Source organism: Candidatus Pantoea floridensis, from assembly GCF_900215435.1.
Taxonomy (GTDB): Bacteria; Pseudomonadota; Gammaproteobacteria; order Enterobacterales; family Enterobacteriaceae; genus Pantoea; species Pantoea floridensis.
This window is the reverse complement of sequence record NZ_OCMY01000001.1, coordinates 3,218,482-3,333,824: the sequence shown is the minus strand read 5'-3', so window position 1 is coordinate 3,333,824 and position 115,343 is coordinate 3,218,482. Positions and strand designations below refer to the sequence as shown.

Annotated in this window: 100 protein-coding genes, 1 tRNA gene and 2 pseudogenes (1 of these 103 running past the window's edge); 26 read left to right on the top strand and 77 right to left on the bottom strand. The window is 53.7% G+C overall.

Annotation, left to right across the window (positions count from 1 at the left end; translation table 11 throughout):
* The 3 genes in view from CRO19_RS15555 to CRO19_RS15545 are tightly spaced (at most 57 nt apart) and all read right to left on the bottom strand, a layout consistent with a single transcriptional unit that may run on beyond the window.
* Positions 1-436, bottom strand: partial view of a hypothetical protein gene (locus CRO19_RS15555; RefSeq protein WP_097096622.1) — the 5' portion only. The gene continues 332 nt to the left of window position 1, outside the view; the window shows 436 of its 768 coding nt (coding positions 1-436); it begins with the start codon at positions 434-436; its stop codon lies off the left edge, out of view.
* A 57-nt stretch (positions 437-493) separates the two neighbouring features.
* Positions 494-1,915, bottom strand: a complete 1,422-nt coding sequence (locus tag CRO19_RS15550) for a DEAD/DEAH box helicase (RefSeq protein WP_097096621.1) — start codon at positions 1,913-1,915, stop codon at positions 494-496.
* Between the two features lie 10 nt (positions 1,916-1,925).
* Positions 1,926-2,807 carry a HamA C-terminal domain-containing protein gene (locus CRO19_RS15545; protein WP_097096620.1) on the bottom strand — a complete coding sequence of 294 codons (882 nt, stop codon included), beginning with the start codon at positions 2,805-2,807 and terminating at the stop codon, positions 1,926-1,928.
* Positions 2,808-3,577: 770 nt separating this feature from the next.
* Between CRO19_RS15545 and CRO19_RS15540 the strand changes: the two genes are divergently transcribed.
* The gene (locus CRO19_RS15540; RefSeq protein WP_097096619.1) at positions 3,578-3,781 is read left to right on the top strand and encodes a hypothetical protein; all 204 of its coding nucleotides are present in this window, start codon (positions 3,578-3,580) and stop codon (positions 3,779-3,781) included.
* A 77-nt stretch (positions 3,782-3,858) separates the two neighbouring features.
* Complete coding sequence (locus tag CRO19_RS15535; protein WP_097096618.1) at positions 3,859-4,584, top strand: 4'-phosphopantetheinyl transferase family protein; 726 nt, start codon at positions 3,859-3,861, stop codon at positions 4,582-4,584.
* A 153-nt stretch (positions 4,585-4,737) separates the two neighbouring features.
* Here CRO19_RS15535 and CRO19_RS15530 read toward each other — a convergent pair whose 3' ends face one another.
* From CRO19_RS15530 to apbE, 3 genes are all read right to left on the bottom strand, one after another.
* Positions 4,738-6,390 carry a multidrug ABC transporter permease/ATP-binding protein gene (locus tag CRO19_RS15530; RefSeq protein ID WP_097096617.1) on the bottom strand — a complete coding sequence of 551 codons (1,653 nt, stop codon included), beginning with the start codon at positions 6,388-6,390 and terminating at the stop codon, positions 4,738-4,740.
* 166 nt (positions 6,391-6,556) lie between these two features.
* Positions 6,557-7,198 (bottom strand): DNA oxidative demethylase AlkB, encoded by a 642-nt coding sequence (alkB, locus tag CRO19_RS15525; protein WP_097096616.1) that lies wholly within the window; start codon positions 7,196-7,198, stop codon positions 6,557-6,559.
* 14 nt (positions 7,199-7,212) lie between these two features.
* Entirely contained in the window at positions 7,213-8,250 is a 1,038-nt protein-coding gene (gene apbE, locus CRO19_RS15520; RefSeq protein WP_097096615.1) for an FAD:protein FMN transferase ApbE, read from the bottom strand.
* 402 nt (positions 8,251-8,652) lie between these two features.
* Between apbE and CRO19_RS26110 the strand changes: the two genes are divergently transcribed.
* Positions 8,653-8,805 (top strand): hypothetical protein, encoded by a 153-nt coding sequence (locus CRO19_RS26110; protein WP_176519159.1) that lies wholly within the window; start codon positions 8,653-8,655, stop codon positions 8,803-8,805.
* 6 nt (positions 8,806-8,811) lie between these two features.
* Here the strand turns inward: CRO19_RS26110 and CRO19_RS15515 are convergent, their stop codons facing one another.
* Positions 8,812-9,267 carry a nuclear transport factor 2 family protein gene (locus CRO19_RS15515; protein WP_097096614.1) on the bottom strand — a complete coding sequence of 152 codons (456 nt, stop codon included), beginning with the start codon at positions 9,265-9,267 and terminating at the stop codon, positions 8,812-8,814.
* A gap of 93 nt (positions 9,268-9,360) precedes the next feature.
* Here CRO19_RS15515 and CRO19_RS15510 point away from each other — a divergent pair, with 93 nt between their 5' ends.
* Positions 9,361-9,924, top strand: coding sequence for a TetR/AcrR family transcriptional regulator (locus CRO19_RS15510; RefSeq protein WP_097096613.1), 564 nt, complete (start codon positions 9,361-9,363; stop codon positions 9,922-9,924).
* Between the two features lie 23 nt (positions 9,925-9,947).
* Here CRO19_RS15510 and ompC read toward each other — a convergent pair whose 3' ends face one another.
* The 4 genes from ompC to CRO19_RS15490 form a co-directional block, all read right to left on the bottom strand.
* A complete protein-coding gene (ompC, locus tag CRO19_RS15505; protein ID WP_097096612.1) occupies positions 9,948-11,057 on the bottom strand; it encodes a porin OmpC in 1,110 nt (369 codons plus the stop codon).
* 596 nt (positions 11,058-11,653) lie between these two features.
* A complete protein-coding gene (locus tag CRO19_RS15500; protein WP_097096611.1) occupies positions 11,654-12,823 on the bottom strand; it encodes a beta-barrel domain-containing protein in 1,170 nt (389 codons plus the stop codon).
* On the bottom strand, positions 12,820-14,952 hold the full coding sequence (locus CRO19_RS15495) for a type I secretion system permease/ATPase (protein WP_097096610.1): 2,133 nt from the start codon (positions 14,950-14,952) through the stop codon (positions 12,820-12,822). Before CRO19_RS15495 ends, CRO19_RS15500 begins: the two co-directional genes overlap by 4 nt.
* 72 nt (positions 14,953-15,024) lie before the next feature.
* The gene (locus tag CRO19_RS15490) at positions 15,025-16,830 is read right to left on the bottom strand and encodes an Ig-like domain-containing protein (protein WP_097096609.1); all 1,806 of its coding nucleotides are present in this window, start codon (positions 16,828-16,830) and stop codon (positions 15,025-15,027) included.
* A 562-nt stretch (positions 16,831-17,392) separates the two neighbouring features.
* Here CRO19_RS15490 and CRO19_RS15485 point away from each other — a divergent pair.
* Genes CRO19_RS15485 through rcsB form a run of 3 tightly spaced genes read left to right on the top strand, consistent with a single transcriptional unit; the run spans position 17,393 to position 21,883 of the window.
* Positions 17,393-18,547, top strand: a complete 1,155-nt coding sequence (locus CRO19_RS15485; protein WP_097096608.1) for an MFS transporter — start codon at positions 17,393-17,395, stop codon at positions 18,545-18,547.
* A gap of 20 nt (positions 18,548-18,567) precedes the next feature.
* On the top strand, positions 18,568-21,231 hold the full coding sequence (rcsD, locus tag CRO19_RS15480; RefSeq protein ID WP_097096607.1) for a phosphotransferase RcsD: 2,664 nt from the start codon (positions 18,568-18,570) through the stop codon (positions 21,229-21,231).
* Position 21,232: 1 nt separating this feature from the next.
* Positions 21,233-21,883 (top strand): response regulator transcription factor RcsB, encoded by a 651-nt coding sequence (rcsB, locus tag CRO19_RS15475; RefSeq protein ID WP_007889370.1) that lies wholly within the window; start codon positions 21,233-21,235, stop codon positions 21,881-21,883.
* Positions 21,884-21,922: 39 nt separating this feature from the next.
* Here rcsB and rcsC read toward each other — a convergent pair whose 3' ends face one another.
* Together rcsC and gyrA are read right to left on the bottom strand one after the other, a co-directional pair.
* A complete protein-coding gene (rcsC, locus tag CRO19_RS15470) occupies positions 21,923-24,778 on the bottom strand; it encodes a two-component system sensor histidine kinase RcsC (protein WP_097096606.1) in 2,856 nt (951 codons plus the stop codon).
* 164 nt (positions 24,779-24,942) lie between these two features.
* Complete coding sequence (gyrA, locus tag CRO19_RS15465) at positions 24,943-27,582, bottom strand: DNA topoisomerase (ATP-hydrolyzing) subunit A (RefSeq protein ID WP_097096605.1); 2,640 nt, start codon at positions 27,580-27,582, stop codon at positions 24,943-24,945.
* 176 nt (positions 27,583-27,758) lie between these two features.
* Between gyrA and ubiG the strand changes: the two genes are divergently transcribed.
* The 4 genes from ubiG (at position 27,759) to yfaE (ending at position 32,748) form a co-directional block, all read left to right on the top strand.
* Positions 27,759-28,484, top strand: a complete 726-nt coding sequence (gene ubiG, locus CRO19_RS15460) for a bifunctional 2-polyprenyl-6-hydroxyphenol methylase/3-demethylubiquinol 3-O-methyltransferase UbiG (protein ID WP_097096604.1) — start codon at positions 27,759-27,761, stop codon at positions 28,482-28,484.
* Positions 28,485-29,015: 531 nt separating this feature from the next.
* Positions 29,016-31,301: a class 1a ribonucleoside-diphosphate reductase subunit alpha gene (nrdA, locus tag CRO19_RS15455; protein WP_097096603.1), complete on the top strand. Its 2,286-nt coding sequence runs from the start codon at positions 29,016-29,018 to the stop codon at positions 31,299-31,301.
* 53 nt (positions 31,302-31,354) lie between these two features.
* Positions 31,355-32,485 (top strand): class Ia ribonucleoside-diphosphate reductase subunit beta, encoded by a 1,131-nt coding sequence (gene nrdB / locus CRO19_RS15450; RefSeq protein ID WP_007889356.1) that lies wholly within the window; start codon positions 31,355-31,357, stop codon positions 32,483-32,485.
* A 2-nt stretch (positions 32,486-32,487) separates the two neighbouring features.
* Complete coding sequence (yfaE, locus tag CRO19_RS15445) at positions 32,488-32,748, top strand: class I ribonucleotide reductase maintenance protein YfaE (RefSeq protein WP_061717835.1); 261 nt, start codon at positions 32,488-32,490, stop codon at positions 32,746-32,748.
* Between the two features lie 54 nt (positions 32,749-32,802).
* Here the strand turns inward: yfaE and CRO19_RS15440 are convergent, their stop codons facing one another.
* Positions 32,803-33,999, bottom strand: coding sequence for a nicotinamide mononucleotide deamidase-related protein YfaY (locus tag CRO19_RS15440; RefSeq protein WP_097096602.1), 1,197 nt, complete (start codon positions 33,997-33,999; stop codon positions 32,803-32,805).
* A 145-nt stretch (positions 34,000-34,144) separates the two neighbouring features.
* Positions 34,145-34,453, bottom strand: coding sequence for a stress response protein ElaB (elaB, locus tag CRO19_RS15435; protein ID WP_008105125.1), 309 nt, complete (start codon positions 34,451-34,453; stop codon positions 34,145-34,147).
* Between the two features lie 308 nt (positions 34,454-34,761).
* On the opposite strand from elaB, the gene CRO19_RS15430 reads away from it, so the two are divergent.
* Complete coding sequence (locus CRO19_RS15430) at positions 34,762-36,420, top strand: glucan biosynthesis protein D (RefSeq protein ID WP_097096601.1); 1,659 nt, start codon at positions 34,762-34,764, stop codon at positions 36,418-36,420.
* A gap of 28 nt (positions 36,421-36,448) precedes the next feature.
* On the opposite strand, the gene CRO19_RS15425 is transcribed toward CRO19_RS15430, so the two are convergent.
* From CRO19_RS15425 to lrhA, 15 genes are all read right to left on the bottom strand, one after another.
* Entirely contained in the window at positions 36,449-36,901 is a 453-nt protein-coding gene (locus CRO19_RS15425; RefSeq protein ID WP_097096600.1) for a GNAT family N-acetyltransferase, read from the bottom strand.
* Positions 36,902-37,088: 187 nt separating this feature from the next.
* On the bottom strand, positions 37,089-38,546 hold the full coding sequence (gene nuoN / locus CRO19_RS15420) for an NADH-quinone oxidoreductase subunit NuoN (protein ID WP_097096599.1): 1,458 nt from the start codon (positions 38,544-38,546) through the stop codon (positions 37,089-37,091).
* 6 nt (positions 38,547-38,552) lie between these two features.
* Entirely contained in the window at positions 38,553-40,073 is a 1,521-nt protein-coding gene (gene nuoM / locus CRO19_RS15415; protein WP_097096598.1) for an NADH-quinone oxidoreductase subunit M, read from the bottom strand.
* 84 nt (positions 40,074-40,157) lie between these two features.
* A complete protein-coding gene (gene nuoL, locus CRO19_RS15410; protein WP_097096597.1) occupies positions 40,158-41,993 on the bottom strand; it encodes an NADH-quinone oxidoreductase subunit L in 1,836 nt (611 codons plus the stop codon).
* Positions 41,990-42,292, bottom strand: coding sequence for an NADH-quinone oxidoreductase subunit NuoK (gene nuoK, locus CRO19_RS15405; RefSeq protein ID WP_007889334.1), 303 nt, complete (start codon positions 42,290-42,292; stop codon positions 41,990-41,992). Before nuoK ends, nuoL begins: the two co-directional genes overlap by 4 nt.
* Positions 42,289-42,840 carry an NADH-quinone oxidoreductase subunit J gene (gene nuoJ, locus CRO19_RS15400; protein ID WP_097096596.1) on the bottom strand — a complete coding sequence of 184 codons (552 nt, stop codon included), beginning with the start codon at positions 42,838-42,840 and terminating at the stop codon, positions 42,289-42,291. The genes nuoK and nuoJ overlap by 4 nt, the downstream gene beginning before the upstream one ends.
* Before the next feature lie 10 nt (positions 42,841-42,850).
* Positions 42,851-43,393: an NADH-quinone oxidoreductase subunit NuoI gene (gene nuoI, locus CRO19_RS15395; RefSeq protein WP_007889332.1), complete on the bottom strand. Its 543-nt coding sequence runs from the start codon at positions 43,391-43,393 to the stop codon at positions 42,851-42,853.
* Positions 43,394-43,404: 11 nt separating this feature from the next.
* Positions 43,405-44,382, bottom strand: a complete 978-nt coding sequence (nuoH, locus tag CRO19_RS15390; protein ID WP_007889331.1) for an NADH-quinone oxidoreductase subunit NuoH — start codon at positions 44,380-44,382, stop codon at positions 43,405-43,407.
* Complete coding sequence (gene nuoG / locus CRO19_RS15385) at positions 44,379-47,102, bottom strand: NADH-quinone oxidoreductase subunit NuoG (RefSeq protein ID WP_097096595.1); 2,724 nt, start codon at positions 47,100-47,102, stop codon at positions 44,379-44,381. Before nuoG ends, nuoH begins: the two co-directional genes overlap by 4 nt.
* A gap of 102 nt (positions 47,103-47,204) precedes the next feature.
* A complete protein-coding gene (gene nuoF / locus CRO19_RS15380; RefSeq protein ID WP_176519213.1) occupies positions 47,205-48,545 on the bottom strand; it encodes an NADH-quinone oxidoreductase subunit NuoF in 1,341 nt (446 codons plus the stop codon).
* 2 nt (positions 48,546-48,547) lie between these two features.
* A complete protein-coding gene (gene nuoE, locus CRO19_RS15375) occupies positions 48,548-49,063 on the bottom strand; it encodes an NADH-quinone oxidoreductase subunit NuoE (RefSeq protein ID WP_007889323.1) in 516 nt (171 codons plus the stop codon).
* A gap of 2 nt (positions 49,064-49,065) precedes the next feature.
* Entirely contained in the window at positions 49,066-50,865 is a 1,800-nt protein-coding gene (gene nuoC / locus CRO19_RS15370) for an NADH-quinone oxidoreductase subunit C/D (RefSeq protein WP_097096594.1), read from the bottom strand.
* Positions 50,866-50,981: 116 nt separating this feature from the next.
* Positions 50,982-51,662 (bottom strand): NuoB/complex I 20 kDa subunit family protein, encoded by a 681-nt coding sequence (locus CRO19_RS15365; protein WP_007889318.1) that lies wholly within the window; start codon positions 51,660-51,662, stop codon positions 50,982-50,984.
* A 15-nt stretch (positions 51,663-51,677) separates the two neighbouring features.
* Positions 51,678-52,121 (bottom strand): NADH-quinone oxidoreductase subunit A, encoded by a 444-nt coding sequence (locus tag CRO19_RS15360; protein WP_007889316.1) that lies wholly within the window; start codon positions 52,119-52,121, stop codon positions 51,678-51,680.
* Between the two features lie 658 nt (positions 52,122-52,779).
* Entirely contained in the window at positions 52,780-53,703 is a 924-nt protein-coding gene (lrhA, locus tag CRO19_RS15355; protein WP_097096593.1) for a transcriptional regulator LrhA, read from the bottom strand.
* Between the two features lie 969 nt (positions 53,704-54,672).
* Between lrhA and CRO19_RS15350 the strand changes: the two genes are divergently transcribed.
* Positions 54,673-55,890, top strand: a complete 1,218-nt coding sequence (locus CRO19_RS15350; protein ID WP_097096592.1) for a pyridoxal phosphate-dependent aminotransferase — start codon at positions 54,673-54,675, stop codon at positions 55,888-55,890.
* A gap of 182 nt (positions 55,891-56,072) precedes the next feature.
* The gene (gene yfbR / locus CRO19_RS15340) at positions 56,073-56,672 is read left to right on the top strand and encodes a 5'-deoxynucleotidase (RefSeq protein ID WP_097096590.1); all 600 of its coding nucleotides are present in this window, start codon (positions 56,073-56,075) and stop codon (positions 56,670-56,672) included.
* 27 nt (positions 56,673-56,699) lie between these two features.
* Here the strand turns inward: yfbR and CRO19_RS15335 are convergent, their stop codons facing one another.
* From CRO19_RS15335 to yfbV, 3 genes are all read right to left on the bottom strand, one after another.
* Positions 56,700-57,359, bottom strand: a complete 660-nt coding sequence (locus tag CRO19_RS15335) for a sugar phosphatase (RefSeq protein WP_097096589.1) — start codon at positions 57,357-57,359, stop codon at positions 56,700-56,702.
* A 14-nt stretch (positions 57,360-57,373) separates the two neighbouring features.
* Positions 57,374-57,868: a YfbU family protein gene (locus CRO19_RS15330; protein ID WP_097096588.1), complete on the bottom strand. Its 495-nt coding sequence runs from the start codon at positions 57,866-57,868 to the stop codon at positions 57,374-57,376.
* 150 nt (positions 57,869-58,018) lie between these two features.
* On the bottom strand, positions 58,019-58,471 hold the full coding sequence (yfbV, locus tag CRO19_RS15325) for a terminus macrodomain insulation protein YfbV (protein ID WP_097096587.1): 453 nt from the start codon (positions 58,469-58,471) through the stop codon (positions 58,019-58,021).
* A gap of 337 nt (positions 58,472-58,808) precedes the next feature.
* Between yfbV and ackA the strand changes: the two genes are divergently transcribed.
* Positions 58,809-60,011 carry an acetate kinase gene (ackA, locus tag CRO19_RS15320; protein ID WP_097096586.1) on the top strand — a complete coding sequence of 401 codons (1,203 nt, stop codon included), beginning with the start codon at positions 58,809-58,811 and terminating at the stop codon, positions 60,009-60,011.
* A 73-nt stretch (positions 60,012-60,084) separates the two neighbouring features.
* Positions 60,085-62,229, top strand: a complete 2,145-nt coding sequence (gene pta, locus CRO19_RS15315) for a phosphate acetyltransferase (RefSeq protein ID WP_176519158.1) — start codon at positions 60,085-60,087, stop codon at positions 62,227-62,229.
* Positions 62,230-62,293: 64 nt separating this feature from the next.
* On the opposite strand, the gene yfcD is transcribed toward pta, so the two are convergent.
* Complete coding sequence (yfcD, locus tag CRO19_RS15310) at positions 62,294-62,839, bottom strand: NUDIX hydrolase YfcD (RefSeq protein WP_097096584.1); 546 nt, start codon at positions 62,837-62,839, stop codon at positions 62,294-62,296.
* A 110-nt stretch (positions 62,840-62,949) separates the two neighbouring features.
* The gene (yfcF, locus tag CRO19_RS15305) at positions 62,950-63,591 is read right to left on the bottom strand and encodes a glutathione transferase (RefSeq protein ID WP_097096583.1); all 642 of its coding nucleotides are present in this window, start codon (positions 63,589-63,591) and stop codon (positions 62,950-62,952) included.
* Between the two features lie 204 nt (positions 63,592-63,795).
* Here yfcF and CRO19_RS15300 point away from each other — a divergent pair, with 204 nt between their 5' ends.
* The gene (locus tag CRO19_RS15300) at positions 63,796-64,692 is read left to right on the top strand and encodes a TIGR01777 family oxidoreductase (protein ID WP_097096582.1); all 897 of its coding nucleotides are present in this window, start codon (positions 63,796-63,798) and stop codon (positions 64,690-64,692) included.
* A gap of 34 nt (positions 64,693-64,726) precedes the next feature.
* Here CRO19_RS15300 and CRO19_RS15295 read toward each other — a convergent pair.
* The 3 genes and pseudogenes from CRO19_RS15295 to dalD form a co-directional block, all read right to left on the bottom strand.
* Positions 64,727-66,006, bottom strand: a pseudogene (locus tag CRO19_RS15295) (MFS transporter).
* Positions 66,007-66,034: 28 nt separating this feature from the next.
* A complete protein-coding gene (gene xylB / locus CRO19_RS15290; protein ID WP_097096581.1) occupies positions 66,035-67,504 on the bottom strand; it encodes a xylulokinase in 1,470 nt (489 codons plus the stop codon).
* A 10-nt stretch (positions 67,505-67,514) separates the two neighbouring features.
* Positions 67,515-68,909 (bottom strand): annotated as a pseudogene (dalD, locus tag CRO19_RS15285) (D-arabinitol 4-dehydrogenase).
* Between the two features lie 195 nt (positions 68,910-69,104).
* Between dalD and CRO19_RS15280 the strand changes: the two are divergent.
* Entirely contained in the window at positions 69,105-70,052 is a 948-nt protein-coding gene (locus CRO19_RS15280) for a sugar-binding transcriptional regulator (protein ID WP_097096580.1), read from the top strand.
* A gap of 206 nt (positions 70,053-70,258) precedes the next feature.
* Here the strand turns inward: CRO19_RS15280 and hisP are convergent, their stop codons facing one another.
* The 15 genes from hisP to CRO19_RS15205 all read right to left on the bottom strand — a co-directional run bounded on the left by hisP (position 70,259) and on the right by CRO19_RS15205 (position 84,476).
* A complete protein-coding gene (gene hisP, locus CRO19_RS15275; protein WP_097096579.1) occupies positions 70,259-71,032 on the bottom strand; it encodes a histidine ABC transporter ATP-binding protein HisP in 774 nt (257 codons plus the stop codon).
* Between the two features lie 8 nt (positions 71,033-71,040).
* On the bottom strand, positions 71,041-71,757 hold the full coding sequence (locus tag CRO19_RS15270; protein ID WP_097096578.1) for an ABC transporter permease: 717 nt from the start codon (positions 71,755-71,757) through the stop codon (positions 71,041-71,043).
* Entirely contained in the window at positions 71,754-72,440 is a 687-nt protein-coding gene (locus tag CRO19_RS15265) for a histidine ABC transporter permease HisQ (RefSeq protein WP_097096577.1), read from the bottom strand. The genes CRO19_RS15270 and CRO19_RS15265 overlap by 4 nt, the downstream gene beginning before the upstream one ends.
* Before the next feature lie 191 nt (positions 72,441-72,631).
* A complete protein-coding gene (gene argT / locus CRO19_RS15260; RefSeq protein WP_097096576.1) occupies positions 72,632-73,414 on the bottom strand; it encodes a lysine/arginine/ornithine ABC transporter substrate-binding protein ArgT in 783 nt (260 codons plus the stop codon).
* A 278-nt stretch (positions 73,415-73,692) separates the two neighbouring features.
* Positions 73,693-74,262, bottom strand: a complete 570-nt coding sequence (locus CRO19_RS15255; protein WP_097096575.1) for a UbiX family flavin prenyltransferase — start codon at positions 74,260-74,262, stop codon at positions 73,693-73,695.
* Between the two features lie 116 nt (positions 74,263-74,378).
* Positions 74,379-75,896 carry an amidophosphoribosyltransferase gene (gene purF / locus CRO19_RS15250; protein WP_097096574.1) on the bottom strand — a complete coding sequence of 506 codons (1,518 nt, stop codon included), beginning with the start codon at positions 75,894-75,896 and terminating at the stop codon, positions 74,379-74,381.
* A gap of 36 nt (positions 75,897-75,932) precedes the next feature.
* A complete protein-coding gene (gene cvpA, locus CRO19_RS15245) occupies positions 75,933-76,418 on the bottom strand; it encodes a colicin V production protein (RefSeq protein WP_064739347.1) in 486 nt (161 codons plus the stop codon).
* Positions 76,419-76,669: 251 nt separating this feature from the next.
* A complete protein-coding gene (dedD, locus tag CRO19_RS15240) occupies positions 76,670-77,419 on the bottom strand; it encodes a cell division protein DedD (protein ID WP_097096573.1) in 750 nt (249 codons plus the stop codon).
* The gene (gene folC, locus CRO19_RS15235; RefSeq protein ID WP_097096572.1) at positions 77,409-78,674 is read right to left on the bottom strand and encodes a bifunctional tetrahydrofolate synthase/dihydrofolate synthase; all 1,266 of its coding nucleotides are present in this window, start codon (positions 78,672-78,674) and stop codon (positions 77,409-77,411) included. Before folC ends, dedD begins: the two co-directional genes overlap by 11 nt.
* Positions 78,675-78,864: 190 nt before the next feature.
* On the bottom strand, positions 78,865-79,773 hold the full coding sequence (gene accD, locus CRO19_RS15230; protein ID WP_097096571.1) for an acetyl-CoA carboxylase, carboxyltransferase subunit beta: 909 nt from the start codon (positions 79,771-79,773) through the stop codon (positions 78,865-78,867).
* 132 nt (positions 79,774-79,905) lie between these two features.
* Positions 79,906-80,559 (bottom strand): DedA family protein, encoded by a 654-nt coding sequence (locus CRO19_RS15225; protein WP_097096570.1) that lies wholly within the window; start codon positions 80,557-80,559, stop codon positions 79,906-79,908.
* A 36-nt stretch (positions 80,560-80,595) separates the two neighbouring features.
* A complete protein-coding gene (gene truA / locus CRO19_RS15220) occupies positions 80,596-81,402 on the bottom strand; it encodes a tRNA pseudouridine(38-40) synthase TruA (protein WP_097096569.1) in 807 nt (268 codons plus the stop codon).
* Positions 81,402-82,412 (bottom strand): aspartate-semialdehyde dehydrogenase, encoded by a 1,011-nt coding sequence (locus tag CRO19_RS15215; RefSeq protein WP_007889262.1) that lies wholly within the window; start codon positions 82,410-82,412, stop codon positions 81,402-81,404. The genes truA and CRO19_RS15215 overlap by 1 nt, the downstream gene beginning before the upstream one ends.
* 102 nt (positions 82,413-82,514) lie before the next feature.
* The gene (pdxB, locus tag CRO19_RS15210) at positions 82,515-83,639 is read right to left on the bottom strand and encodes a 4-phosphoerythronate dehydrogenase PdxB (RefSeq protein WP_097096568.1); all 1,125 of its coding nucleotides are present in this window, start codon (positions 83,637-83,639) and stop codon (positions 82,515-82,517) included.
* Positions 83,640-83,696: 57 nt separating this feature from the next.
* Positions 83,697-84,476, bottom strand: coding sequence for an AraC family transcriptional regulator (locus CRO19_RS15205; protein ID WP_097096567.1), 780 nt, complete (start codon positions 84,474-84,476; stop codon positions 83,697-83,699).
* A gap of 94 nt (positions 84,477-84,570) precedes the next feature.
* On the opposite strand from CRO19_RS15205, the gene CRO19_RS15200 reads away from it, so the two are divergent.
* Together CRO19_RS15200 and flk are read left to right on the top strand one after the other, a co-directional pair.
* A complete protein-coding gene (locus tag CRO19_RS15200; protein WP_097096566.1) occupies positions 84,571-85,476 on the top strand; it encodes a DMT family transporter in 906 nt (301 codons plus the stop codon).
* Positions 85,477-85,588: 112 nt separating this feature from the next.
* Positions 85,589-86,620, top strand: coding sequence for a flagella biosynthesis regulator Flk (flk, locus tag CRO19_RS15195; protein ID WP_097096565.1), 1,032 nt, complete (start codon positions 85,589-85,591; stop codon positions 86,618-86,620).
* On the opposite strand, the gene CRO19_RS15190 is transcribed toward flk, so the two are convergent.
* The gene (locus CRO19_RS15190) at positions 86,617-87,060 is read right to left on the bottom strand and encodes a rhodanese-like domain-containing protein (protein ID WP_097096564.1); all 444 of its coding nucleotides are present in this window, start codon (positions 87,058-87,060) and stop codon (positions 86,617-86,619) included. The two genes, flk and CRO19_RS15190, sit on opposite strands and share 4 nt — an antisense overlap.
* An 86-nt stretch (positions 87,061-87,146) precedes the next feature.
* On the opposite strand from CRO19_RS15190, the gene pdxR reads away from it, so the two are divergent.
* Entirely contained in the window at positions 87,147-88,583 is a 1,437-nt protein-coding gene (gene pdxR, locus CRO19_RS15185) for a MocR-like pyridoxine biosynthesis transcription factor PdxR (protein WP_097096563.1), read from the top strand.
* On the opposite strand, the gene CRO19_RS15180 is transcribed toward pdxR, so the two are convergent.
* A complete protein-coding gene (locus CRO19_RS15180) occupies positions 88,546-89,727 on the bottom strand; it encodes an arabinose transporter (RefSeq protein ID WP_097096562.1) in 1,182 nt (393 codons plus the stop codon). The genes pdxR and CRO19_RS15180 overlap by 38 nt on opposite strands.
* 273 nt (positions 89,728-90,000) lie before the next feature.
* A complete protein-coding gene (fabB, locus tag CRO19_RS15175; RefSeq protein WP_097096561.1) occupies positions 90,001-91,221 on the bottom strand; it encodes a beta-ketoacyl-ACP synthase I in 1,221 nt (406 codons plus the stop codon).
* A gap of 155 nt (positions 91,222-91,376) precedes the next feature.
* Between fabB and mnmC the strand changes: the two genes are divergently transcribed.
* Entirely contained in the window at positions 91,377-93,389 is a 2,013-nt protein-coding gene (gene mnmC / locus CRO19_RS15170; RefSeq protein WP_097097675.1) for a bifunctional tRNA (5-methylaminomethyl-2-thiouridine)(34)-methyltransferase MnmC2/FAD-dependent 5-carboxymethylaminomethyl-2-thiouridine(34) oxidoreductase MnmC1, read from the top strand.
* A 29-nt stretch (positions 93,390-93,418) separates the two neighbouring features.
* Here mnmC and CRO19_RS15165 read toward each other — a convergent pair whose 3' ends face one another.
* The 6 genes from CRO19_RS15165 to prmB all read right to left on the bottom strand — a co-directional run bounded on the left by CRO19_RS15165 (position 93,419) and on the right by prmB (position 98,177).
* Positions 93,419-93,700 carry a YfcL family protein gene (locus CRO19_RS15165; RefSeq protein ID WP_007889229.1) on the bottom strand — a complete coding sequence of 94 codons (282 nt, stop codon included), beginning with the start codon at positions 93,698-93,700 and terminating at the stop codon, positions 93,419-93,421.
* Positions 93,701-93,732: 32 nt separating this feature from the next.
* Entirely contained in the window at positions 93,733-94,278 is a 546-nt protein-coding gene (locus CRO19_RS15160; RefSeq protein WP_097096560.1) for an elongation factor P hydroxylase, read from the bottom strand.
* Positions 94,279-94,345: 67 nt separating this feature from the next.
* Positions 94,346-95,143 carry a sulfite exporter TauE/SafE family protein gene (locus CRO19_RS15155; protein ID WP_097096559.1) on the bottom strand — a complete coding sequence of 266 codons (798 nt, stop codon included), beginning with the start codon at positions 95,141-95,143 and terminating at the stop codon, positions 94,346-94,348.
* Between the two features lie 136 nt (positions 95,144-95,279).
* Complete coding sequence (gene mepA, locus CRO19_RS15145) at positions 95,280-96,107, bottom strand: penicillin-insensitive murein endopeptidase (RefSeq protein ID WP_370659794.1); 828 nt, start codon at positions 96,105-96,107, stop codon at positions 95,280-95,282.
* A 5-nt stretch (positions 96,108-96,112) separates the two neighbouring features.
* Positions 96,113-97,198: a chorismate synthase gene (aroC, locus tag CRO19_RS15140; protein ID WP_097096558.1), complete on the bottom strand. Its 1,086-nt coding sequence runs from the start codon at positions 97,196-97,198 to the stop codon at positions 96,113-96,115.
* A gap of 46 nt (positions 97,199-97,244) precedes the next feature.
* Entirely contained in the window at positions 97,245-98,177 is a 933-nt protein-coding gene (gene prmB / locus CRO19_RS15135; protein WP_097096557.1) for a 50S ribosomal protein L3 N(5)-glutamine methyltransferase, read from the bottom strand.
* Positions 98,178-98,336: 159 nt separating this feature from the next.
* Between prmB and smrB the strand changes: the two genes are divergently transcribed.
* Positions 98,337-98,885, top strand: coding sequence for an endonuclease SmrB (gene smrB, locus CRO19_RS15130; protein ID WP_097096556.1), 549 nt, complete (start codon positions 98,337-98,339; stop codon positions 98,883-98,885).
* A gap of 46 nt (positions 98,886-98,931) precedes the next feature.
* Here smrB and sixA read toward each other — a convergent pair whose 3' ends face one another.
* From sixA to CRO19_RS15110, 4 genes are all read right to left on the bottom strand, one after another.
* Positions 98,932-99,414, bottom strand: a complete 483-nt coding sequence (gene sixA, locus CRO19_RS15125; RefSeq protein ID WP_097097672.1) for a phosphohistidine phosphatase SixA — start codon at positions 99,412-99,414, stop codon at positions 98,932-98,934.
* Positions 99,415-99,609: 195 nt separating this feature from the next.
* The gene (gene fadJ / locus CRO19_RS15120) at positions 99,610-101,739 is read right to left on the bottom strand and encodes a fatty acid oxidation complex subunit alpha FadJ (protein WP_097096555.1); all 2,130 of its coding nucleotides are present in this window, start codon (positions 101,737-101,739) and stop codon (positions 99,610-99,612) included.
* The gene (gene fadI / locus CRO19_RS15115) at positions 101,739-103,049 is read right to left on the bottom strand and encodes an acetyl-CoA C-acyltransferase FadI (RefSeq protein ID WP_097096554.1); all 1,311 of its coding nucleotides are present in this window, start codon (positions 103,047-103,049) and stop codon (positions 101,739-101,741) included. The genes fadJ and fadI overlap by 1 nt, the downstream gene beginning before the upstream one ends.
* Before the next feature lie 167 nt (positions 103,050-103,216).
* Positions 103,217-103,513 carry a YfcZ/YiiS family protein gene (locus tag CRO19_RS15110; RefSeq protein ID WP_097096553.1) on the bottom strand — a complete coding sequence of 99 codons (297 nt, stop codon included), beginning with the start codon at positions 103,511-103,513 and terminating at the stop codon, positions 103,217-103,219.
* A 358-nt stretch (positions 103,514-103,871) separates the two neighbouring features.
* Between CRO19_RS15110 and fadL the strand changes: the two genes are divergently transcribed.
* The gene (gene fadL, locus CRO19_RS15105; protein WP_097096552.1) at positions 103,872-105,158 is read left to right on the top strand and encodes a long-chain fatty acid transporter FadL; all 1,287 of its coding nucleotides are present in this window, start codon (positions 103,872-103,874) and stop codon (positions 105,156-105,158) included.
* Positions 105,159-105,204: 46 nt separating this feature from the next.
* Here fadL and mlaA read toward each other — a convergent pair whose 3' ends face one another.
* The 10 genes from mlaA to ccmA are packed head-to-tail and all read right to left on the bottom strand — an operon-like array spanning position 105,205 to position 112,960.
* Complete coding sequence (gene mlaA, locus CRO19_RS15100; RefSeq protein WP_097096551.1) at positions 105,205-105,972, bottom strand: phospholipid-binding lipoprotein MlaA; 768 nt, start codon at positions 105,970-105,972, stop codon at positions 105,205-105,207.
* Positions 105,973-106,007: 35 nt separating this feature from the next.
* Positions 106,008-107,219: a c-type cytochrome biogenesis protein CcmI gene (gene ccmI, locus CRO19_RS15095; protein ID WP_097096550.1), complete on the bottom strand. Its 1,212-nt coding sequence runs from the start codon at positions 107,217-107,219 to the stop codon at positions 106,008-106,010.
* Entirely contained in the window at positions 107,219-107,674 is a 456-nt protein-coding gene (locus CRO19_RS15090; RefSeq protein WP_097096549.1) for a cytochrome c-type biogenesis protein, read from the bottom strand. The genes ccmI and CRO19_RS15090 overlap by 1 nt, the downstream gene beginning before the upstream one ends.
* A complete protein-coding gene (locus CRO19_RS15085; protein ID WP_097096548.1) occupies positions 107,671-108,228 on the bottom strand; it encodes a DsbE family thiol:disulfide interchange protein in 558 nt (185 codons plus the stop codon). Before CRO19_RS15085 ends, CRO19_RS15090 begins: the two co-directional genes overlap by 4 nt.
* Positions 108,225-110,183 (bottom strand): heme lyase CcmF/NrfE family subunit, encoded by a 1,959-nt coding sequence (locus CRO19_RS15080; protein WP_097096547.1) that lies wholly within the window; start codon positions 110,181-110,183, stop codon positions 108,225-108,227. Before CRO19_RS15080 ends, CRO19_RS15085 begins: the two co-directional genes overlap by 4 nt.
* A complete protein-coding gene (gene ccmE / locus CRO19_RS15075; RefSeq protein WP_097096546.1) occupies positions 110,180-110,665 on the bottom strand; it encodes a cytochrome c maturation protein CcmE in 486 nt (161 codons plus the stop codon). The genes CRO19_RS15080 and ccmE overlap by 4 nt, the downstream gene beginning before the upstream one ends.
* Positions 110,662-110,892, bottom strand: a complete 231-nt coding sequence (gene ccmD / locus CRO19_RS15070) for a heme exporter protein CcmD (RefSeq protein WP_097096545.1) — start codon at positions 110,890-110,892, stop codon at positions 110,662-110,664. The genes ccmE and ccmD overlap by 4 nt, the downstream gene beginning before the upstream one ends.
* Positions 110,889-111,629: a heme ABC transporter permease gene (locus tag CRO19_RS15065; protein ID WP_097096544.1), complete on the bottom strand. Its 741-nt coding sequence runs from the start codon at positions 111,627-111,629 to the stop codon at positions 110,889-110,891. The genes ccmD and CRO19_RS15065 overlap by 4 nt, the downstream gene beginning before the upstream one ends.
* 57 nt (positions 111,630-111,686) lie before the next feature.
* Complete coding sequence (gene ccmB / locus CRO19_RS15060; protein WP_097096543.1) at positions 111,687-112,346, bottom strand: heme exporter protein CcmB; 660 nt, start codon at positions 112,344-112,346, stop codon at positions 111,687-111,689.
* A complete protein-coding gene (gene ccmA / locus CRO19_RS15055; RefSeq protein WP_097096542.1) occupies positions 112,346-112,960 on the bottom strand; it encodes a cytochrome c biogenesis heme-transporting ATPase CcmA in 615 nt (204 codons plus the stop codon). Before ccmA ends, ccmB begins: the two co-directional genes overlap by 1 nt.
* Positions 112,961-113,204: 244 nt before the next feature.
* Here ccmA and CRO19_RS15050 point away from each other — a divergent pair, with 244 nt between their 5' ends.
* Together CRO19_RS15050 and CRO19_RS15045 are read left to right on the top strand one after the other, a co-directional pair.
* Positions 113,205-114,119 carry a formate/nitrite transporter family protein gene (locus tag CRO19_RS15050; RefSeq protein ID WP_097096541.1) on the top strand — a complete coding sequence of 305 codons (915 nt, stop codon included), beginning with the start codon at positions 113,205-113,207 and terminating at the stop codon, positions 114,117-114,119.
* An 87-nt stretch (positions 114,120-114,206) separates the two neighbouring features.
* Positions 114,207-114,281: transfer RNA gene (locus tag CRO19_RS15045), tRNA-Arg, on the top strand.
* A gap of 134 nt (positions 114,282-114,415) precedes the next feature.
* On the opposite strand, the gene CRO19_RS15040 is transcribed toward CRO19_RS15045, so the two are convergent.
* Positions 114,416-115,285: a helix-turn-helix domain-containing protein gene (locus CRO19_RS15040; RefSeq protein WP_097096540.1), complete on the bottom strand. Its 870-nt coding sequence runs from the start codon at positions 115,283-115,285 to the stop codon at positions 114,416-114,418.
* Between the last annotated feature and the right edge of the window lie 58 nt (positions 115,286-115,343).

Genomic DNA, 115,343 nt, shown 5'->3' with positions numbered 1-115,343 from the left:
TAAGTCTAATCCTTGCATTTTCATTTGGACTTAAATACTTCATTGTGCTTGAGTTTAGCAATGCATGGAAAGTTGGTTGCTGATATATGTAGTACTTAGTTAAATCCAGAAGAATTTTTTTACCATACTCACTGTTCTCATTATTGAACCTCTGTCCTTTATTATTTTCAGTGAATAAGTGGTCATAAATCACACTTAAGATAGCTTCTGTTTTATCTAATGTAGGTCTCTGTGAGGTATAGTGATAAAGTTCAAAATTGCTGATATTTCTCAGATGATTAATCAGCGCAATCTGACCTGTTATGCTTACAAACTTATTTTCTTTCAATAACGCAAGAGGAATGTTTTGTTCGTTTAATGACTGTACAAATTTAGCAAATTCTGCCTTCTGTTCATCTGTTATGTCGCGTTCTTCTAATTGAACTAAAGTCTCCATATTCGGCGTTGTGCTATCAACAAATTCTATTTCAACATTGGTAACTTTATCTAATTCCTACTCTACTTTTTCAAAATAGAACACCCTGCCAAGAAAGTGACGCATAAACCGTCCTGCTCGTCCCTCAATGTTTCTTCTATCTAAGTTAGCTAATGGCTCGCCATTTCCAATCTTTAAGTCATATAAAATAACATTCTTTGCTGTTGAATTTACTCCTTCAGTCAAAGACGTAGTACAAAAAAGATATTTCAAATCTCCTTCGGATGAGTTAAATTCATCTATGATTAAATCTTGAATATGTCTTGGCATTGCCCCATGATGGAATGCAACACCTTTTTTTAAACAATCATTTAGAGACCACGTTTTAGAAATATTTTGCTCCAAATAATTTATCAACTCTTGATTGAACGGAACTAACGGTAAATCTTCTAAAAATTTCTCGGCCAACTGTTCTACATATCTTTTCTGATAGCGATAAATTAAAAACTTACCGTCCACATTGCTTTTCCGTGTAACTCTTAACAAGTTTTTGTACTTATCGCCTATTATTTTTAGAACAACACCTTCAACTTCCTTTATTCCCCGTGAATTTATATAATCAAACTCATAGTAATCCTTTTGTACTATCTCAAGATCATACTTCAACATGGTAATATGGAATTTTTCTCTAAACTTCTTACTAAAGTCATTTATGTAGGGACCGATAAGATATAAATCAGCACCATTCTTTGTTAATCTATATAGTACATCTGCAAAAACTCTGAATCTTTCATCATTGAGTTTGTAGTCTGCCTTGTAAACCTCATCCATTACAAAAAAATCTATTTCCAGTGAGGGGTTATCCTGAATAAGTACGCTCATACGCTCAGGGGTTAGAACAAGAATATATTTCTTCTCATTGCTTATTTTTATTTTTGATGACTTTGATACAAGGTATTCAGTGTTGAATTCATTTTTGAAGTCATGATATGCCTCTGATAACAATGATATGGTTGGCATTATTATCACGATAACTTTGTAGGTGTTATGCGATATGATTTCTCTGATAATTCTAGTTTTACCGAAAGAGGTAGGAGCACTTACTATTAAGCGTTTATTTTTTTGAAATGAATTAAAGATTTCCTTTTGAGGTTTCGTTAAAGTCGTTTCTGATTTCGAACTTGTATAAAAACCCCTCAAAAATATATCCTGTGGAGACACCTCTGGATTGTAGTTTATTTCATTACGTGAAAGCATATCATCATACATAAATATTCTGGATTTAACGATGCAATCATGAAGTAACTGCTGAATCATTTTATCCTTAATCTTTTTATCCGCTATAAAGCATATTAACTTCACACATAAATTATAATTCTCAGAGTTGTCCAATTCTCTGTAAATTAGAATGAGAGCGTTTTCTATTCTTTCGAAATCAAGTTGACCTTTATCTTTAAATAGTTCATAGAGTTCAATTTCGATATCGTAAATATTTTCCATAATATTTCCTTCAGAACCTCATCGCCATTTCTACCATTTCGATTTTTTCTTTTAATTCTGTTACGCTTTCGAAAGGGAAAAGAAAAAACACCAACCTAATATTTTTATCTTCAGGCCATGTCTTTTTATAAATGGTCTCGAAATGAGTCTGTAACTCTTTTTTGACCTCGGAAAGAAATGGTTCACTTTTTATAGATGTACTTTTATTCCCATTACATGAAGATATATATTTACTATCGTAAGTAAGCAATACCGGAACGGCTATATCGATTGAATCCAGTGATTTACCACCATCCACGTAACTTTTTAACTTATAATAGGCATTTTCATCTAATGATTTATTGATTTCAATCTCTCCTCCAAGCAACCTCAATTCACTCTTAATTCTATTTTTATCACCTATATGCTCTGTGAGCGATTCGAGTGCTGACGAGATTGCATTACTAAGCGTTTTATGAAACTTAGCTTCTCCTAACCATAAAGTAACTTTTTCTCCATCTAATGAAAAATGAGCGCAGTCAAACCCTTTGATTTGTTCTCTTGTGATTGATCTTAAACGCGCTTTTGTAACAAACTTAGGGACATCATAAAAGATACTCAGAATCAGATATAAAAGAAGCTCACCATAATCTCCTTTTGACTGCTTTCTTGCATCAGAGATACGAGTGAAACTCCTCCGATGCAACTCTGATATTTCTAATTCTTCCAGTTCACTTTGTGTTAATGAAAAGTAAGGTACTACATCTCTTATGAGACCAACGAGATCATTTTGCCTATAGATTCCTTCTTCAAAGTCTAAAGTGAATGTACTGTCGTGAATCCCACAGCCTGTAAGAGGGACTTCATACTTGAAAATCTGATTTTTTGTCCTTAATTTCAACATGTTATCCATGTTTACTTCCCTTCATAAACTTTATGCTATTTTAGTATATGCATAAGAATTACTTGATTGATTAAGATTTTATCAATATCAGATGTAATGACAAGGCGAAGTAATTTCCTATAACCACATTAAAGCCAAATTTTATTTTATATCCTTTTATTTCAATGACTTAAAATATAAACATAACTGTCCTTTTTTTTCCAATCTTCCATTAATAAATTCTTTTTATTTTCCTTATGTTAATGGATTACTTCGTGTTGGTTTTATGACCAACTTTAAATTCATGCTTTTCATATTAACGGCAACAATACTATAAAAAATATTTAGGCATACCATTAGGCATATCAAGTAAGATAATTACTGTATAAATACATAATAAACAGCAAGTTAAAGATAAAATTCAAATCCTCTCGTGCCGACCAAAATCCCGAAGAAAGCAGCCTTTATGGCTGCTTTTTTTTGCCTGAATTTCACAGAGCGGCAGGTCGTAACCAGCACTTTCAAAAGCTGTTTTCTAAATGATGACGTAACCCTTTATCCTTGTGAGTTCACCACTCGGCCTCATCCCCTTCTAACACCCTTCATATCACGTCGAAACAATCAGAATTACGCCAACAAAATCATCATTCTCATCAAAAAAATCAGTAACTTACCGAAAGCAACCGAGCCGAGCCAGATCACATTTTTGGAGAATTGTGACAGCACTTCATCAAACTGAAACAAAAATGTCACAGACTTCTCTTACTCTTAGGACTCCTGTTTTTTCGATGGAAACCATTATGGTCATCAAAGCAAAAAACCTGCAGGATGCGGAAGAGCTGCTGCACTCGGGTATCAATAAAGTGGAACTGGCTTACGATATCGGCAGCGACGACTTCTTCCGTCTGGCCACGCGCTGGTGCGATCGGGGCGCGCGCATCACCAAAGGTCATCAGCACTTTGTGGTGCAGATTAAAGGTATGGCAATTCCCCCGAATAACTAAAAGTGAGCGAGCCCCTTTAGCTTGCTCTCCATCCGGCTGACTGGTAAAACTACGTTTTCCGTCAGCCGTGATTTTTTATGTTTCCCTCTCAAACATCCCTTGCGCTGCCCTCTTCTGCCTTTATCCGCGCCGCCGGTATTACGCGGGATAGCTTGCCGATCGCCTGGTGTGAATTCGATCAAAACCATTGGCATAGCGATCTGCATCAGGCGTGGCATTTGCCGCTGCCTGAATCGCTACAAGGTGCCGTGAAAAAGCGTAAAGCCGAACATCTGGCGAGCCGCTGGCTGGTTCAGCAAAGCGTGGCGCAACTCGGTTTACCTGGCTTTGTCTTGCGTAATGCGCCCGATCGTTCACCGCTGTGGCCAGCCGGCATGCAGGGATCACTATCGCATACGCATAACATTGCCGTGGTAGCCGCAACGCGTGAGCCGCTGAGTCTTGGAGTGGATGTGGAGCAGGTGATGGCAGAGGAAACCGCAGAGGAAACGGCCGATTTGTTGATGAGCAAGCATGAAAAGCGGCGACTATTGGCGCAACCTTTGCCCTTTGCACAGGCGGCTACGCTGCTGTTTTCGCTGAAAGAGAGTTTATATAAAGCGCTGTGGCCGCAGCTGCACCAGCCAATGGATTTTCTGCAGGCGGAACTCGTAGGACTGGACATCACGCAAGGCATCGCTCAGCTGCGGCTAACGCATGATTTCTCTACAGCTTTTGCCAGCAATACCCGCTTACAGGCGCGCTTCTGGCTCCACGCAGGGCACGTTACGACGCTGCTTATCCATCCGTTGCCGACAAAATAAAAAACCGGCTCAGAAATTCCCCTGAGCCGGTGACAACACAAGACGACAGAAATGTTTAGGGACGCAGAAACGAGGATTTCTGCTGCGAGTGACTTTACTCCCTGCGCAACGCCTTGCCCAATAAGGGTTTTCGCTAAGCTTTCCCGGCTAACATCAATGCCCGGTATCGGTACGTTGCACCGCATCCAGCGTGGCCATGTCGCGTTCATTGCCAGTCAACTCGCTCAGCTGCCCTTCGCGCATCTCCAGCAGACGATTGGCATGAATAAAGTAATGATCGTCGTGGCTGATGGCGAACACCGTTTTGCCTGAAGCTTGTAACCACGGCAATAGCTCGCGGTAGAAGATGCGCCGGAAATGCGGATCCTGATCCGCCGCCCATTCGTCGAGCAGCAAAATATCACGCTCCTCCGCGGCCGCCAGCAGCAGCGCCAGACGCTTGCTCTGTCCTTTCGACAGCTGCAGATTCAGCACCCTGTTGCCTTCCAGCTTGAGCTTATCCTGCATCTTTAAACGTTCCAGCCACTGCTGCACCAGCGCCGGATTAGCCGGTTGACCTTGATGGCCGATTAACCGGTCAAACAGGTGCACATCGGTGAACACCGCCGAGAAGTGTTTGCGATAGGCTTCGAGGTTATGCCAGTCAACCACCTTGCCATCAAGTAACAAACTGCCCGATTGCGGTTGATAAAGGCCGGTGAGCAGCATGGCTAATGTGGATTTTCCGCTGCCGTTGCCGCCAATCAGAAACACCAATTCCCCGCGACGCAGCGTCAGGTTAATGGGTCCAACCTGGAAGCCGCGCTCGCCATAATGGAAGCAGACATCGCTTAGCTCTAACGTTTGCCAGTCGCTGACGTTAGGCAATGCTTTGAACGCTTCATTATACGGCGCCAGTTCAAAAGTATTGAGCTTGCGGAACGCCACCTGTGCGCTCAGCAGCGTCGGCAAGGCGCCAACCGCCGCCAGCAGCGGCGTGCGCAGGAAGAGCAGCGTCAGTGAATAGGTTGCCGCGACGGCGGTGTTGGCCCAGCCAAGGCCATTAGCCATAAAGAACACAATGCCAATTGCGCCCAGCATCATAATATTCGACCAATTCACCGCGCTAAGATGGAAGGTATCGGCACGTACAATGTGATGGCGATAGCTTTTGGCATTTTCCTGATACACGGTTTCGTAAATCAGCTGCGCGCGTTCACGGTTGAGCTGCAGCTCTTTACGTCCTTCAATAATGGTTTGGAAGTCACGGTACAGCTCATCTTCAACCTCGCGCAGCTTAGCCATGTGCTGATAAACCCGTGACACCAGCAGCCAGCCGCCAACCAGCGTTACCACCAGCCACAGGCTGGTGATCAGCAGCATCTTCGGCGAGAGCCAGGCGAGATAAAGTGCCGACCCCAGGGTAATAATGATGCCCTGAATCAGCTCCGGTAAACGCACAAAGGCAATGGTGATGGCGCGTACATCGCTGGTGAGGCCGGCCAATAGCTGAGCATTACCAATCTGTTCAATGCGCTCTACGCGCGTATCGAGAATACGTTTAATGAATTCGCCGCGCAGACGCCAGACAAAATGGTGGCCGAGCATGGTCAGCGCCAGCTGTGAGCCAAGCGTAACCGCCATCAGCAAGAACAGCTGGCCAAGGAAACTCGGCAGGACAGAAATCGAGGTATTTACCGCAACGATCAGTTCGTTGTTGATATAGGCAATCAGGCCGATACCGAGCACGGCACTCAGCAGCGTGAGAAGAATGACACCAATAAAAGGCCAGCGGTACTGGCGATAAACTACATGCAGCAATGCCATTAAAAAATTCCAGCGTTCAATAAAGCAGCCTGCAGTTTAATGTCGCCCCCGCTGATAGCAAGAATAATTCTCATCCCGTATTTCCCTTAGCAAAACGCTTTTCATCGCACCTTTACAGCGGCGCGATTTATCGCGCAATAAATTGCGCCGCGACAAAAATAAAAGTCTAAAACGCACGGCGGAATGTGAGGTTGTAGCGGAAAGCACCCGCCTGCGGATGAATGCCCGGTTTAAGTGGCAGAATGCCGTGATAACGCAGGCGTGAAGGGCCACCCCACACCACGATATCGCCATGTTCCAGCAGTACGCGTTGCGTGGCGTCACCACGCTCAAAGCCGCCGAACTGAAACACCGCTGGCAAACCCAGCGAAACAGAGACGATCGGTTGGCGCAGATCCTTCTCATCTTTATCCTGGTGTAGCGTCAATTTGGCACCAGGCTCATAGCGGTTAATCAAGCAGGCGTCGGGATTGAAAGCGGCAAAACCGGCTTCTTCTGCCGTCTGCTGCGCCAGTTCGCGGAACAGCGCAGGCATCGGCGGCCACAGATGCCCGCTGCTGGCATCCTGTTCGGTATATTGGTAGCCGCGCGAATCGGTTGACCAGCCAAAATTGCCGCAGTTTGTCATCGCCACCGACATACGATGGCCGCCAGGCGTAATGCGATGAGCAAACGGATTTTGCCCGGCAATGTGGTGAATCGCCGCCAGCAACGCGTCGGCACTGTCGCGTGCACGACGCCGCAGAATCACGGCACCCTCGGCCAGCGGCTCTTGCCACGGGGCTTCGTCGCTAAATAAATCCAACATTTACGCCTCCTTTACTACTGCGATGTCTGATCGATCAGGAAGGATTTGAACTGTGGCGACATCCAGTGCGTAAAGCCATCGCCCTGTTTGCTAATCAAATAGACTGCCAGATGCTCTTTAAGCGCCAGCGCCTGGGCGCGCTCGCTGCCAAGCACCATTAAGCCAGTATCCCAGCCGTCCGCTTCCAGTGCGGTGGTCGCTATCACGGTTGCTGAAACCAGCTTGTGCTCTATCGGCCTGCCTGTTGCGGGATCGATGACGTGCGAAATGCGTTTGCCGTCCAGTTCATAATAGTTGCGATAGCTGCCTGAGGTACTGATGCCGTGCCCCTGCAGATCGACACGTGCTTCCACCGCATTTTCACGATCGGTTGGTTTCTGAATGGCCACGCGCCACGGTTGCTGGTTAGCGTTAACGCCACGACTCAGCACCGCGCCCCCTACCGAAACCAGATAGTTGGTAATGCCCTGCTGCTCCATCAGACGTGCCAGATGATCGGTGGCATAGCCCTCGCCCATGGTGGAGAGATCCACGTACAGGCCGGGCAGATCTTTCTGCAGCCATTGTCCCTCAACGCCCTGAATTACGTGCAGATGCTGCAAACCGGTGAGCGCTTTAGCCGCAGCGATTTCGGCCTCCGTCGGCGTGTGCGCCGGTTGCTTCGTTGGGCCGAAACCCCACAAATTAACCAGCGGACCAACGGTGATGTCCATTGCTCCTCCGGTCATTTTGCCAATACGCAGCGCCATGGTGACAATGTCCGCCATATCGCTGCTCACCGCCTGCGGTGCGCTGCCCTGATACTGATTGAAGCGCGACAAGACCGAATCGCGTTTCCACGTCGATAATTCTCCGTCATCGCGATCCAACTGCTGCTGAATCAATTGCTGCAATGCAGCATGACGTGATGACGCCACGCCCGCTACGCTGACGCGCCAGACCGTGCCCATGGTTTTACCTTCCAGCACCATTGCTGGCTGGCTATCATTTTTTTCACAACCGCTCAGGGCAAAAGCCACCAGCCCTATCAGCAGAATATTCTGAAAACGCATCTCTTCCTCATCTGTTAACTGTTACTACAGCCGGTTACAAAGCATAAATCGCTTGTAAATCCATCTAAAGCTGCTTGATGTTCGCTGAACCCTAAGACAGGATAACGCGTTCCTGCACCGTTTTTACCTACAGGAGCTAAGATGGTTTATTTCATTATTGCAGTGACCACCGGACTGTTTATTTTCGGCAGCTACAGATGCTGGGAACGCTATCGCCACCGTCTGATTCAACATTATCCTTCACGCCGACGTTAAATTTTTGCACCAGAAAATCCCCCTTCTGCACCGCTTCAGCGCCGGCGCAGTGTAGCAAAGTGCTGACGCTGCGCGTGGCGCTGCGAGCGGTGGTCTGGCATGAATTCTGCATCGTTGAGGATGAGTTGAACATCAGCGAGGTGCAGAATGGAAAAGAGCAAAACGCAAAGCAGTAAATGGCAGCATTGGCTGAGTTTCTCGGCCTTTACGTTGGCGGGCGTGGCAATGGAAGGCAGTATGGCCACCACGCCGCCACTGCAACCGGCACCTAAAGCAAAAAAATGGCGCGGGATGCAGTAATCTTCTTCATAGCCCCAGTTCACTTAAGCCCGGATGCGCGTCCGGGCGCGTTCCAGCAGGCCAGTGGAACAGACGATCCTCTGCGGCAATGGGGAGATCATTGATACAAGCGAAGCGCTGAATCATCAAGCCATCGGCACCAAAGTGCCAGTTCTCATTGCCATAGCTGCGGAACCAGTTGCCGCTGTCATCATGCCACTCATAGGCAAATCGCACCGCCAGCTTATCGTTGTGCCACGCCCACAGCTCTTTGATCAGTCGGTAATCCAACTCTTTTACCCATTTACGTTGCAGAAATGTCACGACTTCCGCACGTCCATTGACGAATTCGCTGCGATTACGCCAGCGCGTATCTTCGCTATAAACCAATGAAACCCGCTGTGCGTCGCAGCTGTTCCACGCATCTTCCGCCATGCGGACTTTCTTTAACGCCGTTTCCTGATTAAACGGTGGCACCAACATATTTTCTCTCCTGAACATGTAGACAGGTCTGTCTACTTGATTCATCCTGCCGGATGTAGACAATTCTGTCTACATATTTGAACAGGATTAATTATGCTTGAACCTCTGATATTTGATGCCGCAGCCTCTGCCCGCGATCGCATCTTGTTGTGCGCACAACAATTGTTTTACCAGCAGGGTATTCGCGCTACGGGTGTGGATAGAGTGATCGCGGAGGCCGGCGTGACGAAGGTGACTTTCTATCGTCATTTTCCGGCAAAAAATACGCTGGTTTTAGCGTTTTTACAGCAGCGTCATCAGCGTTGGATGGCGGCATTTCGCGCTGCACTGAATCAGCACGTTACGCTGGACGATGCCCTGCCCGCGGCACTTCTGAGTTGGTTTAACGATGCCGATTTTCGCGGCTGCGCCTTTATTAACACAGCGGCGGAATTAGGCAGCAGCTTAGCTGAAGCCAGCGAACTGATTCGCCAGCATAAGCACGAGATGGCGCAGGCAATCAAAGAAAAGCTGGCGCCCGAGCAGCAGATGAAAACGGCGCAGATTGTGTTGCTGGTTGAAGGTGCCATTGTACAGGTGCAGATTGGGGAAGAGGCAAAACAGATAGTTGAGATATTGCGAGGCGCGCTAAGCGCACTGCTGAAAACGGGAGCGTGACGCGCTGTCACGCTCCATCACGATTAGAACTGGTAAACCAGGCCTACCGCTACGACGTCATCGGTATTGATACCGGCGGCATCGGTGAAGTTATTGTCATCCAGCAGGTTGATTTGGTAATCAACATAGGTCGACATGTTTTTGTTGAAGTAGTAGGTCGCGCCCACATCAACATATTTCTTCAGGTTCTGGCTGCCGTAACCTTCGATATCGGAACCGCGAGAAGACACGAAGGCCAGTGAAGGACGCAGGCCGAAGTCGAACTGGTACTGCGCCACCAATTCCCAGTTATCCGCTTTGTTCGCGTAACCGTAAGCGGTTGCGTCACTTGAACCAAAGCGCGTGGCATTGTACGAACGGCTGTACATCGCGGCCAGGTAGATGTTGTTGGCGTCATACTTCAGCGCGCCGCTATAAGCTTCGGCTTTATCACCACGGCCCAGAATGCCTGGCGCATTGCCATTCTGATTATTGGTGCGGTCAGACTGGAACATTGCCGCACCGATACCGAAACCGGAACCCAGATCATAGGTGGTGCTCAAACCGTAGCCGTCGCCATTTTCGCCCAGCACATCACGGCCGGATGAGGATTCGGTAGGGTTGTCGTTTTTGCCTTGATACTGAACCGCGAAGTTCCAGCCATCCACCAAACCGAAGAAGTTGGTATTACGATAGGTGGCAAGACCGTTGCTACGCTGGAACAGGAAATTGTCCGCACCGTAGGTATCGCCGCCGAACTCTGGCAGTACGTCAGTCCAGGCGCCCAGGTCGTACATCACGCCGTAGTTACGGCCATAATCGAATGAACCTGCATCACCAAATTTCAGACCCGCAAAGCCGACACGGGTGAAGCTGTTAGCGGTACCTTCGCTTTCTGCAGTGTTCAATGCAGCTTGGTATTCCCACTGGCCGTAACCGGTCAGCTGATCGGTCACCTGAGTTTCACCTTTGAAGCCAAAACGCAGGTAAGACTGGTCACCGTCTGAGCCAGAGTTGTCGGAGAAATAGTGCAGACCGTCAACTTTGCCGTAGAGATCTAATTTGTTGCCATCTTTATTGTAAATTTCAGCTGCGCTTGCTGAACCTGCTACCAGCAATGCAGGAATCATCAGGGAGAGAACGCGACGTTTCATTTTATTACCCTCTTTAATGTGCCTTTATTTATGCCACTGCGAACTGAACGATTAAAAATTCAGCCGGCAAGCCATTGTTATTTTATGTTGGGCAATAATCTATCACGAAAATGCTACTAAATTTCCAAAAGTGTTTCAGTGTATTTATTAGTTATTTCAGGATGTAAATTCAGCGGAACTAATAACCAGCACAGATAGGTAAAAAATATAGCACTTAATGACAACAAACATTTTAATCACTTAAAATCAATAAATTACATGAATTACATTTTCGCACTGAATGACAAAAATCATTTTCAGCCAGAGCATACAATTATCCCGCTATCATCATTTATTTCATTATTACCTTCATTCACCCCGAATGATTTGATTTACCCTAATTTCCCGCCGGACATGATTGTCCGGCATTTTTTTGTCTGCTCTCCAGCGCCCACCCTTATTTTCTGTAAAGTTAATTATCAGGGTTAAATTAACCCATAAGAGTTAGCGCATTATTTGCCTATTTTCGCACATATTGTTCAATCGATAGCCTAAATGCAGAAATGTTAATTTCCGTGGACAACAAAGATCGCTGGATGAATATACGGCGCTTATTGCTAGCGCTCACGTAACGATTCTTTGGCTTTATTCAGAGGCTTGAGCAAATAATCCATGACGCTTTTCTGACCCGTTTTAATCTCAACATTCGCCACCATGCCCGGCATAATGGCAAATTTACGCCCGTGCTTATTCACTAACTCCGCCTTGTTAGTGCGTACATAGACGCGATAATAAAATTCATCATGCTTGACTTCATCTTGCAGCGTGTCCGGCGATACCGTTTCCACCTCCCCACGGAGATCGCCGTAGATGGCGGCATCAAAGGCGGTGATCTTGACCACCGCAGGCAACCCGGGACGAATGTAGCCAATGTCACGCGGATTGATACGCGTCTCAATCAGCAGCTGATCCTCCAGCGGCACAATCTCCATAAGTTTGCCGCCCGGCTCCAATACGCCGCCAACCGTAGAGACGCGAATATCTTTCACTATGCCTCGCACCGGCGAGAGTAACGTCGTACGTGCAAGGAGATCCTGTTTTCCCGCGGCAACCTGCAGCTGCGCATCCAGTTCACCGTTGTTCTTCACCTGCTCTTCATGCGCGCGCACATAATAGTCGTTACGTGCCTCGTCGATTTTGCCACGCAAATCGCTTACCTGCCGTTGCAGACGGATAACGTCCACCTTCCCGGCCGCGCCGCGAAGCATCAGCGGCTCTGTCAAATTGAGTTCCGCCTGCACCAACGTGAGGGATTGCCGTAGATTGCCAACCGTTTCGACAAAATTTTGCCGGCGAGCCTGATATAGCTGGGTTTCACGCGCGATCAGATCGGGATATTGCTGGATCTCTGCGCTAAAGTTCAGCGGTCGATCGCTGAGCTCGGCCTGTAACCGCTCAGCCGAAGCGCGCAATGTGCGGACGCGCGCAATCGCTTCACCAAAATTGGTTTGAAAGCGCGTGGGATCAAGCGTGGCCAGCACCTGCCCGCGCTGCACGATAGTCCCCTCGTGCACGTTCAGCTGTTTGACGATGCCGCCATCCAGACTCTCGATCATTTGCGCATGGGTTGATGGCGTAACTTTGCCGATGCCTACCGTTACTTCATCCAACACCGCAAAGTGCGCCCACAGCAGAAACAGCAGCAGCGTCAACACGCACAGCCAGATAATGGCCGACGTGCGACGCTCGCGCCGCGCCAGATCTTTATCGACGATCACCATGCTCATGCTGCATCTCCCTTATTCGCCGCGGCGTGGCGCAGAATCTCGTCGCGCGCGCCGTCAGCCACAATGCGTCCGTTATCCATTACCACGATGCGGTCCACCATACGCAGTAAGGCAGGACGATGCGTTACCAACACCAGCGTGCGGCCCGTCACCCATTGTGCCAGCTGCCGAATGACCTGCGCTTCCAGCTGTTCATCCATGGCTGCGGTGGGTTCATCCAGCAGCACCACCTGCGGCTGGCGCAGAATCAACCGGCTAAGCAATACCATTTGCCGTTGACCGCCGGACAATCCCCGTCCCCCTTCGTGAATAATGCGATCGAGGCTGGCAGCATCCTGCTGTACCAACGCCAGCGCGCCGCTAATGCGCAGTGCCTGCAACATCTCCTGCTCGCTGGCATGCGGATTACCGAGCAACAGGTTCTGCCGCAGCGTGCCAAAGAACAGCCTGGAATCCTGCGACAGCCAGCCAAGCTGGCGGCGCAGATCGACCGGATCGATACAGGTGATATCCACGCCATCCACCAACACTTTTCCCTGGCTGGCGCGCGCTTGTCCGGCCAGCATTTTCAGCAGCGTTGATTTGCCCGCGCCGACTTTGCCAAGAATTGCCACGCGCTCGCCAGGCGTAATCTGCAATTGCGGAAGGTTAAGCACACTGTTCCCGCTCTCCTCGTCATAGCGATAGTGCACGTTTTGCAGCTGAAAATGGCCGGTAAGCACCGGGCAATGCGCCAGCGTAGCGCGGTCGGGCTGATCGAGCGGCTTTTTCAGTAATTCATCCAGCCCTTTCATGGCCGATTTCGCATGCTGCCAGCGCGAGAACACCATGGTGAGCTGCATGAGCGGTGCAATAGTGCGCGCAGAGAGCAAGCTACAGGCCACCAGCGTGCCGGTGGTAATTTGATTATCAAGTACCAGATACACGCCAAATACCAGCATACCGGCATAAGTGAGCTGCTGGACGCTTCCTGACCAACCGGTAAGACGCGCGCCCCACAAGCGTTGCTGGTTGCTGATGGTGGCGCTGACGTCGTGGGTTTGCTCCCACTGGCGCTGAAAATAGGGTTCGGCCTGCAGCGCTTTGATGTCTTCCACCCCTTCAAGGGTCTCCACCAGCACCGCCTGGCGCAGTGCGCTCTCGCGTAGCCCTTCCCGCGCCAGCCGCGCCATGGGGATCTGTACCAGCAACCCCGGAACAACGATCAGCGGAATCGCCAGCAGCGGAATCAACACCAGCCAGCCGCCAATTGATGCCATGATCAATAAAAACAGCAGCACGAATGGCAGATCGGCCGCGGCATTCACTGTGGTGGAGGTCAGCAGTTCGCGTACCTGATCGATCTCGCGCAGCTGGGCAATAAAGGATCCGGTAGAGCGTGGCCGCGCTTCATTACGAATGTTCATGGCACGCGCGAACAGCATGGCTGAAATTTTTAGGTCGATGCGCTTGCCCATCAGATCGGAAACCTGAGTGCGCATCAGGCGGATCAGATATTCAAGCGCAGCCGCCAGCAACACGCCGGTAAACAGCACCCATAGCGTCGGCTGTGACTGCGCGGGAATGACGCGATCGTACACCTGCATCGAAAACAGAATTCCCGCCAGCGCCAGCACGTTGCCTACCAGCGATGCCAGACTGATTTCAGCCATGCGTCGCTTCATGCCGCGAAAATTATGCCAGAACCAGTGTGGCTCATAGGGTTGCACAAATTCATCAATGCGCGCATCTCGCCCGCGCGCCGCCACGCCAATCACGCCGACATTGGCCTGTGCCTGCGCTAACAAATCGCTCAGCAAGGCTGAACGCATCACGTCGCCACCTTCGCTCAGCCAATAGCGTACGCCGCCATCGCGATCTACCTCTTCAATCAAGGCAAGGCTGCCGTTTTCCAGCAGCAGCAACACCGGAACAATTTCCTGACGCCAGCGGAGTTTATCGTGAGGAATCAGCATGAAATGCAATCCCAGTAGTTCAGCCAGACGTGCTAACTGTTGCGCGGGAGCCAGATGTTGAAACCAACGCATCTGCTGATGCAGCGTACTGCCATCCGCTGGTTTGCCGAAACGTGCCGCCACACGCAGCATCGCCGCGATGCCGTTGTCGCTGTTAAAGGGTTGTGCAGTCATCCCTGTGGTCTCATAAGCAATGGAAAGAGGCTGGCAACCGCTAGCGGAGAGCGCTAGCGGTTGGTATGTGGGTTAAACGACTGTCTGCAACGGGTGTTGCTGCTGCAGATGATCGGCGAGGGTATAGCTGCTGTCGCTGGCGTTGTAATGCGTTTCACTGCCGCGGAGGATCGACGCATCGCCATGTTGATCGCTATGGTCGAGGCTGCCTGCACTGACATTCGCGAGCAGCGTGCCTGCCGGCTCACTGCTGGCGCTGGCAACCGCCTCGTGGCTGTCGATCGTCACCGGCTGCATTGCCGTCGCCACGTTGCCCGCTTTATCCTGTGCGCTAACCTTCATCTGATAGCTGCCGTCATCAAGGGGAGCGAGCTGACCAGCTAAAATTGTCAGCGACCAATTACCATCGGCTTTTACCGTGGCGCTGTAGCTCTGATCGCCGAGCGTCAAGGTGACTACACTGCCCTGCTCAAGATGAGTGCTGCTGCCCTGAATCAGATGCCAGTTATTAACCTCCACCGCATCCAACACGCCATCACCAAAAGGTTGATTCAGCGTCATTGTCGGCAACTGATGGATAGCAACGTTGAACAGATTCTCGATGATCTGCGTGTCATGGTTGCCGTACTCATCTCCGCGCGTGGCAAGCGCTGATACTTCACCATCCGGCAGCGCCTGTAAATCTGCGGCACTGATGGTCACCGTGCCATCGACCGGCGTGTAGTTTTTACCGTTAATCGTCAATTCCCTGACGCCTTCCAGATAGAAACTGAGATCGTGCTGCGCTTCCTGCTGGTTGAGTGTGGTATCACCACCGATATTGATTTCGTAATAGATGTCGGGCAGCTTGGTTACCACGTTCAGTTCCAGCATCGCGTCGGTGCTGTTGCCTGCACCATCCAGCGCATAAACGCGAACTTCGCCCAGCGCAATAAAACTCGCCACGTCGCTGGCTGGAATGGTGACCTGCCAATGCCCATCGCTGCCAATCTGCGCGTGATAGACTGCATCGCCGCTGCACAGCAACAGTTGCTGGCCCGGCACCACCACGGAGAGATCGCCGCTAAAGGTGAGATCGTTTTGGCTCTCCTCTTTATTGATGACGTTATCGGCTGTCACTTTGTCAAAACTGATGTGCGGCAAGCTGCTGACATGGGTGATCAGCGTGACATCCTGATGCGTGGTAGCGGTCTTGCCATTGGGATCGGTGGCGCTGACTTTTAGGCTATAAACACCATCCTGTAGCGCCTGCAGATCCTGTTCCTGGATTGTGGCCGTCCATTCACCCTGTCCATTAACGCTACCGGTATAAGTTTTACCGGCTAACGTTAGCGTGACGTGGCTGTTATTCGGCATATGCGTGGCGCTTCCGTGCACGTCCACGCCGTAAATCCCTTCCGCAACGCTAACAGCGTTATCACCGCTGATGGGATCGACGGTGAGCGTGGGTTTGATGGTTTTATCGACGTAAATCCCAAATTCAACCTGAGTATCGGTGCTGTTACCGGCTTTATCGGTAATGGTGAGCGTCAACGAATAGGCGCCATCAGCCAATCCGTGGAGTACCGATGGCGGCATCGATGCATTCCAGTAGCCCCATTGATTCACCGTGCTGTGCCAGCTTTCACCGTTAAAGGTCAAAGTAACCGTCGCGCCGGGCTCAGATTCAGCGCGTCCGCGCAGGTGAATATTTTTGCCCGCTTCCCATGCGGCAATGATGCCATCCTGGGCTATCGGTTCATAAGGATGCAGCGCTGCGGGCGGCGTGGTATCTATGCTGCGAAGTTGCAGACTTGCTGAGTTATCATCCACCGGATAAAGGCTGACTGCCGATTGTAAAATTGCTGCTAATTGATGTTCGGATTGACGTGAAGACATAGGTAACCTCGTTACAGGGAATGATTTGCCACAGTCATTATGCTTATTAATGTTTTAAGCGGACCGGTGCGCCATACAGGCCGTTAATAAACGGCCCGCTTCGCCTGATGAAAAGGGGTTACCTGCCGGTAACAAGGATGAAATTAAGACACAGCAAATTTTCTCCCAAAGGGGAGAAATAATATCGATCTCGCTCTATTCCGCACCGGGAGCCGATGGGATAGCTAACATATCGGGTTTACGTGGTCGCTGCCTATTGGCGAAAATCCGGAAATGTGCGCTTTGCGACAGCGCCAAAAGAATCGTGTGTCAGCCGCGTGCCGCGCGGCATATCTCATCAGTATACTGCAACAATCAGCAGGGAAAATTTTACTTAAGTCACTCCAGTTTTGCCTGGTACAGCCCAGGAAAGTTCTGGAAAAGCGCGGCGCCTGGTAAAAAATCGGTAATATGCCTGTTTCTGGCGTTGATAACTTGTGATCGGATATCCTCTGATGCGCGGTGCGACGCTGGCTTTAATGCTAAACTTCGTCGCTTTATACGCTAATGAAAAATAACATTTATGACAGCACTGGACGCCGCACAGCAGAATAAATTGCATCATCGTGTCAACCTGGGGACACGTATCGTTTTCCTTATCGCTGGATTGGGCATGTCAGCCTGGGCACCGTTAGTGCCTTTTGCCAGCCAGCGTTTAGCGCTGAGCGGTGCATCGCTTGGTGGCCTGCTGCTGTGCCTGGGCATCGGTTCACTGGCCGCGATGCCGGTTACCGGCGGTCTGATCGCGCGCTTCGGTGGTCGTCGGGTGATGCTCTGTTCCACGCTGGTGGTGCTGGTTGCCCTGCCGCTGCTGGCGACGCTTGATGAAATGTGGCTGATGGCCGCGACTTTAATGGTTTTTGGCGCCGGGCTCGGCATGCTGGATGTCGCCATGAACGTACAGGCCGTTGAAGTGGAAAAAGCGGCGCGTAAACCGATGATGTCCGGCTTTCACGGTTTCTTCAGTCTTGGCGGCATTATTGGCGCGGGTTCCGTCAGCTTACTGCTGGGCAGCGGCCTGACGCCGTTGCAAGCCGTCGGCGTGGTGATGGTGCTGATCGTACTGCTGCTGGTGTGGAGCCTGCCGACGTTAATGAAGGAACGTCTGCATCAGCCCGATCAGCCGTGGCTGGTTATCCCGCGGGGCTGGGTGGCTTTCCTTGGCCTGCTCTGTTTTATCCTGTTTCTTGCCGAGGGTGCCGTACTCGACTGGGGCGCGCTACTGCTGTTGCAGAGCCCTGCTATGAGCCCTGCACATGCTGGCTTGGGCTACGCGGTATTCTCGGTGGCGATGACGATCGGCCGTCTGACGGGCGACAAAGTGATTCAACGCTTTGGCCGCTATCCGGTGATGTTAACCGGTGCATTAGCCGCTGCAGCCGGCATGACGCTGGCGGTTTTACTGCCATGGCCGCAAATTGCCCTGCTGGCATTCCTGCTGGTTGGTTTTGGCCTGGCTAATACGGTACCGATGCTGTTCAATGCCGCCGGGAATCAACACGATATGCCGTCAAATCTGGCGATTTCGGCCATGACAACCTTAGGCTATGCGGGTATTCTTTCAGGTCCGGCTTTAATCGGATTGATATCCCAGTGGATCAGCCTGAGTGGCGCATTTTTACTGATCGCTCTGCTACTGCTGGCCGTCGCGGCCAGTGCCCGACGGGTTGCGCGCTAATTCCATGGTCCTGAGACACTATGCTTTATAAATTTCCTCTGACATCCGGCAACGTTACGCGCTTTTTCGTGGTGTTTAACCTGGTGCTTTTTCTGGCGCTGGGCGCGATGGTGCACAACAGCGTCAATGCCTGGATTACGGAAAAGCGCTATGCGATGACCGATTTGGCGCGTGCCATGCAGAAACGCATTGATGCATCGCGCTTTGCCACCTGGCAGATCTATGAAAATCTTGCCACCAGCGCCGCCGGCTCAACGCCGAATAGCAATCTGCAGGAAACGCGTCTGCGCCCGGATGTCTATTATCTGGAAAAAACCCGCCGTAAAACCGAAGCGCTGATTTTTGGATCGCACGATAGCAGCACGTTGGATATGACCATGCGCATGTCCAACTATCTTGATACGCTGTGGGGCGCGGAGAATCCAACCTGGTCGATGTATTTTCTGAATGGTCAGGACAATAGCCTGATCATGATCTCCACCCTGCCGCTGAAAGACATGGCGACACGTTACAAAGAGAGCGCGATCAATACGCTGGTCGATAGCCGCCGCGCCGAAATGTTGCAGCAGGCCAATGCGCTGGATGAGCGTGAAAGCTTCTCACCGCTACGCCACTTTGCCTGGCAGAACGATCACTACTTTACCCTGCGCACCACCTTCAACCAGCCGGGCCATTTAGCCACCGTCGTGGCCTTTGATTTGCCGGTTAACGATCTGATTCCGCGCAATATGCCGCTGGAGAATTTCCAGCTGCGTCAGGATGCCACGCAAACCAGCAGCACCCCCACCAGCAACGACGATAGCAGCAGTGAAAGCACCCATGTGGCGCTGGTTAACCCTAACCTGGAAATTGCTGCCTCACTGCCAAGTACGTCGTTGCAGTTAGTGTACCGCGTGCCGCTCACGAGCCTGGCGATGGATACGTTGCATAATCTGATGTGGCCGCTGTTGATCAACCTTGTGCTGTTTTTGCTGTCGATTGCCGGTATCACCCTGCTGCGTCAGCAATCGCTGCGCCCTAACGAGAACCAGAGCGCCGAACTCGATTCCCTTCGGATGCTGAACGAAGAGATTGTTGCCAGTCTGCCCGTGGGTTTGCTGGTGTATGACTTCGCGACTAACCGCACGCTGCTCAGCAATAAAATCGCTGAACACCTGCTGCCGCATCTGAATCTGCAGAAAATCATCAATATGTCCGATCAGCATCAGGGCGTATTGCAAGCGACCATCAATAACGAAGTGTATGAAATTCGCCATGCGCGCAGCGTGCTGTCGCCGCATACGCAGCTATTTATGATGCGCGATCAGGACCGAGAATTACTGGTCAATAAGAAGCTGCAGAAGGCGCAACAGGTGCTGGATCGTAATCACCAAATGCGTCAGCAGCTGATGCAAAATCTGGGACATGCGCTGAATCGCCCCTTGCAAAGCATGGTGACGCAGCTGGTGCAGCTCAGCCAGCGGGACGATGATGAAAGCGTGCTCGATCTGCTCGACGAAAGTCAGGCATTGGCACGGCTGGTGGATGACATTGTGCTGCTTAATCGCCTCGAAGCGCATGACTGGTCGCCGGATGCCAGCGTATTCAATCTGCAGGATATGCTGGACGAAATCGCGCTGGAAAGCCTGCCGTTGCTGCGTCGTAAAGGTCTGGCGCTGGTGGTGAATAATCATCTTGCCAATGATGAAATGCGCTTTGGCGATCGTCGCGCCCTGCGCAAAGTGTTGACCACGTTAATGCACTATTCGCTGACCACCACACGCTGGGGCAAGATTTCGCTGGAGATTAAAACCAGCGAGGAAAAACCCAATCAGGTATTGCTGCAGCTGGTGGATACCGGCTCCGGCCTGAGCATCGATGAACTGGCGAATGTCGATTTCCCCTACCTTGGCGATACTACGCAAGATCGCTTCGGCCAGGCATCGGGCATGGCATTTTTCCTGTGTAAACAGCTGTGTAAACAGATGGGTGGCCAGCTTGAGATCATCGCTAAACCCGATATCGGAACGCGCTATAACATTCAGCTGCCGCTGGCGCTGGAACAGCAGGGCGAACAGGAAGAGAAGCTGCTGGAAGGCGTGACCGCTCTGGTCGATATCGCCGTTGAAGACGTGCATAAAATTGTTTGCCGCCATCTGGAAAACTGGGGAGCGAAATGCCTGACTTCCGACGAACGTTTGACCGGCCAGGATCATGATGTCCTGGTAACCGACGATCCCGCCCGCATGACGGGCTGGGCGCTGCTGCTGGCCGGTGACGAAATCGGTCATCACGCACTGAATGATAAGCAATTCAGGGTCAACTTCAATCTCAGCAACGCGCTGCTTGATGCGTTGCTGGCCCTGATCGAGAAGCAACTTGCCCATGATTTAATGGAGGAGAGTAGCGAAGATGAAGCAGCCTCACCGCTGTTAAGCGGTGGCTATTTCCAGCTGTTTACCGAGACAGTACCGCCAGATGTGAAGAGACTGTATACTGAAGCGGCGGAAAAGGATTATCCCTCGCTTGCTCAGACAGCACATCGCCTGAAAGGCGTGTTTGCCATGCTCAATCTGGGGTCAGGTAAACAGCTTTGTGAAGCGTTAGAACAACACATAAAAGTATGTGACGATTTGACCATTAAAAATACCACCAGTGAAATTGACGCGTACGTCAGCCAACTGCTGCAGCAAGGTAACCAATAAGATGAATAACTTGAACGTAATTATTGCCGATGACCATCCGATCGTTCTGTTCGGTATCCGTAAGTCGCTGGAACAGATCGAATGGGTTAACGTTGTAGGTGAGTTTGAAGACTCAACAGCACTGGTAAACAGCCTGCCCAAACTGGACGCCAATGTCCTGATTACCGATCTCTCAATGCCGGGCGAGAAGTATGGCGACGGTATCACCCTGATCAAATACATTAAACGTCACTATCCGGATCTCTCGATTATCGTTCTTACCATGAACAATAACCCAGCGATCCTGAGCGCGGTGTTGGATCTGGATATTGAAGGGATTGTCCTGAAACAAGGCGCACCAACCGATCTGCCTAAAGCCCTGGCTGCTTTACAGAAAGGTAAAAAATATACGCCGGAAAGCGTGGCAAAACTGCTGGAGCGCATCAGCGCCGGTGGCTACGGTGACAAGCGTCTGTCGCCGAAAGAGAGCGAAGTGCTGCGTCTGTTCGCAGAAGGCTTCCTGGTGACGGAGATTGCCAAGAAGCTGAACCGCAGTATCAAAACCATCAGTAGCCAGAAGAAATCAGCGATGATGAAACTGGGCGTGGAAAACGATATTGCGCTTTTGAACTATCTCTCTTCCGTTAGCGCCACTCAGGTCGACAAAGAGTAATACTTGCGGGCGGTGTTGCACACACCGCCCGTACTTTCACTAGGTCCCTTCCCTGCCCTTCCTGACGCGTTCTGCATACATCGCTAGCGTGGTTTTTAGCACATCCAGCGTCACCGGTTTCGACAGACAGTTATCCATGCCCGCATCCATACAACGCTGCTTCTCTTCTGCCAGCGCATTCGCCGTAACGCCAATCACCGGGAACGTGTGCCCTAACTGGCGTAAACGTTGCGTTAGGCGATAACCATCCATATTTGGCATGTTGACGTCGCTCAGCACAATATCGATATGGTTACGACTCAGCACGTTCAATGCATCAACGCCATCCTGTGCCGTTTTGGTTTGATAACCGACGGTACCAAGCTGCTCTGACAGCAGCATGCGGTTGATTGGATGGTCATCGACGATCAGCACCATAATATCGTCGTAATTGGCGGTTTCCTGCGGTGTAGCCAGCGGCAGCGGCGTGGCGGTTTCACTATTGATATTGATACGGTAAATACGGCCAAGCAGCTGCGGTAAATCGTGCAGCATGGCGCTGCTCTGAATCCACTGCCCCGGCGAGGTTTCCTGCGGCATATCAATGTGCTCACCGCAGATACGAATACACGCACGCCCGCTTTGTGCGGGAAGTTCGTCATGATCGCTGATAATGACATCATCACTCGCCGCCTGGCCCTGATAATACGCCGCCTGAATGCCCTGCTGTTGCAGCAAACGCAGCAGGAAGCTGGCGAGATACTCATTGCGCATATCCAGCCAGATGGCTTTTTCCTGTAAACCGTCCAGCAGCGGTGGCGCTGCCAGCTGACCAGAATAGATCGGAATGCGCACGATAAACTGGCTGCCCATGCCTGGCTCGGAATCGACTTCGATATCGCCATCCATCATGTTGATCAGCTTTTCGCAGATCGCCAGACCCAATCCGGTTCCCTGGAAGTTGCGCTGCACGCCAGAACCCACCTGGAAGAAGGGATCGAACAGGCGCGTTACCTCTTTGGCCGGAATGCCGACGCCGGTATCGCGCACGCGGAACGCCAGATACCCCTCTTTAACATAGGCATGCAGAATGATGCAGCCGGTGTGGGTAAACTTGATGGCGTTGTTCAGCAAGTTTGAAATGACCTGCTGCAAACGCATCGCATCGCCATCCAGCGCCAGCGGCACATCATTTTCGATAAATACATACAGCGTCAGGCGCTTGCGAACCACCAATGATAAATAATTGCTGGCGATGTGATTGACCACTTCTCGCGGTGAGAACGGATGTGGTTCGATTTTCAGCTGTTCAGATTCGATTTTAGAGAAGTCGAGAATGTCGCTGATGATCTTCAGCAACAGGCTCGAGGAGTTGTTCATAGCGGTAACCAGCGAATCGACGCCTTTCGGCAGCGTTTTGGTTTGTAGCAGATCGAGGTTACCGATAATACCGTAAAGCGGCGTACGCAACTCATGGCTAACCGTAGCCAGGAACATTGATTTTGACTGGCTGGCCTGCTCGGCCGAGTGCGCCATCTCCTGCAGCGATTGCTCCATGCGCACGCGCGCCGAAACATCCACCAGCACGCAAATCGCGACGTTTTCATTGCGATAGCGGGAGTGCACAAAGCTGATCTGCAGGTTGGTATTACTTCCCGTGAGCACATCAACGAAATTGACCTGCTGACCGCCGATAATCTCATTCAGCCGCTGGCGATCTTCCTGTGTGAGAAGCGTCAGATAGTTGTGCGCCAGCTCATTACTTAGAATATTGGTACCGTCGCTGGTACGCAAAATACAGATACCGACCGGCGCAGAAGCGACAATCTTACGGTTAAACTGCTCGTGCTCCTCAAGCCGATGCGCATTCTCCTCCGCCGGCAGGAACATACGCCGCTCGAATATCCACGCCAGCGTGAACAAAATTACCGCCGTGAAGATGTTGAGTAACAGCGCGTTAATGAGCATCAGTTTGAGCTGATCCATTAACACATCGGTGGAAAGCGACCACACCACATTAAGATTGGTTGGCGGCAGCGGCTTTTTCAACACCAGCTGGCGATAGCTATCGAGATAACCAAACCAGGTACTGTTGTCCGGCAGGTCGTCCAGCGAGTAACCCGGACCACCGCGACGCGAGCTGATCAGCGGCCGATAGTTTTCATCGGTGATGGTGGCCACCAGCGGCAAACCGCCCGGCTGAATAAACTCATCCAGGCGAATATTCTGCTCTACGCCGAGCAGTGCCTGCAGTTTGTTTGCCACATACACCGGCATCACCATATAGAAGTTGCCGACGCCTGGCTGCGCGCTGCTGGTGATCCAGTACATCGGATTGCGGCGCTCTTCTTCATTACCATTCCGATAGTGCAGGACACGCTCGCGCAGTGCTTTCAGGCTGCGTTCACGATCGACTGAATTGTTGGTGCCGATGGTGAAATCTGCCAGACACTGATTTTCGCCACTGACGAAAAACACCCGGTTCAATTCATAGGCCGAGGCAAAGTTACTTTTCCAGTAATTAATGTAATCGCTGAGCGAATCCAGCGAATTGCGCCAGGTGTTGCTCATTGAGGTGCAGTCACCGTCGGAAAATAGCGGCGTGAACTGCGGCAGCGTGCCTTTGCCCGGCGGTAAACCGTTCAACACGTCCAGACCGTTAGCGCTACTGCTCAGGCGATTTTCGGTGATGTATTTCAGTTCGCGCATCACATCAGCAGAGTGACGGATGTACCATTCCGCCTGGCCGTAATTCGTTGCAAACTCCTGACGAACCGCATTCTCTTTCTCGTGCAGCACATTGATGATGTAAAAAGTCGTCAGTAGCGCACCCAGCGCCCAGAGCAGCAACGCCAGCGCACGAAAAAGGTAGCGCGAGATACGGAGCGTGGTGCGAAAGGAGACAAGATATTTCAAAAGAGGCTCACTGGCGGTAAGGGGTTATCAGGATGTTGGAAAGCTCCCATACACTAGCTTTATCGGCCCTAAAAAGCCAGTTGGCGTGCGCCGTTAGCGTAAAACTCAGATAAAAAAACGGCAGGTCAATTTAATGACCTGCCGTTTATCAACCACCTTACGGATTACTCTTCGTCGTCGGCTTCCGGCGCTTCGTCATCGCTTTCCACTTCCGGCGCGATATCTTCTTCGCCTTCCGCTACGCTGCCGTCAATGGCGTCGAGTTCTTCCTCTTCCACCGGCTCAGCAACACGTTGCAGACCCACGACATTTTCATCTTCCGCAGTACGGATCAGAATCACGCCTTGAGTGTTACGGCCAACCACGCTGACTTCCGACACGCGGGTACGTACCAGCGTTCCGGCATCGGTGATCATCATGATCTGATCGCCATCCACCACCTGTACCGCGCCAATAACTGGCCCGTTTCGATCGGTGACTTTAATCGAGATCACGCCCTGCGTTGCACGCGATTTGGTTGGATACTCGCTATTAGCAGTACGTTTACCGTAACCGTTCTGCGTCACGGTGAGGATCGCGCCCTCTTCGCGTGGCACAATCAGCGACACCACTTTGTCTTTCTCAGCCAGCTTGATACCGCGAACGCCTGAGGCAGAACGGCCCATCGCACGCACGGCGGTTTCGGCAAAGCGCACCACTTTACCGGCGGCAGAGAACAGCATCGCTTCGTCGCTACCGTTGGTCAGCGCCACACCAATCAGCTCATCATCCTCACGCAGGTTGATGGCGATGATGCCCGCACTACGTGGACGGCTGAACTCTTGCAGAGCGGTTTTCTTCACGGTGCCGCTCGCGGTTGCCATGAAGATGTTGAAGCCTTCGGTATATTCACGCACCGGCAGGATAGCGGTGATACGTTCGTTGGCTTCCAGCGGCAACAGGTTAACGATGGGACGACCACGCGCACCACGGCTGGCTTCTGGCAGCTGATAGACCTTCATCCAGTAGAGACGGCCACGGCTGGAGAAGCACAGAATGGTGTCGTGGGTGTTGGCCACCAGCAGACGATCGATAAAGTCTTCTTCTTTAATACGTGCGGCTGATTTGCCTTTGCCACCGCGGCGCTGGGCTTCATAGTCGGTCAACGGTTGATATTTGACATAACCCTGATGCGACAGCGTAACCACCACGTCTTCCTGATTGATCAGGTCTTCGATGTTGATGTCAGCACTATTGGCGGTGATTTCCGTACGACGGGCATCGCCGAACTGATCGCGCATCTGCTCCAGCTCTTCACGAATCACTTCCATCAAGCGCTCAGCGCTCTGCAGGATGTAAAGCAGTTCAGCAATCTGGTCCAGCAGCTCTTTGTACTCGTCGAGCAGTTTTTCGTGCTCAAGGCCGGTCAGTTTCTGCAGACGCAAATCCAGAATCGCCTGCGCTTGCTGCTCGGTCAGATAATATTGACCATCGCGAATACCAAACTCGGCTTCCAGCCACTCCGGACGCGCGGCATCATTACCGGCACGTTCCAGCATGGCAGCCACATTGCCGAGATCCCACGACTGCGCCAAAAGGCCCAGTTTCGCTTCTGCAGGTGTTGGTGCACGACGAATCAGTTCGATGATCGGATCGATGTTCGCCAATGCAATCGCCAAGCCTTCAAGGATGTGGGCACGATCGCGCGCTTTACGCAGTTCGAAAATGGTACGACGCGTCACCACTTCGCGGCGATGGCGCACGAAGGCTTCAATGATGCCTTTCAGCGTCATGATCTTCGGCTGGCCCTGATGCAGCGCCACCATGTTGATGCCGAAAGAAACCTGCAGCTGCGTCAGTGAGTAGAGGTTGTTGAGAACCACTTCACCCACCGCATCGCGTTTGATCTCAATGACAATACGCATGCCGTCTTTGTCAGATTCATCACGCAGTGCGCTGATACCTTCAACGCGCTTCTCTTTCACCAGCTCAGCAATCTTCTCGATCAGACGCGCTTTGTTCACCTGATACGGCAGTTCGTGAACGATGATGGTTTCACGCCCGGTCTTGGCATCGGTTTCCACTTCGCCACGCGCGCGGATATAAATCTTGCCGCGCCCGGTGCGATAGGCTTCTTCGATACCGCGGCGGCCATTGATAAACGCAGCAGTCGGGAAATCTGGCCCGGTGATGTGCTCCATCAAGCCTTCAACGGTAATGTCTTCATCTTCGATGAAAGCCAGGCAGCCGTTAATCACTTCCGTGAGGTTGTGCGGTGGAATATTGGTGGCCATACCTACCGCGATACCGGAAGAACCGTTTACCAGCAGGTTAGGAATTTTGGTTGGCAGGACTTCAGGAATCTGCTCGGTGCCGTCATAGTTCGGCACGAAATCGACGGTTTCCTTTTCCAGGTCAGCCAGCAGCTCCGAGGAAATCTTTGCCATACGGACTTCGGTATAACGCATCGCTGCAGCGGAGTCGCCGTCGACTGAACCAAAGTTACCCTGACCGTCAACCAGCATATAGCGCAGGGAGAACGGCTGGGCCATACGCACGATACTTTCATATACCGCGGAATCGCCGTGCGGGTGATATTTACCGATGACGTCACCGACCACACGGGCGGATTTTTTATAGGGTTTATTCCAGTCGTTACCCAGTTCGCTCATGGCAAAAAGCACACGGCGGTGTACCGGCTTCAAACCATCACGCACATCGGGTAAGGCTCGGCCAACAATGACCGACATGGCGTAATCGAGGTAAGAGTTCTTTAACTCTTCTTCGATATTGACCGGTGTAATTTCTCTCGCAAGGTCGCTCATGGAGCCGCTATCCCTCTACATAATCCCGGATTTAAAGGTGCGAAAGTATATCACATCGCTTCCCTTCGGTGAACGTAAACCAGGGCTTAATGCCGCTTTTCCTTCGCTGCCAGAGATGCGCTCACCGCGCTTAAGCGTTTATACTGAGGGAATATTTTGTCTGGAGTGATGATTCAATGAGTGAACAACCGCAGGAAAGCCGCCAGAACGTTGACCACGCCGAGATCGCCAAGTTTGAGGCGGTGGCATCGCGCTGGTGGGATTTAGAAGGTGAATTTAAGCCTCTACACCGCATCAATCCCCTGCGACTTGGCTGGATTGCGCAGCACAGCCATGGCCTGTTCGGTAAGAAAGTCCTCGATGTTGGCTGCGGTGGCGGCATTCTGGCCGAAAGCATGGCGCGCGAAGGCGCTGAGGTTACTGGCCTGGATATGGGTGCGGAGCCGCTGGAAGTGGCGCGTCTGCACGCGCTGGAGAGCGGCGTCAGCGTTAATTACGTACAGCAAACCGTGGAAGATCACGCCGCCAGCCATGCTGGTCAATATGATGTGGTGACCTGTATGGAGATGCTGGAGCATGTGCCCGATCCACGTTCCGTGGTGCTAGCCTGCGCACAACTGGTGAAGCCGGGCGGCGAAGTGTTCTTCTCCACTATTAACCGTAATCCCAAAGCCTGGCTGCTGGCGGTATTTGGTGCAGAGTATGTGCTACGCATGGTGCCGCGCGGCACCCATGACGTGAAGAAGTTTATCCGTCCGGCCGAGTTGTTGAATTGGGTGGATGAAACGCCGCTGCGCGAAAGAAATATGATTGGCCTGCACTACAATCCGCTGAGTAATCAGTTCCGACTCGGCCGCGGCGTTGACGTGAACTATATGATTCATACCCACCGCCAGGATTGATCAACCCGGTGCGCATGAATGCGCACACTACAATATTCTGCCCGCAGGGTCGCCATTCATGGCGACCCGCTATCCAGATCAATTTCCTTTTAGACGCGTGCCTGCCTTTTTTATAGGCTTAGCAAGTCACAAAAAATTCATAAGCAATTTTAGATAAGTTCGCTGCTGGCGGCCTTGTCAGGGCTTATTTGACCTCAGATAATTCTCGAATCGTATCAGTTGAGCAAGAAACACGCGCTCGATCATAAAGTGAAAAAAAAGTACTGAGCGGTTGACACGATGTGCAGGCCTTGCGGCATGGGGATCCAGGATTTTAGCCACCCTCTAAGGACGATTTTTTAGTGAAAATCAACTCTTGTTAAGAAGAGATTGCTGACTAGAATACTCACCATATTGTTGTTCAAACTTCCCGCACCCCCTATATATAGTGTTTATTCACAGGCTTACTCACAACGAGCGGCTTGTGCATAGACCTTGTGCATAGATGGGGGATAAATACGTCATTCATGCATGGACAGGTAAAAACGCGACATGAACCAAAGTCTGCTCGTTACTAAACGCGATGGCCGCCAGGAGCGCATTGATCTCGACAAAATTCACCGTGTACTGGATTGGGCAGCCGAAGGGCTGAACAACGTTTCCGTTTCACAGGTTGAACTGCGCTCACACATTCAGTTCTATGATGGCATCAGAACCTCTGATATTCATGAGACCATCATCAAGGCTGCCGCAGACCTGATCTCACGTGATGCGCCAGATTACCAATACCTGGCCGCGCGCCTGGCGATCTTCCACCTGCGTAAAAAAGCTTACGGCCAGTTTGAACCGCCGAAGTTGTACGACCAGGTGGTGAAGATGGTTGAGATGGGCAAATATGACCGTCACCTGCTGGAAGATTACAGCACCGAAGAGTTCGCGCAGATGGACGAGTTCATCGACCATTGGCGCGACATGAACTTCTCCTACGCCGCGGTTAAGCAGCTGGAAGGAAAGTATCTGGTGCAGAACCGCGTCAGCGGTGAAATCTACGAAAGCGCTCAATTCCTCTACATTCTGGTGGCGGCTTGCCTGTTCTCTGGCTACCCGCGCGAAACCCGTATGGATTACGTGAAGCGCTTCTACGATGCGATCTCTACCTTCAAGATCTCATTGCCGACGCCGATTATGTCCGGCGTGCGTACCCCAACCCGTCAGTTCAGCTCTTGCGTGCTGATCGAGTGCGGCGATAGCCTTGACTCGATCAATGCTACCTCCAGCGCCATTGTGAAATACGTTTCACAGCGCGCCGGTATCGGCATCAACGCCGGCCGCATCCGTGCGCTGGGTAGCCCAATTCGCGGTGGTGAAGCGTTCCATACCGGCTGTATTCCATTCTACAAACATTTCCAGACCGCGGTGAAGTCCTGCTCACAGGGCGGCGTGCGTGGTGGTGCAGCAACGCTGTTCTATCCGATGTGGCATCTGGAAGTGGAAAGCCTGCTGGTGCTGAAAAACAACCGTGGTGTTGAAGGCAACCGCGTGCGCCACATGGATTACGGTGTGCAGATTAACAAGTTGATGTACACCCGCTTGCTGAAGGGTGAAGACATCACGCTGTTCAGCCCGTCTGACGTACCGGGCCTGTACGATGCGTTCTTCGCCGATCAGGACGAGTTCGAGCGTCTGTACACCAAATACGAGAAAGACGACAGCATCCGCAAGCAGCGCGTGAAAGCGGTTGAACTGTTCTCACTGATGATGCAGGAACGTGCTTCGACTGGCCGTATCTACATTCAGAACGTCGATCACTGCAACACCCACAGCCCGTTTGATCCGAGCATCGCGCCGGTTCGCCAATCGAATCTGTGTCTGGAAATTGCCCTGCCAACCAAACCGCTTAACGATGTTAATGACGAAAGCGGCGAAATCGCCCTGTGTACGCTGTCGGCCTTTAACCTGGGCGCGATTAACAGCCTCGACGATTTGGAAGAGCTGGCAACCCTCGCAGTGCGTGCACTTGATGCGCTGCTGGATTATCAGGATTACCCCATCCCCGCGGCACAACGCGGTGCAATGGGCCGTCGTACCTTGGGCATCGGCGTGATCAACTACGCCTATTACCTGGCGAAAAACGGCGTGCGTTATTCTGATGGCAGCGCCAACAACCTGACGCACAAAACCTTCGAAGCGATTCAGTTCTACCTGCTGAAAGCCTCGAACGAACTGGCGAAAGAGCAAGGTGCCTGCCCGTGGTTCAAAGAGACCACTTACTCGCAGGGCATTCTGCCGATCGACACCTATAAAAAGGATCTCGATGCGGTATGCAACGAGCCGCTGCATCTGGATTGGGAAGGTCTGCGTGAGTCGATCACCACGCACGGTCTGCGCAACTCTACGCTCTCGGCGCTGATGCCATCTGAAACCTCTTCGCAGATTTCGAACGCGACTAACGGTATCGAACCACCGCGTGGTCACATCAGCATCAAAGCATCCAAAGACGGCATTCTGCGTCAGGTGGTGCCAGAGTATGAGCGTCTGAAAGATCAGTACGAACTGCTGTGGGAAATGCCGTCCAACGACGGTTATCTGCAGCTGGTTGGCGTGATGCAGAAGTTTATCGATCAGGCGATTTCGTCGAACACCAACTACGATCCGAGCCGTTTTGCCAATGGCAAAGTACCGATGAAACAGCTGCTGAAAGACCTGCTGACCGCTTACAAATTTGGCGTGAAAACCCTGTACTATCAAAACACCCGTGATGGTGCAGAAGATGCACAGGACGATCTGGCGCCTTCTATTCAGGATGATGGCTGCGAAAGCGGCGCATGTAAGATCTAATCTCATCTTGTCAGGGCCGGCAACGGTCGGCCCTCTTCACATTTGGACTCAAAATGGCTTACACCACATTCTCGCAGAACAAAAATGACCAGCTGAAAGAGCCCATGTTCTTCGGCCAGTCAGTGAACGTTGCCCGCTTCGATCAGCAGAAATATGACATCTTTGAAAAGCTGATTGAGAAGCAGCTCTCCTTCTTCTGGCGTCCGGAAGAAGTCGACGTCTCGCGCGATCGTATCGATTACCAGGCGCTGCCAGAGCATGAAAAACACATCTTCATCAGCAACCTGAAGTATCAAACGCTGCTGGATTCGATTCAGGGACGTAGCCCGAACGTGGCGCTGCTGCCGCTGATTTCCATTCCTGAGCTGGAAACCTGGATTGAAACCTGGGCGTTTTCCGAGACCATCCACTCGCGCTCTTACACCCACATCATCCGTAATATCGTTAACGATCCGGCGGTGGTGTTTGACGATATCGTCACCAACGAACAAATTCTGGCGCGCGCGGAAGATATCTCGAAGTACTACGATGATCTGATCGAGATGACCAGCTACTGGCATCTGCTGGGCGAAGGCACGCATCAGGTGAACGGTAAAACCGTCACCGTTAACCTGCGCGATCTGAAAAAACAGCTGTATATCTGCCTGATGAGCGTCAACGCGCTGGAAGCAATTCGCTTCTACGTCAGCTTCGCCTGTTCATTTGCTTTCGCCGAGCGCGAGCTAATGGAAGGTAACGCTAAAATCATCAAGCTGATTGCTCGCGACGAAGCGCTGCACCTGACTGGCACCCAGCATATGCTGAACCTGCTGCGCACCGGTGAAGACGATCCAGAGATGAAAGCGATTGCCGCCGAGTGCCGCGATGAATGCTACGACCTGTTCAAGAAAGCGGCCGAGCAGGAGAAAGAGTGGGCAGAATATCTGTTCAGCGGCGGTTCGATGATCGGTCTGAACAAAGACATTCTGTGCCAGTACATCGAGTACATTACTAACATCCGCATGCAGGCTGTTGGCCTCGATTTGCCGTTCCAGACGCGTTCGAACCCGATTCCATGGATCAATTCGTGGCTGGTGTCAGATAACGTGCAGGTTGCACCGCAGGAAGTGGAAGTGAGCTCGTATTTGGTCGGTCAGATTGATTCTGAAGTGGGCGAAGACGATTTCGACGGCTTCCAGCTGTAATTATGAGTCGTTCTGTTGTTATTCTGCGTAGTTCCGGCTCCCGGCTGGAGTGCGCAGAAGATCACCCTAATCTGCTGGCCACGCTTGAAGCAAACAATCTGTGCGTGGAATTTCAGTGTCGCGAAGGTTACTGCGGCTCTTGCCGCATGCGCTTACTGAAAGGCGAAGTGGATTATGCGGAAACCCCGTTGGCGTTTGTGCAGCAAGGCGAGATTTTGCCCTGCTGCTGTCGCGCCAAAGGGGAAATTGAGATCGAGCTGTGATTGAGATCGAGCCATGATTGAGAAGGTCGCCATGAATGGCGACCTTACGGCGCGCTAGTTTTTGACTGTTTCAAGAATATCAATCCAGCCGTGACCGGTGCTGACCTCGCTGCCGTGCAGCCAGCGACGCAGCATGTTCATCGCCATCATCGCCACCACTTTCTGCCGCGTTTCCACATTATGACGACCATGCATAAACTTCACACGCTGGCCCCAGCTCGCTTCCGGCGTGTGCAGCGCAATCGATACCTCGCCCTCTTCCAGATTGCCGACGGATAACGCCAGCGCGGTACTCTGCTGCTGCGCCCAATCACGCGTGCGCGCAACCAATGATTCCAGATCTTCATCCTGCGCCGGCAAGATCTCCGCTTTACTGAGGGCAACGTTTGCGGCAGCCAGCTGCCAGTGAAGTAAACCGGCGGTGAACTGCTCACTCAGCGCCAGACGTAAGCCACGATGCTGCAGTTCGCGCGCCAGCAGCGCCGGTAATCCTTCGGTGCCCTCAAAGATAGTGCATTCAGCCAGCAACAGTTTTACCTGCTGCCACACTTGCTCCATCGCCACGCGCTGCTCGGCGGGTCCGGTGAGTTTGATCTCGATGATCGGCATTGACGAGCGATAACCCATCACCACGCCTGCCGGCAGCGGTAGTGGCTCGAGCTCGGCGGCAATATCACTTTCGCCGCGGCCAAAGGTGGTGAGGCGTAAACACAGCGGCGGTTCTGGCAACGCAAAGCGCGCTTTGAGACGTGGAATGATCTCCTGCTCGACCATGACTTTAAATTCCGACGGCACGCCTGGCGTGAAGAAAATCCAGCAACGGTTGAGCTGCAACGCAAAGCCACATGCGGTGCCGACCGGGTTATCCAGCATCTCAGCATTTGCCGGGATTTCCGCCTGCTTGCGATTGCTCGGCGCCATAACCCGCCCACGGCTGGCGAACCAGGCTTCCATTTTTTCCAGCCAGGCTTGCTGAATCACTAATTCGCTACCGCTGGCAGTGGCGGCGGCCTGTGCGCTGAGATCGTCACTGGTCGGTCCTAAACCGCCATTCACAATCAGCACATCGGCAATCTGGCTGCGGCTCTGCAAGGCTTCAACCAATGAGGTCATCGCATCGCCCACGGTGCTGCGGCTGGTCATCGGTAAGCCGTGCTGGAAAAGCACATCGGCGAGCCAGGCGGCGTTAGTATCGACAATCTGCCCATGTAACACTTCATCGCCCGTTGAGAGCATTTCTACACGTATCACGTTGTGTTCTCCTTATCCCTGTTGCCTTACTGTAGAAAGCGCGCAGGCGAAACACAATCGCGGATGATGCGAAACAGAGATTTGATGGGAATGAATGAGAGGAGAAGCAGGAAGCGGGCGCGAGGCGTGTCGCGCCCGTTGGAACTTAACGTCGTGCCAGCAGTAAACCGACAAACAGGCCAGCGGCGGCACCGATGCCAATCCCCTGCCACGGTTTTTCATGCACATAATCATCGGCGCGGTAAGCCGCATTTTTGGCACGATAATAATAGCTGTCGGACGCCTGGCTAACGCGTGACTTTACGTCCTCCAGCGCTTGTTCAGCCTTGAGTTTCAGCTCGATGTATTTCTGATCGGCCGGGTCACCCGAAGCGCGTAATACTTCTTCCAGCGTTTCGGTCAGCAGCGCCAGGTCGTCGTCAAGGTGGGTTTCAAATTGGTCTGATGATGACACTATGTCGTTCCTCCATGTTCCTAACTCGTTGTGGTTTAACTATAGTCATAAATTCCAATTTTGCTGGCGACGACTCCCCAGGATTCTACTGAGTTTCATCCATTTCATTGCAAAGTTATGTTATCCGCGGCCCGGCGGCGCGAAATCTGCTTCGCTTATTTGATTAATCTGATAAATTTTCTGCGGACTGAATTTTTTAATTTCGCCACTGTCGTAACCCCCTGTAGCCTGACGCTCAGCGTCACACATGTGTGAAGCACGCACGACAGTCACAATACACCCGAGCAGCTAAGGATTAGATTTCCGGCATGAATCGTAGAAAATTTATGAAAGCGTCCATGGCCCTCTCCGCTGTTAGCGGCATGACGGGTCTCTCCACGCTGTTTGCACAATCCGCCTGGGCCGATGATGGCATCGCCGACGGTACCGCGGTTCGCTTCGATTTCGACTCACTGAAAAAGAAAGCCTCCGCGCTGGCAAAACAGCCCTGGGGTGGCGCACCCGGCCCCCTGCCCGATACGTTGGCCAATTTAACGCCTCAGGCCTATAACGAAATTCAGTATGATGCCAATCACTCGCTGTGGAATAACATTCCCGATCGCGAACTCGATGTGCAATTCTTCCACGTTGGTATGGGTTTTAAGCGCCGCATTCGCATGTTTTCGGTCGATGCCGCTAGCCGCGAAGCACGCGAGATCCACTTCCGTCCAGAACTGTTCAACTACCACGATGCCAACGTTGATACCAAACAATTGGTAGGTAAAACCGACCTCGGCTTTGCCGGTTTTCGTGCGTTTAAAAAACCGGAACTGGCGCGCCGCGATATCGTCTCGTTCCTCGGCGCCAGCTATTTCCGCGCCGTCGATGAGACCTTCCAGTACGGCTTGTCCGCGCGCGGCGTGGCGGTTAATACCTTTAGCAATGGCAAAGAGGAGTTCCCGGACTTCACCGCCTTCTGGTTTGAAACGCCGAAAGCCGATGACACCACGTTTGTGGTGTATGCGCTGCTTGATGGTGCCAGCATTACCGGAGCTTACAAGTTCACCATTCACTGCGAAGAAAAACGCGTGGTGATGGAGGTTGAGAACCATCTGTTTGCGCGTAACGAAATCCGCCAGCTCGGCATCGCGCCAATGACCAGCATGTTCAGCTGCGGCACCAATGAGCGCCGCATGTGCAACACTTACCATCCGCAAATTCACGACTCCGATCGTTTGGCGATGTGGACCGGTGAAGGTGAATGGATTGCACGCCCGCTCAATAACCCGCAGCGCTTGCAGTTCAACGCCTATCAAGACGAGAACCCGCGTGGATTCGGCCTACTGCAGCTCGATCATGACTTTAAAAATTACCAGGATGTGATTGGCTGGTACGACAAACGCCCAAGCCTGTGGGTGGAACCGATTGGCAAATGGGGCAAAGGCGCCATTAATGTGATGGAGATTCCTACCACCGGTGAAACGCTGGATAACATTGTTTGCTTCTGGCAGCCGTCAGAACCGGTGAAAGCCGGTAGCGAATTCAACTTCCAGTACAAGCTCTACTGGAGCCAGTTGCCGCCAGTGCGCAGTGGTTTAGCGCGTGTCGATGCAACCCGTACCGGAATTGGTGGCTTCCCGGAAGGTTGGGCGCCAGGCGAACACTTCCCGGATCAGTGGTGCCGCCGCTTTGCCATTGATTTTGTCGGGGGTGATTTGAAAGCCGCTGCACCTAAGGGTATTGAGCCGGTGATTACCGTTTCTGATGGTACGTTTAAGCAGGTCGAGATACTTTATGTCGAACCGCTGAACGGTTACCGCATTCTGTTTGACTGGTATCCGAGCAGCGCTTCTACCAAGCCGGTAGATATGCGTCTGTTCCTGCGCACCAAGGATGAGACGCTAAGTGAAACCTGGCTTTATCAGTACTTCCCGCCGCCGCCAGACCAGCGTAAATATGTTGATGATCGGCAGATGACGCCGGGCTGATGATAGCGGCGAGGAGCGATCCTCGCCGCTATGCTTTCTGCATGCCGATATGAGGAATATCGTCTTCCATGTAGACTTCCGTGACCGCTTTAAAGCCCAACCGTCCGTAAAAACCTTCCAGATGTGCCTGAGCAGAGAGATAAACCGCTTGCTGTGGCCAGTATTTCTCGCAGCTTTCCAGCGCCTTCTCCATCAGGCGATAGCCTAATTTCAAACCGCGCGCCTCTTCAGAAACGATGACTCGGCCGATGAGCACCGGAGCTCCCTCTTGCGATGGTGTTAGCACCCGCGCGTACGCTAGCAGTTTACCGTCGAGAAACCCGAGAATATGGCGATTGTCTGCCGCCAAATCCTGGCCATCAATATCCTGATAAGGGCACTTTTGTTCCACGATGAAGACGTGATTACGTAGCACGAGCAGCGTATAGAGTTGCTTTGCGGTCAGTTCGCTGTGGTGACAATCAAGCCAAAGCATTTCCATGGCGATTCCTTTTCTTAGCGTAAAAATGATGCTGCAAGAGTACCACAGCGCTAATGCGCACCGCATTGAACAGCTTTACGCGCCTCAGACCTTATCTGTGCAATGTGTGCAAACTCTCATTCCGGCCTCCTTCAGGCAAAAAAAATCGGACCCGTGGGCCCGATTTCAGTTGTCGCATCAATTTGGATTACATCAGTGGCTGAGCCATCTGCACCAGCGAGATAAGCGGCTGCGGATAAACGCCAAGCAGCAGCACCAGAATTGCGGAGATCAGCACCACCACACCACCCGCTGTAAATGCCCAGTTGGCTTGTGTATCGCGGTTATGCAGTTCTGGTGGGCTGAGATACAGACTCACCGTCACGCGCAGATAGTAGTAAAGACCAATCGCACTACCGGCAACCACGGCACCACTCAACCACCACAGATGTGCATTCACACTCGAAGCGATAACGTAGAACTTACCAATGAAGCCGAGCGTCATCGGGATACCCGCCAGTGACAGCATCATTACGGTCATAACGGCTGACAAAATCGGACGGTGCCAGAACAGACCACGATATGAGTAAAGTGTATCCGCATCCGGACCACGGTATGGGCTCGACATCAGACTCACCACACCGAACGCACCAAGGCTGCTGAACAGATAGCCGGCCAGATAAACTCCGGCGGTTTCCAGCGACAGCTGATGGGTTTTCACCGCAATCAGCGCCACCAGCAGATAACCTAAATGCGCGATTGATGAATAACCCAGCAGACGCTTGATGTTGCTCTGGGAAATCGCCATCAGGTTACCGAACAGGATCGAGGCAAAGGCAATGATGCCGAGCACGGTTCGAACGGCTTCGCTATCAGTGACGGGCGCGTACATGAACAGGCGCATAATCACGGCGAATATAGCGATCTTGCTGGCGGTAGCCAGGAAGGTTGAAACCGGCGCAGGCGCACCCTGATAAACGTCTGGCGTCCACAGATGGAACGGCACCAAGGAAAGCTTAAAGCCCAGACCGATAATCATCATACCCAGCCCCAGCAGCAACAGTGGCTCCTGAATCATGCTGTCGCTCAGGCTTTTACCCAACTGCACAAAGCTCAAGCTGCCGGAATCGGCATAGATCAGCGCGATACCGAACAGCAGGAATGATGAAGCCGCAGCTGACAGAATGGTGTATTTCAGCGAGGCTTCCAGCGAACGTTTCTGGCGGAAGGCGTAACCAATCAAACCAAACAGCGGCAGTGACAGCAGTTCAATACCGATGAACAGCGCTGCCAGATGATTAGCACTCGCCAGCACAATGCCACCGAGAGCCGCAATCAGTACCAGCAGATAGAATTCATCTTTATTGTCCGGGAATCCGGCTAACCATGGATAAGCAAAGGTGCAGGTAGCCAGACTCGCTAATACCACCAACGCGGTATAGAACATTGAATAGCCATCTACGCGCAGCAGCGGCGTGACATCCATCGCCCCCGCCTGGCCGACAAACCACAGAGAAAACAGCGCAATGTTAAGTCCGATCACCGTCAACGTGGCATTAACAAAATGATTGCGTCGCCACGCAATGGACAGCATCACCACCACCACCGTCAATCCGACGATCAACAGCGGCAGTAATGCGATCAGATGTTGAGGAGTTATTGTCATGGCGAATTACGGCCTTGTAGTTGAAATTGAAGCGGTAAACCACTGCTGAATATTGCTCATCGCAGCATGGGACGTGTCGAGGATCGGCTGTGGATAAATCCCCAGCAGCACCAACAGCACCACCAATACGCCGATAGTCATAAACTCACGCGGTGACATGCCCGGCAGCGGATCTTTCGATTTCGCTTCACCGAAATAAGCGCGTTGCATCATGATCAAGGAGTAAACCGAAGCAAACACCAGACCAAAGGTCGCTATTACGATAATCACCGGCACCACCTGGAAGCTGCCGGTCAGAATCATGAATTCGCCAACGAAGTTACCGGTACCCGGCATACCCAGGTTAGCGACTGCGAAGAACAGCGACAGACCCGGAATCCACTTAATCCGCGACCACAACCCCCCCATCTGACGCATATCACGCGTATGGAGACGTTCATACAGTTGGCCACACAAGATAAACAGCGCCGCCGCAGACAGGCCATGGGCAATCATCTGGATAACCGCGCCCTGGAATGCCAACTGGCTGCCGGTGTAGATGGCAATCAGCACGAAGCCCATGTGCGAAATCGAGGTGTAGGCAATCAGACGTTTGATATCAGTCTGTGAGAAGGCCATCCACGCCCCGTAGAAGATGCCAATAATACCCAGCCACATCGCAATAGGTGCGAATTCCGCAGACGCGTTCGGGAACAGCGGCAGGCTAAAGCGCAACAGGCCGTAGGCGGCGGTTTTTAGCAAAATACCGGCGAGGTCAACTGAACCCGCGGTCGGTGCCTGGCTATGCGCATCAGGCAGCCAACCGTGCAGTGGCACCACCGGCATTTTCACCGCAAAGGCGATGAAGAAGCCCAGCATCAGCAGATATTCAACGGTGTGTGACATCGGGGTTTTCAGCAACTCTTCATAGCTGAAGGTCCACACGCCGGTTGCGTTGTAGTGTACAAATACCAGCGCCAGAATCGCGACCAGCATAATCAGACCGGAAGCCTGGGTATAGATGAAGAACTTGGTCGCCGCACTGATGCGCGTTTTACCGTCAGAAGCTTTATGCCCCCAAAGCGCGATGAGGAAGTACATCGGCACCAGCATCATTTCCCAGAAGAAGAAGAACAGGAACATGTCGATGGAGAGGAACACGCCAATCACACCGCCAAGAATCCACATCAGATTGAGGTGGAAGAAGCCCTGATACTTCTCAATTTCGTTCCAGGAACACAGTACTGCCATCAGGCCGAGCAGGCCGGTCAACACCACCATCAGCAGCGACAGACCATCAATCGCCAGATGGAAGTTGATACCAAAACGCGGAATCCACGGCACGGAGAAAGTCGATTGCCATTGCGGAATGCCCGCAGCCTGCGTCAGTGAATAGCCTCCCTGCAACCAGAGCTGCAGGCCAAGCGCCAGCGTCAGGCCCATGGTGATCATGGCAATCCAGCGCGGAACTTTCGCGCCAAGGCGCTCCGCCAGCCAGCAGAGCAAGCCACCGACAAAAGGTATGATTATTAGCCAAGGTAATAACACGGCAAACTTCCCTTTTTATTGCCTTACTTCAGGCAATTTTTGACATTCTAATTGGGCGAGCGAACCCGCCCCGCTCATCAATCTTTACATCACCAGCAGCAGCGCCAGCACCACCACCGCGCCAACGCTCATCGAAGCCACGTACCAGCGCAGATAACCGTTTTCGCTCACCACCAATCCTTTATTACCGATACGCGACAGCAGCGCAGGCAGGTTCATCAGTGAGTTAAGTGGATCGCGCTTCAGCAGCCAGGCGATGCCGAGATAAGGTTTTACGAACACCTTGTCATACAGCCAGTCGAAGCCCCAGGCCGCGAACCACCAGGTGCCGAAGAAACGACCCGGCGCGCTGTTGGCGATGCTGGTCACCAGCTGACGTTTACCCAGCCACAGCGCTGCAGCGATCAGGATTCCGACGATAGCCACTACGCCTGAGGTGATTTCCAGCATCACTTTGCCGCCTTCACCAAACTCGTTCTGTGGCAATACGCCCGCCAAAGGAGGTGTAATCAGCGCACCAATAAAGGTGGAGAGCACCATCAGCACAATCAGCGGCAGATGATGCGTAATGCCTTTGCCGGCGTGCGCATGGATTTTCTCTTCGCCGTGGAACACGATAAAGATCATGCGGAAGGTGTAGATCGAGGTGAGGAATGCACCCACCAGACCCGCAACCATCAGATTGATGTGGCCATTTGCCAGCGCACCAAACAGGATTTCATCTTTACTGTAGAAGCCTGCGGTGATCAGCGGCAGTGCCGCCAGCGCCGCGCCGCCCACCAGGAAGCAGACGTAGACCAGCGGAATGCTCTTACGCAGGCCGCCCATCTTGAAGATGTTTTGCTCATGGTGGCAGGCAAGAATGACCGAGCCTGAAGAGAGGAACAGCAAGGCTTTAAAGAACGCATGCGTCATCAGATGGAAAATTGCCGCGTCCCATGCCTGCACGCCAAGCGCGAGGAACATGTAGCCGATCTGACTCATGGTGGAGTAGGCCAGCACGCGTTTGATGTCGGTTTGCACCAGCGCAGCAAAACCTGCCAGCACCAGCGTAACCGCACCCACAATGCCCACCAGATGCAGGACTTCCGGCGTCAACAGGAACAAACCATGCGTACGCGCAATCAGGTAGACACCGGCGGTAACCATGGTTGCGGCGTGAATCAGCGCCGAAACCGGAGTTGGGCCCGCCATCGCATCCGCCAGCCAGGTTTGTAGCGGCAGCTGTGCAGATTTACCGACCGCGCCACCCAACAGCATCAGCGTTGCCCACTGCAGCATGTGATTGTTAGCAGCGAAGTGCGCTGGTGCCAGCTCAACCAGTTCGCGGAAGTTCAGCGTACCGAGTTCGTTGTAAAGGATGAACAACGCGAAAGCGAGGAACACGTCACCAACGCGGGTGATGATGAAGGCTTTCATCGCCGCTTTGCCGTTTTCTGGATTGCTGTAGTAGAAGCCAATCAGCAGATAGGAGCACAGGCCCACGCCTTCCCAGCCGAGATACATCAGCATCAGGTTATCGGCCAGCACCAACACCACCATGCTCGCAATGAACAGGTTGGTGTATGCGAAGAAGCGCGAATAACCTTCTTCGCCACGCATGTACCATGAAGCGAACATGTGGATGAAGAAACCAACGCCGGTGACGACTGACAGCATGGTCAGCGATAAGCCATCCAGCACCAGGTTTACTTTGATATTGAAATTGCCAACGTGAATCCAGGTCCACAGCGCCTGAGTGAACGGCTGCTGGCCCTGGTTGAAGAAGTCAAAACCGGCATAAATAGTGGTCAATGCTGCCAGACCAACAGAACCCATGCCAACGGCAGCCGACAGGTTTTCCGACCAGCGACCGCGTGAAAACGCTAACAGCAAGAAGCCAATCAGCGGAAATAATACGGTTAAATAAAGAAGATTCATCCGCGCATCTCGCTCACTGTGTCAATGTTCAGCGTCTGACGACGACGATAGAGCTGGAGCAACAGCGCCAGACCAATACTCGCTTCCGCCGCCGCAAGGCTGATGGCCAGAATGTACATCACCTGGCCGTCAGCTTGTCCCCAATAGCTGCCCGCCACCACCAGCGCTAACGCCGAGGCATTGATCATGATTTCCAGACCAATCAGCATAAACAGGATATTACGACGCAGCACCACGGAGGTCAGGCCGAGAACAAACAGCACAGCGGCCAACATCAGACCGTGTTGTAACGGGATCATGCGTGATCCTCCTTATTCGCTTGCGCATCCGCTTGACGATTGCTCAGCACTTCGCCGTGACGCTCTTCACGCCCAATATGGAATGCCACCACCAGACCGGCCAGCAGCAGCATGGATGCCAGTTCCACTGCCAGAACGTACGGACCAAATAGGCTGATACCTACGGCTTTGGCGTCGATGATGGTGCCATCAATGCCCTGATCGTGCGCAGTGCTGATAGCGTAAATCATCACCACCAACAGCAGCAAAGAGACGATGCCTGGACCAATCCACAGTGAAGGCTTCAGCCACTCACGCTCTTGATCCTGCTGGGTTTTACCCAGGTTCAGCATCATCACCACGAAGACGAACAGCACCATAATGGCACCGGCATAGACGATGATTTCCAGGGCGCCAGCAAAGTAAGCCCCCATCGAGAAGAACACGCCAGCGATCGACAGCAGCGAGACAATCAGGTACAGCAGCGCATGTACCGGATTGGTATGCGTGATGACGCGCAACGTCGTCAGCACCGCCACCAGTCCGCAAAGATAAAACGCAAATTCCATACCTGGCTCCTTAAGGTAACAACCCTTTGACGTCGATCGGCTTGGCTTCGTTTTCCGCTTCGCCCTTCTCTTTTCCGTCGATCGCCATACCAGCCATACGATAGAAGTTGTATTCCGGGTATTTACCCGGACCGGAAATCAGCAGATCTTCCTTCTCATACACCAGATCCTGACGCTTGAACTCACCCAGTTCGAAATCTGGCGTCAGCTGAATCGCGGTGGTTGGGCAAGCTTCTTCGCACAGACCACAGAAGATGCAGCGTGAGAAGTTGATGCGGAAAAACTCCGGATACCAGCGTCCATCCTGCGTCTCGGCTTTCTGCAGCGAGATACAGCCCACAGGGCACGCTACCGCACATAAGTTACAGGCTACGCAACGCTCGGCCCCATCCGGATCGCGCGTCAGCACAATACGTCCACGATAGCGCGGCGGCAGATAAACCGGCTCTTCCGGATACATTTGAGTTTCGCGCTTGGCGAAGGCATGCATGCCTATCATCCAGATACTGCGCACTGTCGTGCCGAAGCCAACGACAATATCTTTTAAAGTCATTTCATTGTCCCTTACTGCGCGGTGGACAGAATCACTGCGGCGGTTGCCAGCAGGTTCAACAGCGTCAACGGCAGACACACTTTCCAGCCGAACGACAGCACCTGGTCATAGCGTGGACGCGGCAGCGCAGCACGAATCAGGATAAACATCACCATAAAGAACGCTGTTTTCAGAGCGAACCAGATGAATGGCGGCAGGAACGGACCGTGCCAGCCACCGAAGAACAGCGTAACAATCAGCGCTGACACGGTGGTGATCGCAACGTATTCACCGACGAAGAACAAGCCGAACTTCATACCGGCATATTCAATGTGATAACCGTCCGCCAGTTCCTGCTCGGCTTCTGGCTGGTCAAATGGGTGGCGGTGACAGACCGCTACGCCCGCGATACAGAACGTCAGGAAGCCGAAGAATTGTGGAATGATGTTCCACAGATGCGCCTGGCTTTCGACGATGGCGTTCATGTTGAATGAACCGGCTTGCGCCACCACCCCCATCAGTGACAAACCAAGGAACACTTCGTAGCTCAGCGTCTGCGCTGAGGCACGCATCGCACCCAGCAGTGAGTATTTGTTGTTACTTGACCAGCCGGCGAACAGCACCGCATAAACCGCCAGACCCGCCATCATCAGGAAGAACAGCAAACCGATGTTCAGGTCAGTGACCATCCACGTTGGCGAAACCGGCACAATGGCAAACGCCAGCAGCAGCGATACGAAGGCAATAACCGGTGCCAGCGTAAAGATGAAGCGATCGGTAAACGGCGGAACCCAGTCCTCTTTGAAGAACATTTTGATCATGTCAGCAGCCAGCTGCAGCGAGCCGCCCCAACCGACACGGTTCGGTCCGTAACGGTTCTGCCATAAACCGAGCAGACGACGTTCAGCGAAACTCATAAAGGCGCCGCAACCTACCACTACCAGCAGGATGACCAGCGCTTTGCCGATGTTGATCAGGATTTCAATAACATCCGGTGTCAGCCAGCTCATTGCGCGGCCTCCTGCAGTTTGTCAATTTGCGCACCTGAGAGGAACGGCGGCACGCCCGGCATACCGAGCGGTAAACCTACCTGCCCAGCTTGCAGTGACGCAGAGAAACGTACCGGCAAACGCAGCGTTTCACCGGCGCATACCAGCTCCACAGAGGAACCGTTATTCACGCCCAGTTTCTCAGCATCGGCAGGGTTGATCACCAGCGTGGCCGGAGACATCCGTTTCTGGAATGTCGGTGAACGCTGCGTCATCTCCTCACTACCAAACAGCTGGTAGTAAGGTGCGACACGCCACTGGCTGCCTTCAACGAAGCTTTCTGGAATAGCGGTGAACCATGGCAGTGTGCGATCACTCGCTTCGAACAATCGCACGCCCGGATCGCCATGACGCAGTTTGCCGCCCACTTCAGCCTGGAATTTGTTCCATGCTTGCGGCGAGTTCCAGCCTGGCGCCCAGGCAAATGGAATTTGCGAACGTGGTGCACCCGGCTGGTTGTTACCTTCCATCGAGAAGGCAAACATGGTGTCTTTATCCTGCGGCTGACGCGGTTCATGCACACTGATATCGGCGCGCATCGCGGTACGGCCGCTGCTGCGGTGCGGTGAACGGGCCAGTTTTTGACCGCGAATACGGAAGCTCGCATCTGGCGCGGCATCCTTAATGCCTTTCAGCTGCGGAAGAGCCGCAACGGTGGCATCAATGACGTGGTCTAACTGCGTCCAATCGATATGACGACTTTCAATGGCACTGTGCAGCGAGCGTAACCAGCGCCAGCTTTCCAGCATCACTACGCTGTTATCGTAATAAGAAGGATCATAAACCTGGAAGAAGCGCTGAGCGCGACCTTCGTGGTTAATCGATGTGCCATCGCTCTCAGCGAAGCTGGCGGTAGAAAGCACTAAACCGGCTTTCTCCAATGTTGCAGTACGCTGATGATCGACCACAATCACATTCGCTGTAGTATCCAGCGCCGCATCCACCTTGGCTTTTGGCGCATGACGATAGAGATCGTTTTCCAGCACCACTAACGCATCGGCTTCGCCTTTACTCAGCTGCTCCAGTGCGCTATCCAGCGATTGCCCGCCCATCAGGCCGAGGCCAAAGCTGTTCGCCGCACCGGCTAGCAAGGTAATGCCGACATCGGCTCCGCGCGCTTTCAAGGCTTTCGCCACGTTCGCGGCGGCTTCAATCATCGCGATGCTACCGGAATGCGTACCTGAGATGATCAGCGGTTTTTTCGCACCCGCCAGCGCCTGAACCACGACATCTAATTTGCCGTTCAGTTGGCTGTCGAAACCGCTTACTGCCGGAGCGCTTTCATCAAGCGCATTGGCAATGGCGAAACCGAGGCGTGCCTGATCTTCCACCGGCGCACGATAGCTCCATGCCGCGATATCATCCAGTCGGGTTTCGTCAACGTTGGTCACGAACAGCGGATGTTTGGCATGCTGACCGATATTAAGGATTGCCGCGATTTGCCAGTCAGCCACTTTCTGTGCGGCTGCCATCTCACGTGCTTTACCTTTTACCGCCTGGCGTACAGACAGCGCCACGCGCGCGCCAACCTGAGTCAAATCTTCACCCAGCACCAGCACCGCATCGTAACTTTCAATTTCGCGCAGCGATGGCGTGTAAACGCCGCCGTCCTGCAGCACTTTCAGCATCAGCTCCACGCGCGCCTGCTCACCTGCCGGCATACCGGTAGAGAAGTTTTCTGCGCCCACCAGCTCACGCAACGCAAAGTTGCTTTCGATGCTGGCACGAGGTGAACCGATACCGATCACTTTCTTCGCTCGACGCAGAACATCCGCCGCCGCATTCACCGCTTGTTCAGCATTCAGGCTGACCGTATCGTTGCCGCGCTGTTGCACCGGATGACGAGGACGATCTTTGCGATTAACGTAGCCATAACCAAAACGGCCGCGATCGCAGAGGAAATAGTGGTTTACGCTGCCGTTGTAGCGGTTTTCAATACGACGCAATTCACCGTAGCGCTCGCCAGGGCTGGTATTACAACCCACGCTGCACTGCTGGCAGATGCTTGGCGCGAACTGCATGTCCCATTTACGGTTATAACGTTCAGAGTGGGTTTTATCGGTAAATACGCCGGTCGGGCAAATTTCTACCAGGTTACCGGAGAATTCGCTTTCCAGCGTGCCATCTTCCGGACGACCGAAGTAGACGTTGTCATGTGCACCGTAAACGCCAAGATCTTTGCCGTCGGCATAATCTTTGTAGTAACGCACGCAGCGATAACAGGCGATACAGCGGTTCATCTCGTGCGAAATGAACGGGCCGAGATCCTGATTCTGGTGCGTGCGCTTAGTGAAGCGGTAGCGACGGAAACTGTGTCCGGTCATTACCGTCATATCTTGCAGGTGGCAGTTACCGCCCTCTTCGCACACTGGGCAGTCGTGCGGATGGTTGGTCATCAGCCATTCCACCACGCTTTCACGAAACTCTTTCGCTTCGCCATCGTCGATGGAAATAAAGGTGCCGTCCGACGCCGGCGTCATGCAGGACATGACGAGGCGACCGCGGGTATCTTCGGCATTCTGGAATTGCTTCACCGCGCACTGGCGGCAGGCCCCTACGCTTCCCAGCGCCGGATGCCAGCAAAAATAAGGAATATCAAGGCCCAGAGAGAGACACGCCTGCAGCAGGTTGTCCGCTCCGTTCACATCATATTCTTTACCGTCTACATGGATTGTAGCCATAGTGAACATGCTTCCGTAAGGCTCGCCCTAAGACGAGCGTTAAACATCTAATTCTTTCCCCTCGCCATTTCGGCCAGGGTGAGCTCCGTGTACGGCGGCTGATTACCAGCGCGCTTTCAGCAGGTTCGGCTGAATACCGCCGATGGCTCGGGTATTGCCAAACACCTGCGGCGCAATGCCAGCTTCAAACTCTTCACGGAAATATTTGATCGCGCTCTGCAATGGCTCAACGGCGCCCGGTGCGTGGGCACAGAAGGTTTTACCTGGGCCAAGCTGACGGCAGAGTTGCTGCAGAGTTTCAATATCACCCGGCTGGCCTTTCTTCTGCTCCAGCGCACGCAGGATCTTCACGCTCCACGGCAATCCATCACGGCATGGCGTACACCAGCCGCAGGATTCGCGTGCAAAGAACTCTTCCAGATTGCGCACCAGCGAAACCATATTGATTTCGTGATCGACCGCCATTGCCAAGGCGGTACCTAAACGGCTACCGGCTTTACCGATGCTGGCAAATTCCATGGGCAGATCGAGATGCTGATCGGTGAGGAAGTCGGTTCCTGCCCCGCCTGGCTGCCAGGCTTTGAATTTCAAGCCATCGCGCATGCCGCCAGCGTAATCCTCGAGGATTTCACGTGCGGTGGTACCGAACGGCAGTTCCCACACGCCAGGATTTTTCACGCGACCGGAGAAGCCCATCATCTTGGTGCCAGTGTCTTCACTGGTAGAGATGTTTTTGTACCAATCAACGCCGTTAAGGAAGATAGCCGGCACGTTCGACAGCGTTTCCACGTTGTTCACGCAGGTCGGCTTGCCCCATACGCCGGCACTCGCCGGGAACGGTGGCTTGGAACGCGGATTGGCACGACGGCCTTCCAGCGAGTTGATTAGCGCAGTCTCTTCACCGCAGATATAACGACCTGCGCCGGTGTGAACAATCAGCTCAAAATCAAAACCGGTGCCAAGAATGTTTTTACCGAGATAACCTGCTTCAGTGGCTTCGGCAATCGCGCGACGCAGGTTAACCGCCGCTTCAATGTACTCGCCACGTAAGAAGATGTAGCCACGATAGGCTTTCAGCGCGAACGCACTGATTAACATCCCTTCAACTAACTGATGCGGCAATTGCTCCATCAGTAAGCGGTCTTTATAAGTGCCTGGCTCCATTTCATCGGCGTTACACAGCAGATAACGGATGTTCATGGATTCGTCTTTCGGCATCAGGCTCCACTTCAGGCCGGTGTTAAAGCCGGCGCCACCGCGGCCTTTCAGGCCCGAGTCTTTTACCGCCGCGACAATTTCGTCCTGACTGAAATCTTTCAGCGCTTTTTCAGCACCGACATAGCCGTTTTTACTGCGATATTCATCGATCCAGATTGGCTGTTTGTCGTCACGAAGACGCCAGGTCAATGGATGCGTTTCAGCAGTACGAATGATCTGTTTAATGGTCATTGATACTGCTCCAGCAAGTTGGCGATGCCTTCAGGCGTCAGATGAACATGCGTATCTTCGTCCACCATCATGGTTGGCCCTTTATCGCAATTACCGAGGCAGCAGGTAGGCAAGAGCGTAAAGCGACCATCCGCCGTGGTTTGACCAGGCTTAATATTCAGCTTCTGCTCAAGTGCGTCCTGAATGCCCTGATAACCGGTGATATGGCACACTACGCTGTCGCAGTAGCGAATCACGTGACGGCCAACCGGCGTGCGGTAGATCTGGCTATAGAAAGTGGCAACACCTTCCACATCACTGGCGGGAATTCCGAGTACTTCTGCGATAGCGTTAATCGCGCCATCCGGCACCCAACCGCGCTGTTTCTGCACGATCTTCAACGCTTCAATCGAAGCCGCACGCGCATCTTCGTAATGGTGCTTTTCGTGCTCGATAGCGTGGTGCTCGGCCTCGCTCAGCACGAAGACCTCAGTCGGGTCGATGGTGTGAATAGCAATTTTTTGATCGTGCATAATTAGCGGTCCACGTCTGACATAACAAAATCGATACTACCGAGGTAAACGATCAAGTCGGATACCAGGCTGCCGCGGATCACGGACGGGATCTGCTGCAGGTGCGGGAAGCTCGGCGTACGCACGCGGGTGCGATAGCTCATGGTGCTGCCATCGCTGGTCAGGTAGTAACTGTTGATCCCTTTAGTCGCCTCAATCATCTGGAAGGATTCATTGGCCGGCATTACCGGTCCCCACGAAACCTGCAGGAAGTGGGTGATCAGGGTTTCAATGTGCTGCAGCGTGCGCTCTTTCGGTGGCGGCGTGGTCAGCGGATGATCCGCTTTGAACGGGCCTTCAGGCATGTTGTTCAGACACTGTTCCAGGATACGCAGTGACTGCCACATCTCTTCCATTTTCAGCTGAACGCGGGTGTACGCATCACTGATGCCAGCGCCAACGGGAATTTCGAAATCGAAGTTTTCGTAGCCTGAATACGGACGCCATTTACGCACGTCAAAATCTAAGCCGGTAGCACGCAGACCGGCACCGGTGGTGCCCCACGCCAGTGCTTCATCCATGTTGTACGCCGCCACGCCCTGCGAACGGCCCATTAGCACGGTATTGCGCAGCGCAGCTTTGTCGTACTCTTTCAGACGCTTCGGCATCCAGTCGAGGAAGTCGCGCAGCAAGCGCTCCCAGCCTTTCGGCAGATCATGCGCGACGCCACCAATGCGGAACCACGCTGGGTGCATACGGAAACCGGTGATCGCTTCAACCACGTCATAAATTTTCTGACGGTCGGTAAAGGCGAAGAACACCGGCGTCATGGCGCCGACGTCCTGAATAAAGGTGGAGATATAGAGCAGATGGCTATTGATGCGGAACAGCTCGGACAGCATCACGCGAATCACGTTGACGCGATCCGGTACGGTGATGCCCGCCAGTTTTTCTACTGCCAGCACATACGGCATTTCGTTGACACAGCCGCCGAGATACTCGATACGGTCGGTGTACGGAATGTAGCTGTGCCAGGATTGGCGCTCGCCCATCTTTTCAGCGCCACGATGGTGGTAGCCAACATCGGGAACGCAATCGACGATCTCTTCGCCATCCAACTGCAAAATGATGCGGAAAGCACCGTGCGCAGATGGGTGGTTAGGGCCAAGGTTGAGGAACATGAAGTCTTCATTGGCGGTGCTACGCTTCATGCCCCAATCTTCCGGCTTGAAGGTTAGCGCCTCCATCTCCAGATCTTCTTTCTGCTTGGTCAGCTCAAAGGGATCGAATTCGGTGGCACGCGCGGGGTAATCTTTACGCAGCGGATGGCCTTCCCAGGTCTGTGGCATCATGATGCGCGTCAGGTGCGGGTGACCATTGAAGGTGATACCAAACATCTCCCAGGTTTCGCGCTCATACCAGTTGGCATTGGCAAAAATTTTGGTGATGGTTGGCACATTTAAATCGTTTTCTGACAGCGCCACCTTGAGCATGATGTCACGGTTGCGTTCAATCGACAGCAGGTGATAGAAAACGGAAAAATCCGCAGCGGGCAAACCGGCGCGGTTAGTGCGTAGGCGCTCATCAAAACCATGTAAGTCATACAGCATGACATACGGTTTTGGCAGCTTGCGCAGGAACTCAACAATTTCCAATAGCTGTTCACGCTTCACCCATACCACCGGAATTCCGGTGCGGGTGGCCTGAACGGTAAAGGCATCCGGCCCAAAACGGTTACGCAGCTCGCCGACCACTGGGTCATCCAGGTGATCGCGGGTTTGCCATGAAGGCTGTGCGAGATCTTGCGTGGTTAAATCAGTCATACGTTACTCACCATTCCGGCCTGTAATCAGGCGCTCAAAAGAAGGCGTCAGGATGGCGGCGCACATTAAATTGTGGTGTTCTGCTGCGGCCGTGGCTCCATCCGTGTACGGGAAGCTTATACTTCGTCAGGCGTTCTCAGGTTGGTGACGGCAATACGCTCGCCACGTTTTCTTTCACGCTCTGGCTGCATATTGGCGCGATAAACCCCTTGATCCCCTACCACCCATGAGAGTGGGCGACGCTCTTTGCCAATCGACTCACGCAACAGCAGTAAAGCCTGCATGTAGGCTTCTGGACGCGGTGGGCAGCCAGGAATATAAACGTCAACCGGCAGGAATTTATCGACACCTTGCACCACTGAGTAGATGTCATACATGCCACCCGAGTTAGCGCAAGCGCCCATAGAAATCACCCACTTCGGCTCCAGCATCTGATCATATAAACGCTGAATAACCGGCGCCATTTTAGTAAATGGCGTTCCGGCAATCACCATGAAGTCAGCCTGACGTGGCGAGGCGCGCATAACTTCCGCGCCAAAACGTGCCACATCATGCACCGCCGTGAAGGACGTGGTCATTTCTACGTAGCAGCAGGAAAGACCGAAGTTATAAGGCCAGAGTGAGTTTTTACGCCCCCAGTTCACCATGTCATGCAGAGCATGTTCAAGCTTGCCCATATAGACGCTGCGATGAACGTGTTGCTCCAGCGGATCGGTAACAATTTCCTGTTTCTGCAGAGGATAACGATCGTTATCGCCGCCCCCGTTCGGGTCTACGCGTGTCAGCGTGTAGTCCATCTTATTGCCTCGCTTTTACTGCTTATGAGGGTTGGTGTGGCTGTGACTGACCGGGACAGATTTGACTACTACGCGACGACGCGCAGGAGCCCAATCCAGCGCACCGATGCGCACCAGATAAACCAGGCCTGCCAAGAGCACCAAAATGAAAATTGCGGCTTCGACAAAGCCGACCCAGCCACTTTCGCGGATGGACGTCGACCATGCGTATAAATAGAGGGCTTCGACGTCGAAAATGACGAAGAACATCGCAACCAGATAGAATTTTGCAGAGAGGCGAATATGAGTATCACCGACAGACTCAATACCCGATTCAAATGGGGTGTCTTTGTGTCGTGCACGCGCACGTCCACCTAACAGCCAGCCACCGGTCAACATGAAGGCACACAGGCCAAACGCAATAACGATAAAAACAATAAATGCCCAGTGATGAGCGATCACTTCTGTAGTTGTCGACATACTCTTTGCTTACTCATCAAAAGTGGTGATGGCATCCTGCACTGTTGCAGCAAACACACCACATCGATTCAAGGGAAGGATAAAAAACCTTATAAACTTTGCTGTCATTAGCATTAAAGCAGCAATTTTATAGGGGTTTTTACTCCTTTCTATAACCTTTTGTCAACTTTGACAAAAGTATCCAAACATTATTTTACACCTGCATCATATTATTAACATCCAGCCTCGTCAGCGCCAGCTTAATCGCTTCAGTTTGTGAGGTTAATTTTAGTGTAGCGGGTATTCACATGCATGGATCGTGCATTTAACAATCATATTTTGACAGGTCTTGCCTGAGATTCCCCCCCCTTATCAGGGGTATTTTTTTGATCCAAAGCACATAAATGGGTTTTATGAGGAAAAAAACGGCGAAGAGCGAGGGTAATAGCACACGAAAGTTGGCACGAATTGATAAAAGCATTCCAGATTGGAGCAAAATGGAACACATTTCATTATTTATAATCGCAGAAAAATTATCATCGATAAAATGGATAAAAAAACGCTTTTAAAATGCCATAAAAAAAGCCCTAGCAGGAAATTACCACGCTAAGGCTTATTTTTATCAATTTTAACAATTAGCAGGCATTCCATTTGCGAGGAATTACCAGCAGTCTACTCTCTACTCTTCATCATCCAGCAATAAGGTACCGTCTGGATTGGCGCTCAGATTATAAGGATCATTGGTTGACTGCATCGCATTGAAAATGGCCAAAGCCAGTTCATTGTCGCTATCAGTGTTACGGCACAGCAAGTATTGGGTATCAGGTAATACCGGTAAACCTTCTGCCGCGCCCATTACGCGCAATTCTGGGCTCATCATCTCAACGGGACGCGCCGTTACACCCAAACCAGCCTTTACGGCCGCACGCACAGCAGCCAGCGTTGACGCGACGTACGAGATACGCCACGGAATGCCCGCTTCATTGAGATGATCAATTGCCATATCGCGATAAGGACTTGGCTCATCCAGCAGAACCAAAGGAATGGCTTCACCACGCTGGAAGATATAATCTGCCGCGCAATACCATAACGTTGGTGAGGTACGCAGTACCTGGTGGGTGAAATTGCCCGGGCTGGACGTGGTCACAACCAGATCAACTTCACCTTGATTCAGCATTTCCATCATGAACGGGTTGCGCTTCACACGAACATCAATGGCCAGCTTCGGATAAACCGACGTTACGCGATTAAGCAGGAACGGCAGAATGGTATCGGAGGTATCATCTGAAGCGCCAATGGTCAGTACGCCCTGGATGTTGCTGTACATTAAAGAGGTGCAAGCTTCGTCGTTAAAACGAAGGATCTTCCTGGCGTAACCCAGCAGTTGAATGCCATGCTCCGTCAGCAGTTTATTACGTCCATGTCTGGCAAACAGCTCTTTACCAACCAATTGTTCCAGACGTTGCATCTGCTGACTTACTGCTGACTGCGTTCTGCAAACTGCTGCAGCCGCTGCTGCAAAAGTATTCAGATCGGCAACGGCAACAAAGGTACGCAGCAGATCGAGGTCGAGATTCAGTATCGGACGATTTGCATTAGTCATGTTTTTTCTTCACTTATAAGATTTTTTAAAACTACTACCCTGGTGTATTACCTGTCTTATCAAATAGATAAGAGGTAATGGTGCTTAATGACAGCCCCTGTGTGGAGGCTGCCATAAAAAAAATTGTCAGGCGGATGCCGACGATCGCACCACTCTGAGTTCAGAGCAGTGGCGTCATTATAGACAGCAGAACTTCTGGGCCGAAGACGTATGTCGTACAGGTGCTGGAAGCTGCGTAGTTGTCTATGCGCCCCGCGAAAAAATCCCTGCGGGTTCAAAAGAGATAACATCATGTTATGTCGATGCGAAGCTATAATGTGCATCAAATAATAAATTATACTTAATCATTTTTACGCTATAAATGGAAATGTTTTTGTTCAAAACATCGCAATTTTTGACCAAAAGGCTTTTCAAACACATCCTGCCATAACACTGCTCTTTTTTTAAGCCCCCCTGGTTCTGAATCCTATGCACTTACGTGAAAGTTACAGCCCAAATGCTATTTTACGGGTGTTTTGCACGGTGTTAGCCCTTTTAATAGCGGTTAATCCCGCAGATAAAAAGTGAATGAGAATGAACTGTATTTGGTAACGCCAACCAGTGCTTAATCATTACTGAAGGTTTTTTCATCATCTAACAAGATTCGTTTAACTATTTCACCAGGTCGCTAATATTTTTTTAAGCCAATTGTGACTGAAAAATTTCTGAATAGATGCCTTTCCCTATGGAAGAAGGCATTTACACCGCAACGAAGTCACCTCAGTATTTAATCTCATTTTTTTTAGAATTACTGGATTAATGAACCAGATTAATCGATTTTCAATGACTTTTTCGCCACCTGTACAATGAATCAGTGCCAAAGACGCCAAAACCCAGCGCTCCCCTTCTTTTGTTAAGTTGAGAAGAGTAAATTGGGCTGGTTTGATTTTGGTGGCAGGTTAAAGGACTCTGCCCGTAAAGGCGGTAATAATGAATTTTCAAATTGATAAATCCGGCAAGCTAGAAAATGTCTGTTATGACATCCGTGGGCCGGTACTGAAAGAAGCGAAACGTCTCGAAGAAGAAGGCAACAAGGTTCTCAAACTTAATATCGGCAACCCTGCTCCGTTTGGTTTTGAAGCGCCAGATGAAATTCTGGTGGATGTAATTCGTAACCTGCCCAGCGCTCAAGGCTATTGTGACTCGAAAGGACTGTATTCGGCCCGAAAAGCCATTATGCAGCACTATCAAGCGCGCGACATCCGTGATGTAACAGTTGAAGACATCTATATTGGCAATGGCGTATCGGAACTGATTGTGCAGGCAATGCAGGCTTTGCTGAACAGCGGCGATGAGATGCTGGTTCCCGCACCGGATTATCCGCTTTGGACCGCAGCGGTTTCATTGTCGAGCGGTAAAGCCGTACATTATCTGTGCGATGAATCGGCGGGTTGGTTCCCGGACCTGGATGACATTCGCAGCAAGATCACACCGCGTACGCGCGGCATTGTCATTATTAACCCGAACAATCCCACCGGCGCGGTTTATAGCAAAGAGTTGCTGCTCGAAATCGTCGAAATTGCGCGTCAGCATAACCTGATCATTTTCGCTGACGAAATCTACGACAAAATTCTGTACGACGAAGCACAGCATCACTCCATTGCTGCACTGGCGCCAGACCTGCTGACGGTTACCTTTAATGGCTTGTCCAAAACCTATCGGGTAGCAGGCTTCCGTCAGGGTTGGATGGTATTGAACGGCCCTAAGAAACATGCCAAAGGTTATATCGAAGGTTTAGAAATGCTGGCGTCAATGCGCCTGTGTGCCAACGTACCGGCTCAGCATGCGATTCAAACAGCGCTTGGCGGCTATCAAAGTATCAGTGAATTCATTACACCGGGCGGGCGATTGTACGAACAACGTCAGCGAGCGTGGGAATTGATTAACGATATCCCTGGCGTCAGCTGTGTGAAACCACAAGGTGCCCTTTACATGTTCCCGCGCATTGATGCGAAGAAATTCAATATCTTTGACGACCAGAAAATGGTGCTGGACTTCCTTCTGCAGGAGAAAGTATTGCTGGTTCAGGGTACGGCATTCAACTGGCCATGGCCAGATCACGTGCGCATCGTTACGTTGCCGCGCGTGGACGATCTGGAAATGGCCGTCAGCAAGTTTGGTCGTTTCCTGCAAGGGTATCGTCAGTAATATATCCTTTATACTTCGAATTGCAGCGGGGTTGGCTGCGTGTGGTCACCGCAATGACTTACTTTTGTAAGCGACTGGGGAGTTTCACACCTGCCGCCTTCCTGCATCTCAAATTATTTAGGGTATAGTTATCGTATTTCGGGGAAGGCCAACCTTCCCCGCCGTGCGAACAGGAATAGTCCATGACCCGTAGCCATTTTTTCGCCCACCTCTCCCGCCTCAAACTGATCAATCGCTGGCCGCTGATGCGCAATGTGCGTACTGAAAACGTCTCAGAACATAGTTTGCAAGTGGCGATGGTCGCGCATGCGCTCGCTATCATCAAAAACCAAAAATTCAATGGCAACCTCAATGCCGAGCGTATTGCAATGCTGGCGTTATATCACGACGCCAGCGAAGTCCTGACCGGTGACTTGCCCACCCCGGTGAAGTACTACAACGCGCAGATCGCTCACGAATATAAAAAAATTGAAAAGATTGCTCAGCAGAAACTGATCGATATGCTGCCACCAGAATTACAGGATGCCTATCGCCCCTTAATCGATGAACATTTACATACGGAAAGTGAGCAGTCGGTGGTGAAGCAAGCGGATGCGTTGTGCGCATACGTGAAGTGTCTGGAAGAGTTATCAGCGGGTAATAACGAGTTTCTGCTGGCCAAGGCGCGACTGGAAAAAACGCTCTCACAGCGTCGCTCGCCGGAGATGGACTATTTCGTTGAGGTGTTTATCCCCAGCTTTAGCCTTTCATTGGATGAGATTTCGCAAGATACCCCATTATAAAAAAACGGGCCGTTCAGGCCCGTTTCATTATGCACTAATTGAGAGCGTAAACTCGCCGCTATGCTCTTTCGTCACCTTTACAGGTTCCAGCGTCGTAACGCGAAATGCCACGTCGTTGAGACGCGGCGAATCTGCTGGTGCGTTTACAGCAATGACCGCGCTGCCCGCCTCTAAACCTGAAATGATGCCCGCTGGTGCATCCTCAACGACAACGCAGTGTCTCGCCGAAAGCCCTAAACGTTCAGCGCCCAGCAAATAAGGCTCTGGATTCGGCTTGCCGTGCTTAATATTCTCAGCGGTGATAAAGACTTCTGGCATCGGTAGATTTGCCGCTTTATGGCGCGCGTGCGCAACTGGAATCGAACCTGATGTCACAATTGCCCAGGGAATCTGTAACTCGTTCAGCGTGGCGAGTAACGTTAACGCACCCGGAATGGCTTGCACCCCTTGCGTATCCTCAGCCTCTAAGCGTTCAAGCCACAGAAATTCCGCCTGTATTGCCGCTTCCGATTGCCCGGCCATGAAATGGCGCAACGAATTAATGGCCGGTTTTCCGTGTATATAGCTCAGGACCTCTTCCGCCGGCAAACCGTGGCGCTCGCCCCACAGTGACCATGAACGAATCACTGCGGGCAGTGAATCCACCAATGTGCCGTCTAAATCAAACAGAAAACCCCTGTACTTCACACGTCGCTCCTTATTCAGGCATTAATAATCTGCGCAATTTCATTCGCGCTGAGATGATACTGACGCGGACAAGTGTGCCACACCGCCAGCATACGTTGGTATTTTTCCCACATAGGTATTTGCGCATTAAACCCGTGCGTACCGGAATCAAAGTGGGTATAGCGTCCTTCAACATTCACCATAAAGCGCACATAGCCTAAATAACGCGCCTCTGTCGCGGCGTCAAAACCAAGAAAAGCCAGGCGACGCTCGTCGATGGCGCTGGCGTCTTTCAGATTTGACCATGAAACATGCAATGCATGATGCATTTCCATAATATCGATGAGTAAGCGGCAGGTCGCTTCCGTTAATTCCCCAAACTCCTTATCCAGTTCACGTAATTGCAAGCCGTAACCGCGTTCAATGATGGTCTGATAACGACGATAGCGCTCTGCATTATCTGGTTCCAGCATCGCCATCATTTGGTATTGATTGGAGAGAATGAGTCGTTGTGCATGGGTCATTTCCATGGTTTGCTCCAGGGCCCGACGGCCGCTTAAGATTTAAACAATGAAGAAATGATTACATAAGGAAAGTGATGCGTGTATCTCCACACCACTTTTCTTTGATTTAAACCGGGATTTGTCGCAATTTCTTTGGCGGGTAGAAGCGTAAGTAGATCAAAGATCGTCAAGGAAGGTGCGATCGAGCTGTTTAAATGCGCGTTTTAAAACATCGGCAAGCGCCTGGTAAGTAGGTTTACCATCGACGGGAGCGATAGCCTGCCCTGCTTCTTCAAGCTTAGTACGTACCTCATGAAACCATTGCAAGAGCGTTGGCGGCAGGGGCGTAACGGAGCGTTTACCCAACCACCATAAACCTTGCATCGGCAGGCTACAGGCAAATAGCGCGGTGGCAATCGCCGGACCGAGTTGTCCATTCATCGCGATTTGCCACGTCAACGTAAAAATAGCCAGCGGCGGCATAAAGCGAATAGCGAAGCGCGTTGCATTAACTACGCGGTTTTCAGGAAACACCGGAGCCAGGCGTTTATCCGTTGGCCAGGTCTTCATGTATCGCTGCCCGCGCTGGAACAAGCCGAACCAGCCGGGATTGTCTGTCTCATTCGCCATGATAGACCTCAACTAAATATGCAATATTTAAAATAAATAGATAACTACACAACTTTACGTGACATCCTTCAAAAGTTTTTGTCTTTGCAGGGCACAGTGAGTATTCTGACGCCGTTTTAGCAACATTACCGGAAGCTTCCGCTCAATAAAAGCACAGTCTGAGCCATGTTTCGCTAAGCGCTTATCAACAATTAGCGTAAAATCACCAAAATTTTTTGCATGTCAGCGATTTTTTGACTAGCACATGATGTTTATCATTAACCTACCAGCTTTCCTGGGCTACGCTGTTAGTCTGATTGCGTTATTTTTAGCCACTATTTAACAAATAGGTACTTCCATGTCGACGAAGTTAGTCCTGGTTCTGAACTGCGGCAGCTCCTCTCTGAAGTTTGCCATCCTTAACCCAGCCACTGGCGATGAATATTTGTCGGGTTTGGCTGAATGTTTCCATTTACCTGAAGCTCGCATTAAATGGAAGCTGGAAGGAAGCAAACAAGAAGCCCCATTGGGTGCGGGCGCTGCACATAGCGAAGCGCTCAACTTCATCGTTAAAACTATTCTGGCACAAAAACCAGAGCTTTCGGCACAAATCGCTGCAATCGGCCATCGCATTGTTCATGGCGGCGAGCAGTTAACCAAATCAGTCATTATCGACGAGTCCGTTATTCAGGGCATTAAAGATGCGTCTTCATTCGCCCCGTTGCACAATCCTGCACACCTTATCGGTATAGATGAAGCGCTAAAAAACTTCCCGCATCTTTCCGATAAAAATGTGGCGGTTTTTGATACAGCATTCCATCAGACAATGCCGGAAGAGTCTTATCTGTATGCGCTTCCGTACAAATTGTATAAAGAGCATGGTGTTCGTCGCTATGGCGCACACGGTACCAGTCACTACTATGTGACGCAGGAAGCCGCAAAAATGCTCAACAAGCCGGTGAACGAGCTGAACATTATCACTTGCCATCTCGGTAATGGCGGCTCTGTTTCCGCTATCCGTAACGGCCAGTGTGTTGATACCTCAATGGGACTTACCCCACTGGAAGGTTTGGTGATGGGCACCCGCAGCGGTGATATCGACCCTGCGATCATCTTCTTCCTGCATGATGCGTTGGGCATGAGCGTTGATGCTATCAACAAACTGTTGACCAAAGAGTCTGGTCTGTTGGGTCTGACAGAAGTCACCAGCGACTGCCGTTATGTGGAAGATAACTACGCCACTAAAGAAGATGCCAAACGTGCGATGGATGTGTTCTGTCACCGCCTGGCGAAATACATCGGTAGCTACACCTCACTGATGGAAGGCCGCCTGGATGCCGTGGTATTTACTGGCGGTATCGGTGAAAACGCCGCAATGGTACGTGAGCTCTCCTTGCAGAAACTGGGCCTGCTGGGCTTCGAAGTCGATCACGAGCGTAATCTGGCAGCGCGCTTCGGTAAATCAGGCTTCATCAATAAAGAAGGCACTCGCCCGGCAGTGGTAATCCCTACCAACGAAGAGTTGGTCATTGCCCAGGATGCCGCGCGTCTCACCGCCTAACATCACTTCTCTCCGTCAGCCCAGGCTGACGGAGTTGTTTTAGACAGTCTGCAACACCTGAGAGGTTTCTATCGTGTCACGTACAATCATGCTCATCCCTACCGGCACCAGCGTCGGCCTGACCAGCGTCAGCCTCGGCGTGATCCGTGCCATGGAGCGCAAAGGCGTGCGCCTGAGCGTATTCAAGCCCATTGCCCAACCACGTGCAGGCGGCGATGCGCCAGACCAAACCACCAGCATTATTCGTAAAAGCTCCGCGATTCCTGCCGCTGAACCGCTGCAGATGTCACGCGTTGAGTCGCTGCTGGGGTCTAACCAGCAAGACGTGCTGATGGAAGAGATCATTGCTAACTACCACGCGAACGCAAAAGACGCTGAAGTGGTGTTGGTTGAAGGTCTGGTGCCAACGCGTAAACATCAGTTCGCCTCGGCACTGAACTATGAAATCGCCAAAACTCTGAACGCTGAAATCGTCTTCGTGATGGCGCTGGGTAACGACTCTCCGGCCCAGCTGAAAGAGCGTATCGAACTGACGCAAAGCAGCTTCGGCGGCAGCAAGAATAAAAACATCACAGGCGTGATCATTAATAAACTGAACGCACCGGTTGATGAGCAAGGCCGCACGCGCCCGGATTTGTCAGAGATTTTCGATGACTCCACCAAGGCCAGCATCGCCAACATCGATCCAAAGCAGCTGTTCGCCAACAGCCCGCTGCCGGTACTGGGCTGTGTGCCATGGAGTTTTGATCTGATCGCCACGCGCGCTATCGACATGTGTCGCCATCTGAATGCCGATATCATCAACGAAGGTGAAATCCAAACCCGCCGCGTGAAATCAGTAACCTTCTGTGCACGCAGCATTCCGCACATGCTCGAGCATTTCCGCCCGGGTTCACTGCTGGTTACCTCTGCCGATCGTCCGGATGTGCTGGTGGCCGCGTGTCTGGCCGCGATGAACGGCGTGGAAATCGGTGCGGTCTTGCTGACCGGCGGTTATCAGATTGAAGCGCCTATCGCGCGTCTATGCGAACGTGCGTTCCAAACCGGCCTGCCGGTATTTATGGTGAAAACCAACACCTGGCAGACCTCACTCAGCCTGCAGAGCTTCAACCTGGAAGTGCCAACCGACGATACTCAGCGCATTGAGAAAGTGCAGGAGTATGTAGCGAGCTTCATCAATGAAGATTGGGTTGAATCACTCACCGCCACCTCTGAACGCAGCCGTCGCCTGTCGCCGCCAGCGTTCCGTTATCAGCTGACCGAGCTGGCGCGCAAAGCCGGCAAGCGCATTGTTCTGCCTGAAGGCGATGAACCACGTACCGTGAAAGCGGCGGCGATTTGTGCCGAGCGCGGCATCGCTACCTGCGTGCTGCTGGGCAACCCGGAAGAGATTCAGCGCGTGGCTGCCGCTCAGGGCGTTGAGTTGGGCAAAGGCATCGTGATCGTTGATCCGGAAGTGGTACGTGAAAACTACGTACCGCGCCTGGTTGAGCTGCGTAAGAGCAAAGGCATGACAGAAGTTGTCGCGCAAGAGCAGCTGGAAGATAACGTGGTGCTGGGCACCATGATGCTGGAAAGCGGCGAAGTTGATGGTCTGGTATCAGGCGCGGTTCACACCACCGCTAACACCATTCGTCCACCGCTTCAGCTGATTAAAACCGCGCCAAACAGCTCGCTGGTTTCTTCCGTATTCTTCATGCTGCTGCCAGAGCAGGTTTTGGTCTATGGCGACTGCGCTATCAACCCGGATCCTAATCCAGAGCAGCTGGCCGAAATCGCGATTCAGTCTGCTGATTCCGCTAAAGCCTTCGGCATCGATCCACGCGTAGCGATGATCTCCTACTCAACCGGCAACTCAGGTGCCGGTAGCGACGTTGAGAAAGTACGTGAAGCAACGCGCATTGCGCAGGAAAAACGTCCGGACCTGGTGATTGATGGTCCACTGCAGTATGACGCCGCGATTATGGAAGATGTGGCTAAATCCAAAGCGCCGAACTCTGCGGTTGCAGGTCGCGCTACTGTGTTCATCTTCCCGGATTTGAACACCGGCAACACCACTTATAAAGCGGTACAGCGTTCAGCCGACCTGATCTCCATTGGACCGATGCTGCAAGGCATGCGTAAGCCGGTGAATGACCTGTCGCGTGGCGCACTGGTCGATGACATTGTTTACACCATTGCCTTGACGGCGATTCAGTCCCAGCAAGCCGAAGGCTAATCCCCTTCCCCGCTCGCTAAAAAGCAAAAAGGCGCCGATAGGCGCCTTTTTTACGTCTGCGGAATTACGCTTCACTGCTCTGCTTGCGACGTGCAGCATCGCTGTTACGGCTCAGCCATAGCGACAGCGCTTTCAGCGAATCATCAGTGAATTCATCACAGCGCGCGGTGATTTCTTCTGGCGTCATCCAGAAAATTTCATCCACTTCTTCTTCCTGCATCGCGAAGGGACCATGCGAAACGCAGCTAAACAGCGCGCCCCAGACGCGACAATGCTGATCTTCAAAGTAGAATTGTCCGTGTTCAGCGAACGGAACGGCAGCGATACCGAGTTCCTCTTCCGCTTCACGACGCGCAGATTCCAGCAGGTCTTCCCCACTCTGCACCACACCACCGGCAGTGGCATCGAGCATACCCGGCATGAAGTCTTTGATTTCAGTGCGACGCTGCACCAGAATTTTGCCCATGCCATCATGCACCACAATATAAGTGGCGCGATGACGCAGACATTGCGCACGCATCTGCGCACGGCTGGCCTGCGCAATGACTTCGTTCTCTTCGCTAACAATATCAACCCACTCGATACCGTCACCTGCCGTTTGATCCACCATCCGTAACCCTTTTCTGTTTTCGGCGTGCCCAGCACGCGCCTGTTGTCATGCTTTATTAGAATCTGCCGTAAGGTAAAGCGTTCTTTTCGCCTCCGCAAGGCGCATCGTGCTTAGCGGGTTTTACCGGATTCCGCTAACCATAGCTGCACTGAAGCACGCTGCCACTGGAACTCGGCATAGTGCTGCAGCTTCACCGGCAATGCATCGCCATGCAGCGCCAGGCGATTGATCATCACCGCCAAATCCGTATCAGCAATTGACCATTCACCAAACAAATTTTGCTGACCATCGGGCAGAAGACGCTGTACGGCGGAGATCAGTTTGCTGGCGGCCCGTTCACCTGCCTGCGTCAGGGGAGCAAAACGCTCACCGGCAAACAGCACTTCAGTAGGACGTTCGGCACGCAACGCCATCAGATCGCTACGTAACCACGCCTGTACTTCACGCGCATGCGCCCGTTTTTCGCGATCGCGCGGATAGAGTCGTTCAAACTCTGGCGCAGGAAAACGCTCTTCCAGATACTCAGCAATCGCGGAAGACTCCGTCAGGACAACATCATCAATTTGCAGCGTCGGTACCCGACAGGTCAGAGACAGTGCACGATACTCTTCATCCCATTGCGCGTTCTGCGATAAATCGACGCGCTTGAGAGTGAAGGGAATGCCCTTCTCGGTTAGCGCAACATAAACCGACATGGCGTAGGGGCTGAAAAAAGAAGAATCGGACCACAAAGTAATGGTTGGATAATTCATTGGCTGCCTCGGGTAAGGGTCAGGTGTGCTTCATGTTTACCGATTTTTATTTGCTAAGGCAATGGTGTGCTGGTCGGATCTTTACTCGCTAAGGCCAGCGCTAACTTTCCCTTTTTCTTCATAACCGTAAGCCCAGTCACGCCGCGCGTGCGCTTCTCTTCTATGCTGAATCTGAGCAAAGAAAAAATTACAAGGAGGCTCAACATGCATTTACTGATTACGGGCGGCACCGGGCTAGTTGGCCGTCACCTGATTCCGCGCTTATTACAAATTGGTCATCAGGTAAGCGTGGTGACGCGCGATGTCGCCGCCGCACGTGAAAAACTCGATCCTCGGGTGGCACTGTGGTCCGGCATCAATCAGCAGTCTGATTTAAACGGCATTGATGGCGTTATCAATCTTGCAGGAGAACCCATTGCGGACAAGCGCTGGACTGAACAACAAAAGCAGCGGCTGTGTGAAAGCCGCTGGCAGATCACCGAGCAGCTGGTTTCGCTGATAAACGCCAGCAGCAACCCACCTCAGTTTTTAATTTCTGGTTCTGCTACCGGCTTTTACGGGGATACCGGCGATCTGGTGCTCACCGAAGAAGACCCTGGACACAATGAATTTACCCATGCGCTGTGCGCGCGCTGGGAGCAACTCGCCTTAGCAGCGCAGAGCGATCGCACCCGCGTGTGCTTGCTGCGTACCGGCGTGGTGCTGGCCAAAGAAGGTGGCGCACTGGCGAAGATGAAGCTGCCGTTTAAGCTCGGCGTGGGCGGCCCAATAGGCAGCGGTAAACAGTATTTGCCATGGATCCATATCGACGATTTGGTCAACGCCATGCTGTGGTTGATCGATCACCCAGAACTGCGCGGACCGTTTAATATGGTTGCGCCTTACGCCGTACGTAATGAACAGTTCGCTGCCACGCTCGGCCATGTGATGCATCGCCCCGCCTTTATGCGTACGCCAGCCAGCGCCATCAAGTTGATGATGGGGGAATCATCGGTGTTGGTGCTGGGAGGACAACATGTGTTGCCGAAGCGGCTGGAGGAATCAGGCTTTGGTTTTCGCTGGTACGATTTAGAGCAAGCGCTGCAGGATGTCGCCGGTTGAATAATCAGGGCGGCACGTCGGCCGCCCTGAGGTATTAACTGCGCTGTTGCGCGACGCGAGATTTCAACGCCACAGGTTCACGGGTATGTCCCGGCTGAGGCACGCGAATGATAAAGGTCAGCACGCCGGCGAACACATACAGCACGGTGTAAGCCCACACCACACCAACGATATCGAAGAACGGCAGCAGTATTGAGGCAATGGCAGGCGCAACGAAATTACTTAATCCGGCCGACAGGTTATAAATCGAAACTGCAGCTCCTTTGTGATGGGGTTCGAGCGTTGGGAACACCGCTGTCATAGGCACAAAGGCCGCGACAAAAATACCCAACATTACCGCCGGAATCAGCGCCACCCAGAAGTTATGACCGGCATACAGCGGCAGGTAATAAAACGCCAGGCTGGAGATCGCCATACCGAGACAACCAAACCAGCGCACCTGACGGATCCAGCCCAGTTTCTCACCGGTAATGCCCCAGAAGATATTGGTGAAAATGGTGACGAAGAAGAATACGGCCCAAATTTGCAGCCACTCTGAGATGCTGAAGCCGAGGCGATCAACAAATAGCAGCGGCATAACGATTGCAAAGCCAAACAGCGACAGCGTATTGATGATGCGAATCAGACAGGCATAAAACACGTGCTGATTGGTAAACAGAATGGTCACCGCCCGCGACATCTCGGTCATTTTGTCACGCATTGGCAGATTAACGCGCGACCGGTCAACCGGCACATTGCGCAGGCTGAAGTAGGCCAGTACGCCACCGCACGCCACCCAAACGATCGCCAGCCACAGCGTACCGGTTTCACCGAGCATCGGGATCGTAAGACTCGGCAAATAGCTGCCACCACGCCGATACCCACCGAATACATCGCCCAGAACCAACCGGTAGCGGCCGCCAGTTTTTCACGCGGCAGCACCTGCACCAGCATCATCATGAATGAGTAGATGAACAGCGGATAGGCCAGACCGCGAATGCCGTAAAATAGCACCATTAGCGGATAGTTACGCATCCCCAAACCAAGCGACATAAACAGCGTGTGCATGACGATCCACAGCACAAACCCAATCATCATAGCGCGCTGTGGAGTAATCAATTCAGCCACCACGCCCGATGCCCATGCCGCCAGCGCGGCGGCCAGTCCATAGAACGTGAACACCACGGCCGACTGCGCCGGGGAGAAGCCCATGTCAGTGATATGACGCGACAGGAACGCCATCTCAAAACCGTCACCCGCCATAAAAATCGCAATGGCGAGGAAGCCCCAAAACATCTTTTTCGGTAAGCCAAACCAGTATTCGTTCGATTGCATCACAATCATCCTCTGTTCGGTAATCCGGTTAATCAGGCAGTAACGTACGCGCCTGCTGCTGTTGTGCGTAGAGTGTGCGGAACACCTGCAGTCGCTGTTGCAGTACGCTGCCGCGCGCGGCATCCGGCTGATAACGCGCCTGTTCCAATGGTTTAAGACAGACCTCGCTCTCCAGGCCGCCGTCGGCCAGCCACGCCAGGCGCGCTGCGCCTAATGCGCCAGACGCGCTGGCGGGATGCGTGACAATCGGCAGTTGCAGCACATCAGCAATCAACTGCGCCCATAGCGTGCTGCGAGCGCCGCCGCCGGTAAGGCTGCATTGATGAATCTGCCGCTTCGCATCGCCGAGCACGGCGAATCCATCTGCCAACCCAAACGCCACCCCTTCAATCACGGCGTAGCCCAGCAGCGCGCGAGGTGTTTCATGTCGCAGATTGAAGAAAGAACCCGAAGCATCGGGATCGTTATGCGGCGTGCGTTCGCCGGAGAGATAAGGCAGGAAAACCGGGGCATGACGCCGTTGTTCATCGCTGAGTTGTGCCATCTCGTCCATCAACTGGCTTTCGGTAACCGACAGCAGATTGCATAACCAGCGCAGGCAGCTGGCGGCACTAAGCATCACGCTCATTTGATGCCAACGGCCTGGCAAGGCGTGACAGAATGCGTGTACGCCAGATTGCGGATCGGCGAGTAAGCGATCGTTGACCACGAAAATCACACCTGAAGTCCCGAGCGAAATAAAAGCATCCCCCGGATTGACCGCGCCCACGCCCACCGCCGACGCGGCGTTATCTCCGCCGCCGCCCGCGACGCTAACCGAGGCCGATAAACCCCACTCACTTGCCAGATTGGCCTGTAGCGTGGCGCTAACCGCGCTCCCCTCCACCAAATCTGGCATCTGCGCGCGCGTTAACCCCGTGATCGCCAGCAGTTCATCAGACCAATCGCGCTGTGCCACATCGAGCCAAAGCGTGCCCGCCGCATCTGAGGGTTCACTGACAAAACGTCCCGTCATGCGCCAGCGCAGATAATCTTTTGGCAGCAGCACTTTGTCGATGCGGCGGAAAATCTCTGGCTCATTTTCCGCCACCCAGCGTAGTTTTGGCGCGGTGAAGCCCGGCATGATCATGTTGCCGCTCAACTGCATCATCTCCGGATGCTGCACGCGCAGTGCTTCGCATTGTGGCGCGCTGCGCGTGTCATTCCACAGGATGCAGGGCCGCAGCACATGCCCCTGCGCATCCAGCAGCACTGCGCCATGCATTTGGCCTGATAAACCAATGGCACGAACCTCGCTCCACGTTTGTGCGGCCTGCTGACGCAATCCAGCGATCACCTCGCCACAGGCTTGCCACCAGCGCTCAGGATCCTGCTCAGCCCAATGTGCGTGCGGACGCTGCACGTGCAGCGTGGCATGGTTAGAGGCAACGATCTCGCCCTGCGTGTTGATGAGAAGCGCCTTAAGTTCCGAGGTTCCAATATCAATGCCGAGATACATAATGCACTCCTTACACTGCGGCCAGCGCGCGTTCTGGCTGTTTTAGCCACTGCTGTAAATCGGCAACGCTGCGCGTGACCAGCGCATGGAAAGCTTTGTCCTGCGCCAGCTCGCCGAACAGCGCGCTATCGCTGAGGAACGCGTTAAGCGCATCGGCACGGGCAAACTGCTGGCGCAGCGCGTCCGCTTGCAGCACGCCATCCTGATATTGATACGGCAGTGCATCACTGGCCCAGCGCTGCAGGAACAGGAAAAATAGTGCCGGTAATACTGCGGTGGCCGCCGGCTCTGAACCGCGCTGATAGCATTCACGCAGCGTTGGCGTCACCATGCCGGGGATTTTCGACAGGCCATCGGCGCCAACGCGCTGGTTGGTGTCTTTGATGTAGGGATTGCTGAAGCGAGCCAGAACCACGTCGCGATAGTCGGCCAGATCCAGCGGGCTGGGTGACAGCGACGGCATTACGTCCTGCGTGACATAGTCATACGCTAGTTGATAAATCGCCGGCTGACGCGTGCTGTCATCAATATAATTAAGACCGATCAGCGTACCGGCCCAGGCAATCGCCGCGTGCGTGGCGTTGAGGATACGAATTTTTGCCTCTTCCCACGGCAACACGGAATCGACGAGTTCAACGCCAACCTTCTCCAGCGCCGGACGACCGGCAATAAAATCATCTTCGATCACCCACTGAATAAAGGATTCAGCCATCACCGCTGCGCCGTCGTCGTTGCCGGTGGCGGCTTTTACGCGCTCAGCCACATCCGGCGTAGGACGGGGTGTGATGCGATCGACCATGGTATTCGGCGAGGTCGTGTTTTCACGCACCCAATGAGCCAGAGCGTGATCGCCTTTTGCTGCAAGAAACGCGAGAAAGCCGTGACGAAAACGTTCGCCGTTATGACGTAGATTGTCGCAGTTGAGCAGTGTAACCGGAGCACCGCCGTTGGCAACACGCTGTGCGAGAATGCGCGCCAGCGCACCATAAATTGTGCGGATATCGCCTGTTACGTCGGCCTGTACATCACTCTGCGTGAGGTCAAGTTCATGTTCTGGCGTCAAGTAGTAACCCGCTTAGGTGACGGTAAAGCCAATGACCCGGGTTTCACTCTTTGCACCCTGATCAATCAGCGCGCTGATGCCGCTGTCACACGGCAGGATTTTGCGCAGCGACGTAATGGTTTCATAGGCGCGTTCGCCTTCTGGCGTAACGGTTTCCAACACGTATTCGCCCGCTTGCGCAGAGAGTTGGTTCAGCAGCGGCGCAGCATCTTCACGGATATTACCGAGTGCAATACCCCAGCTGTCATCGCCCTGCTCTCGTAATTTATGCAGGTACCATGCCTGATGCGCACGATGAAATGAGCCTGCGCCGATATGCATCCACACTGATTTACTGGTCATATTCGCCTCAAAATAAACATTTGCCACGATTAAGGGCATTTGCCCGATGGCGTGTAGCATAGTGCCTGCGGCAAAGAACATTCTGGGAGCTGAATCACAATTAACACTTTTGCTCGATTTTAGGGCTTTTGCTCAATTAACACTTATCCTCTCTCTCGCGTTAACATGGCACATCGTTTTTGGCGGAACAGCGTGATGAGCAGAGAAGAGAAAAAACAAGAACTGGCGGCACGCGCGGCCTGGATGTATTACGTCGCGGGCGTGACGCAGCAGGAGATTGCACGCGCGTTGGGCTTGTCGCGTCAGGTGGCGCAGCGCCTTGTCTCCAGCGCGCGTGAGATGGGTATGGTGAGCGTGAAAATTGATCATCCGGTGACGCACTGTTTGCATCTGGCGCGTGAGATTCAGGATAAGTTCGGCCTGACGCTATGCCGCGTGGTGCCTTCAGCCAATCTCGACGAGGATGCCATCCAGCAGATGCTGGCGGTAGAAGGTGCTGCTGTAATGTCGCAATACATTAATGACGAGCAACCGCAGGTATTTGGCATTGGTTCCGGTAAGACATTACGTTCGATGATCGATGCATTACCTTGGGTAGAACGGCCGCAGCATCAGTGCGTATCAATGATTGGCGCAATTGCGCGGGATGATTCGGGCACACGTTACGATGTACCGCTGAAGATGGCGGAGAAAATGCAGGGCAAGTATTTCTTTATCCCGGCACCGCTGTATGCCGATACCCCCGAAGATAAGGCGATGTGGATTCAGCATCAGGTGTACCAACGCGTGACGTTGCGCGCACTGCAGGCGGATGTGGCGTTTGTTGGCATTGGTGAGGTTCAGCCCGGATGCCCGCTGCATGCCGAGGGCTTTATTACCGATACGCAAGTGGCAGCGCTTAACGCGCGCGGCGTGGTTGGCGAAATGCTCGGGCACTTTTTCAATCAGCAAGGTGAGCGCGTGTTGGGTGAAACTGATGAGCTGCTCACCAGCGTACTGTTGGAGAGCCGAACGCAGCGGCAGATTATCGGCTTTGCCGGCAGCGAGCGTAAGTATCCGGCAATACGTGCCGCACTGCAGGGTGGTTGGGTATCAGGTTTGGTGACCGATGAGGATACCGCGCTGAGATTGCTGCAGGAATGAAATGGTGCGCATACATGCGCACCTACGAAGTAGGGTCGCCATTCATGGCGTAATGCTCGTCAGTTAAGCGTGAATCGGTCACCATGAATGGTGACCCTACGTGAATATCGCCGGGTTTTCGTAGGGTGCGCATTCATGCGCACCTGCATAAACAGGCATTTTTTTGCTTAAGTGAGCGGCATTACGCCATTCATGGCGACCAGGAATTACTTCAACGACCCCTTCAAGAACTGCTGCAAGCGCGGGCTTTTCGGGTTACCGAACAGCTCATCCGGCGTGCCCTGCTCTTCAATCTTACCCTGATGCAGAAAGATCACGTGATTAGAGACGTGACGAGCAAACTCCATCTCGTGCGTCACCACCACCATGGTTTTGCCCTCTTCGGCCAGCTTCTGCATGATGCGCAGCACTTCGCCGACTAATTCTGGATCCAGCGCCGAGGTCGGTTCGTCAAACAGCAACACTTCTGGTTCCATCGCCAGGGCACGCGCAATGGACACACGCTGCTGCTGGCCGCCGGAGAGATGTACCGGATATTTGGCGCGCGCGCGCGCATCAATACCGACCTTATCCAGATATTTAACCGCACGCTCGCGCGCTTCTGCCTTGCTCAGTCCTAGCACCTGAATCGGCGCCTCGGTGACGTTGTCCAGCACCGTCATATGGCTCCACAGATTAAAATGCTGAAACACCATGGTCAGGCGCGTGCGCAACATGCGTAACTGTTCTTTATTGGCCACTTTCAGCTGACCATCGGTATCACGCACCAAATTGATCTGCTGATTGTTCACCGCAATCGTGCCTTCACTCGGTTTCTCGAGGAAGTTAATGCAGCGCAAGAAGGTACTTTTCCCGGAACCCGACGAGCCAATAATGCTGATCACATCGCCGGCATTAGCCTGCAGTGACACACCTTTGAGAACTTCATGTTCACCGTAACGTTTGTGCAGTTCGGTAACGCTTAATTTATTTTCAGCCATAGTAATACTCAATGCGATGAAGAGGGTTTTACGTGCGCGAGGAAGCGTTGCTCAGCTTTGCGGAACACGCTAATCAGCCCGTAAGAGATAATCAGATACAGCACCGCAGCGATGCCAAACGCGGTAAACGGCTGATAGGTCGCCGAGTTGATATCGCGCGCGATTTTTAACAGATCCGGCACCGTGGCCGTGAACGCCAGCGCAGTGGAGTGCAGCATCAGGATCACTTCATTACTGTAAGCCGGCAGCGCCGTGCGCAGAGCCGAGGGCAAAATAATGCAACGATAGAGTTTAAACGGTGAGAAGCCGTAAGCACGCGCCGCTTCGATTTCCCCATGCGGCACCGAGCGAATTGCACCGGCAAAGATTTCGGTGGTATAGGCGCAGGTATTCAGCGTGAACGCCAGCAGCGTACAGTTCAGTCCACTGCGGAAGAAGGCGTTTAGCAACTCGTTGCCTTTCACCACTTCCAGCGTGTACATCCCAGAGTAAAACACCAGTAGTTGCACATACAGCGGTGTACCGCGGAACACATACGTGAACAACCATACCGGTGTGGAGATAAAGCGGTTGGAGGAGACGCGCGCAATCGCCAGCAATACCGCAAGAGAACCGCCGATCACAACCGAAAGAATCAATAACCACAGCGTAATTGCAATGCCGGTAAAACGATAACCATCGGTCCAGAGCAGCTGCTTCCAATACTCCTGAATAATCTCAATCATAGCTCGGCCCTTTTCACACCCACCGTGTAGCGGCGCTCAAGCCACCACAGCACGCCGTTCGACAGCGTGGTAAACACCAGATAAATCACCCCCGCCACAATCGCGAAGTAGAACGGTTGCCAGGTACTTTTGCCTGCCAGCTGCGTGGCTTTCACCACATCTTCCAGGCCCAGCAGCGAGACCAGCGCGGTCGCTTTCAGAATGACCTGCCAGTTATTGCCGATGCCCGGCAACGCAAAACGCATCATTGCCGGGAACAAAATACGACGGAAGGTTTGCGAGCCGGTAAAGCCGAAGGCGGTGGCTGCTTCGATCTGCCCTTTCGGCACTGCCAGAAACGCACCGCGAAAGGTTTCGGTGAAATAAGCGCCGTAGATAAAACCAAGCGTGATAATACCGGCGACCATCGGGTCGATATCAAACTGGGCCAGCCCCAGCGCATCGGTCAGTGTATTAAGTGCGATCTGCAATCCGTAGAAAATCAGCAGCATCAACACCAGGTCGGGCACACCACGAATTAAGGTGGTATAGCCTTCAAACAGCATCGCCAGCGGGCGATTGCGGGAAAGTTTGGCACCAGCGCCAATCAGGCCGAGCACCACCGCCAGCAGCACCGAGCTGAGTGCCAGCTCTAGCGTCACAAGGGTGCCCTTAAGGATTACATCGGAATAGCCATACAACATGGTTCAATCCTGTCGTGAGGAAAATGTAAAATTACCGCCTAATGCAAAGACGGCACTGACCAAGACATTCGAGTCGCAGGAAGGCGGCAAGTGTATGAATTCCCGGGAGCTTACACAAGTAAGTGACCGGGATGAATACACGTTGCCAACGCTCCTGCGGCTTGAAGGGCGACGGTCAGGAGACAGGATAATTAATCGCCGTAGACATTAAAGTCGAAGTACTTTTTAGCAATCTTGTCGTAGGTACCGTCTTTACGCATCTCGCCAAAGGCTTTATCGATCGCCGCCTTCAGGTCTGCATCATCTTTACGCAAACCCATACCGGTGCCGACGCCAAAGATTTTATCGTCTTTGACCGCTGGGCCGGCAAAGGCATATTTCGCACCGACCGGCTGCTTGAGGAAGCCTTCACTCGCCTGCACTTCATCCTGGAACGCAGCATCGATACGACCGGCATTCAGATCCTGGTAGACCAGATCCTGGTTAGCGTATGGCGTAACGGTGACGCCTTTCGGCTGCCAGTACTGTTTTGCATAGGTTTCCTGCGTGGTGCCCTGCAGCAGACCGATGTTTTTGCCTTTCAGCGATTCAATGGTTGGCTGCAGCGTTGAACCTTTTGGCGCCACTAAACGCGCATTAGCCGCATACAATTTCTCTGAGAAGGCAATCTCTTCCTGACGCTTCTCGGTGATAGAGAGAGAAGAGATGATGGCGTCAATTTTCTTCGCCTTCAGCGACGGGATCAGCGCATCGAAATCACTTTCCACATAAGTACATTTAGTCTTGATACGTTTACAAATTTCGTTGGCCAGATCGATATCAAAGCCAACCAGCTGGCCCTGCGCGTTCTTGGATTCGAATGGCGGATAAGTCGGGTCAGTTCCGATGCGCAGCGTCTGTGGTACAGCAGCGAAGACGCTCGCGCTACTTGCCATTGCCAGCATCAGAGAAAGAGCCAAAACTCGCTTTTTCATAGGTAACCCTCAAGTGAAGTGCTTATTGTTATGTGGTGCGTGATGTGTTGGTTTGCGCTCTAAGATGTGCACGTTTCATGCCAGTTCTGCTAATCGGCTAAAGCGTAAACAGGCGCGCTAAATACTCCGCCGGTAAGCGGCGCAAGCACTTAGTTTGTGAGGGAAATATAACAGCGGTGTAAGGAAGAAAAAGCGACATTGTTAACTTTTGGTGCACAAGATGCACGAAGAGTGATCGCGCACGCGAAATTGCACACAGTCAGTGCATTAATGCACCATTATGCACCGCTCCAGCGGGTGAAAAGATCTTCCGGTAGCTCAATATCAAACTGATCCAGCACGCGATTGACGGTTTGATCGACTAACTCACTAATCGATTGTGGGCGATGATAGAACGCCGGTACGGGCGGCATAATAAGCGCACCGAGTTCAGCTGCCGTGGTCATCGTGCGCAGATGCCCCAGATGCAGCGGCGTTTCGCGCACGCACAGCACCAGCTTACGCTGCTCTTTCAGCACCACATCTGCCGCGCGCGTCAGCAGGCTATCGCTGTAGCTATGCACAATACCGGAGAGCGTTTTCATCGAGCACGGCGCAATTGCCATGCCGAGTGTTTTATAGGAGCCGGAGGAGATGCTGGCGGCAATATCGCGCACGTCATGCACCACATCGGCCATCGCTTGCACCTCGCGCAGGGTGAAATCGGTTTCCAGCGCCAGCGTTTGACGCGCTGCGGGGCTGATCACTAAATGGGTTTCCACTTCCGCCAGCGGTTGCAGCACCTGCAACATGCGCACGCCGTAGATTGCGCCGCTGGCGCCGGAAATACCAATGATCAGTCGTTTCATAATTCAGCCTTGCCCGTTCAGATTGCGGCAATAATAGCGGCTACCTGAGCAAAAATACAAAAACAAACAGGGCGGGATTGCGCCCGCCCTGCCGTTACTCTGCCACAACGTGAAGCTTAGCCTTCGTTGTGCAGCTCTAAACCTTCTACTTCTGTCTGACGCGCAATGGCTTTGGAATCGTCGTTACGCAGCGACTGCAGATACTCAAGGTACTGCTGATCGACATCTTTGGTGACGTAAATGCCGTTAAATACCGAGCACTCGAACTGGGCGATATCGGGGTTTTCTTCACGCACCGCTTCGATCAGATCGTTCAGATCCTGGAAAATCAACGCATCGGCTTTAATCAGCTGACGAATCTCTTCCACTTCACGGCCGTGAGCGATGAGCTCGGTTGCGCTTGGCATATCGATTCCGTAGACGTTCGGGAAACGAATTTCCGGTGCCGCAGAAGCGAGGTAAACACGTTTCGCACCCGCTTCGCGTGCCATCTCGATAATCTGCTCTGAGGTGGTACCGCGTACGATGGAATCATCCACCAGCAACACGTTTTTATCGCGGAACTCGGCACGGTTAGCGTTGAGCTTACGGCGCACCGCGCTGCGGCGCAGCTGCTGGCCCGGCATAATAAAGGTACGGCCAACGTAGCGGTTTTTCACGAATCCCTGGCGATAAGGCTTGTCGAGGATGCGCGCGATTTCCAGCGCGATATCGGTGGAGGTTTCGGGAATGGGAATCACCACATCGATGTCCAGATCTTCCCACTCGCGGGCTATTTTCTCACCCAGCTTGGTGCCCATGCGCACGCGCGCACTGTACACCGAGATTTTATCGAGGAATGAATCCGGACGCGCAAAGTAAACGTACTCGAACAGGCAAGGATTAGTTTTCGGGTTTTCTGCACACTGGCGGGTAGACAGCTGGCCCTGCTCGGTGATGTACACCGCTTCACCCGGCGCAACGTCACGAATGAACTCGAAGCCCAGCGTGTCGAGCGCGACACTTTCTGACGCCACCATATATTCGGTGCGGCCATCAGCGATGACGCGCTTGCCCAGCACCAGCGGACGAATACCGTTAGGATCGCGGAAGGCGACCATACCGTGCCCGATAATCATAGAAACGACCGCGTAAGCGCCGCGCACCTGCTGATGCACTGCCGCCACCGCAGCAAAAATGTTGTCGGCTTCCAGCGGGTAATGCTGAAAACGGTCCAGCTCCTGCGCGAAAATGTTCAGCAGGATTTCGGAATCTGAGGTGGTATTAACGTGACGGCGGCCCGTTTCGAACAGCTGTTTGCGCAGTTCATGCGCGTTGGTCAGGTTACCGTTGTGCGCCAACGTGATGCCATACGGGGAGTTCACGTAGAAGGGTTGCGCTTCAGAGGCGCTCGAGCTGCCTGCCGTGGGGTAGCGTACATGGCCAATCCCGATGTTGCCCTGCAGACGCTGCATGTGGCGCGCTTCGAACACATCGCTTACCAGACCGTTGGCTTTACGCAAACGGAAGCAGTTAATAGCATCGATGGTACAAATGCCGGCGGCATCCTGCCCGCGGTGCTGAAGCACCGTTAACGCGTCATAGATTGACTGGTTTACTGGCATAAAACCGGTGATACCAACAATACCGCACATATTGTCATTTCCTCATTAGCCGCACTCCCGATGGTGTCACCGGGGTAAAAAACTCGACGTGCTTTTCAGGTAATCAAAAAACCACCTGATGATGTAACTGAACTGGGGAATAAGCTGCGACTGTTGCCAGTCCGGGCTTTTGGAAAAGCCGGTGAATGTATCAAGGAAGAAAAGCATAGCAGACACTATCAGCACGCCACGCAACGCCCCGAAACAGACCCCCAACACCCTGTCGGTTCCCGACAAGCCAGTTTTCTCAACCAGCGAGCCGATCACATAGTTCACGATGGCCCCCACAATCAGGGTGGCCACGAATAACACCGCGATGGCGATGCCGTTGCGAACCAGTTCGTCGTCAAAACCTGTAAACCAGACTGCAAGGTAGGCGTAATAATGACTGGCGACAAAAAACGCGCATCCCCAGGTAACGAGAGATAAGGCTTCACGGACAAACCCACGAATCAGGCTGACCAGAGCCGAAAAACCAACTACCGCAATAATGACGTAATCAATCCAGATCATGAACTCTTCCAGCCCAGTGCTATCGCACCCCCTGCATCCAGTTCGGGGCGCATTCTAACAGAAAAAGAAAACGTTTGCGTAGGGTTTTCCGGTTCTGTATCCGTAAAAAGGGCGATGAAAAAAACTTTCCTCGCCCCGTGTGTTATCAGCAATTTAATATGCTGATATTTAATGATTTTATTGTCGCGCTTCGCTACAAAAATTTTGTAAAGCCGCGCCTTTTTCTGCTATCGGCGCGGCTTATCAGCGCCCTATCGCGCGCTATAAGGTTTCACCACCCCACCCAGACCTGAGATGCTTTGCAGCTCGCTGAGAGAACCTTGCAGCTTCGCTTTGTTAGCATCCGGACCGACATAAATGCGGGTAATTTGCCCCTGCACCGGCGATGACGGAACGGTAAAGGCGCGATAGCCGGAGAGACGCAGCTGCGCCACAATCTCGCTCACTTTCGCGGCGTTCTTTAACGCACCCAGCTGTACCACATACGCCTGCCCCGTCGGCGCAGCTGGCTCACTCTGCTTCGGCGTTTCTGCCGGTTTTGGCTGCTCAACCGGTTTCGGCTGCTCTACTGGCTTCGGCTTCGGTTGCTCCACCGGTTTTGGCTTCGGCTGTTCTACCGGCTTTGGTTTCGGCTGCTCGACCGGTTTTGGCTTCGGCTGTTCTACCGGCTTCGGTTGCACCTGCTGATGTACCGGTGGCGGCGTCACTACGCTTGGCTCGGTATTCTGCGTCGGCTGCGCGCTGCCGCTGGTGGCAGTTTTGCCGCTCGCCGGGTTCTGAACCGCGCCTGCACCTTCCGGTGGCTGTGCCGGTAAAGGCTGTGTCACCGGTGGAACCATTTCACTGTCCTGCTGGTCGTCAGGCTTCGGCACCAGCGGAATAGCGGCGAACTCTTCTTTGTAATGCTTTTTCTTACCGTCTAGCAGGCCAGGCAAGACGATGACACCAATCGCCACCAAAATGACCGTACCGACTAAGCGATTTTGAAACTTACTTGCCACTGCCGTTCTCCGCTGCCATCGATTCCATAACCTGCGCTACGGTGTGGAAAGACCCACACACCAGAATCACATCTTCAGGACGCGCCTGCTGACGCGCCGCTTGCCAGGCTGCCTCAACGTTGCTGTAAGACGTTCCATTTTTCAGATGAGCCATGAGCTCATCAGCGGTTGCACCACGCGGACCGTCAAGCGGCGCGCAGTACCAGCAATCAACCTGTGGCGCCAGCGCGGCCAGCGTACCGGCGATATCTTTGTCATGCAGCATACCGACCACCGCATGCACCTTGCCACGCAATGGCTCAGCGGCCAGACGTGAAGCCAGATAATAAGCGGCATGAGGATTGTGCGCCACATCGAGAATCACGCGCGGCGATTCGCTCACGGTCTGAAAACGACCGGGTAAAATAGCGCGTGGCAGATGCTGACGAATAATCGCTTCACTGACGTTCAGGCCCGATGCACGCAGCGCGGTAAGCGCAGTCGCCGCATTCGGTAATGGCACCTGTGGCAACGGCAAATCGCGCAGTTCACCGTGCGCATCCTGCAACATCCAACTCTCGCCGGTCTGCTGCCACTGCCAGTCGCGATTGCGCTGCAACAGCACTGCCCCCTTCTCCGTCGCCACCTCCGCGATGGTGCCCGGCATATCGTCTTCCCCGACGATCGCCGGTTTGCCTGCACGGAACACGCCGGCTTTTTCGCGGCCGATGCTTTCGCGATCCGGCCCCAGCCAATCGGTGTGATCCAGCGCAATGCTGGTGATCACTGCGACATCAGCATCGACAATGTTGGTGGCATCAAGGCGTCCGCCAAGGCCGACTTCGAGAATCACCACATCGAGATTGGCATCGCGGAACAGATTGAATGCCGACAGGGTGCCGAACTCGAAATAGGTGAGAGAAATGTCACCGCGCCCGGCTTCAATTGCGGCAAAACTGGCGCTGTGCAGCGCATCATCCAGTTCCACACCCTGTACACGTACGCGTTCGGTATAACGCACCAGATGCGGCGAGCTGTAAACGCCCACGCGATAACCGGCGGCCAACAACAGCGTTTCCAGGGTGCGGCAGGTGGTGCCTTTACCGTTAGTACCGGCGACGGTGAAGACAAAAGGAGCGGGTTTGAGTAGATCGAGGCGTGCAGCAACACGTTGAATACGATCCAAACCGAGTTCAATGGCCTGCGAGTGCAGATGCTCAAGATAATGAAGCCACGTGGCCAAAGGCGACGTGGCTTGAGGAAGAGAATTATCCATGTGTCCCGTTCTTAATTAATACACATCATCCTTCAAGCTGCAGCGGCGTTGGCTGCGTTCATCCACCCCGGTCACTTACTGATGTAAGCTCCCGGGGATGTATTCACTTGCCGCCTTGCTGCAGCTCGAATGATTTCGTGTAGACGGTGCATTGGAGGAAAGAAACATCGCTGCGCCTTTCCGTTGCCTGTCAGGCTTCGTTGCTCTCCGGCTCAGCCACATCAGGCTGATTACCATCCTGCAGCGGTGCTGGCAGGTTCATCATTTTCGCCAGCAGGCTTGCCAGCTTAAAGCGCATTTCCGGACGACGGATGATCATGTCGATCGCGCCTTTCTCAATCAGGAACTCACTGCGCTGGAAGCCCGGCGGCAGTTTTTCGCGCACGGTCTGCTCGATAACGCGTGGACCGGCAAAGCCAATCAGCGCTTTCGGTTCCGCTACGTTGAGATCGCCCAACATCGCGAAGCTGGCGGAAACGCCGCCCATGGTTGGGTCGGTCAGCACGGAGATGTACGGCAAGCCGCGCTCCTGCATTTTCGCCAGTGCAGCACTGGTTTTTGCCATCTGCATCAACGATTGCAGCGCTTCCTGCATACGCGCACCGCCGGAAGCGGAGAAGCAAATCAGTGGGCAATTGTCTTCCAGCGCCTGCTCAACGCCACGCACAAAGCGCGCGCCAACCACGGAACCCATTGAGCCGCCCATAAAGGAGAACTCAAAAGCCACTGCCACAACGGGCATACCGTGCAGCGTACCTTTCATCGCCACCAGCGCATCTTTCTCGCCCGTGTCTTTCTGTGCAGCAACCAAACGGTCTTTGTACTTCTTTGAGTCGCGGAACTTCAGCAGATCCTTCGGTTCCAGCTCGCTACCCAGCTCAACCAGCGAACCTTCATCCAGCATGCTATGCAAGCGCTCACGGGCATGCATGCGCATGTGATGGTCGCACTTCGGGCAGACCTCGAGGTTACGCTCCAGCTCGGCGCGGTACAGCACCTGCCCACAGCTATCGCACTTGGTCCACACCCCTTCCGGGATGCTGGCTTTGCGCGATGGGGTGGCAGTGCTTTTATTCAGTATGCGTTCAATCCAGCTCATTGATGACCTTTCTGTTTAATGCTGACCTGGTCCAGTCTTCTCATTGCTGCTGAAATCACCTTCAGCAGGCCGTAAATGTCGCTCATTAAACCACAACCCGTTCACGCTGTGGATAAAAATCTGGTTACGCGCTTACTGTGACTTCTGCTGACGACGGTGACGCCATACTTCAATGACGCCAGGCAGTATGGAAACCACGATGATGCCGACGATCAGCAGCTTCAGGTTCTCTTGCACCACCGGCAAGTCACCAAACAGGTAGCCAGCGTAAGAGAACAGCAGCACCCACAGCAGCGCACCCGTCACGTTAAAGAGCGCGAAGTGGCGATAAGACATATGTCCCATCCCCGCCACAAAGGGGGCAAAGGTTCGCACGATTGGTACAAAGCGCGCAAGTATAATGGTTTTGCCACCGTGGCGATCGTAAAACGCGTGGGTTTTATCCAGGTAGCTGCGACGGAAAATTTTCGAGTTCGGATTACTAAACAGCTTCTCGCCAAACAAACGACCAATTGTGTAGTTCACCGCATCACCAAGGATGGCAGCGATCACCAGCAGCGTCACCATCAGATGTACATTGAGATCGTTACCCGGCAGCGCCGCCAGTGCCCCCGCCACAAACAGCAGCGAATCGCCAGGCAGGAACGGCGTCACGACCAAACCGGTTTCACAGAACAGAATCAGGAACAGAATGGCGTAAATCCACACGCCGTACTGCGCCACCAGCTCGGCCAAATGCACATCAATATGCAGAATAAAATCGATCAAAAAGTGGATAAACTCCATATAACCACGACTCCCCTGACATCCAACAATTAAAGGTTAATCCGCGAGGAACAACGGTCCCAACGCAGGCTGAGGTAATGCAAAGTGGGATGGATAATCCACCGCCACCAGATAAAGCCCCTCGGCTTTGGCGGTCGCCGCCGCCAACTTGCGATCTTTGGCCGCCAGCAACGTTGCCATCCACTCTTCCGGCTGATTGCCCGTGCCAATTTCCATCAGGCTGCCAACAATATTGCGCACCATATGGTGCACGAACGCATTGGCTTTGATGTCGACCACCACGTACGGTCCATGACGCGAAACGTTGAGATGCATCACGTTGCGCCACGGCGTGCGTGACTGACACTGCACGGCGCGGAACGAGGTAAAATCATTCTCGCCCAGCAGCGCCTGGCCGGCACGCTGCATCTTCTCCGCATCCAATGGATGGTAATAATGGGTAATACCCTTACCAAGAATCGCTGGACGTAGCCGATGGTTATAAATCACGTAGCGATAACGCCGCGCAGTGGCGCTAAAACGCGCATGGAACTCATCCGGCACCGCTTTCACCCAACGCACCGCGATGTCATCGGGCAGATTAGCGTTAACACCCAGCGTCCAGGCCGCATCGGCACGCGACGAGGTGGTTTCGAAATGCACCACCTGCCCGGTACCGTGCACGCCCGCATCGGTGCGGCCAGCGCAGAACACCACCACTGGATGATCCGCCACTTTCGACAGCGCTTTCTCCAGTTTTTCCTGCACGCTGCGCACTTCATTCTGCCGCTGCCAGCCGTAATAACGGCTGCCGTCATACTCAATACCCAACGCCAGCTTAAGCGTCTTACCTTCAGACAACATTAATAGAAATACTCCTGCACCAGCTTCTCGGCGGTTTTCACTGCCATCAATGCACCACCGAAGCGGATATTATCGGCGACTGACCAGAACTGCAGCAGCTCCGGAATGCCGTAATCATTGCGCACGCAGCCAATGCTCAGCACGTCGCTGCCAGACGCATCGCCCACTTGCGTTGGGTAATCGCTCTCTTCACTCAGGTTGATATCACCGGAGCGGCCGAGTTCATCGCGCGCTTCTTCTGCCGACAACGGACGCAGATTCTCCACGTGCACAATCTGCGCATTGCCATAGAACACCGGTGCCTGCACGCTGCTGACCGCAATCGGTAAACCTTCGTCCTGCAGCACTTTACGCACCTGCTCAACCACGCGACGCTCACTCTCCACGCTGCCGTTGTTGTCAGCCAGCAGCGGCAGAATGTTGAACGCCAGCTGGCGACCAAAATAGTGCTGCTCGGCAGGCACGCCGTTCAGCAAGCGCGCACTTTCACCGGCCAGACCATCAACTGCGGCTTTACCGTGGCTGGAGGCGGCAATCAGGTTGGTCACCTGCAGGCGGCTCAGACCTGCCAGATCCACCAGCGGCTTGATCGAACACAGCAGTTGGCTCACCAGGCTGTCGGCCACGGTAATAATATTGCGGTTGCGATAATCCGCCAGTACCTGTGGGTTCACATCCGGCACCACCAGCGGCACATCCGGTTCAAGCGCGAACAGGTCGCTGCTATCAATCACCAGACACCCCTGGCTGGCCGCTTCTTCGGCATAGCGCGCCGAGGCTTCTCGTCCGGCGGTGAAAAATGCCAGCTGCACCTGCGTCCAGTCAAACTCAGCCGCGTCCTGCACCAGCACGGTACGCCCCTCAAAACGTTTGTTCTCGCCGGCGCCATTTTCACTGGCCAGCAAATACAATTCACCAACCGGGAACTGGCGTTCAGCCAGCAGTTCCAGTACAGCGTTCCCTACTGCGCCTGTTGCGCCTAAAAGCGCGATATTCCAGCCGTCAGACATGTTGGTTTACTCCAGAGATTGACACAAAAACAGAAGGCGGTGAAAACACCGCCCGTGATTTAGGAATTATCCCCCGCAAAATTGCAGGTGATTGAATTAACTTTACAAACTGGCACGGAAGCCGAGTTGATTGAGCATCGCCGCCGTCTCGGCATTGTCGCAATTTACCTGGAGCGATGACCATTCGCGACGCTCTTCGTACTGCTTGCGCAGGCGATCAAACTCGCCTGGCTTTGCTGCCACTTTGCGCAGTGGCGCGTCGTCGCGGCGCACATCATACACCAGATGTACCAGGCGTTTTAGCGTTGGCTGATCGAGCGGGCCGCGCAGCGTGATCGCACCAAATTCCGGTGCAGGCAGCAGACTGTCTAACGAGACCTGCTGCGGCTGACCGATAAAGTCACACCAGGCTTCAAACACCTGCGTAGTGCCGCGCGCTTTACCTTCCAGCGTGTAACCAGCGATGTGTGCAGTGGCGATATCCACTTTATCCAACAGGTCGAGCGATAAGTCCGGCTCCGGCTCCCACACATCCAGCACCACGCTGAGATCGTGGCGCATCTTGAGGATTTCCAGCAGCGCGGCGTTATCCACTACCGGACCGCGACAGGCATTGATCAGAATCGTGTTGGGCTTGAGCGCCAGCAGCAGCGCCGCATCGGCCAGATGCCAGCTTTTATACGGCCCTTCTTTAAACAGCGGCGTATGGAAGGTGAGGATATCGGCCTGCGCCACCAGCTCATCCAGTGAATGGAAGGTTTCCTTATCGCCACGATCGGCGCGCGGCGGATCGCATAACAGCGTTTTCACTCCCCAGGCTTCCAGACGTTTCTGCAAGCGCCCGCCAACATTGCCCACGCCAACGATGCCCACCGTACGATCGCGCAGTTCGAAGCCATCGCGTTCCGCCAATAGCAGCAGCGCAGAGAAGACATACTCCACCACCGCAATCGCGTTACAGCCCGGCGCGGCAGAGAAACCAATGCCTGCCGCCGCCAGCGACGCATCATCAATATGGTCAGTTCCCGCGGTGGCGGTGCCGACAAACTTCACCGGCGTGCCGGCCAGCAGCGCTGCATTCACTTTCGTGACCGAACGCACCATGAGCCCGCTGGCATCCTGCAGCTCAGCTTCCGGCAGCGGACGTCCCGGCACCGCTACCACGTCACCGGTGCGGCTGAACAGTTCACGGGCATAAGGCATATTTTCATCGACGAGAATTTTCACTGCGGCGGTCCTGTCTGGTTGAGATCAACGGGGCATATTTTGGCATAAAGCCAGGGATTAACCTAACCGGCTGCGATAGCGATCCGGCGTCGTTCCGGCCTGTTGCTGGAACATCACAATCAGCGCTGAGGCTGAGCTGTAGCCCAGTGCATGAGCGATGCCCTGCACGCTGCAGCCCTGCTCAAGCAGCGCGATGGCGCGTAAAAAGCGTAAACGCTGACGCCATTCGCTGAACGACATGTTCAGCTGCTGCTGACAGCGTCGCGCTAGCGTACGCTCGGTGGTAAACACGCGCTTTGCCCATTGTGCCAGCGTGGTGTTATCACCGGGATGGGCTTCAAGCGCCCGCAGAATCGGTGCGAGGAATTTGTCATCGGACATCGGCAAATAGCTGTTGTGCACTGGCGCAATGTGCAGGCGATCCATCAGCACTTCACACAAACGCCAGTCGGCCTGCGTCTGCGGCTGCTCCAGCTCGCGGCGGGCGAAATCATTCATGATGGCGTGCACGAGGGTATCGACATGCAATAAACAGGCTTTATCCGGCATGCCACTGCAGAGATCGGCGGCGATGTTGAAGGTACGAAAACGCGCGTCGTTATGGTTATAGCTACTGTGCCGATGCCCTGCCGGGATCCAAATCGGTATATCGGCAGGCGTCAGCAGGCGTTCGCCTTCCACTTCTAACTCCAGCACGCGACAGGTGACAAATATGACCTGCCCCCAATCATGTGCGTGCATCAGATATTCGGTTTTCGCGTTAACGGCATCGTAGCGCATGAAGTAGCGCAGCAGAGGTGCATCAATCGGCGGCTGATATTCGACTTGAAGATTCATTCTGTCCGGTCACTAACAAATATTGTCCGATTTTAACTATCTAGTCCAAACCGGTCAAACGTAAACTATTCGCGATTATCTGAGGAGCTGTACTATGAATTTTTTGTTTCCGCTGATCGCGGTGCTGATTTGGTCGATCAACACTATCGTTAGCAAACTCTCGGCAGGAAGTATCGATCCTGCGGCGATCTCCTTCTATCGCTGGCTGCTAGCATTGGTGGTGTTGGCCCCGTTTTGCCTGCCGGGCGTCTGGCGTCATCGTCACACCATAAAAAGCAACGGCTGGCGACTGCTGATTCTCGGACTGCTCGGCATGGTGCTGTATCAGAGCCTCGCCTATTACGCGGCGCACAGCGTATCGGCAGTGATGATGGGCATTCTCGGCGCCACCATTCCGCTGCTGACCATTCTGCTCAGCCTGATAGTACTGCGCCTTGCCCCCACGCGAGGCATTCTGATTGGCGGCGTGCTGTCCTTCGTGGGTTTGGTATGGCTGGTAAGTGAGGGCAATCCGGCGCAGTTGCTGAATCAACGTCTTGGTAATGGCGAGTTGATGATGCTGGCGGCATCAACCTCGTACGCGCTTTATGGCGTGTTGACTAAGCGCTGGGCGATTCCACTGCCCACCTGGCAAAGCCTCTACGTGCAGATTTTCTTTGGCGTACTGCTGCTGATTCCCGGCTTCGTGCATGCGCCAGATGTATCGCTCAACGTGCATAATCTGCCGCTGGTGCTGTATGCCGGGCTATTTGCGTCAATTATCGCGCCTTTCCTGTGGATTTTAGGCGTTCAGCGCCTTGGTGCCAGTACCACCAGTCTCTTCATGAATTTTGTACCGGTTTTTACTGCGGCTATCGCCGTCTTGTTCCTGCATGAGCAGCTGCACGCTTATCACTGGATTGGTGGCGGCATGACTTTGGTGGGCGTCATTCTGGCGCAACGTTTGAAAACCCCGTTACGCAAGCCGCGTAACATTATCCTTCCCGATCCCGCCCCCTGATTTATTATCCGGAAAGACCGTAGCCCCCGTGGATTTCCCGGGGGCTTTTGCTATCATGTGGCCTCGTTTTTCCGGCGCACCCGGATCTGACCCGTTTTTCAAGGATTCCGCCATGCAACCTCTCAGCGGTCCCGGTGTGCCCGCGGGCGATCGTTCATCTTTAACGCCAGCAACTGGCCCAGCTCGTCCTGGTGGCCCCGCCGGTGAACAACCGTTATCCCCTGCCCAGCGCACCACGCTGGAACGCCTGATTGTACGTATCATGTCACTCAGCACGCTAAAAGCCCCGGAACTGTGGGCAGGCGTGCGTCACGAAGTTGGCGTGAAAAATGAGAGTGAGCTGCAATCACGTCATTTCCCGGCGGCAGAACAGCATCTCAATGGCCGTCTGACCCAGGTACAAAACAGCCTTGCCACGCGCCAGCTGTTACAGCAGCTGCTGGAAAAATTGCCGCAGGGCAATAATCGCCAGGCAGTGAGCGACTTTATTCGTCAGCAGTTTAACCAAACGGTATTGAGCGGATTGTCGCAGGATCAGCTGCGCCAGGTGCTGACCATGCTGCAAAACGGCCAGATGGCAATTCCGCAGCCGCAGCAAACGCGATCTTCCGATCGCAGCTTGTTGCCGGCAGAGCAGCAATCGCTGAATCAACAGGTTACACGTCTTGCCGCTACTACCGGGGAATCGCCGGTGAAGCTGCTGGCCGACACCTTGAAGCTGGTAAACCTGAAAAGTGGCGATCCGATTCCATCCCGCCACTTCCCGCTGCTGACGCAATATTTGCAGGTGCGGCAGACGCTGGGTCAGCACAGCGCGCCGACCTTGCAGATGCTGGAAACCTCGCTGAAGCAACCGCTGACGCAGGATGAGCAGCGATTGCTGGAGGATTACAGCCAACAGCGTTTCCAGGCGATGCCCCATACCGTTCTAACGCCAGCGCAAACGCAGGATCTGCTGAATCTATTATTTAGCCGTCGCGCCGAAAAGCTGCACGAACAGCCGCTGGCCGATAGCGAGATGCACCCGCAGCCGATTTGGTCGCCGTTTATTCAAATCCTGCCGCAGCCGCTGGCTCAACGTCCAATGCTCACGCTGATTGTCGGACTCTTGGTGTTCACCTTCCTGCTGTGGTTACTTATCTAGCAGCCACAGTGTGCAGCGGGCGAGGCAGATGGCCATTCGCCTGCTGTCGTTCCCCATGCCATTGGATGACCGTCGCGCTTCCAGAAATCCAGCCCACCAATCAGCTCTTTCACCTGAAACCCCAGCGACGCCAGCTTGAGTGCCGCTTTGGTTGAGCCGTTACAGCCAATGCCGTCGCAATAGGTGATGTAAACTTTGCTGCGATCGAGATGCGCGGTCGATGCCGCATTCATGGTGCGATGCGGGAACGAGATGGCGCTGCAAATATGCCCTGCCTGATAAACGTCCTCAGAACGTGCATCGATCACTACGATCGCGCTGATACCCTGCGCCAGATCTTGCGCTAAATCCCACGCATCGGTGTAAAAGCTCAGTTTGTGCTGCAAATACGCCACGCTTTCGTTTGCGCTGGCCGGAGCGAAATTTAAGACCGCTGACATTGCCTTCTCCCACTGTGATTTTTTCTCAGTTTACGGCAAAGTGGTCTGCATACTGATACCACTTCTATCACCCCAATAAGACCACGATGAAGACCTCATTTTTGGCGCTATTTAGCCACCAGACCCAAGGCGGCCTGCGCGAACGGTTGTGCAATACCCTACGTCAGGCAATTGCCAACGGTCATCTGCAGCATGCGCAGCAACTGCCCGCCAGTCGCCAGCTGGCAATCGATTTATCACTGTCACGCGTTACGGTCGAGGCTGCTTATGCGCAGCTGGAGAGCGAAGGTTATCTGCAGCGCCAGGGCGGACGCGGCACGTTTGTCTCGATTCGCATGCCGCCGCCCAAGCCGAAAAGTCGGGTCGCTTGCTCACCGCGTTTTTCCCAGCGTGGTCAACAGGTGCTGGCGACTGGCGGCTGTCAGGATCCGCCGTTTCCTCACGCCTTTGCCGCCGGTTCGCCAGAGTTACGCGCTTTTCCGCATGCACAGTGGCGTCGCATCACTCATCAGGTGCAACGCTCACTGGGCAGTGGCGTAATGGGCTATGGCGACCCGCTTGGTCTGCCGTCGCTGCGCCAGGCCGTGGCGGATTATCTGGCGCTGTCGCGTGGCGTGCGCTGCTCGGCAGAACAGGTGGTGATGCTCACCAGCTCACAGCAGGCGCTGCAACTGCTGGCGTTAATGTTCCTTGATGCGGGCGACGAGGTGTGGCTGGAGGAGCCGGGTTATCCCGGGGCGCGCAATGCGTTTCTCGCCGCCGGTGCGCGCTGTCGCGCCATGCCGCTGGATGCGGAAGGAGCGATGCCGCTCAGTGGTAGCGCGAAATTAGTGTATCTCACGCCCGCCCATCACTACCCAACGGGCACAGCAATGAGCCTGGCGCGCCGCCTGCACTGGCTGGCATGGGCGCGCCAGCACGATAGCTGGCTAATTGAAGATGATTACGACAGCGAATTTCACTACGAGGATCGCCCTGCTCCAGCGCTGCAAGGCGTAGAAACCGAAAGTCGGGTCATCTGTCTCGGCACCTTTTCCAAAACGCTGTTTCCCTCGCTGCGTCTGGCGTGGATGGTGGTGCCGCCGCAGTTGGTCCAGGCGCTTGGGCGCGCGCGCAGCGTGATGGACGGCCACAGCGCGATGTTGCCACAGGCAATCACTGCGGAGTTTCTGCAGCAAGGCCATTTTGCCAGCCATCTACGCCTGATGCGCCAGCTGTATCGCAGTCGACGTGACTGTTTACTGGAGCAGATCAATACGCGACTGCAACCCTGGCTCCAGCCGCTGCCGGCGGCAGGAGGTTTGCAGTTAACAGTGCAGTTGCTGCAGGGGGATGAAGCGCACTTAACCGAACAGGCTAAAGCGCGAGGATTACTGTTACCGCGGCTGTCACCGCTCTATGCGGGCGAAGCGCAGCAAGCGGGCTGGCTATTGGGATTTGCCGCGCTGACGCCCGGTGAGATTATCAGCGCCTGCGATAAGCTGGTTACGCTGCTGTCGCACGACGCGAAAACGTCCAGGTGACCAGAATCCCCAGCGCAGCGCAGCAGGCACCCGCAACATACACGGAACCGTAACCCAGCGCCGTCGCCAGTAAACCGGTCAATGGTCCGCTGGCGCCATAAGCAATATCCTGAAAAGCAGAGAAGCCGCCGAGCGCGGTGCCGCGGATCTGCGGCGATACGCGCCTGATGACTTCCACACCCAGCGCCGGGAAGATCAGCGAGCAGCCGCAGCCAGTCAATGCCGCGCCAATCAGCGCCATCCAGCCGGAACTGGCCAACGCCAGCAGCAGTAATCCGGCGGTTTCCACCAGCAGCGATACCATCGCCACGCGCACGCCGCCGTGACGATCCGGCAAACCGCCAAAGAACACGCGCACCAGTACAAAGGCGCAGCCAAACGCCGTGAGCGCAAAACCGGCATTGCCCCAGTTTTCCGCCGCAAAGTAGAGCGAAGTAAAGGTACCGATGACAGCAAACCCGGTGCCCTGCAGCGCCAGCGCCAGCCCCGGCTGGAAGATGGTTTTTACCACGCTAAACAGCGATGGCCGCTCGCCGCCAACAACCGGCACTTTGCGAATCCAGCCATTGATTGCCAGCGATAGCAGCGGTAACAGCAGCGCCACTGCGCCAAGTGCTGCAAAACCGCCGTGCTGATTAATCAGCAGCCCCAATGGCGCACCCGCCGCCAGCGATCCGTATATCGCCATGCCATTCCACGACATCACCAGACCTGAACGTTTACTGCCGACCAGCCCCATGCCCCACGTCAGATTTCCGGTGAGCAGCAAACTTTCGCCAAATCCCAGCAATAGTCGCCCTAGCGCCAGCAAACCAAACTTCGCCCAAGGGGACACCGGTAATAGTGCCGCCGCCAAATAGGCTACGCCGACCAGCGCGATGGCCATCATGCCATGCTGCGTAGTGAGCTTCGCACCATGCTGATCGGCACGCCGTCCAGCAAAGCTGCGCGTTAGCAGCGTGGCAAAAAACTGAATTCCTACCGCCACGCCGACCATCAGATTACTCATGCCGAGTTGCTGATGCACATACAGCGGGATCACCGGCAGCGCCAAACCGGCAGTGAGATAGGTGAGAAATACCGCAAATGAGGTGCAGGCTAACGGCAATACTGATTGCTGCTCTGCGCTGGCAGTGGGGATCATCGGGCGGCGAACTCCTTGTCATAACCAGACACGCGCTTGCTGCCATAACAGAAACGGGATATTTGGTTCACATTTAATGGGAATTGATAATTTTGTTTCGGATGGAGAGAGAGTGTAGGCAAGCAGGAGGTGGATTGTCAAAACAACAAGGGCCGGATAACCGGCCCTTGAGATAATACTTGCATCATTCGGTCGCCATAAATGGCGCCCCTACGAAGGCATAACGGGGTTTTCGTAGGGTGCGCATTCATGCGCACCTTGTAAAATCTGCAATTACGCTGGCAGCTTACGCATGGTTAACGTGGCGTTGGTGCCACCGAAACCAAAGCTGTTCGACATCACGGTAGTCAATGCTTTTTCGGTCGGCTTGGTCACAATGTTCAGACCTTTACCCGCTTCATCCAGCTCTTCAATATTGATGCTTGGCGCGATGAAGCCGTGCTCCAGCATCAACAAGGTGTAGATCGCTTCCTGCACGCCAGCCGCACCCAGAGAGTGGCCAGTCATCGCTTTGGTCGCAGACAGAGAGGGTGAGTTATCGCCGAATACTTCGCGAATCGCACCCAGCTCTTTCACATCACCCACTGGCGTTGAGGTGCCGTGGGTGTTGAGGTAATCGATTGGCGTATCAACACCTTGCATCGCCATCTTCATGCAGCGCACTGCGCCTTCGCCTGAAGGTGCTACCATATCTGCGCCATCGGAGGTGGCGCCGTAACCGACGATCTCAGCATAAATATGCGCGCCACGTGCCAGAGCATGTTCCAGCTCTTCTACTACCACCATACCGCCGCCGCCTGCAATGACGAAACCGTCACGGTTGGCATCGTAGGTACGTGACGCTTTTTCAGGCGTTTCGTTGTATTTGGTCGACAATGCGCCCATCGCATCAAATTCACAGGCCATTTCCCAGCTCAGCTCTTCGCCGCCGCCTGCAAAAACGATGTCCTGTTTGCCCAGCTGAATCTGCTCAACGGCGTTGCCGATGCAGTGTGCTGAAGTGGCACACGCTGAGCTGATGGAGTAGTTCACGCCGTGGATTTTGAACGGGGTTGCCAGGCAAGCAGATACGCCTGAACCCATGGCTTTGGTCACTACGTAAGGACCAACGGCTTTCAGGCCGCGCGGGCCACGCATAGCGTCCGCACCAAATACCTGATAACGCGGAGAACCGCCGCCAGAACCAGCAATCAGGCCAACACGTGGGTTTTGCTGATACTGTTCGTCAGTCAGGCCTGAATCCTTAATCGCTTCAGCCATAGACAGGTAAGCGTAGATCGAGGCATCACTCATAAAACGCACGATTTTGCGATCGATGAGCCCGTTGGTATCCAGTTTGACGTTGCCCCATACGTGGCTGCGCATACCGGCATCTCTCATCTCTTCGGAGAAAGTAATACCGGAACGGCCTTCACGCAGAGAAGCCAGCACTTCTTGCTGGTTATTACCAATGCTGGAAACAATACCCAGGCCAGTAATCACTGCACGTTTCATTCAATAGTCCTCGTTCCACTCTTTTGGATTGACGTGCACTCTAGCGTACAGTTGTAAGCCGAACAAGTCCGATCAGCCATTTCGTTTTGTAAATTTGCGTCATGTCACGTCTGTCGCTAAACTCGCGCCACTGCCTGAAATATGAGCCTTTCCCCGTGAAATTTACCCCAGTAGAACATGCCCAAATAAACTGGAATGAACAGGGTACACCTGTGTCCCGAGCGTTCGGTGACGTCTATTTCTCCAACGACAATGGGCTGGAAGAGACGCGCTATGTTTTCCTTGACGGTAATCATATTCCGCACCGTTTTGCCGATCATTCGCGCGATTTATTTATCGTCGCCGAGAGCGGTTTTGGGACTGGTCTGAACTTTCTCACACTGTGGCAAGCGTTTGATCGCTTCCGCGCCGAGCATCCCACGGCCCCACTCCAGCGCCTGCACTTTATCAGCTGCGAAAAATACCCGCTGACGCACGAGGATTTGATCGCTGCGCATGCGCATTGGCCTGAGCTCCAGCCGTGGGCTGAACAGCTACAACAGCAGTGGCCGCAGGCATTGCCGGGCTGCCAGCGCGTGCTGTTTAACGGTGGCGAAGTCACGCTGGATCTCTGGCTTGGTGATATTAACGCGCTAATTCACACCTTTGATGACAGCCTTAATCGCCAGGTGGATGCGTGGTTTCTTGATGGCTTTGCTCCGGCGAAAAATCCGGAGATGTGGACGCCAGCCCTGTTCGCCGCCATGGCCCGCTTAGCGCGTCCGGGCGGCACGCTCGCCACCTTTACGGCGTCTGGCTTTGTGCGCCGTGGCTTGCAGGACGCTGGTTTCACCATGCAGAAGCGCAAAGGATTTGGCCACAAACGTGAGATGCTGATCGGTGTGCTGGAACAGGCAGCTGAGCTGCCGCACAGCCAGCCGTGGTATGCACGACCGCAAGCTGCAAGCCAGGAAGTCGCGCTCATTGGCGGCGGCGTCGCCAGCGCAGTGCTGGCCTTAGCGTTGCTGCGTCGTGGCTGGCGCGTGACGTTATATTGCGCCGATGATGCGCCAGCGTTGGGGGCATCCGGCAATCGTCAGGGCGCGCTCTATCCGCTGCTCAATCAGCACGATCCGGCATTGGCGACCTTTTTCCCTGCCGCCTTTGGCTTTGCTCGTCGCCTGTATGATTGGGTGCCGGTGGAGTTTGAGCATCACTGGAGCGGCGTGCTGCAGCTCGGCTGGGACAGTAAAAGTGCGGATAAAATCGCGCAGATGCTCAACATGGACCTACCGCGTGAAATCGCTTATGGCGTAAATAAAGAAGAGGCGGAAAAGCTCGCAGGTGTCGAACTGGGTTTCAGCGGCATCTATTATCCGCAGGGTGGCTGGCTTTCCCCTTCCCAGTTAACCAGTAATTTGCTGGAGTATGCACAAACGCAAGGCCTGCGCGTTCACTGGCTGCATCAGGTAACGCAGCTTAAGCGGAACAATGAAAGCTGGACGCTGCACTTTAGCGATCGGCCATCTGTGCAGCATCAGCAGGTGGTACTGGCGAATGGTCACGCCTTGCTGGATATCGAGCAAAGCAGAATGCTGCCGGCATATGCGGTAGCCGGTCAGGTGAGCCACGTGCCGACTAATGATTCGCTCGGCGAACTGCGCACCGTGCTCTGTTACGACGGCTATCTCACGCCGGTTAGTCCGAATTTCGCTACCCATTGCATTGGTGCCAGCTATCACCGCGGCGATACCACGACTGATTTCCGTGCCGATGACCAGCAAGAAAACCGTCAGCGGCTGATCAACTGCCTACCGGAAAGTGCATGGCCGCAGCAGGTAGATGTATCAGATAATCAGGCGCGCAACGGTGTGCGTTGCGCCACGCGCGATCACCTGCCGATGAGTGGCAGCGCGCCCGATTATGACGCTATTTTAGCGCAGTATGCGGATCTTCCCGCGCAGCGTGCACGCGCTGAAGCCGTGGCCGCAGCGCCAGTGCATGCAGGGTTATTTGTGCTGGGTGCGTTGGGATCGCGTGGTTTATGCAGTGCGCCGCTGGCGGCCGAAGTGCTGGCAGCGCAAATGAGCGGCGAACCCCAGCCGCTGGATGCGGCGACGCTTGCGGCATTGAATCCAAATCGCTACTGGGTACGCAAATTGCTGAAGGGTAAAAAAGCGGCTCGTTAATCTGCGGGGCGAGCGATCGCCCCCACAGCTTAAGCGCTCTGACGCGCCTGCAGGAACAGATTGTCCCACATCCCCGTAACCAACGCCTGATCGCGTGGCGACAGTTCACCAGCCGCAATGGCTTTTTGCAGGCTATTGGTGACATGCGTCTGCAGCGCTTCCGGCGTATGTTCGCCGCTCAGTTCAATCTCCGCCACCGCCAGGGTCAGATGACCACGCAGATAGCCGCCAGCAAACAGCTCGTCATCGCTGGCGTGATCGACCATATCATCAATCAGGGCCAGAATGCGGGTTTCAAATTCTACGATCATCTCTTCCTCTCTTCTTATAATGCCATCGCGGATCACAGGTCTTCCGGCCAGGGAAACTGGGCCGCCGTCAACGCCGGCGTGCCGTAATAATTCATTAATGCATCGATGAAACGGGCCGGACGTGCCGGAATACCCTGCTCCAGATAAGTCATCACCTGAGCATGAACCTTACGCTGAAACGCTATGCGATCTGGCTCACAATCGCCTTCGAGATTGTCACAACTTACGTTGAAGGGAAAGCCCGCCGCAACGCAGAACAACCACTCCAGCGCCTGCGGTTTGACCTCAACGGCTTCAAACTGGCTCTGGGTTTGCGCATCACGCCCGTCCGGGCAGTACCAATAACCAAAATCAACCAGCTTGCGACGCGCTTCACCGGCAATACACCAGTGGGAAATTTCGTGCAGCCCGCTGGCGTAGTAGCCGTGGGCGAACACCACGCGATTCCACGGCGAGGTTTCATCCGCTGGAAGATAAATAGGTTCGTCGTCGCCTTTAATTAGACGCGTCTGAAAATCGTCAACGAAGCAGCCATCAAAGATGGCAATCAGCTGATCGTAATGGTGTGTTGTACTCATAATTTTTAATCTTTAAAAAAAACCGGCGCCATTGTCGCACTGGCTGCCGGTCTTGACGAGGATTGGATCACAGGGTTGCCAGCCAAGCCATGAATGCACTGCCGTGACTATCCCATAATAATTTAGCGCTCATCACCGCCGAAACCGTCACTACCATTGGGCGAATGAGCTTCTGACCGCGGCTCAGCACCAGCCTGGCGCCGAGGCGCGCACCGATAAAGGCACCCAGCAGCATAATCACGCCAGTGCCCCACACCACTTTTCCACCGAACATAAAGAACAGCAAGCTGCCGAAATTCGAGGTGAAATTTAGGATTTTGGCGTGAGCAGTGGCTTTCGCCAGATTGAAGCCGCAAAGGGTAACGAAAGCCAGCGCGTAGAAAGAACCCGCGCCCGGGCCAAAGAAGCCGTCGTAGAAACCGACGCAGCCGCCGCCCACCAGCGCATAGGGCAAACCGTGCAGACGACGTTCGCGATCCGCTTCCCCCAAACGCGGCATCAGCAGGAACCACAAACCGATGCAGATCAGTAGCAAAGGCAAGATTTGCCGCAAAACGTCCGCTTGCAGATGCTGAATCAGGATGGTGCCGCCGATTGCGCCAAGAAACGTCATGGCGATATTCAGCCACTGCTCATTTAACTTCACCGCACCGCGACGAATGAAATAGAGGCTGGCGGAGAAGGAACCGCCGACCGATTGCAGCTTATTGGTGGCTAACGCCTGAGCGGGTGAGAGCCCGGCCGCCAGCAAAGAGGGTACGGTGAGCAAGCCGCCGCCTCCGGCAATCGAGTCGATGAATGCCGCCAGCATTGCCACAAAAAACAGCACGCCGATGACCAGCGGGCTGACAACAAAAAGATCCATCAACCATCTTCCTAAATAATCTCGATAATTCAAGCTGCAGGAAGGCGGCAAGCTCGTTCATCCCCGGGAGCTTACATTAGTAAGTGACTGGGGTGGACGAGCGCAGCCAACGCACCTGCGGGTTGAAGAATCGAGGTTATAACAAATGTTTATCTAATAAAGCCTGACATGACGGCGGTAACGGCGGCGGCGTTTTCTTCACCGGCGGCGTGCTGCCAGGTTTTTTCGGCAGGAACCAGCTGTCCAACTCGGCACCACAGCCATCACCTGGCGGCTGCGGGGCCTGCTCCTGGCACTCAAGGCTGCCTGCTGGGCAACGCAGACGCACGTGCATATGTGCGCGATGGGCAAACCACGGACGCACTTTATTCAGCCACGCACGATCGCTACCGGCATCAGCACAAAGCTGTCTTTTAATCGCCGGATTAACGAAAATACGCGTCACTTCATCATCTTTCGCTGCCAGCTTAATCAAGCTATCAATTTGTGGCTGCCAATGGCGTGCGATCACCTGCTTATCGTCCGCAGAGACCAAATCTAGCGGCTGCGGCTTCAGCAGTTGCTGTGCACTCCAGCGCGTTTTTGGCAGTTGCAGCCAGATGTCCACATCCAGACCGGTTTGATGGCTGGCGTGGCCGCTGCTAAAACGGCCGCCTGCCGCCATGCCCATATCGCCAATCAGCACCTGGCCCAGCTGCAGCTGATGAACCTGCGTACTGAGGCGCTGAATAAAGGCGATCAAGTCTGGATGGCCGAAGTAGCGGCGCTGATCCTGACGCATCACCTGATAATTTGGTGAGTTCAGCGGTAGCTGCTGCGCACCAACAATACAGCCGTTGGCGAAACCGCCAATCGACTGCGGGTTGCCGGCAATCGGCTGATGGATTTGCTGCCACGGCGTTGCGGCAACGGCCGCCGCACTGCACAACAGCGCGGCACAGGTGATGAACAGACGGCGCATCATCGGGCTTACCAGCGCGGAACATTGCTGTTAACGTCACCGTTTTGCGCGCGCTGGCGCAGCAGATGATCCATTAACACAATCGCCATCATCGCTTCGGCAATTGGTACGGCGCGGATGCCGACACAAGGATCGTGGCGACCTTTAGTGATCATCTCCACTTCTTCGCCATCGCGCGTGATGGTATTGCCCGGAACGGTAATGCTTGAGGTCGGTTTCATCGCCAGATTAGCGCTGATGGTTTGGCCGCTGCTGATGCCACCCAGAATGCCGCCCGCATGGTTGCTCTGGAAACCGTTAGCGCGGATTTCATCGCGATGCTGGCTGCCACGCTGGTTGATCACCGCGAAACCGTCGCCGATCTCCACGCCTTTTACCGCATTGATGCTCATCAGTGCATGCGCCAAATCCGCGTCCAGACGATCAAATACCGGCTCACCTAATCCCGGCGGCACGTTTTCAGCCAGCACGGTGACTTTGGCACCGATGGAATCGCCCTCTTTTTTCAACCCGCGCATCAGTTCATCCAGCACCTCCAGCTTTGAGGCATCCGGGCAGAAAAACGGGTTCTCTTCCACGATGCTCCAGTCTTTCAGCTCACAGGCTACGTCGCCAATCTGTGCCAGATAGCCGCGCACCACAATGCCGTGCTTCATCTGCAGATACTTCTTGGCAATCGCCCCTGCGGCCACGCGCATTGCGGTTTCACGCGCGGAAGAGCGCCCGCCGCCGCGATAGTCGCGCAGGCCATATTTCTGCTCGTAGGTGTAATCCGCATGGCCAGGACGGAACAGATCTTTGATTGCGCCGTAATCCTGCGAGCGCTGGTCAGTATTTTCAATCAGCAGGCCGATTGAGGTGCCGGTCGTCACGCCCTCAAACACGCCGGACAAAATTTTCACCTGATCCGGCTCGCGACGCTGGGTGGTATAGCGCGAGGTGCCGGGACGACGACGATCGAGATCGTGCTGAATATCGGCTTCGGTGAGCGGAATGCCGGGAGGCACACCGTCAACAATGCAGCCCAGCGCAATACCATGCGACTCGCCAAAAGTGGTTACGCGAAAAACTTGTCCGATGCTGTTTCCGGCCATGCTGATTCCTTGTTGCGATGTTGCGGGCGAGCGCTCGCCCTTTTATTTAGTCTTTATAGAATGAGAAATGGTGCTGTGCCGCTACGATTTGCTCACGCGTCAGCATAAATACGCCGTCACCGCCGTTATCAAACTCCAGCCAGGTAAACGGCACATCGGGATATTGATCGATCATGTGCACCATGCTGTTGCCGACTTCGCAAATTAGCACGCCCTGCTCGCTGAGATAATCTGGCGCACATGCCAGAATGCGGCGTACCAGCTTCAGGCCGTCGCTACCTGCGGCAAGGCCGAGCTCCGGCTCGTGGCGATATTCATTCGGCAGATCGTCCATATCCTCCGCATCCACATACGGCGGATTGGTGACGATCAAATCGTATTTCACCGGCGGTAAGTTGCGGAACAGATCGGCGCGAATCGGCGTAACGTGGTTCAGCAAGCCATGTTCTTCAATGTTCTGCTCGGCAACGGCCAGCGCGTCAGTGGAGATATCCACCGCATCGACTTCCGCTTCCGGGAAAGCATAGGCGCAGGCTATCGCGATGCAGCCGCTGCCGGTGCACATATCAAGAATGTGATTAGGCGAATCGCCGATCAAACCGGCAAAGCGGTTTTCGATCAGTTCACCAATCGGTGAACGCGGAACCAGCACGCGCTCATCCACGTAGAACTCGTGGCCGCAGAACCAGGCTTTATTGGTGAGATAAGCCACCGGAATGCGTTCATTGACGCGGCGAATAACGCGCTCAACGATGCGATGACGCTCGCTGGCGGTCAGACGTGCATGGCGCATATCTTCAGGAATATCCAGCGGCAACCATAGCGTTGGCAGAACCAGTTGGACTGCTTCGTCCCAGGGATTATCCGTGCCGTGGCCGTACCAAATTCCTGCCGCCGAAAAACGGCTGACTGCCCAGCGCAGCATGTCCTGAATGGTGTGCAGTTCGTTCACTGCCTCATCGACGAATATCTTGTCCACGTAGCCCTCCGCAGGCCATAAAATCAATCGGCCGATAGTGTGCCACGAAGCCGGGCAGAATTCAGCGCGGCGAGGTGAAAAAGCTGACATTTGTTAACGCTTGCGGTTAAGGTATGTCACCGACTGTTCACCCGTCTTTTCTAAATCAATCACAAAGCCATGAGTAAGAAAACGCCGCTAAGCCAGGACGATCAGGAGATGTTCCGCCAATTGATGAGTGGAACGCGCAAGCTGAAACAGGACACCATCGTGCACAAGCCGGTGGTGAAAACACGTGAAGTGCCGCTGAAACGTCTGATTTCAGAACAGGCGGATAACAGCCATTATTTCTCTGATGAGTTTCAGCCGCTGCTCTCCAGTGAAGGACCGGTTCGCTATGTGCGTGCGGATGTTAGCCACTACGAGCAGAAGAAATTACGCCGTGGCGATTACACGCCGGAGATTTTTCTCGATCTCCACGGGCTAACTCAGGTGCAAGCCAAACAGGAACTTGGTGCCTTAATCGCTGCCTGTCGTCGTGAGCATCTGTTCTGTGCCAGCGTGATGACTGGCCACGGCAAACATATCCTCAAGCAGCAAACGCCTCTGTGGCTCGCGCAACATCCGCATGTGATGGCGTTTCATCAGGCACCGAAAATGTTCGGCGGCGACGCGGCGCTGCTGGTGCTGATTGAAGTAGAAGAGTGGCAACCGCCTGAACTGCCGTAATGGCTGCGGTAGATAAGGATAGGGCCGCGATTGCGGCCCACAGAGATTAAATGGCTTTGGCCAATTTTGACGGGCTAACCTGCCATTCCAGCTTGCCTTCGCTGGCATCGGCATCAAAGTTTACACAGGCTATCGCAGAGGTGGCGAACATGGGCGGCGCTTCCTGCGGGCAAAGTTCAGAGACCAAATATCCCACCAGCGGCAGGTGAGAAATCACCAGCGCCGACTTAACGCCTTTTTGCGCCAGCGCCTGCAGATAACAGGCCACCATGCCGGGATCGCCACCCGGCGTCAGTTCTGGCAGCACGTCCTGCCCTACCGGTAACTTCAGGGTTTCGCGTACCGTTGCGAGCGTTTGCTCGGCGCGCAAATAAGGACTCACTAATACCCGATCAATTTCTGGCGTTTTGCCATTGAGCCAGCTTGCCATCTGACGCGATTCGTCACAGCCACAAAGGGTGAGAGGACGAACGGAATCACTCGCTGCTTCCAGAGCTGCATCGCCATGACGCATGATAAAAACTTGCATAAAGCACCGCTGTTGTTTGTCGATATCGCCCGGTACCACAGCACCAGACGCTTCATTCTGCGAATGAACGGTGTGTTTTACCCCAATGGCTTCAGTATAGTCAACCGGTTGTTTATTAAATAAGCATATCTCAGAATGGTGCCGCGCTAGCCGTTGCGCGGCCACCATACTAACCCGCTGAATCTGTACGCCTATTCAAGATTGTGCAGAAGTGTAAAAATTCATTTTCTCTTCTGACAATGCGACCAGCGCCTCACTCGGCGTGAAACGATCGCCATGTTGCTGCATTAACGACCTTAATGCTTTGACGATATCGCCAATGCCGCGCTGATCCATATAGCGGAACGGCCCGCCCAGGAAGGGCGGAAAGCCGATACCAAATACGGCCGCGATATCGCCATCGCGCGCATTACGGATCACCGCCTCATCAAGACAACGTGCAGCCTCGTTCAGCATCATCAACACACAGCGCTCCGCAATCTGCGTTTCACTCTGTTTCGCCTGCGGTTTGACATGCAAAAGTGCGTAAATCGCTGCATCAGCTTTGCGTTTACCGGGCCAGCGTGAGCGCTGATAGTGATAGAAGCCCCGGTTGTTCTTCCGCCCTTTTCGCCCATCGGCCAGAATCGCGCTTGCGGCCTTGGGGGCACTAAAGCGCGACCCGTAAGCCTGCTCAAGAATCGGGCTGATTTTGCTGCCAACATCAATTCCCACTTCATCCAGCAGCTGGAGTGGCCCGACCGGGAATCCAAATTTTACCAGCGCACGATCGATATGCTCGATCGGTTCGCCTTCCTGCAAACAGCGCAGCGCTTCATTTATATAGGGTGCAAGAATACGGTTGACGTAAAAGCCGGGACGGTCAGCGACCACCACCGCCGTTTTACCCTGCTGACGCGCCAGCTGTACTGTGGTCGCCAGCGTTTGGGCCGAGGTATTGGCATGCGGAATCACCTCAACCAGCGGCATTTTGTCCACCGGGCTGAAGAAATGCAGGCCAATCACATTCTCCGGTCGCTGCGCGTTGGCAGCGATATCGCCAATCGGTAACGACGAGGTGTTGGAAGCAAAAATCGTATGCGGCTGGCAATGGCTTTCAATTTCGCTAACCATCTGCTGCTTCAGCGCCAGATCCTCAAAGACCGCTTCAATCACCAGATCGCGCTGGCTAAAGCCCTGATAATCGGTACCGCCGCTGATGCGGGCCATTTGCTGCTGACGCTCAGCCGCCTTCAGCTGACGTCGCTTCACCTTTTTACTCAGCAGCTCCCAGCTGTACTGCAATGCGTGGTTTACCCCCGCAAGATTGATGTCTTTGATGCGTACCGGCAAACCGGCCTTGAGCGCCGTCACGCTGGCAATGCCACCGCCCATCAAACCACCGCCGAGCACGCCAATCTGCTTTAGCTCGCGTGGTTCGGCACTCGCCATCGCTTCTTTCTTTAAAGCGGTTGAGGCAAAGAACAGGCTGCGCAGCGCCGCCGATTCTGGCGTCATCGCCAGTTGGCCAAAGGCGCGCGCTTCTGCCTCATGCCCGGCGCTGCTGCCCTGCTCAAGGCCAATGCGCACCACCTGTAAAATACGGTCAGCGGCAGGATAGTTGCCCTGAGTTTTATTGTTGGTCTGACGTTGCGCCAGCGCAAAGAGGATATGACGCGCAACCGGACCTTGCAGCAACCGATCGCGACGCGATAATGCTCTGCGCGCGCCTTTTCCTTTATGTACACGCGCAATTGCCGTTTCCAGCAGAATTGACTGTGGCACGGCATCATCAACAATACCGAGTTTGAGCGCCTGCCTGGCGCGCAGTTGCTTGCCGGTAAGGATCAGCGGCAGCGCCTGCTGTACGCCAATCAGTCGGGGCAGACGCTGCGTTCCACCAGAACCGGGCAATAATCCAAGCTGCACTTCCGGCAGGCCGAGGCGCGTTTTATCATCAAGTGTACAGATGCGTGCATCGCAGGCCAGCGCCAGCTCTAATCCACCGCCCAGACAGGCGCCGTGGATCGCCGCCACCACCGGAAACGGTAGCGCGGCAATCATCGCCATCACATCCTGGCCCTGCTTTGCCAGCGCTTCAGCTTCTTCAGCGGTTTGGCATTGGGCGATCATGCTGATATCCGCACCGGCAACAAAGTTGTCGCGCTTTCCGGAAATCAACACCAACCCCGCCAGCTGTTTGTGGCTACGCGCTTCATCCAGCACCGCTTTAATTTGCGGTACAAATTCCGCTTTCAGCGTGTTCATCTTCTCGCCTGGCACGTCGATGGTAATCACACCAACATGGTCGAGACGCATCTGTAAATGAAAGGCAGATTCGCTCATTATTCAGCCTCCAGAACCATTGCGGTGCCCAACCCACCCGCCGCACAGGCGGTGACTAAACCTAACCCGCCACCGCGCCGCCGCAGTTCCTGCAGCGTTTGCGTGATCATACGCGCACCGGTAGCGGCAAACGGATGACCATAAGCAATTGAGCCGCCGAGTACGTTAAACCGCTCCTCATTCACCTCGCCTAATGCGTGAGGACGATTCAGCACCTCACGCGCAAAGCGTTCGTCACGGAACATTTTCAGGTTCGCCAGGGTTTGCGCCGCAAAGGCTTCATGCATATCAATTAGCGTGAGGTCGTTTAGCGTGATGCCGGCGCGATCCAGCACCAGCGGCGAAGCATATGCCGGGCCGAGCAGCATATCCTGCCAGACATCAATAGCGGTAAAGGCATAGCTGCGCAGATAGCCGAGCGGTGTAATGCCCAATTCACGCGCGCGACCTTCACGCATGAGAATCACCGCCGCCGCGCCATCGGTTAACGGCGTGCTGTTGGCGGCCGTCACCGAGCCGTGGCGGCGATCAAATGCCGGGCGCAGTTTGGCGTAATCCGCTGCGCTCGCGTTAAAACGAATATTATTGTCCTGCTCGATCGGGGCTTTCCACGGCGGTACAAAGGCGGGCATGACTTCCTGCGTTAACACGCCCGATTGCCAGGCGCGTGCCGCGTGCTGATGCGAACGCAGCGCTAACGCATCCTGCTGCTCACGCGTGATGCCGTGCGATTTCGCCATCTGTTCGGCAGTATCGCCCATACGCAGCCCGGTAGAGTACTCCGCCACTGCCGGTGGTACCGGCAAGAGATCGCGTGGACGTAAGCGGCGCAAGATAGTGAGCTTCTGGCTGAAACTGCGCGCTTTGTTGAGATCGACTAACGCGCGCGCCAGGGTTTTACTCACGCCAATCGGCAGCACCGAGGAAGAGTCGGCACCTCCGGCAATGCCCGCATCGATTGTGCCAGCCATCAAGCTTTCCGCCACGTTAGCCACCGCCTGAAAACTGGTGGCGCAGGCACGGCTCACGCTGTAAGCATCGGTGTGCACGCCCAATCCGCTGCTCAGGACAATTTCACGCGCAATGTTCGGCGCTTCCGGCATCTGCACCACCTGGCCAAACACCAGCTGGTCGATGATTTCCACCGGTAACTCGCTGCGCGCCATCAGTTCACTCACCACCATGCGCCCTAATTCAAGCGCAGGAATGCCATGGAAATCCGTCGCCTGACGGGCAAAAGGGGTACGTAATCCGTGGGTTATGGCGATACGTTCGCCCTGACGCGTCAGCAGCGGCTGCGCTTTGCTCATTGCAATCACCTGTAATTTTCGACCAGGGCATCATTGCCAAACAGGTCTGACCTGATCATCAGTGTTAACTAAGTGTTGCTAAGTCGCCAATAACTAGAGGGAAAAAGTGCGAGGGAATACACGAAAATGAGTTAAGGCTGCCGAAGGGGATTCCGGCAGCGACGGGATTAGCGTAAGCCGAGCTGGAAGATCAGGGTTTCCGCCTGGCAGGCAAAAGTGAAGTCGACGCTCAAACGCACCGCGTCACCCTCTTCCGTAAACTCAGCACGAATATCGCAGGGATCGGATTCCACCTGACGCGCTTTTTCAGTCAAATGCGTGAGCATCGCATCAGCTGCATGACGATCGGCAAACACACCAGACCAACTTGCGGTGCAATCGGTATTATCCATCACGGTGCCAACATCTACACAGCAGCAGGCAGCCGTTTCGTTAGCACTACATTTATTAATGGCAGCAGTCATTATTCTCTCCTGACGATAAATCAACACAATCGGATCATTTTCTGCAGCAAAGTCTACGCCTACAGCCTTTTCACATCTATCATCAAGTCGCTAAGTGACGAATATCACACTAAAAATTGATCCAAAACAAAATTGACCGTTATGCTGAGGTTGAACCGCTAAGTTTTTGTTAAGCAGATCTGATTTTATCGATCAAATCAGAAATATTTAAAAAACAATATTGCAACAAATACACAGGTCGGACCTATACTCGTCGCACTGGTCTGATATGTCGTTTTGCCGTCAGTCCCTACAATTCGCCGCTCTTTGTTACGCGACGTAACAACGTTTAATAATAAATTTAGATGAGGTTGTGGTCATGAACCATAAAAACCTGTTTGCAAAGTCAGCTGTGGCAGCTGCAGTAACGCTCGTCTGTTCCCATGTTTACGCCGCAGGCTTTCAGCTTAATGAATTTTCAGCAATTGGTTTAGGTCGTGCTTATTCAGGTGAAGGCGCAATGGGCGATACCGCCGCATCTGCCAGCCGAAACCCAGCCACCATGGCGCTGATGGATCGTCCCTCTTTCTCCATCGGCGCGGTTTATATTGATCCCGAAGTCGATATTAGCGGTCAAAGTCCGTTGTCTGGTCGCAGCCTTGATGCGAAGAATATTGCGCCAAACCAGTGGATCCCGAATATTCACTACGTGCACCCGATTAACGATCAATGGTGGATTGGCGCCTCTGCAACCTCTAATTATGGCCTGGCAACTGAATTTAACGATGGTTATACCGCGGGCGGCTACGGCGGTAAAACCGACTTGATGACCGGCAACTTTAATATCAGCACCGCTTATCGACTGAATGAACACTTTAGCTTTGGTGTCGGTTTTGATGCGGTATATGCCAAAGCAAAAATTGAGCGTTATGCCGGTGAAGCCGGTGCATTGGCAGGACTGCCAGCGGATACTCAGGTTGCGCATTTAAAAGGTGATGAATGGGGCTACGGCTGGAACGCCGGTATTCTGTACGAAGTGGATAAAAATAACCGCTTTGGCTTTACCTATCGCTCAGAAGTAAAAGTCGACTTTGACGGTGACTATAAGAGCAACATCCCTTCCGCCTACAATGGCACGCCACAGGCGCTGGCTTTAGGTCTGCCGTATGGTACAAACGGTACCACTATCCCGGGTGCCTTGACCTTGAATCTGCCAGAGATGTGGGAAGTCTCCGGTTGGCATAAAGTTGCGCCGCAGTGGGCTGTGCATTATAGCCTGGCATACACCAGCTGGAGTCAGTTCCAGGAGCTGAAAGCCACCGGCAGCAATGGCCAGACGCTGTTCTATAAGGATGAAGGCTTCCACGATGCCTATCGAATTGCGTTGGGTACCACTTACTTCTATGACGATAACTGGACCTTCCGTACCGGTATCGCCTTTGATGACAGCCCGGTTCCTGCCGACAAGCGTTCCATCTCCATCCCCGATCAGGATCGTCTGTGGCTGAGCGCCGGTGCCTCTTACGCGTTCAATGAAGATGCGTCAGTCGATGTAGGCGTTTCCTACATGCACGGACAGAAAGTCACCGTAGAGGAAGGCCCTTACACCTTTAACTCTGAAGGTAAAGCCTGGCTTTACGGCGCGAGCTTTAACTATAAGTTCTGATGTCTCAAGAGATATGAAAAGGCGACTCATTGAGTCGCCTTTTTATTTATTGGGAGTCGATGTCTTTAAGATCGTCCTGAATCGCGCTGGCGTTCGGATTTTCTTCTGGCTTCAGCTTACCGCCGTTGGCAATAAAGTCATGGCGCTGGAAGTAAGCATTGCGGATGAAGGCGTAAGGATCTTGTTGCTGACGCAATATCGCATCAGAATCCAACAGCTGCGCACGCGTTTCAATACCTTCAAGCGTCCATTTCCCGACGGAGAGCGGCCAGCTCAGCCAGCTCAACACGGGATAGAGCGTATCGACGAAGTCACCACCATCTTCACGAACAGTGAAGCTGCCATAGGCCGGCAATTCAACGTACGGGCCGTAACCCACACCGTAGCGTCCTAAGGTGCTACCAAAGCGATGCGGCACTTCACGTGCCAGCTCTGGGTTGGCTTTACCTGCCACGTCAATAAATCCACCCAGCCCTAACACGGTGTTAAGGAAGAAGCGGGTAAAGTGAATGCCCGCCTGACGCGGTTCCCCGACCAAAATGGCGTTGACCATGCTGGCAGGCTCCTCGAGGTTACCGAGGACATTACTTATACCGCTGCGTGCCGGTACCGGCACGTAATCACGCCAGGCCACCGCAACCGGACGCAAAACATAAGGATCCAGCACGTTGTAGTTGAAGTTAAACATCGTGCGGTTAAAGCCTTCCAACGGATCGCTGCGTTGTGCAGGTTCCGTCGTGTCGGCCGGTTTTGAGCTGGCACAACCCACCAGCAGTAAACTGGCCAACGCCAAACCGGTCAGGCGGTTATTCATTCTTCTCTCCCTGTGCGGATCAGTAAGGTATCGCTTCAGGGCTGCTGTTGATTAATTTCCACAGCCAGTTGCTGATGACCATCCCAGGGTGTGACCGCGCTTAACCCAAACCAGTCACCAGACTGTGGATTAGCACTGCCGTCGCGCGAAATGCGCACCCTGACCTGCACCTGATGCTGCGCCGAAAGTAGGCGATCGGGCATCATGGCATTGCTGTCATCAAGCGTAAGCGATAACGGGAAGTGGCTCAGCGGTAACCGCTTCACAGCCACAGGCACCGGTGAAACACCGTCAGACACAGAAATATACATCACTCCGCCTTGCGGTAACATTTTTTCTGCCTGCGGCGTCAAACTCACCGTTAATGCCAGGCTGCTATTTTGCTGTCCTGCATCGGTTTTCGCTTGTTCAATGCTGCGTTCGATCATGGTGATGCGACGATCGCCTGGCGGTAACAGTTTCAACATCACCTGCCAGGCACCAATCGCCTCGTTATACTGCTGCTGCTCAAAGGCGTTAAACGCCAGCAGGCTCAAGGTACGCACATCGCTGTGATCGCGCTTGAGTAGCTCTTTGAGCATCAGACTGGCCTGACGATTATCCTGCGGATCGCTGGATCGCGTGAGCACTTCAGCGTAATCCTGCTGCAGCTCGAGATTGTCAGGTGCCAGCTGCAACGCATGCTCAAACGCCTGGCCCGCATCGGTCGCGTTATTCAGTACCATGCCCAGTCGCCCTAACATCGCCCAATCGTTAAGGTTGTTGGCATCACTTTGCAGTGCATTACGCAAGCCTAGCTGTAAGCGGGCCAACTCTTCCATCGTCAGCGGCTGCGCATTGGGATCCATCACGCGAGCACGCAACACGGGATACGCCTGCTGCACGCTGACAAAGGCCGTCTGTTGGGCCAGGCCGCCGGTTTTCAGATACATACCAAGTGACACCACCAGCAGCATAATGACGCCCGGCAGCAATACCCAGCGGCTGCTGTGGTGAATATGAGCAGCATCCTGCTGTGGAATATCAGTTAATAGCGTTTGTTGTAGCTCGCGTACCATTTCCGGTCGCTCAGCCACAACGCCCTCTTCTTCATCCCGCTCCAGCTCGCGCAGACGCTGTTGATAGAAGTCGGTATTGAGGCGATCGCGGTCGCCCGTGCTGACTTCACGTTGACGCCAGCCTGCATACAGAAACAGTGCGATTGCTGCCAGCAACAAAATAATCAGGGTAATCCAGAATCCAGTCATTACGGCTTCCCGTCACGCTTGAGTAACGCCGCAAGGCGCTGTTGTTCATCGTCGTCCAGCTCGCTACGCGTTTTGCCGCGGCGATTACGCAGAATAATAATTGCGCCCCCTAATACCACGAACAGCGCCGGCCCCACCCATAAAATCAAGGTGGAGGGCGTAACTGGCGGTTCGTAGGTCACGAAGTTGCCATAGCGCGCCACCATGTAATCAATGATCTGCTGACGATTTTCGCCCTGCTTCATCAGCTCGTAGACCTTGAGGCGCATATCTGCGGCGATCATCGCGTTAGAGTCGGCAATGCTGTTGTTCTGGCATTTCGGGCAACGCAACGAGGCGGTGAGTTCGCGGTATTGCTCTTCCTGCTGTACCGAATCGAACTGATAAGTATCGATTGCCGCCCACAGGCTGGTACTGAGAACAATGCCCGCCACTAAAAGAAGCAGTCGTTTCATGCGCCCGCCTCCTGGTTATATTTGTCCCATAGCGGTTTCACTTCTTCGAGCCAAACGCGATCGTTCATGTCGCCCGCGTGGCGATAGCGAATAATACCTTTGCCGTCGATCAGGAAAGTTTCCGGCGCGCCGTAAACGCCCAGATCCAAGCCGAGCATGCCGTCGCCATCATAGAGACTCAGTGCATAAGGATTACCCAAGGTGTTCAACCAGGTCACCGCTTTGCTGCGATCGTCTTTATAGTTCAGGCCAACCACACGGATGCCTTTTTCCGCCAGCGTATTGAGGTATTGATGCTCCGCGCGGCAGGTTGGGCACCAGGTCGCCCAGACATTTAGCAGAATCGGCTTACCATCGGTCAGCACATGCTGGTCATAGATTTTACCTGGCTTATCGAGCGCTTCGAGTTTAAACACCGGCACAGGTTTGCCGATCAGCGCCGATTCGAGGCGCGTAGGATCATCGCCATTAGCGTTGCGCGACAGCTGCCAGAGCAGTGCCGCCGCCAGCAGTAAAAATAGGACTAGCGGGATAAAAAGGATTTTTTTGTTCATGCCAGCTCCTCGCGCTCTGCTTTTTTACGCGAGCGATAACGGGGATCGAACAGGCAGAACAGGCCGCCCACCGCCATAAACACGCCGCCGTACCAGATCCAGCGAACAAAAGGCTTGTAGTAGATACGTACTGCCCATGAACCGTCATCCAGCTCTTCACCGAGCGCCGCATAAAGATCGCGCGTGAAACCGCCGCTGATGGCCGCTTCGGTCATCATGGTGCGCGCCGCCGCGTAAAAGCGTTTTTCCGCTTGCATCACCGCTTCCGGCTTGCCGTTGCGCGTCACTTCAATGATGGCTTCGCCACCGCTGTAGTTCGGGCCCTGCAGGTTGCGCACACCGTGGAAAGTAAAGTGATAGTTGTGGATGTCGACACTATCGCCGGCTTTCATACGCACATCACGCTCAACGCTGTATTGGGTGCTAAAAGCGATGCCCACCACCGTGACCGCCACGCCAAGATGGCCCAGCACCATGCCCCAATGGCTGCGCGAGAGATGACGCAATCCTTTGAAGAAGGAGTGGCGATGCGTTGCGCGCTCGTGCAGCTCCATCAGCGTCAGCATGATCACCCAGATCGACATCAGCAGGCCGATGACCGTCATCGCTTCGATGCGATCCTGCAACAGCCACGGCAGTGCGATAGACAAAATCAGCGTTACCAGCAGACCAACGCCAAGACGTTTCCACAACTTCTGCGGCTGATCGCGACGCCAGCGTACCAGTGGGCCAATGCCCAGCATCAGCGCAAACGGCGCCATCAGCCAGGTGAACATGGTATTAAAAAAAGGTTCGCCAACGGAGATACTGCCCAAGCCTAACTGTTTATGCACCAGCGGCAGAAGTGTACCCAGCAGGACCACCAGCATCGCCGCGATCAGTAGCACGTTGTTGCCTAACAGGAAGGATTCGCGCGACCAGGCTTCACTCTGCACGCGGCTGCGCACCTGGCCACCTTTTAACGCATATAGTAGCAGCGAGCTGCCAATCACAATCACCAGGAACGCGAGGATAAACATGCCGCGCGCCGGGTCAGAGGCGAATGAGTGCACTGAAACCAGCACGCCGGAACGCACAAGGAAGGTGCCAAGCAGGCTTAAAGAGAACGCAGTAATCGCCAGTAACACCGTCCACGACTTAAAGCTACCGCGCTTTTCGGTGACGGCCAGTGAATGCATCAGCGCCGTGCCGGCCAGCCACGGCATAAAGGAGGCGTTTTCTACCGGATCCCAGAACCACCAGCCGCCCCAGCCAAGCTCGTAATAGGCCCAGGCAGAACCGAGCACGATACCAATGGTTAAAAACACCCATGCGGCAGTGGTCCACGGACGTGACCAGCGCGCCCATGCGGTATCCAGGCGCCCCGCCATCAGTGAAGCAATGGCGAAAGCGAACGCGACTGAGAAACCAACATACCCCATATACAACAGGGGCGGATGGAAGATCAGCCCGATATCCTGCAACATCGGATTGAGATCGCGTCCATCGATCGGGAAGTTCGGCAAGGTGCGCGTAAACGGATTCGAGGTAAGGATGATAAACAGCAGGAAGCCCAGATTAATCATGCCCATTACCGCCAGCACGCGCGCCAGCGCATCCTGCGGCATACCGCGGCTGAAAATCGCCACCGCTAAAGTCCAGGTGCTTAGCAACAATACCCACAACAACAGAGAACCTTCATGCGCCCCCCAGGTTGCTGCGATACGATAGTAAACCGGCAGCAGAGTATTGGAGTTGGTGGCGACATAGCCCACGGTAAAATCATTCACCACAAAGGCGTGCACGAGCACCAGGAATGAAGCCGCGACACAGATAAACAAACCCCACGTCAGCGGGCGAGCCATCGCCATTAAACGTGCATCCTGACGCGCCGCGCCCCAGAGCGGATAAACACTCAGCAGTAGCGCCAGGCCGAGCGCCAGACACAGCAAGAAGCTACCGATTTCCGGCATCATGATTGCGCTCCCGCCTGTTGATAAGCGGACGCGGGTCCGGTGTGATTCTTCTTCATCGCATCTTCAATTTCAGGTGGCGTATATTTTTCATCATGCTTCGCCAGCACTTCTTTGGCATTCACCAGGTTGCCCTCTTCCAGTACCCCCTGCGCGACCACGCCCTGCCCTTCGCGGAACAGGTCCGGCAAGATGCCTTCGTAACTGACATTCACCACGCCGTTGGCGTCATACAGTTTGAATGAGACGGCGAGGGTTTTCGCATCGCGCTTAACGCTACCTGGCATCACCATGCCACCAATGCGCAGGCGCTGGCCCGGCTCGGGCTTCTGATGATCTTCGCCCTTGCCGTAGAGAATTTCGCTCGGGGTATAAAACAGGTCGATGTTGGAACGCAGCGCGTACATTACCAGCGACGTTGCCAGGCCCAGCCCGATCAACACCGCTATCGCCACATACAGGCGATTACGACGACGGATATTCAAACGGATTCTCCTGCTTCATTGGCCGTTTTTTTCGATTTGGCGGCGCGAATGCGGCGCTCCCTGGATTGACGCTGGCGAATTTCTGCCAGCATTCGGCGGCGAAAGAGCACGGTGTGCAGCACCAGGCCGAAGAGTGGAATCAACGTGAGAATGACGGCCAGCCAGACGTAAAACGCATAGCCGCCCATGGCGAAGAAATCACTGAGTGATGTGAAGGCTGGCGTCATGATTTGCCCCCTCCCTGCGCAACATCAATCGCCCACGGACGATGGCGCTCGGTAAAGAGGATCAGATTACGCAGGCGCATCAGCGTTAAGGCACCGAACACCAGCAAGTAACCGAGAATCGACCAGCGCAGCGGCGTACGCATACTGGGATCGATGGCCTGCTGGAGAATGCCCGATGAGCCCTGATGCAGGGTGTTCCACCACTGAACCGAGAAGTGAATGATCGGCAGATTGACCACCCCAACCAGAATTAAAATCCCTGCGGCACGACCGGCAGTGCGGCGGTCGTCAAACGAGTGGTAGAGCGCGATGACACCCATATAAAGGAACAGCAATACCAGCTCAGATGTCAGGCGTGCATCCCAGATCCACCAGGTACCCCACATCGGTTTGCCCCAGGCGGAACCGGTGACCAACGCGATAAAGGTAAATACCGCGCCGATCGGCGCCATCGCGGCCGAGACCAGATCAGCCATCTTCATCTGCCACACCAGGCCGATAAAGGCCGCGATCGCCATTGACGCATATACGCCCATTGACCACATCGCAGCCGGCACGTGAATGTACATAATTCGGAAGCTGTTGCCCTGCTGATAATCCGCCGGAGCAAAGCCGAAGCCCCATATCCAACCGAGTAACAGCGTGCCAACACCCAGCACCGCGAACCAGGGAATCAAGCGACCGCATAGCTGGTAAAGCCGCTCAGGCTTTGCCCACTGGTGTAACCATTTCCACATTTTGCATTGCTCACAATAAAAAGAATTCAGATTTCGGCCGCTCTGGGGCGACACGAATTAATGCAGACTAATACGCAAGGCCGCAGCCGTCGCAAACGGCGACAAGGTTGCGCTCACGGCCAGCATTGCGCCCAGAATCGCCAGATAACCCCCGATCGGTAATCCCATGCTGGCCGCATCAATCGCTGCGCTGGCAAAAATCAAAACCGGTATCGATAACGGCAACACCAGCAGACTGAGTAACACCCCACCGCGTCGTAGTCCGACCGTCAATCCGGTGCCAATCGCACCCAGAAAGCTCAGCGTTGGGGTGCCAAGTAACAGCGTCAGCGCCATCGCGCGCCAGCCAGAGAAATCCAGCGAGAGTAATAAGGCGGCCAGCGGCGATAATAAAATTAAAGGCAGGCCGGTAATTAACCAGTGAGCAATCACTTTGCCCAGCACAGTAAGCGGCAGCGGCGTTGGCAGCAGGAGTAATTGCTCAAGCGAACCATCAAGAAAATCATCGCGGAACAGCCGCTCAAGCGCCAGCAGCGAGGCCAGTAAGGCAGCAACCCATGCTACGCCCGGCGCAATACGCGCCAGCTGTTGCGGCTCTGGTCCAATACCTAATGGAAACAGCGTGATAACAATCAGGAAAAACCACAGCGGATTAATTACCTCAGCGCCGCTGCGGAAGGCGATTTTTAATTCGCGCTGAATGACCCGGCCTAACATCAAGCCCACTCCGAAGTAAGGCGAATTTTACGCACGCGATCCCGATTACCGGGGAGATCCTGATGCGTGGTGAGAATCACCGCACCACCGTTATCGGCATGAGCAGCGAAACGCGCCATTAATTTTTCCACGCCACCTTTATCAATGGCGGTAAGCGGTTCGTCGAGGATCCACACCGATGCCGGGCTGAGCCACAGTCGGGCCAGTGCCACGCGTCGCTGCTGCCCTGCGGAGAGTTGCGCTACCGGCACCTCTTCAAACCCCAGTAAATCAACCTGTTCAAGGGCATCAAAGATCGCGTTTTCATTGCTGCTACCGTGCCAGAAATGCAGATTCTCTAATGGAGAAAGTACCGATTTCACGCCAGGATGATGGCCGAGATACAGCAGGTTTTGTTGCCATATTTCGCGCTGCTGACGGATTGGCTGTGTTTGCCACAGTACTTCACCTTCTTCCGCGCGGCTTAATCCGGCCAGCAAGCGCAGCAGTGACGTTTTGCCAGCCCCGTTCGGCCCTTCGATTTGCACAATGTCGCGCGGTTGCACCCGGAAGCTCAATCCGTGAAACAAGGTTCGCTCATCACGAACGCATGAGAGATTAATGACTTCGAGCATAAGAAGGGAGAATCACGGCAATGAATGAGGCGGGGATAATACCACAATGAATCTGTGGGCCGAAGCCTGTGAGCCCGTCACCCCTTACCCCAAATGAGGTATTCATGCGCATCAGATCAATGAATCGCTCAAAAATCCATCTCAGTTAAAACTTCGTTACTCTTATTTTGAATCTTCGTAACAAAATACCCTTGCTAAAACCAACTACTCTTATTACGCATTGGCATTATCACCAGGGGAAAACATGAAACATTCACCATCGATTTCAAACAGTGACAACGATGTAGAGAGTGATGAAAAAGATCAAGGTAAGGAGATTGAAGTCGATGAAGATGCTCTGCCCTCGCAGGCCGCGGCGATTCATGAAGAGATTCGCCAGGATGGGGAAAAAGAGTTAGAACGCGATGGTATGGCGCTGCTGTGGTCTGCCGTGGCCGCGGGATTGTCGATGAGCGCATCCTTGATGGCAAAAGGCATTTTTCAGGTCCATTTGAAAGGCGTACCCGGCGCATTTTTACTGGAGAACCTGGGATATACCTTTGGTTTTGTCATCGTGATAATGGCGCGTCAGCAGCTGTTTACCGAGAACACCGTAACTGCCGTTTTACCCGTGATGCACAAACCCACCGGCAGCAACTTTGCTCTGCTGTTGCGCCTGTGGGGCGTGGTGCTGGTCGGCAATTTAATCGGTACCGCATTGGGCGCATTAGCCTTCAATCATATGCCGATTTTTGACGATGCTACCCGCCAGGCCTTTACCGCCATCAGCGAAAAAGTGATGGTAAACCCACCAAGCGAAATGTTCGCTAATGCGGTGATTTCCGGCTGGATTATCGCCACCATGGTATGGATGTTCCCCTATGCGGGCGCGGCAAAAATTGTGGTAATTGTCATGATGACTTGGCTGGTTGCGCTCGGAGACTTAGCGCATATCGTGGTGGGCTCCGTTGAGGTGCTGTATCTGGTGTTTGCCGGTACGCTGCCCTGGTATGAATTCTTTTGGCCTTTTGCGCTGCCCACGCTGCTCGGCAATATCACCGGCGGTACGCTTATTTTTGCTTTGATCAGCCATGCGCAGATTCGTAATGACATGAGTGAAGCGGCAAAAGCGAAAGCGCGTGCGGAACAGAAGCGGAAAAAGAAGCAAAAACAGGTGTGAGGTTGGCCTTATATTGTTGATTGATTGAGCAATCAACCTTCGCGTAGTTAAAATTAACCGCGTGGTGCGTTATACTGCGCGCCCGGCGTCTCCTTAGTTAAATGGATATAACGAGCCCCTCCTAAGGGCTAGTTGCAGGTTCGATTCCTGCAGGGGACACCAGTTAATTGCCGTTCTCCCTCTTAAATCAGCCCTCTCGCTACGGCAAGCGTTCATCCATCCGTGCTCATTATTCTCGCCACAACTCATTTTATTTGCTGGTTAATCGCCTCAAGCCGATCGCTTTAAGTGCCCTATTAGCCCTGATCTTGCCGCCATGCCGAAGGCGTAACGCCATGCAGTTGACGGAAGCGGTTACTGAAGTGACTTGATGAGTGGAAACCGCATCGCAACGCGATTTCCGTTAGCGGTAGACGGCTAAATTTCAGCAGCTGCAAAGCGGCATCCATGCGGCGACGCATGACGTATTGATGCGGCGCTTCGCCGACGCTACTACGGAACATACGGGCAAAATGGTATTCGCTCAACGCAGCCTCAGAGGCTAATTGCGCCAGTGTTAAAGGTTGTTCGAGCTGCGCGTCGATATAAGCCATTATCCGTCGCAGTACCGCAGGGGCGAGGCCACCGCGCACCTGCGGCGTAAGCCACTGCACATCACTGTAGCGCTGTAACAGATGCGTCATCAATAACGTTGAGGTACTGCTCAGCATCAACTGATTGGCTGGCTGCTGCCAGTCGGTGCTTAACAGAAAGTGGCGATAGAGCTGCGTGATACGATCGTCAGCGGCAAATACCTTTTCATGCAAATTGAGTTGTGATGGGCTGCGATCCCAAATTTGCTCACCCAGATGGCGGAGATGCTCATCGGTACAGTAAAGATGAACAAAGGAGAGATCGGCACGGATATCCCACACCGATTCTACGCCGCCGGGCATCAGGCAAAAGCGATCTGGTCCGCCGCCGTTGCGCCAGCCGTGCTGAGTTTTATGCCATGTTTCATAGCCGTCGGCGGTATACAGGCTCAGCGTATGGTGATTGCTGAGGTTAGTGACGCGATCGCCGCTGTTAAACCATGCCGCCAGCTTGATACCGCTCGAAAGCTGTACGCTATCGCGCAGTTGCGCTTTATGCCGCTGTAGCATGTTAAAGGTCTGATAATCGGCCATGGTTCACTATCGCTCGCAGTTGATTAGCGCACAGTGTACGGATCTCAGCAGACAGAGA

Excerpts from the sequence above, each read along its gene's own strand:
- rcsD (WP_097096607.1), top strand. The coding sequence starts at position 18,568 with ATGCTTTATAAATTTCCTCTGACATCCGGCAACGTTACGCGCTTTTTC.
- nuoI (WP_007889332.1), bottom strand. The coding sequence starts at position 43,393 with ATGACTTTAAAAGATATTGTCGTTGGCTTCGGCACGACAGTGCGCAGT.
- CRO19_RS15365 (WP_007889318.1), bottom strand. The coding sequence starts at position 51,662 with ATGGACTACACGCTGACACGCGTAGACCCGAACGGGGGCGGCGATAAC.
- CRO19_RS15200 (WP_097096566.1), top strand. The coding sequence starts at position 84,571 with ATGAATTTTTTGTTTCCGCTGATCGCGGTGCTGATTTGGTCGATCAAC.
- CRO19_RS15050 (WP_097096541.1), top strand. The coding sequence starts at position 113,205 with ATGAAACATTCACCATCGATTTCAAACAGTGACAACGATGTAGAGAGT.
- CRO19_RS15265 (WP_097096577.1), bottom strand. The coding sequence starts at position 72,440 with ATGTTGTATGGCTATTCCGATGTAATCCTTAAGGGCACCCTTGTGACG.
- CRO19_RS15180 (WP_097096562.1), bottom strand. The coding sequence starts at position 89,727 with ATGATCCCCACTGCCAGCGCAGAGCAGCAATCAGTATTGCCGTTAGCC.
- hisP (WP_097096579.1), bottom strand. The coding sequence starts at position 71,032 with ATGGCTGAAAATAAATTAAGCGTTACCGAACTGCACAAACGTTACGGT.
- CRO19_RS15495 (WP_097096610.1), bottom strand. The coding sequence starts at position 14,952 with ATGACTGCACAACCCTTTAACAGCGACAACGGCATCGCGGCGATGCTG.
- CRO19_RS15090 (WP_097096549.1), bottom strand. The coding sequence starts at position 107,674 with ATGAAACGACTGCTTCTTTTAGTGGCGGGCATTGTTCTCAGTACCAGC.
- CRO19_RS15430 (WP_097096601.1), top strand. The coding sequence starts at position 34,762 with ATGAATCGTAGAAAATTTATGAAAGCGTCCATGGCCCTCTCCGCTGTT.
- CRO19_RS15255 (WP_097096575.1), bottom strand. The coding sequence starts at position 74,262 with ATGAAACGACTGATCATTGGTATTTCCGGCGCCAGCGGCGCAATCTAC.
- lrhA (WP_097096593.1), bottom strand. The coding sequence starts at position 53,703 with ATGACTAATGCAAATCGTCCGATACTGAATCTCGACCTCGATCTGCTG.
- CRO19_RS15360 (WP_007889316.1), bottom strand. The coding sequence starts at position 52,121 with ATGTCGACAACTACAGAAGTGATCGCTCATCACTGGGCATTTATTGTT.
- yfaE (WP_061717835.1), top strand. The coding sequence starts at position 32,488 with ATGAGTCGTTCTGTTGTTATTCTGCGTAGTTCCGGCTCCCGGCTGGAG.
- nrdB (WP_007889356.1), top strand. The coding sequence starts at position 31,355 with ATGGCTTACACCACATTCTCGCAGAACAAAAATGACCAGCTGAAAGAG.
- gyrA (WP_097096605.1), bottom strand. The coding sequence starts at position 27,582 with ATGAGCGACCTTGCGAGAGAAATTACACCGGTCAATATCGAAGAAGAG.
- CRO19_RS15550 (WP_097096621.1), bottom strand. The coding sequence starts at position 1,915 with ATGGAAAATATTTACGATATCGAAATTGAACTCTATGAACTATTTAAA.
- CRO19_RS15535 (WP_097096618.1), top strand. The coding sequence starts at position 3,859 with ATGTTTCCCTCTCAAACATCCCTTGCGCTGCCCTCTTCTGCCTTTATC.
- apbE (WP_097096615.1), bottom strand. The coding sequence starts at position 8,250 with ATGCGTTTTCAGAATATTCTGCTGATAGGGCTGGTGGCTTTTGCCCTG.
- CRO19_RS15085 (WP_097096548.1), bottom strand. The coding sequence starts at position 108,228 with ATGAACAAAAAAATCCTTTTTATCCCGCTAGTCCTATTTTTACTGCTG.
- CRO19_RS15160 (WP_097096560.1), bottom strand. The coding sequence starts at position 94,278 with ATGAGTACAACACACCATTACGATCAGCTGATTGCCATCTTTGATGGC.
- CRO19_RS15490 (WP_097096609.1), bottom strand. The coding sequence starts at position 16,830 with ATGTCTTCACGTCAATCCGAACATCAATTAGCAGCAATTTTACAATCG.
- nuoN (WP_097096599.1), bottom strand. The coding sequence starts at position 38,546 with ATGACAATAACTCCTCAACATCTGATCGCATTACTGCCGCTGTTGATC.
- nrdA (WP_097096603.1), top strand. The coding sequence starts at position 29,016 with ATGAACCAAAGTCTGCTCGTTACTAAACGCGATGGCCGCCAGGAGCGC.
- ackA (WP_097096586.1), top strand. The coding sequence starts at position 58,809 with ATGTCGACGAAGTTAGTCCTGGTTCTGAACTGCGGCAGCTCCTCTCTG.
- CRO19_RS15190 (WP_097096564.1), bottom strand. The coding sequence starts at position 87,060 with ATGTCAGCGGTCTTAAATTTCGCTCCGGCCAGCGCAAACGAAAGCGTG.
- CRO19_RS26110 (WP_176519159.1), top strand. The coding sequence starts at position 8,653 with ATGGAAAAGAGCAAAACGCAAAGCAGTAAATGGCAGCATTGGCTGAGT.
- nuoL (WP_097096597.1), bottom strand. The coding sequence starts at position 41,993 with ATGAATCTTCTTTATTTAACCGTATTATTTCCGCTGATTGGCTTCTTG.
- CRO19_RS15280 (WP_097096580.1), top strand. The coding sequence starts at position 69,105 with ATGAGCAGAGAAGAGAAAAAACAAGAACTGGCGGCACGCGCGGCCTGG.
- nuoE (WP_007889323.1), bottom strand. The coding sequence starts at position 49,063 with ATGCACGATCAAAAAATTGCTATTCACACCATCGACCCGACTGAGGTC.
- fadI (WP_097096554.1), bottom strand. The coding sequence starts at position 103,049 with ATGAGCAAAGCGCAGCCGCTGCTGACGCGTCAGGGCGAACGTATCGCC.
- CRO19_RS15540 (WP_097096619.1), top strand. The coding sequence starts at position 3,578 with ATGGTCATCAAAGCAAAAAACCTGCAGGATGCGGAAGAGCTGCTGCAC.
- CRO19_RS15485 (WP_097096608.1), top strand. The coding sequence starts at position 17,393 with ATGACAGCACTGGACGCCGCACAGCAGAATAAATTGCATCATCGTGTC.
- truA (WP_097096569.1), bottom strand. The coding sequence starts at position 81,402 with ATGTTGTCTGAAGGTAAGACGCTTAAGCTGGCGTTGGGTATTGAGTAT.
- mlaA (WP_097096551.1), bottom strand. The coding sequence starts at position 105,972 with ATGAATAACCGCCTGACCGGTTTGGCGTTGGCCAGTTTACTGCTGGTG.
- nuoJ (WP_097096596.1), bottom strand. The coding sequence starts at position 42,840 with ATGGAATTTGCGTTTTATCTTTGCGGACTGGTGGCGGTGCTGACGACG.
- ccmD (WP_097096545.1), bottom strand. The coding sequence starts at position 110,892 with ATGACGCCAGCCTTCACATCACTCAGTGATTTCTTCGCCATGGGCGGC.
- CRO19_RS15300 (WP_097096582.1), top strand. The coding sequence starts at position 63,796 with ATGCATTTACTGATTACGGGCGGCACCGGGCTAGTTGGCCGTCACCTG.
- xylB (WP_097096581.1), bottom strand. The coding sequence starts at position 67,504 with ATGTATCTCGGCATTGATATTGGAACCTCGGAACTTAAGGCGCTTCTC.
- cvpA (WP_064739347.1), bottom strand. The coding sequence starts at position 76,418 with ATGATCTGGATTGATTACGTCATTATTGCGGTAGTTGGTTTTTCGGCT.
- CRO19_RS15225 (WP_097096570.1), bottom strand. The coding sequence starts at position 80,559 with ATGGAGTTTATCCACTTTTTGATCGATTTTATTCTGCATATTGATGTG.
- ccmB (WP_097096543.1), bottom strand. The coding sequence starts at position 112,346 with ATGTTAGGCCGGGTCATTCAGCGCGAATTAAAAATCGCCTTCCGCAGC.
- smrB (WP_097096556.1), top strand. The coding sequence starts at position 98,337 with ATGAGTAAGAAAACGCCGCTAAGCCAGGACGATCAGGAGATGTTCCGC.
- alkB (WP_097096616.1), bottom strand. The coding sequence starts at position 7,198 with ATGTTGGATTTATTTAGCGACGAAGCCCCGTGGCAAGAGCCGCTGGCC.
- fadJ (WP_097096555.1), bottom strand. The coding sequence starts at position 101,739 with ATGAGCGAATCTGCCTTTCATTTACAGATGCGTCTCGACCATGTTGGT.
- yfcD (WP_097096584.1), bottom strand. The coding sequence starts at position 62,839 with ATGGTGGATCAAACGGCAGGTGACGGTATCGAGTGGGTTGATATTGTT.
- CRO19_RS15165 (WP_007889229.1), bottom strand. The coding sequence starts at position 93,700 with ATGATCGTAGAATTTGAAACCCGCATTCTGGCCCTGATTGATGATATG.
- argT (WP_097096576.1), bottom strand. The coding sequence starts at position 73,414 with ATGAAAAAGCGAGTTTTGGCTCTTTCTCTGATGCTGGCAATGGCAAGT.
- accD (WP_097096571.1), bottom strand. The coding sequence starts at position 79,773 with ATGAGCTGGATTGAACGCATACTGAATAAAAGCACTGCCACCCCATCG.
- CRO19_RS15545 (WP_097096620.1), bottom strand. The coding sequence starts at position 2,807 with ATGGATAACATGTTGAAATTAAGGACAAAAAATCAGATTTTCAAGTAT.
- nuoG (WP_097096595.1), bottom strand. The coding sequence starts at position 47,102 with ATGGCTACAATCCATGTAGACGGTAAAGAATATGATGTGAACGGAGCG.
- CRO19_RS15425 (WP_097096600.1), bottom strand. The coding sequence starts at position 36,901 with ATGGAAATGCTTTGGCTTGATTGTCACCACAGCGAACTGACCGCAAAG.
- CRO19_RS15515 (WP_097096614.1), bottom strand. The coding sequence starts at position 9,267 with ATGTTGGTGCCACCGTTTAATCAGGAAACGGCGTTAAAGAAAGTCCGC.
- fadL (WP_097096552.1), top strand. The coding sequence starts at position 103,872 with ATGAACCATAAAAACCTGTTTGCAAAGTCAGCTGTGGCAGCTGCAGTA.
- CRO19_RS15080 (WP_097096547.1), bottom strand. The coding sequence starts at position 110,183 with ATGATGCCGGAAATCGGTAGCTTCTTGCTGTGTCTGGCGCTCGGCCTG.
- fabB (WP_097096561.1), bottom strand. The coding sequence starts at position 91,221 with ATGAAACGTGCAGTGATTACTGGCCTGGGTATTGTTTCCAGCATTGGT.
- ubiG (WP_097096604.1), top strand. The coding sequence starts at position 27,759 with ATGAGTGAACAACCGCAGGAAAGCCGCCAGAACGTTGACCACGCCGAG.
- yfbR (WP_097096590.1), top strand. The coding sequence starts at position 56,073 with ATGACCCGTAGCCATTTTTTCGCCCACCTCTCCCGCCTCAAACTGATC.
- ompC (WP_097096612.1), bottom strand. The coding sequence starts at position 11,057 with ATGAAACGTCGCGTTCTCTCCCTGATGATTCCTGCATTGCTGGTAGCA.
- nuoC (WP_097096594.1), bottom strand. The coding sequence starts at position 50,865 with ATGACTGATTTAACCACGCAAGATCTCGCACAGCCTTCATGGCAAACC.
- CRO19_RS15215 (WP_007889262.1), bottom strand. The coding sequence starts at position 82,412 with ATGTCTGACGGCTGGAATATCGCGCTTTTAGGCGCAACAGGCGCAGTA.
- CRO19_RS15205 (WP_097096567.1), bottom strand. The coding sequence starts at position 84,476 with ATGAATCTTCAAGTCGAATATCAGCCGCCGATTGATGCACCTCTGCTG.
- CRO19_RS15510 (WP_097096613.1), top strand. The coding sequence starts at position 9,361 with ATGCTTGAACCTCTGATATTTGATGCCGCAGCCTCTGCCCGCGATCGC.
- ccmI (WP_097096550.1), bottom strand. The coding sequence starts at position 107,219 with ATGACTGGATTCTGGATTACCCTGATTATTTTGTTGCTGGCAGCAATC.
- CRO19_RS15330 (WP_097096588.1), bottom strand. The coding sequence starts at position 57,868 with ATGGAAATGACCCATGCACAACGACTCATTCTCTCCAATCAATACCAA.
- folC (WP_097096572.1), bottom strand. The coding sequence starts at position 78,674 with ATGGATAATTCTCTTCCTCAAGCCACGTCGCCTTTGGCCACGTGGCTT.
- CRO19_RS15110 (WP_097096553.1), bottom strand. The coding sequence starts at position 103,513 with ATGACTGCTGCCATTAATAAATGTAGTGCTAACGAAACGGCTGCCTGC.
- CRO19_RS15040 (WP_097096540.1), bottom strand. The coding sequence starts at position 115,285 with ATGGCCGATTATCAGACCTTTAACATGCTACAGCGGCATAAAGCGCAA.
- nuoH (WP_007889331.1), bottom strand. The coding sequence starts at position 44,382 with ATGAGCTGGCTGACACCGGATGTTATTGAAATCCTGATCAACATCGGC.
- CRO19_RS15270 (WP_097096578.1), bottom strand. The coding sequence starts at position 71,757 with ATGATTGAGATTATTCAGGAGTATTGGAAGCAGCTGCTCTGGACCGAT.
- CRO19_RS15065 (WP_097096544.1), bottom strand. The coding sequence starts at position 111,629 with ATGTGGAAATGGTTACACCAGTGGGCAAAGCCTGAGCGGCTTTACCAG.
- nuoK (WP_007889334.1), bottom strand. The coding sequence starts at position 42,292 with ATGATCCCGTTACAACACGGTCTGATGTTGGCCGCTGTGCTGTTTGTT.
- aroC (WP_097096558.1), bottom strand. The coding sequence starts at position 97,198 with ATGGCCGGAAACAGCATCGGACAAGTTTTTCGCGTAACCACTTTTGGC.
- pdxR (WP_097096563.1), top strand. The coding sequence starts at position 87,147 with ATGAAGACCTCATTTTTGGCGCTATTTAGCCACCAGACCCAAGGCGGC.
- mepA (WP_370659794.1), bottom strand. The coding sequence starts at position 96,107 with ATGATGCGCCGTCTGTTCATCACCTGTGCCGCGCTGTTGTGCAGTGCG.
- yfcF (WP_097096583.1), bottom strand. The coding sequence starts at position 63,591 with ATGAATTATCCAACCATTACTTTGTGGTCCGATTCTTCTTTTTTCAGC.
- sixA (WP_097097672.1), bottom strand. The coding sequence starts at position 99,414 with ATGCAAGTTTTTATCATGCGTCATGGCGATGCAGCTCTGGAAGCAGCG.
- flk (WP_097096565.1), top strand. The coding sequence starts at position 85,589 with ATGCAACCTCTCAGCGGTCCCGGTGTGCCCGCGGGCGATCGTTCATCT.
- rcsB (WP_007889370.1), top strand. The coding sequence starts at position 21,233 with ATGAATAACTTGAACGTAATTATTGCCGATGACCATCCGATCGTTCTG.
- purF (WP_097096574.1), bottom strand. The coding sequence starts at position 75,896 with ATGTGCGGTATTGTTGGTATCACCGGTTTTATGCCAGTAAACCAGTCA.
- ccmA (WP_097096542.1), bottom strand. The coding sequence starts at position 112,960 with ATGCTCGAAGTCATTAATCTCTCATGCGTTCGTGATGAGCGAACCTTG.
- CRO19_RS15530 (WP_097096617.1), bottom strand. The coding sequence starts at position 6,390 with ATGGCATTGCTGCATGTAGTTTATCGCCAGTACCGCTGGCCTTTTATT.
- CRO19_RS15350 (WP_097096592.1), top strand. The coding sequence starts at position 54,673 with ATGAATTTTCAAATTGATAAATCCGGCAAGCTAGAAAATGTCTGTTAT.
- CRO19_RS15500 (WP_097096611.1), bottom strand. The coding sequence starts at position 12,823 with ATGAGCATGGTGATCGTCGATAAAGATCTGGCGCGGCGCGAGCGTCGC.
- yfbV (WP_097096587.1), bottom strand. The coding sequence starts at position 58,471 with ATGGCGAATGAGACAGACAATCCCGGCTGGTTCGGCTTGTTCCAGCGC.
- CRO19_RS15155 (WP_097096559.1), bottom strand. The coding sequence starts at position 95,143 with ATGGATCTTTTTGTTGTCAGCCCGCTGGTCATCGGCGTGCTGTTTTTT.